The organism is Pseudoduganella sp. GW821-FHT11H04 (assembly GCF_058807935.1).
In genome coordinates this window covers 1-112342 of the sequence record NZ_JBXARE010000013.1, presented here as the reverse complement: position 1 = coordinate 112342, position 112342 = coordinate 1, and the positions used below count along the sequence as shown (strand labels likewise).

At 61.1% G+C, this 112342-nt stretch carries 107 protein-coding genes and 2 tRNA genes (1 of these 109 cut by a window edge); 58 read left to right on the top strand and 51 right to left on the bottom strand.

Going from position 1 to position 112342, the window contains the following annotated elements; translation table 11 throughout:
• Nucleotides 1-585: the 5' portion of a CAP domain-containing protein gene (locus tag AC1RTP_RS23150; protein WP_498610906.1), read on the bottom strand. The gene continues 264 nt to the left of window position 1, outside the view; 585 of the gene's 849 nt are visible here — the first part of the coding sequence; its start codon is at nt 583-585; its stop codon lies off the left edge, out of view.
• A gap of 49 nt (nt 586-634) precedes the next feature.
• Between AC1RTP_RS23150 and AC1RTP_RS23145 the strand changes: the two genes are divergently transcribed.
• On the top strand, nt 635-1174 hold the full coding sequence (locus tag AC1RTP_RS23145) for a DUF2058 domain-containing protein (RefSeq protein WP_498610904.1): 540 nt from the start codon (nt 635-637) through the stop codon (nt 1172-1174).
• Here the strand turns inward: AC1RTP_RS23145 and AC1RTP_RS23140 are convergent.
• Nucleotides 1164-2144: a cyanophycinase gene (locus AC1RTP_RS23140; RefSeq protein ID WP_498610902.1), complete on the bottom strand. Its 981-nt coding sequence runs from the start codon at nt 2142-2144 to the stop codon at nt 1164-1166. The two genes, AC1RTP_RS23145 and AC1RTP_RS23140, sit on opposite strands and share 11 nt — an antisense overlap.
• Nucleotides 2145-2207: 63 nt before the next feature.
• Nucleotides 2208-2912 carry a glutathione S-transferase N-terminal domain-containing protein gene (locus AC1RTP_RS23135; protein ID WP_498610900.1) on the bottom strand — a complete coding sequence of 235 codons (705 nt, stop codon included), beginning with the start codon at nt 2910-2912 and terminating at the stop codon, nt 2208-2210.
• A gap of 235 nt (nt 2913-3147) precedes the next feature.
• Here AC1RTP_RS23135 and AC1RTP_RS23130 point away from each other — a divergent pair, with 235 nt between their 5' ends.
• The 24 genes from AC1RTP_RS23130 (at nt 3148) to AC1RTP_RS23015 (ending at nt 28842) form a co-directional block, all read left to right on the top strand.
• On the top strand, nt 3148-3738 hold the full coding sequence (locus tag AC1RTP_RS23130; protein ID WP_498610898.1) for an RNA polymerase sigma factor: 591 nt from the start codon (nt 3148-3150) through the stop codon (nt 3736-3738).
• Between the two features lie 24 nt (nt 3739-3762).
• Nucleotides 3763-4338: a ferritin-like domain-containing protein gene (locus tag AC1RTP_RS23125; protein WP_498610897.1), complete on the top strand. Its 576-nt coding sequence runs from the start codon at nt 3763-3765 to the stop codon at nt 4336-4338.
• Nucleotides 4335-4715 carry a c-type cytochrome gene (locus AC1RTP_RS23120; RefSeq protein WP_498610895.1) on the top strand — a complete coding sequence of 127 codons (381 nt, stop codon included), beginning with the start codon at nt 4335-4337 and terminating at the stop codon, nt 4713-4715. Before AC1RTP_RS23125 ends, AC1RTP_RS23120 begins: the two co-directional genes overlap by 4 nt.
• Before the next feature lie 30 nt (nt 4716-4745).
• Complete coding sequence (locus tag AC1RTP_RS23115) at nt 4746-5945, top strand: diguanylate cyclase domain-containing protein (protein ID WP_498610893.1); 1200 nt, start codon at nt 4746-4748, stop codon at nt 5943-5945.
• 284 nt (nt 5946-6229) lie between these two features.
• Nucleotides 6230-7183: a glycosyltransferase family 2 protein gene (locus tag AC1RTP_RS23110; RefSeq protein ID WP_498610892.1), complete on the top strand. Its 954-nt coding sequence runs from the start codon at nt 6230-6232 to the stop codon at nt 7181-7183.
• A 9-nt stretch (nt 7184-7192) separates the two neighbouring features.
• Nucleotides 7193-8200: a UDP-glucose 4-epimerase GalE gene (galE, locus tag AC1RTP_RS23105; RefSeq protein ID WP_498610890.1), complete on the top strand. Its 1008-nt coding sequence runs from the start codon at nt 7193-7195 to the stop codon at nt 8198-8200.
• A 152-nt stretch (nt 8201-8352) separates the two neighbouring features.
• A complete protein-coding gene (locus AC1RTP_RS23100; RefSeq protein WP_498610888.1) occupies nt 8353-9291 on the top strand; it encodes a glycosyltransferase family 2 protein in 939 nt (312 codons plus the stop codon).
• Between the two features lie 4 nt (nt 9292-9295).
• Nucleotides 9296-10354: a dTDP-glucose 4,6-dehydratase gene (gene rfbB / locus AC1RTP_RS23095; RefSeq protein ID WP_498610887.1), complete on the top strand. Its 1059-nt coding sequence runs from the start codon at nt 9296-9298 to the stop codon at nt 10352-10354.
• The gene (rfbD, locus tag AC1RTP_RS23090) at nt 10351-11229 is read left to right on the top strand and encodes a dTDP-4-dehydrorhamnose reductase (RefSeq protein WP_498610885.1); all 879 of its coding nucleotides are present in this window, start codon (nt 10351-10353) and stop codon (nt 11227-11229) included. The genes rfbB and rfbD overlap by 4 nt, the downstream gene beginning before the upstream one ends.
• A gap of 12 nt (nt 11230-11241) precedes the next feature.
• A complete protein-coding gene (gene rfbA, locus AC1RTP_RS23085) occupies nt 11242-12123 on the top strand; it encodes a glucose-1-phosphate thymidylyltransferase RfbA (RefSeq protein ID WP_498610883.1) in 882 nt (293 codons plus the stop codon).
• Complete coding sequence (gene rfbC, locus AC1RTP_RS23080; RefSeq protein ID WP_498610881.1) at nt 12123-12668, top strand: dTDP-4-dehydrorhamnose 3,5-epimerase; 546 nt, start codon at nt 12123-12125, stop codon at nt 12666-12668. Before rfbA ends, rfbC begins: the two co-directional genes overlap by 1 nt.
• A complete protein-coding gene (locus AC1RTP_RS23075) occupies nt 12668-13486 on the top strand; it encodes an ABC transporter permease (RefSeq protein ID WP_498610879.1) in 819 nt (272 codons plus the stop codon). The genes rfbC and AC1RTP_RS23075 overlap by 1 nt, the downstream gene beginning before the upstream one ends.
• Nucleotides 13476-14837: an ABC transporter ATP-binding protein gene (locus AC1RTP_RS23070; protein ID WP_498610877.1), complete on the top strand. Its 1362-nt coding sequence runs from the start codon at nt 13476-13478 to the stop codon at nt 14835-14837. The genes AC1RTP_RS23075 and AC1RTP_RS23070 overlap by 11 nt, the downstream gene beginning before the upstream one ends.
• Nucleotides 14830-15891 (top strand): class I SAM-dependent methyltransferase, encoded by a 1062-nt coding sequence (locus AC1RTP_RS23065; RefSeq protein WP_498610875.1) that lies wholly within the window; start codon nt 14830-14832, stop codon nt 15889-15891. The genes AC1RTP_RS23070 and AC1RTP_RS23065 overlap by 8 nt, the downstream gene beginning before the upstream one ends.
• Before the next feature lie 158 nt (nt 15892-16049).
• Nucleotides 16050-18608 carry a glycoside hydrolase family 99-like domain-containing protein gene (locus AC1RTP_RS23060; RefSeq protein ID WP_498610873.1) on the top strand — a complete coding sequence of 853 codons (2559 nt, stop codon included), beginning with the start codon at nt 16050-16052 and terminating at the stop codon, nt 18606-18608.
• A gap of 8 nt (nt 18609-18616) precedes the next feature.
• A complete protein-coding gene (locus AC1RTP_RS23055; RefSeq protein ID WP_498610871.1) occupies nt 18617-19747 on the top strand; it encodes a glycosyltransferase family 4 protein in 1131 nt (376 codons plus the stop codon).
• 3 nt (nt 19748-19750) lie between these two features.
• Complete coding sequence (locus tag AC1RTP_RS23050; protein ID WP_498610869.1) at nt 19751-21919, top strand: glycosyltransferase family 39 protein; 2169 nt, start codon at nt 19751-19753, stop codon at nt 21917-21919.
• A 22-nt stretch (nt 21920-21941) separates the two neighbouring features.
• The gene (locus AC1RTP_RS23045; protein WP_498610867.1) at nt 21942-22943 is read left to right on the top strand and encodes a glycosyltransferase family 2 protein; all 1002 of its coding nucleotides are present in this window, start codon (nt 21942-21944) and stop codon (nt 22941-22943) included.
• Nucleotides 22940-23320, top strand: a complete 381-nt coding sequence (locus AC1RTP_RS23040; RefSeq protein ID WP_498610865.1) for a GtrA family protein — start codon at nt 22940-22942, stop codon at nt 23318-23320. The genes AC1RTP_RS23045 and AC1RTP_RS23040 overlap by 4 nt, the downstream gene beginning before the upstream one ends.
• Nucleotides 23317-24171: a GNAT family N-acetyltransferase gene (locus tag AC1RTP_RS23035; RefSeq protein WP_498610863.1), complete on the top strand. Its 855-nt coding sequence runs from the start codon at nt 23317-23319 to the stop codon at nt 24169-24171. The genes AC1RTP_RS23040 and AC1RTP_RS23035 overlap by 4 nt, the downstream gene beginning before the upstream one ends.
• Entirely contained in the window at nt 24161-24937 is a 777-nt protein-coding gene (locus tag AC1RTP_RS23030; RefSeq protein WP_498610862.1) for a PIG-L deacetylase family protein, read from the top strand. Before AC1RTP_RS23035 ends, AC1RTP_RS23030 begins: the two co-directional genes overlap by 11 nt.
• A gap of 22 nt (nt 24938-24959) precedes the next feature.
• Nucleotides 24960-26006, top strand: a complete 1047-nt coding sequence (gene gmd / locus AC1RTP_RS23025; RefSeq protein ID WP_498610860.1) for a GDP-mannose 4,6-dehydratase — start codon at nt 24960-24962, stop codon at nt 26004-26006.
• Between the two features lie 10 nt (nt 26007-26016).
• Complete coding sequence (locus tag AC1RTP_RS23020) at nt 26017-26907, top strand: GDP-mannose 4,6-dehydratase (protein WP_498610858.1); 891 nt, start codon at nt 26017-26019, stop codon at nt 26905-26907.
• A 9-nt stretch (nt 26908-26916) separates the two neighbouring features.
• Nucleotides 26917-28842: an acyltransferase family protein gene (locus AC1RTP_RS23015; RefSeq protein ID WP_498610857.1), complete on the top strand. Its 1926-nt coding sequence runs from the start codon at nt 26917-26919 to the stop codon at nt 28840-28842.
• A gap of 16 nt (nt 28843-28858) precedes the next feature.
• Here AC1RTP_RS23015 and AC1RTP_RS23010 read toward each other — a convergent pair whose 3' ends face one another.
• Both AC1RTP_RS23010 and AC1RTP_RS23005 read right to left on the bottom strand, forming a co-directional pair.
• Nucleotides 28859-30274, bottom strand: coding sequence for a mannose-1-phosphate guanylyltransferase/mannose-6-phosphate isomerase (locus AC1RTP_RS23010; protein ID WP_498610855.1), 1416 nt, complete (start codon nt 30272-30274; stop codon nt 28859-28861).
• A gap of 146 nt (nt 30275-30420) precedes the next feature.
• Nucleotides 30421-30496 (bottom strand) — tRNA-Phe (locus tag AC1RTP_RS23005).
• Nucleotides 30497-30566: 70 nt separating this feature from the next.
• On the opposite strand from AC1RTP_RS23005, the gene AC1RTP_RS23000 reads away from it, so the two are divergent.
• Nucleotides 30567-31055 (top strand): hypothetical protein, encoded by a 489-nt coding sequence (locus AC1RTP_RS23000; RefSeq protein ID WP_498610853.1) that lies wholly within the window; start codon nt 30567-30569, stop codon nt 31053-31055.
• Entirely contained in the window at nt 31052-32386 is a 1335-nt protein-coding gene (locus AC1RTP_RS22995; protein WP_498610851.1) for a GAF domain-containing protein, read from the top strand. The genes AC1RTP_RS23000 and AC1RTP_RS22995 overlap by 4 nt, the downstream gene beginning before the upstream one ends.
• Here AC1RTP_RS22995 and AC1RTP_RS22990 read toward each other — a convergent pair whose 3' ends face one another.
• Complete coding sequence (locus AC1RTP_RS22990; protein ID WP_498610849.1) at nt 32387-33073, bottom strand: hemerythrin domain-containing protein; 687 nt, start codon at nt 33071-33073, stop codon at nt 32387-32389.
• 189 nt (nt 33074-33262) lie between these two features.
• On the opposite strand from AC1RTP_RS22990, the gene AC1RTP_RS22985 reads away from it, so the two are divergent.
• Nucleotides 33263-34681, top strand: a complete 1419-nt coding sequence (locus AC1RTP_RS22985; protein ID WP_498610847.1) for a sulfatase family protein — start codon at nt 33263-33265, stop codon at nt 34679-34681.
• Here AC1RTP_RS22985 and AC1RTP_RS22980 read toward each other — a convergent pair.
• Nucleotides 34678-35649: a hypothetical protein gene (locus AC1RTP_RS22980; RefSeq protein ID WP_498610845.1), complete on the bottom strand. Its 972-nt coding sequence runs from the start codon at nt 35647-35649 to the stop codon at nt 34678-34680. The two genes, AC1RTP_RS22985 and AC1RTP_RS22980, sit on opposite strands and share 4 nt — an antisense overlap.
• 84 nt (nt 35650-35733) lie before the next feature.
• Between AC1RTP_RS22980 and AC1RTP_RS22975 the strand changes: the two genes are divergently transcribed.
• Nucleotides 35734-37623 carry a hybrid sensor histidine kinase/response regulator gene (locus tag AC1RTP_RS22975; RefSeq protein WP_498610843.1) on the top strand — a complete coding sequence of 630 codons (1890 nt, stop codon included), beginning with the start codon at nt 35734-35736 and terminating at the stop codon, nt 37621-37623.
• On the opposite strand, the gene AC1RTP_RS22970 is transcribed toward AC1RTP_RS22975, so the two are convergent.
• The 8 genes from AC1RTP_RS22970 to AC1RTP_RS22935 are packed head-to-tail and all read right to left on the bottom strand — an operon-like array spanning nt 37620 to nt 44550.
• Entirely contained in the window at nt 37620-37895 is a 276-nt protein-coding gene (locus AC1RTP_RS22970) for a DUF971 domain-containing protein (protein WP_498610841.1), read from the bottom strand. The genes AC1RTP_RS22975 and AC1RTP_RS22970 overlap by 4 nt on opposite strands.
• Complete coding sequence (locus AC1RTP_RS22965) at nt 37892-38827, bottom strand: HEAT repeat domain-containing protein (protein ID WP_498610839.1); 936 nt, start codon at nt 38825-38827, stop codon at nt 37892-37894. The genes AC1RTP_RS22970 and AC1RTP_RS22965 overlap by 4 nt, the downstream gene beginning before the upstream one ends.
• Before the next feature lie 9 nt (nt 38828-38836).
• A complete protein-coding gene (locus AC1RTP_RS22960; protein WP_498610837.1) occupies nt 38837-39628 on the bottom strand; it encodes an ABC transporter ATP-binding protein in 792 nt (263 codons plus the stop codon).
• On the bottom strand, nt 39625-40419 hold the full coding sequence (locus AC1RTP_RS22955) for an ABC transporter permease (RefSeq protein WP_498610836.1): 795 nt from the start codon (nt 40417-40419) through the stop codon (nt 39625-39627). The genes AC1RTP_RS22960 and AC1RTP_RS22955 overlap by 4 nt, the downstream gene beginning before the upstream one ends.
• An 8-nt stretch (nt 40420-40427) precedes the next feature.
• Nucleotides 40428-41822, bottom strand: coding sequence for an ABC transporter substrate-binding protein (locus AC1RTP_RS22950; RefSeq protein WP_498610834.1), 1395 nt, complete (start codon nt 41820-41822; stop codon nt 40428-40430).
• Nucleotides 41823-41841: 19 nt separating this feature from the next.
• Nucleotides 41842-42075 carry a 4Fe-4S dicluster domain-containing protein gene (locus tag AC1RTP_RS22945; RefSeq protein WP_498610832.1) on the bottom strand — a complete coding sequence of 78 codons (234 nt, stop codon included), beginning with the start codon at nt 42073-42075 and terminating at the stop codon, nt 41842-41844.
• The gene (locus AC1RTP_RS22940) at nt 42050-43798 is read right to left on the bottom strand and encodes a fumarate reductase/succinate dehydrogenase flavoprotein subunit (RefSeq protein WP_498610829.1); all 1749 of its coding nucleotides are present in this window, start codon (nt 43796-43798) and stop codon (nt 42050-42052) included. The genes AC1RTP_RS22945 and AC1RTP_RS22940 overlap by 26 nt, the downstream gene beginning before the upstream one ends.
• 2 nt (nt 43799-43800) lie before the next feature.
• Nucleotides 43801-44550, bottom strand: a complete 750-nt coding sequence (locus AC1RTP_RS22935; RefSeq protein ID WP_498610827.1) for a GntR family transcriptional regulator — start codon at nt 44548-44550, stop codon at nt 43801-43803.
• A gap of 185 nt (nt 44551-44735) precedes the next feature.
• Between AC1RTP_RS22935 and AC1RTP_RS22930 the strand changes: the two genes are divergently transcribed.
• Complete coding sequence (locus AC1RTP_RS22930; protein ID WP_498610825.1) at nt 44736-46019, top strand: hypothetical protein; 1284 nt, start codon at nt 44736-44738, stop codon at nt 46017-46019.
• Here the strand turns inward: AC1RTP_RS22930 and AC1RTP_RS22925 are convergent.
• A complete protein-coding gene (locus tag AC1RTP_RS22925; RefSeq protein WP_498610823.1) occupies nt 46016-46312 on the bottom strand; it encodes a PsiF family protein in 297 nt (98 codons plus the stop codon). The two genes, AC1RTP_RS22930 and AC1RTP_RS22925, sit on opposite strands and share 4 nt — an antisense overlap.
• Nucleotides 46313-46411: 99 nt before the next feature.
• Entirely contained in the window at nt 46412-47074 is a 663-nt protein-coding gene (locus tag AC1RTP_RS22920) for a PEP-CTERM sorting domain-containing protein (protein WP_498610821.1), read from the bottom strand.
• A gap of 196 nt (nt 47075-47270) precedes the next feature.
• Between AC1RTP_RS22920 and AC1RTP_RS22915 the strand changes: the two genes are divergently transcribed.
• Entirely contained in the window at nt 47271-47519 is a 249-nt protein-coding gene (locus AC1RTP_RS22915) for a DUF1059 domain-containing protein (RefSeq protein WP_498610819.1), read from the top strand.
• Here the strand turns inward: AC1RTP_RS22915 and AC1RTP_RS22910 are convergent.
• Complete coding sequence (locus AC1RTP_RS22910) at nt 47516-48670, bottom strand: TIGR04552 family protein (RefSeq protein ID WP_498610817.1); 1155 nt, start codon at nt 48668-48670, stop codon at nt 47516-47518. The genes AC1RTP_RS22915 and AC1RTP_RS22910 overlap by 4 nt on opposite strands.
• A gap of 136 nt (nt 48671-48806) precedes the next feature.
• Between AC1RTP_RS22910 and AC1RTP_RS22905 the strand changes: the two genes are divergently transcribed.
• Nucleotides 48807-49346, top strand: a complete 540-nt coding sequence (locus AC1RTP_RS22905; RefSeq protein ID WP_498610815.1) for a DUF805 domain-containing protein — start codon at nt 48807-48809, stop codon at nt 49344-49346.
• A 6-nt stretch (nt 49347-49352) separates the two neighbouring features.
• The gene (locus tag AC1RTP_RS22900; RefSeq protein ID WP_498610813.1) at nt 49353-49847 is read left to right on the top strand and encodes a DUF805 domain-containing protein; all 495 of its coding nucleotides are present in this window, start codon (nt 49353-49355) and stop codon (nt 49845-49847) included.
• Here the strand turns inward: AC1RTP_RS22900 and AC1RTP_RS22895 are convergent.
• Genes AC1RTP_RS22895 through AC1RTP_RS22865 form a run of 7 tightly spaced genes read right to left on the bottom strand, consistent with a single transcriptional unit; the run spans nt 49825 to nt 57442 of the window.
• On the bottom strand, nt 49825-51129 hold the full coding sequence (locus tag AC1RTP_RS22895; RefSeq protein WP_498610812.1) for a DUF58 domain-containing protein: 1305 nt from the start codon (nt 51127-51129) through the stop codon (nt 49825-49827). The genes AC1RTP_RS22900 and AC1RTP_RS22895 overlap by 23 nt on opposite strands.
• Nucleotides 51129-52121 (bottom strand): AAA family ATPase, encoded by a 993-nt coding sequence (locus tag AC1RTP_RS22890; RefSeq protein WP_498610810.1) that lies wholly within the window; start codon nt 52119-52121, stop codon nt 51129-51131. The genes AC1RTP_RS22895 and AC1RTP_RS22890 overlap by 1 nt, the downstream gene beginning before the upstream one ends.
• A 1-nt stretch (nt 52122) precedes the next feature.
• The gene (locus AC1RTP_RS22885; protein WP_498610808.1) at nt 52123-53415 is read right to left on the bottom strand and encodes a DUF4350 domain-containing protein; all 1293 of its coding nucleotides are present in this window, start codon (nt 53413-53415) and stop codon (nt 52123-52125) included.
• Complete coding sequence (locus AC1RTP_RS22880; protein ID WP_498610806.1) at nt 53412-54995, bottom strand: DUF4129 domain-containing protein; 1584 nt, start codon at nt 54993-54995, stop codon at nt 53412-53414. The genes AC1RTP_RS22885 and AC1RTP_RS22880 overlap by 4 nt, the downstream gene beginning before the upstream one ends.
• Nucleotides 54982-55941, bottom strand: a complete 960-nt coding sequence (locus AC1RTP_RS22875) for a stage II sporulation protein M (protein ID WP_498610804.1) — start codon at nt 55939-55941, stop codon at nt 54982-54984. Before AC1RTP_RS22875 ends, AC1RTP_RS22880 begins: the two co-directional genes overlap by 14 nt.
• Entirely contained in the window at nt 55938-56630 is a 693-nt protein-coding gene (locus AC1RTP_RS22870; RefSeq protein ID WP_498610802.1) for an RDD family protein, read from the bottom strand. The genes AC1RTP_RS22875 and AC1RTP_RS22870 overlap by 4 nt, the downstream gene beginning before the upstream one ends.
• 26 nt (nt 56631-56656) lie before the next feature.
• Complete coding sequence (locus AC1RTP_RS22865; protein WP_498610800.1) at nt 56657-57442, bottom strand: substrate-binding periplasmic protein; 786 nt, start codon at nt 57440-57442, stop codon at nt 56657-56659.
• 87 nt (nt 57443-57529) lie between these two features.
• Here AC1RTP_RS22865 and AC1RTP_RS22860 point away from each other — a divergent pair, with 87 nt between their 5' ends.
• The 5 genes from AC1RTP_RS22860 to AC1RTP_RS22840 all read left to right on the top strand — a co-directional run bounded on the left by AC1RTP_RS22860 (nt 57530) and on the right by AC1RTP_RS22840 (nt 60663).
• The gene (locus tag AC1RTP_RS22860; RefSeq protein ID WP_498610799.1) at nt 57530-58453 is read left to right on the top strand and encodes a class I SAM-dependent methyltransferase; all 924 of its coding nucleotides are present in this window, start codon (nt 57530-57532) and stop codon (nt 58451-58453) included.
• The gene (locus AC1RTP_RS22855) at nt 58454-59290 is read left to right on the top strand and encodes a GNAT family N-acetyltransferase (protein WP_498610797.1); all 837 of its coding nucleotides are present in this window, start codon (nt 58454-58456) and stop codon (nt 59288-59290) included.
• Between the two features lie 98 nt (nt 59291-59388).
• Nucleotides 59389-59811 (top strand): hypothetical protein, encoded by a 423-nt coding sequence (locus tag AC1RTP_RS22850; RefSeq protein ID WP_498610796.1) that lies wholly within the window; start codon nt 59389-59391, stop codon nt 59809-59811.
• Complete coding sequence (locus tag AC1RTP_RS22845) at nt 59808-59990, top strand: hypothetical protein (RefSeq protein WP_498610795.1); 183 nt, start codon at nt 59808-59810, stop codon at nt 59988-59990. Before AC1RTP_RS22850 ends, AC1RTP_RS22845 begins: the two co-directional genes overlap by 4 nt.
• Before the next feature lie 61 nt (nt 59991-60051).
• Nucleotides 60052-60663, top strand: a complete 612-nt coding sequence (locus AC1RTP_RS22840) for a DUF1579 domain-containing protein (protein WP_498610794.1) — start codon at nt 60052-60054, stop codon at nt 60661-60663.
• A gap of 32 nt (nt 60664-60695) precedes the next feature.
• Here the strand turns inward: AC1RTP_RS22840 and AC1RTP_RS22835 are convergent, their stop codons facing one another.
• The 3 genes from AC1RTP_RS22835 to AC1RTP_RS22825 form a co-directional block, all read right to left on the bottom strand.
• Complete coding sequence (locus AC1RTP_RS22835; protein WP_498610791.1) at nt 60696-61064, bottom strand: VOC family protein; 369 nt, start codon at nt 61062-61064, stop codon at nt 60696-60698.
• Between the two features lie 202 nt (nt 61065-61266).
• A complete protein-coding gene (locus tag AC1RTP_RS22830; protein WP_498610789.1) occupies nt 61267-62874 on the bottom strand; it encodes a methyl-accepting chemotaxis protein in 1608 nt (535 codons plus the stop codon).
• Nucleotides 62875-62977: 103 nt separating this feature from the next.
• Entirely contained in the window at nt 62978-64630 is a 1653-nt protein-coding gene (locus tag AC1RTP_RS22825; protein ID WP_498610786.1) for a M28 family metallopeptidase, read from the bottom strand.
• A 178-nt stretch (nt 64631-64808) separates the two neighbouring features.
• On the opposite strand from AC1RTP_RS22825, the gene AC1RTP_RS22820 reads away from it, so the two are divergent.
• Complete coding sequence (locus AC1RTP_RS22820; protein ID WP_498610784.1) at nt 64809-66833, top strand: M13 family metallopeptidase; 2025 nt, start codon at nt 64809-64811, stop codon at nt 66831-66833.
• A 108-nt stretch (nt 66834-66941) separates the two neighbouring features.
• On the opposite strand, the gene trhP is transcribed toward AC1RTP_RS22820, so the two are convergent.
• The 5 genes from trhP to AC1RTP_RS22795 form a co-directional block, all read right to left on the bottom strand.
• Nucleotides 66942-68237, bottom strand: coding sequence for a prephenate-dependent tRNA uridine(34) hydroxylase TrhP (trhP, locus tag AC1RTP_RS22815; RefSeq protein WP_498610967.1), 1296 nt, complete (start codon nt 68235-68237; stop codon nt 66942-66944).
• 61 nt (nt 68238-68298) lie between these two features.
• Nucleotides 68299-69063 carry a ParA family protein gene (locus tag AC1RTP_RS22810; RefSeq protein WP_498610782.1) on the bottom strand — a complete coding sequence of 255 codons (765 nt, stop codon included), beginning with the start codon at nt 69061-69063 and terminating at the stop codon, nt 68299-68301.
• A gap of 67 nt (nt 69064-69130) precedes the next feature.
• A complete protein-coding gene (locus AC1RTP_RS22805; protein ID WP_498610779.1) occupies nt 69131-69610 on the bottom strand; it encodes a hypothetical protein in 480 nt (159 codons plus the stop codon).
• Nucleotides 69611-69644: 34 nt separating this feature from the next.
• Nucleotides 69645-70346 carry a LytR/AlgR family response regulator transcription factor gene (locus AC1RTP_RS22800; RefSeq protein ID WP_498610775.1) on the bottom strand — a complete coding sequence of 234 codons (702 nt, stop codon included), beginning with the start codon at nt 70344-70346 and terminating at the stop codon, nt 69645-69647.
• Nucleotides 70346-71380: a sensor histidine kinase gene (locus tag AC1RTP_RS22795; protein WP_498610772.1), complete on the bottom strand. Its 1035-nt coding sequence runs from the start codon at nt 71378-71380 to the stop codon at nt 70346-70348. Before AC1RTP_RS22795 ends, AC1RTP_RS22800 begins: the two co-directional genes overlap by 1 nt.
• Before the next feature lie 139 nt (nt 71381-71519).
• Between AC1RTP_RS22795 and AC1RTP_RS22790 the strand changes: the two genes are divergently transcribed.
• Nucleotides 71520-72413, top strand: a complete 894-nt coding sequence (locus AC1RTP_RS22790; RefSeq protein ID WP_498610770.1) for a DJ-1/PfpI family protein — start codon at nt 71520-71522, stop codon at nt 72411-72413.
• Here AC1RTP_RS22790 and AC1RTP_RS22785 read toward each other — a convergent pair whose 3' ends face one another.
• The gene (locus tag AC1RTP_RS22785; protein ID WP_498610768.1) at nt 72414-73430 is read right to left on the bottom strand and encodes an alpha/beta fold hydrolase; all 1017 of its coding nucleotides are present in this window, start codon (nt 73428-73430) and stop codon (nt 72414-72416) included.
• A gap of 106 nt (nt 73431-73536) precedes the next feature.
• On the opposite strand from AC1RTP_RS22785, the gene AC1RTP_RS22780 reads away from it, so the two are divergent.
• Both AC1RTP_RS22780 and AC1RTP_RS22775 read left to right on the top strand, forming a co-directional pair.
• Nucleotides 73537-74496 (top strand): MYG1 family protein, encoded by a 960-nt coding sequence (locus tag AC1RTP_RS22780; RefSeq protein WP_498610766.1) that lies wholly within the window; start codon nt 73537-73539, stop codon nt 74494-74496.
• A gap of 71 nt (nt 74497-74567) precedes the next feature.
• A complete protein-coding gene (locus tag AC1RTP_RS22775) occupies nt 74568-77405 on the top strand; it encodes an EAL domain-containing protein (RefSeq protein ID WP_498610764.1) in 2838 nt (945 codons plus the stop codon).
• A gap of 64 nt (nt 77406-77469) precedes the next feature.
• On the opposite strand, the gene AC1RTP_RS22770 is transcribed toward AC1RTP_RS22775, so the two are convergent.
• Nucleotides 77470-79050 (bottom strand): isocitrate lyase, encoded by a 1581-nt coding sequence (locus tag AC1RTP_RS22770; protein WP_498610762.1) that lies wholly within the window; start codon nt 79048-79050, stop codon nt 77470-77472.
• Between the two features lie 242 nt (nt 79051-79292).
• On the bottom strand, nt 79293-80237 hold the full coding sequence (locus tag AC1RTP_RS22765; protein WP_498610759.1) for a DUF4424 family protein: 945 nt from the start codon (nt 80235-80237) through the stop codon (nt 79293-79295).
• A gap of 165 nt (nt 80238-80402) precedes the next feature.
• Here AC1RTP_RS22765 and AC1RTP_RS22760 point away from each other — a divergent pair, with 165 nt between their 5' ends.
• The 3 genes from AC1RTP_RS22760 to AC1RTP_RS22750 are packed head-to-tail and all read left to right on the top strand — an operon-like array spanning nt 80403 to nt 84043.
• A complete protein-coding gene (locus AC1RTP_RS22760; protein WP_498610756.1) occupies nt 80403-81866 on the top strand; it encodes an alkaline phosphatase in 1464 nt (487 codons plus the stop codon).
• Nucleotides 81867-81892: 26 nt separating this feature from the next.
• Entirely contained in the window at nt 81893-83290 is a 1398-nt protein-coding gene (locus AC1RTP_RS22755; protein WP_498610754.1) for an alkaline phosphatase, read from the top strand.
• Between the two features lie 57 nt (nt 83291-83347).
• Complete coding sequence (locus AC1RTP_RS22750) at nt 83348-84043, top strand: hypothetical protein (protein WP_498610752.1); 696 nt, start codon at nt 83348-83350, stop codon at nt 84041-84043.
• Between the two features lie 63 nt (nt 84044-84106).
• Here the strand turns inward: AC1RTP_RS22750 and AC1RTP_RS22745 are convergent, their stop codons facing one another.
• A complete protein-coding gene (locus AC1RTP_RS22745) occupies nt 84107-84676 on the bottom strand; it encodes an outer membrane beta-barrel protein (protein ID WP_498610750.1) in 570 nt (189 codons plus the stop codon).
• A 197-nt stretch (nt 84677-84873) separates the two neighbouring features.
• On the opposite strand from AC1RTP_RS22745, the gene AC1RTP_RS22740 reads away from it, so the two are divergent.
• Nucleotides 84874-85248, top strand: coding sequence for a GFA family protein (locus AC1RTP_RS22740; RefSeq protein WP_498610747.1), 375 nt, complete (start codon nt 84874-84876; stop codon nt 85246-85248).
• Here the strand turns inward: AC1RTP_RS22740 and AC1RTP_RS22735 are convergent, their stop codons facing one another.
• The 4 genes from AC1RTP_RS22735 to AC1RTP_RS22720 form a co-directional block, all read right to left on the bottom strand.
• On the bottom strand, nt 85249-85842 hold the full coding sequence (locus AC1RTP_RS22735) for a PEP-CTERM sorting domain-containing protein (RefSeq protein WP_498610745.1): 594 nt from the start codon (nt 85840-85842) through the stop codon (nt 85249-85251).
• A gap of 177 nt (nt 85843-86019) precedes the next feature.
• A complete protein-coding gene (locus AC1RTP_RS22730) occupies nt 86020-88335 on the bottom strand; it encodes an archaeosortase/exosortase family protein (protein WP_498610743.1) in 2316 nt (771 codons plus the stop codon).
• A 31-nt stretch (nt 88336-88366) separates the two neighbouring features.
• A complete protein-coding gene (locus tag AC1RTP_RS22725) occupies nt 88367-88549 on the bottom strand; it encodes a hypothetical protein (RefSeq protein ID WP_498610740.1) in 183 nt (60 codons plus the stop codon).
• Nucleotides 88550-88808: 259 nt separating this feature from the next.
• Nucleotides 88809-88884, bottom strand: a tRNA-Phe gene (locus AC1RTP_RS22720).
• A 75-nt stretch (nt 88885-88959) separates the two neighbouring features.
• On the opposite strand from AC1RTP_RS22720, the gene AC1RTP_RS22715 reads away from it, so the two are divergent.
• Genes AC1RTP_RS22715 through AC1RTP_RS22685 form a run of 7 tightly spaced genes read left to right on the top strand, consistent with a single transcriptional unit; the run spans nt 88960 to nt 97167 of the window.
• The gene (locus AC1RTP_RS22715) at nt 88960-90165 is read left to right on the top strand and encodes an FAD-dependent monooxygenase (protein ID WP_498610736.1); all 1206 of its coding nucleotides are present in this window, start codon (nt 88960-88962) and stop codon (nt 90163-90165) included.
• A gap of 12 nt (nt 90166-90177) precedes the next feature.
• On the top strand, nt 90178-90897 hold the full coding sequence (locus AC1RTP_RS22710) for a DsbC family protein (protein WP_498610732.1): 720 nt from the start codon (nt 90178-90180) through the stop codon (nt 90895-90897).
• Between the two features lie 9 nt (nt 90898-90906).
• On the top strand, nt 90907-91365 hold the full coding sequence (locus AC1RTP_RS22705) for a (2Fe-2S)-binding protein (RefSeq protein WP_498610730.1): 459 nt from the start codon (nt 90907-90909) through the stop codon (nt 91363-91365).
• Nucleotides 91366-91376: 11 nt separating this feature from the next.
• Nucleotides 91377-93584 (top strand): xanthine dehydrogenase family protein molybdopterin-binding subunit, encoded by a 2208-nt coding sequence (locus AC1RTP_RS22700; RefSeq protein ID WP_498610728.1) that lies wholly within the window; start codon nt 91377-91379, stop codon nt 93582-93584.
• Between the two features lie 15 nt (nt 93585-93599).
• Nucleotides 93600-94202 carry a nucleotidyltransferase family protein gene (locus AC1RTP_RS22695; protein ID WP_498610726.1) on the top strand — a complete coding sequence of 201 codons (603 nt, stop codon included), beginning with the start codon at nt 93600-93602 and terminating at the stop codon, nt 94200-94202.
• A complete protein-coding gene (locus AC1RTP_RS22690) occupies nt 94199-95986 on the top strand; it encodes a M61 family metallopeptidase (RefSeq protein WP_498610724.1) in 1788 nt (595 codons plus the stop codon). The genes AC1RTP_RS22695 and AC1RTP_RS22690 overlap by 4 nt, the downstream gene beginning before the upstream one ends.
• An 8-nt stretch (nt 95987-95994) precedes the next feature.
• Nucleotides 95995-97167: a GGDEF domain-containing protein gene (locus AC1RTP_RS22685; RefSeq protein WP_498610722.1), complete on the top strand. Its 1173-nt coding sequence runs from the start codon at nt 95995-95997 to the stop codon at nt 97165-97167.
• Here the strand turns inward: AC1RTP_RS22685 and AC1RTP_RS22680 are convergent, their stop codons facing one another.
• Nucleotides 97168-98211 carry a S41 family peptidase gene (locus AC1RTP_RS22680; RefSeq protein WP_498610720.1) on the bottom strand — a complete coding sequence of 348 codons (1044 nt, stop codon included), beginning with the start codon at nt 98209-98211 and terminating at the stop codon, nt 97168-97170.
• An 81-nt stretch (nt 98212-98292) separates the two neighbouring features.
• Between AC1RTP_RS22680 and AC1RTP_RS22675 the strand changes: the two genes are divergently transcribed.
• Nucleotides 98293-99882 carry a hypothetical protein gene (locus AC1RTP_RS22675; protein WP_498610716.1) on the top strand — a complete coding sequence of 530 codons (1590 nt, stop codon included), beginning with the start codon at nt 98293-98295 and terminating at the stop codon, nt 99880-99882.
• Nucleotides 99883-99993: 111 nt separating this feature from the next.
• Nucleotides 99994-101118, top strand: a complete 1125-nt coding sequence (locus AC1RTP_RS22670) for a hypothetical protein (protein ID WP_498610713.1) — start codon at nt 99994-99996, stop codon at nt 101116-101118.
• Here AC1RTP_RS22670 and trpC read toward each other — a convergent pair.
• The 7 genes from trpC to rpe form a co-directional block, all read right to left on the bottom strand.
• Nucleotides 101115-101915 (bottom strand): indole-3-glycerol phosphate synthase TrpC, encoded by an 801-nt coding sequence (trpC, locus tag AC1RTP_RS22665; RefSeq protein WP_498610710.1) that lies wholly within the window; start codon nt 101913-101915, stop codon nt 101115-101117. The genes AC1RTP_RS22670 and trpC overlap by 4 nt on opposite strands.
• 8 nt (nt 101916-101923) lie before the next feature.
• The gene (locus AC1RTP_RS22660; RefSeq protein WP_498610707.1) at nt 101924-102580 is read right to left on the bottom strand and encodes a LysE family translocator; all 657 of its coding nucleotides are present in this window, start codon (nt 102578-102580) and stop codon (nt 101924-101926) included.
• Nucleotides 102581-102583: 3 nt separating this feature from the next.
• Nucleotides 102584-103621: an anthranilate phosphoribosyltransferase gene (gene trpD, locus AC1RTP_RS22655; protein ID WP_498610704.1), complete on the bottom strand. Its 1038-nt coding sequence runs from the start codon at nt 103619-103621 to the stop codon at nt 102584-102586.
• A 14-nt stretch (nt 103622-103635) separates the two neighbouring features.
• A complete protein-coding gene (locus AC1RTP_RS22650) occupies nt 103636-104202 on the bottom strand; it encodes an anthranilate synthase component II (protein WP_498610701.1) in 567 nt (188 codons plus the stop codon).
• A gap of 1 nt (nt 104203) precedes the next feature.
• Nucleotides 104204-105700 carry an anthranilate synthase component I gene (gene trpE / locus AC1RTP_RS22645; protein WP_498610699.1) on the bottom strand — a complete coding sequence of 499 codons (1497 nt, stop codon included), beginning with the start codon at nt 105698-105700 and terminating at the stop codon, nt 104204-104206.
• 177 nt (nt 105701-105877) lie between these two features.
• Nucleotides 105878-106564 carry a phosphoglycolate phosphatase gene (locus AC1RTP_RS22640; protein WP_498610696.1) on the bottom strand — a complete coding sequence of 229 codons (687 nt, stop codon included), beginning with the start codon at nt 106562-106564 and terminating at the stop codon, nt 105878-105880.
• Between the two features lie 5 nt (nt 106565-106569).
• Nucleotides 106570-107235 carry a ribulose-phosphate 3-epimerase gene (gene rpe, locus AC1RTP_RS22635; protein WP_498610695.1) on the bottom strand — a complete coding sequence of 222 codons (666 nt, stop codon included), beginning with the start codon at nt 107233-107235 and terminating at the stop codon, nt 106570-106572.
• A gap of 101 nt (nt 107236-107336) precedes the next feature.
• Between rpe and apaG the strand changes: the two genes are divergently transcribed.
• Complete coding sequence (apaG, locus tag AC1RTP_RS22630) at nt 107337-107711, top strand: Co2+/Mg2+ efflux protein ApaG (RefSeq protein WP_498610693.1); 375 nt, start codon at nt 107337-107339, stop codon at nt 107709-107711.
• Between the two features lie 117 nt (nt 107712-107828).
• Nucleotides 107829-109052, top strand: coding sequence for a murein transglycosylase A (gene mltA / locus AC1RTP_RS22625; RefSeq protein ID WP_498610691.1), 1224 nt, complete (start codon nt 107829-107831; stop codon nt 109050-109052).
• Here the strand turns inward: mltA and AC1RTP_RS22620 are convergent.
• The gene (locus AC1RTP_RS22620) at nt 109049-110683 is read right to left on the bottom strand and encodes a hypothetical protein (RefSeq protein ID WP_498610689.1); all 1635 of its coding nucleotides are present in this window, start codon (nt 110681-110683) and stop codon (nt 109049-109051) included. The two genes, mltA and AC1RTP_RS22620, sit on opposite strands and share 4 nt — an antisense overlap.
• A gap of 59 nt (nt 110684-110742) precedes the next feature.
• Nucleotides 110743-111180 carry a universal stress protein gene (locus AC1RTP_RS22615; RefSeq protein WP_498610687.1) on the bottom strand — a complete coding sequence of 146 codons (438 nt, stop codon included), beginning with the start codon at nt 111178-111180 and terminating at the stop codon, nt 110743-110745.
• A gap of 116 nt (nt 111181-111296) precedes the next feature.
• Here AC1RTP_RS22615 and AC1RTP_RS22610 point away from each other — a divergent pair, with 116 nt between their 5' ends.
• Complete coding sequence (locus tag AC1RTP_RS22610) at nt 111297-112073, top strand: enoyl-CoA hydratase (RefSeq protein WP_498610685.1); 777 nt, start codon at nt 111297-111299, stop codon at nt 112071-112073.
• Nucleotides 112074-112342 lie beyond the last annotated feature (269 nt).

Genomic DNA, 112342 nt, shown 5'->3' with positions numbered 1-112342 from the left:
TTGCTGGGCCATGTCCTTGCTGTGCGCCAGTGCCGCTGCCGCCAGTTGATCGTTCCAGGTAAGCGGCGGGGCGGCATCCATCCAGGTGTCGCCGCATCGCCGGCCTTTGGCGCGGGCGGCATTGGTGGCGTCCAGTACCTCCTGCGCGGCGGTGGCGGGATCGGGCAGCAGTTCCACGGGATTGGGCGCCGGCGTTGCTAGCACGATGGTCCATTCGTTGCCGGCCTTGTGGGCGCCGATGTCGCGGTAGCGCGTGCTGCCCAGCGTGGAGCAGTAGGTTTCGCGCAGGGCGTCGAAAGCGGCGCGCGCATCGCTGGGGCCTTCCACATTCACCGCGTCGGCAACTTCGGGGTCGTAGCCCGCCTGGTCGAGTACTGCCAGCAGGATGGTGCCGGGGCGCAGGGCGACCTGCGACAGTAGCCGGTGCGGTGTCAGCACCGGTACGGCGGCGCGCTGCCGCCCCTGGCATTGGGCAGGCGCAGCGCGCCAGGCGTTGACCATGGCCACCAATTGTTCTGCATCGCCGGCATGTGCGGGCATGCTGTACGCCGCCAGTGCGATTGCGAGAATGATAAGGCGTTTCATGGGGGCACTATACGCGCTCTGGTAAACTGCGCGCAATAAAGGAGTGAATATGGTTTCGTTGCAAGAACAATTGATGAAGGCTGGCCTGGTCGACAAGAAAAAGGTCAACAAGGCGCTGCAGGACAAGTCCAAGCAGCACAAGGAAGAACTGCGCACCGGCGCCAAGGCGGTGGACCAGTCGCGCGAAGCGGCGCAGGAGCAGCAGCGCAAGAACGCCGAACGTGCGCGCGAGCTGAATGCCCAGCGCGATGCGGCCGCCGGTCAGAAGGCCATCATGGCCCAGATGGTGCAGATGGTGCAGCAGCACCGCCAGCCCAAGGGTAATGGCGACGTCGCCTACAACTTCACCCTGGGCAGCAAGATCGACCGCATCTATGTCTCGGATAAGGTGCAGCAGCTCCTGGTCAATGGCCGCCTGGTGATCGTTGTGCTGGACGGCGTAGTGGAACTGGTGCCGAAGATCGTAGGCGACAAGATCTGCGAACGCGTGCCGGAAGTGGTTGTCGCGGTCAAGAAGAGCGCCAGCGAGCAGCCGGCGGAAGACGATCCTTACGCCGACTACAAGATCCCCGACGACTTTACTTGGTAACCAGCACGCCCTTGTCGGCCGATACGGTGTAGTTCACCGTCGCGCCGTTGTAGCTGGCCCAGTTGGTGAGGTCGAAGGTGCCTGCGCCGGACATGCGCTGCGCCTGCAGGCTCAGGTATGTCAATGGCTGCTTGGGTTGGCATACCTGCGGGATACCGACCGATTGCAGGAAGGTTATCGAACCCGCGCCCACGCGCGTGCCCTTGCCGGCTTCCACCAGCAGCGCTGTTTCCACATCCACGCCGATGGCGCGCGCCATCGGCGTCCAGCCATCTTTCACGAGTCGAGCCACGAAGGCGACCATGCGCCCGATGCGGTCGCGCGCGTCCACGTGGGCATCGGTGATGACATTCCCGAGGTCCGGCAAGTTGAGGAAGTCGCGCTCGAAGGTCATGCGCTTGTCGTAAGGATTAGCCAGCGCGTCGGCCGAAGTGATGCTGCCATTCAGCGCCGAGAAGCCGAAGCGGCCCATCACAGCCAGCCCCGCGCTGGTGCCGCCGATCGGGATATTGCGGTTGGCCAGGTCCTGGATCGCGGTCTGCACCGGCGTGCCTTGCCAGAAGTTGATGTAGTCGGCCTGGTCGCCGCCGGCGATGAAGAGCGCTTCGGCATTGCGGATATGTTCGATCACAAAAGGATCGTTGGCCGCCTCGCGGCTGGGGATTACCAGCGTTTCCACCGACTGCACGCCGCCCATGGCGTAGATATAGGGGTTGTAGGCATCGGTTCCGCGGCTGCGGATTACCACGAAGTTGCCGCCGCCGCCTTTCTGGATCATCCAGGCGAAAGCGGCATCCACGTCGGGTCCGCCGCCCATCAGCACCATCGTAGGTTTTTTCGGCTGCGGCAGAACAGCATTACTGCCATCGCCCACGACATAATATTGGTAAGGCTTGCCCGCGTAGGCAGGAGATGCCAGCGCAGCGGACAGCAGCAGGAAGGCGGCGAAGAAACGTGTCAGGCGTTGCATGGCAATGCTCCTCAATGGCTGGGCAAATCGCTCAGCCATTGTACGCCCAACAACTATTAGGAATTAAGCGCGCGCAGGAATTTTCAGGCCACGCGCCACAGCTGGGCGGTCCACAAAGGCGCCCAGCACCCGGCGCACGTTGGTGAATTTCTCATAGCCAACTAAATCGCCGGCGCCGTAGTACTCGATCAGATTGCGCACCCAAGGGAAGATCGCGATATCGGCGATCGTGAACTGGTCGCCCATTACCCATTTGCGGCCTGCCAGGCGCTGCTCCAGCACCGCCAGCAGGCGGGCCGATTCGGCGATGTAGCGGTCGCGCGGGCGCTTGTCCTCGTATTCCCGGCCGGCGAATTTGTGGAAGAAGCCCACCTGGCCGAACATCGGGCCGATGCCGCCCATCTGGAACATCACCCACTGGATGGTTTCATAGCGCGCCGCCGCATCCTGCGGCAACAGCTTGCCGGTCTTCTCGGCCAGGTAGAGCAGGATCGCGCCCGATTCGAACAGCGGCAGCGGCTTCCCGCCCGGGCCGTCCGGATCGATGATGGCCGGGATCTTGTTGTTCGGGTTCAGGGACAGGAATTCAGGCGACATCTGGTCGCCGGTCTCGAAATCGACCAGGTGCGGCTCGTAAGCGAGGCCGGTTTCTTCCAGCATGATCGATACCTTCACGCCGTTCGGCGTAGGCAAGGAATACAGCTGCAGTCGTTCAGGATGTTGGGCGGGCCATTTGGCGTTGATAGGGAAATCGGTGATACCAGTCATGCGCAAACTCTCTCGGTTGGACAATGAAACGCGATTATGCGGCAATCCCGTTTTTCGCGCTCAAGCCCAGCCATCCAAATGTCCACCTTGGGGTCAGGAACGAAAGTGGACATTTCCCTGGGAAATGTCCACTTTCGTTCCTGACCCCAAGGTGGACATTTTTTTACTTTTTAGGGAACGTGGAGCAATCTCGGTGCATCCAATGTCATGAAAACAGCTTGAAACGGGGAAACCAATGAACGACCTAGCCGCATTCGAACAGTTGATGCGTCGCCATAACCGCACTTTGTATCGCACGGCGCGCAGCATCGTGAAGGACGATGCAGAAGCGGAAGACGTGCTGCAGGAGGCCTACATCCTGGCCTTTCGCGGCATGGCGAACTTCCGCGGCGATTCGAGCATGTCGACTTGGTTGACCCGCATAGTCATCAACAAAGCAATCGCCCGTTCGCGCAAGAAGGCCCGTATGGCCGACATCATCCAGCTTGACGGGGAGGCGGCAATGGACGAACACAATGAACAACCGGAACAGGCGCTGTTGCGTGGCGAAGCGCGGCGCCTGATCGAGCAGAAGATCGACGGCCTGCCTGATTCCTTCCGCACGGTGTTCGTCCTGCGCGCGCTGGAAGAGATGTCGGTGGAGGAGACTGCCGCCTGCCTCGACATCCCGGAAGCGACCGTGCGCACGCGCTATTTCCGCGCCCGGGGCCTGCTGCGTGAGGCCTTGTCGCGCGAGCTCGATATTGCGCTGGAAGATGCCTTTGCGTTTGATGGCGCGCGTTGCGACCGCATTGTCGCCAACGTGCTGAAACGGCTGCAAGACTGACCACCCACCAACAAGGAGAAAACCATGTCCTTCCTGATTTCCCTCGACGACGTTGCACAGGGCAACCGCCGTTCCTTCCTCTCCAAATCGGGCCTGCTGCTGTCCGGCGCCGCCGTGGCGCTGCTGGCGGGCGAGGATGCCTTGGCCGCCAAAGGCGCCAAAGAAGGTGAAGAGGATATCCGCATCCTCAACACGGCGCTGGGCGCCGAGCTGGAAGCCATCGCCGCCTACCAGGTCGGGGCGGAAAGCGGCCTGCTGAAAAAGCCGGTGCTCGACCTGGCCGTGACTTTCCAGGGCCACCACAAGGAACATGCCGACATCCTGGCCAAGACCATCGCCAAGCTGGGCGGCAAGGCTGTCAGCGCGAAGGAGAAATACACCTTCCCGACCGAAAAGCTGAAATCGCAGGAAGATGTGCTGCGCTTTGCCGCTGGGCTGGAGAAGGGCGCAGTCAGCGCCTACCTGGGCGCCGTGCCGCTGTTCGGCAACCGCGACCTGGCCAAGGCCGCGGCCAGCATCCTGGGCGATGAGGCGATGCACTGGGCCGTCCTGCGCAATGCGCTCGGCGAAGCGCCGGTGCCGGCAGCCTTCATGTCATGAAACGCGCGCCAGTCTTGATGGCGCTGGCGCTGGCCAGCGCCTCAGCACTCGCCGCGCCACCCGGCAGGGTGGGCAATGTGCAGGCCGGGCAGGCCGTGTATGACCGCTGCCTGGCCTGCCATGCGCTGGAATATGACCGCACCGGCCCGCGCCATTGCGGCCTGTTCGGGCGCCGCGCCGGCAGCGTGCCCGGCTTCGTCTACTCCGACGCGATGAAGCGCTCGCGTATCGTATGGGATGAAAAAACGCTCAACCTTTTCCTGGCCGATCCCATGAAAACAGTGCCAGGCACCAGCATGGGTTATGCCGGCGTCAAGGATCGACAGGAACGGGCCGACCTGATCGCATATTTGAAACAAGCTTGCGCAAAGGTTTGACGACTTTTGGTTTTGCGGTATGCTGGCCCAATGACCGATGCATTAGAGCGCCTGCCCGAGTTGTTGCTGGATGCCGTCTTCATGGTGGAAGAGGGCGGGCGTATCGCTTTCGTCAATCCTGCCTGCCAGGCAATCTTTGGCTACGCGCCGGACGAAATGATTGGCCGCGTCATCCTCGACTTCATTCACCCGGACGACAAGGACCGCACTCTCGCGGAGATGGGCCATGTGCTGAATGGCCGTCCCGGACTGGGTTTCGAAAACCGCTACCTGCGCAAGGACGGCAGTGTGGCCCACATCATGTGGACCGCGCGCTGGTCGGCGCAAGACCGGCTGCGCATTGGTGTGGCGCGCGACGTCAGTGAGCGCAAACTGGCCGAGCAGCGCCAGGCAGGCATGCTGGCCCTGGCGACTGCCGCGCACAGCGCAGAATCACTGCCCGAATTGTTCCGCGCTTTCGACGGTACCCTGCGCGCTCTGTTGCCTTTGCGCGGCATGGTGGCGGTATTGCAGCCCGGCGAGCGCGTGGCCTACGCCAGCGCGCCGGACGGCTCCCTGTCCCCCGATGCTGCGGGCTGGCATCACGTCACCCTGTCCGCATCCGGCATCGCGTTCGGTGAATTGCGCCTGGACCTGCAACGCCCGGGCACCTTGTCGTCCCAGGAAATCGACCTGCTTGAATTTACCGCCGGCCAGGCTGGCGCCGTGATCGAAAGGCTGGCGCTGCACGCCGACCTGGCGCACGCAGCGCGCTACGACGAGCTGACCGGCTTGCCCAACCGCCGACTGTTCCAGGACCGCATCCTGTCGGCCATTGCGCGCTGCCGGCGCGGCCAGTCGCGCGGCGCCCTGCTTTTTATCGACCTGGACGACTTCAAGCAAGTCAACGATGAACATGGCCACCTTGTGGGCGACCAGCTGCTGCAAGCCATTGCACGCCGCATCACCTCCTGCGTGCGCGAGGCCGACACCGTGGCCCGCATCGGCGGCGACGAATTCGTGGCCTTGCTGGAAAACGTGGCTGACCTGACACAGGCCGAAGCGGTGGCCGGCAAGATCAGGCAAGTCATCTCCACCGCCCTCGTGCTGTCCGGCCGCACCCTGCAGCCCCACGCCAGCATCGGCATCGCCCTCTATCCCGAACACGGTGAGGTCATCGACCAGCTGATGCGCCATGCCGACCAGGCCATGTACGCCGCCAAAGCCGTGCGTAAAGCCACCGCTGCCTGATTCCATCATCCCTGAAATATGGTTAAAATGGCACTTTTTTCCAGGGGATAAATCCGCGAATCGGCGCCCTCGGACTGCCGGACGACCTGACGCAGCGCCTGCTGCGCGCCCTCGCGACCTGAGGCTGGGTTATTATTGCTACTTTATGTCGCAGCGCAGCAAGTTTATCTTGCAGCAATATGTCATTAAAGTTCATTTAAATATATTGCAACGCAAATATTTTGCAGTAGATGGCTGATTTGGCGGCTTGATATACTGGGCCGGTTTAACTATTGGGAGAGTTGGTGAACCAACTGAAGGCAAAAGACGTTGGTGTGCCAGCAAAGGTAGCGATCCTGCTCTGTACCTACAACGGGCAGCAGTACCTTACGGAACAACTGGACTCATTCGCGGCGCAGACGCACGCCAACTGGACGGTATGGGCCTCGGACGATGGCTCAACCGACGCTACCCTTGCGCTTCTGGAAGACTACCGTAGCAAGTGGCCCGGCGGTCGCCTGTCAATTCAATCAGGGCCGAAGGCCGGCGTGGTCGCCAACTTTTTGATGCTGACTTGCAACGCAAGTATTCAGGCCGACTATTATGCCTACTCCGACCAGGATGATATCTGGGAAGCAGAAAAACTTGAACGCGCCATTCGCTGGCTGGAAGGCGTGCCATCCAATATCCCGGCCTTATATTGTGCGCGCACCAGGCTGGTCGATGCAGGCAATAAGGAAATTGGTTTTTCTCCTTTATTCAATAAGCAGCCTTGCTTTGCCAACGCATTAATTCAGAGTATTGCCGGCGGTAACACTATGGTGTTCAATAATGCCGCGCGCGCTTTGCTGCAAGCGACAGGGGAACAGCGTTCCATCATTGTCCATGACTGGTGGGCATACATGGTGGTGACCGGGTGTGGCGGCAGAGTGTTTTATGACAAGGTGCCGACCCTGCGCTATCGCCAGCATGGCGGCAATGTCATCGGCATGAACGACGGGTGGCTGGCGCGGTTCAGGCGCATGAGGCTGCAATGGCAAGGGCGCTTCCAGCATTGGAATAAGGTGCATATTGAAGCATTGCGTCCGATGGAAAACAGGCTGACGGCGGAGAATCGTGAGATTTTCAAGCGCTTTAGCGCAGCTCGGGAGATGAGCATGTTGCCGCGTTTGTTTAACCTGAATCGGAGCGGCGTCCATCGTCAAACCCGGCTCGGCAACATCAGCCTGTTGGCAGCAGCTATTTTTAACAAGATCTGACTCAATCACATGAAAATCCTTGTCACTGGCGGCGCCGGCTATATTGGTTCACACACATGCGTTCAACTGATCGAGGCCGGGCACGACATCGTGGTGTTCGATAATTTCAGCAACAGCCATCCGGAGGCACTGGCGCGGGTCGAACGCATCACTGGCCGCAATCCGGTGCTGGTGGAGGGCGATATCCGCGACCAGGCAGCAGTTGAAGAGACGTTGCGCCGGCACCAATGCGAAGCGGTGATTCATTTCGCTGGCTTGAAGGCGGTAGGCGAGTCGGTTGAGCAGCCACTTGCTTACTATGACTGCAATGTGATCGGCACGCACCGCTTGCTGGCGGCGATGCAGGTTTGCGGCGTGCGGACCATTGTCTTCAGTTCGTCGGCGACCGTGTACGGCGAGCCGCAGCGCCTCCCTTTGACCGAGGATCATCCGCTTTCGGCTACCAATCCTTATGGACGCAGCAAGCTGTTCATCGAAGACATGCTGCGCGACCTGTACCGCTCCGACCCCAGCTGGCGCATTGTCATCCTGCGTTACTTCAACCCGGTAGGCGCTCATGCGAGCGGCCTGATCGGGGAAAATCCCCAGGGCGTGCCTAATAACCTGATGCCGTTCGTGGCACAGGTGGCGGTCGGGCGCCGCGAGTTCCTGAATGTCTGGGGCGATGACTATGCAACTCATGACGGGACCGGAGTTCGTGACTATATCCATGTCGTGGATTTGGCGCGTGGTCATCTGAAGGCGCTGGAGCGGCTCGATGCACCGCAATGCACCGCGGTCAATCTTGGAACTGGGATCGGCTATAGCGTCCTGGAAGTGGTGCGGGCGTTTGAACACGCAAGCGGGCAGAAGGTCGATTACCGCGTATCGCCGCGCCGTGCCGGTGACGTGGCGGCCTGTTACGCCGATCCCGCCGAGGCCCTTCGCATCCTGGGCTGGGCAGCCGAACATGACCTGGCCGCCATGTGCCGCGACCATTGGAACTGGCAAAAACAGAATCCGCAAGGATATGCCTGAATGGCATTCCAGCGGGGGAGGCGTATCAAAATGTTAGAATATTCGCCAAATTTGAGTTGCGATAGCAGAATATCCGCGCTGGTTTATTTCGGTAGTGGCAAAAGTAATATGTTTGGTGATTGAAATGCATCACCGAACGAAAAGGCGTTTTTATGCAAGATAACAATACTTTGCCCAAAGTAGCGATTCTGCTCTGTACGTATCACGGCCAGCATTTTCTGGCCGAACAGCTTGATTCGATTGAGCAGCAGGATTACAGCAATTGGGAAGTGTGGGCCTCCGACGACGGCTCGCAGGACGACACACATGCAATTTTGGGGCGCTACCAGGCAAAGTGGGGCGAGAGCCGCCTTTCGGTCCATTACGGACCGGCGGAAGGCTTCGTCTCCAATTTCCTGTCGCTGACCTGCAAGGCCGAGATCACGGCGGATTTTTATGCCTATTCGGACCAGGACGATATTTGGGAACATGACAAGCTCCAACGGGCGGTGGACTGGCTGCGCAGCGTCCCGAGCGATGTGCCTGCGCTGTATTGCACGCGTACCCGCCTGGTTGATGCCGAAAACCGCGATATTGGCCTGTCGCCACTGTTTTCCAAGCCGCCCAGCTTTGCCAATGCCCTGATCCAGAACATTGGCGGCGCGAACACCATGGTGTTCAACGAAGCGGCACGGCGCCTTATTCGCGAAGCGGGTGAAAATATCGAAGTGGTTTCGCACGACAGTTGGGCATATATGGTGGTGACCGGATGCGGCGGCAAGGTCAAGTACGACGCTTACCCGTCCCTGCGCTATCGCCAGCATGGCAGCAATATCGTGGGCATGAACTCGACCTGGGCGGCGCGGCGTGTGCGTGTGCGCATGCTGATGCAGGGCCACCTGCGCACCTGGAACGACCGCCATTTGATAGCATTGCAGCGTTTGCAGCCTCGCCTGACGCCCGAAAGCCGGCACACACTCGACCTGCTGGCGGGAGCCAGGCACCGTTCGCTGTTGCCGCGCCTGATTGGATTGAAGAAATCCGGCATTTACCGCCAAACCTTGCTGGGCAATCTTGGCCTGCTGGCTGCGGCAATCTTTAAGAAAATTTAAAAACATGACTATTCTCGTAACCGGCGGCGCCGGATTTATTGGTGGTAATTTTGTCCTCGACTGGCTGGCACAATCGGACGAGAAAATCATTAATCTCGACAAGCTGACTTATGCGGGCAACCTGGATAGCCTGGGCAGCCTCGACGGCGATGTGCGCCATGTCTTCGTGCATGCCGATATCGGCGACCGCGCTGTCGTTGATGCCTTGCTGGCCGAACACAAGCCGCGTGCGATCCTGAACTTCGCCGCCGAGAGCCACGTCGACCGTTCGATCCACGGTCCGGGCGAATTCATCCAGACCAATATCGTCGGCACCTTCAACCTGCTGGAGTCGACGCGCGCTTACTGGGGCGCCCTGGAAGGCGAAGCGAAAGCAAGCTTCCGCTTCCTGCACGTCTCGACCGATGAAGTGTACGGTTCGCTGGAGCCGCAGGCGCCCGCCTTCACCGAGCAGCATCGCTACGAGCCGAACAGCCCTTACTCGGCGAGCAAGGCTGCCAGCGACCACCTGGTGCGCGCTTATCACCACACCTACGGCCTGCCGGTGCTGACCACCAACTGCTCCAACAACTACGGTCCTTACCACTTCCCGGAAAAGCTGATCCCGCTGGTGATCCACAATGCCCTGGCCGGCAAGGCGCTGCCGATCTATGGCGACGGCCAGCAGATCCGTGACTGGCTGTACGTGAAGGACCACTGCAGCGCGATCCGCCGTGTACTGGCCGATGGCAAGCTGGGCGAAACCTATAACGTCGGTGGCTGGAACGAGAAAGCCAACCTCGACGTGGTGAATACCCTGTGCTCCATCCTGGACGAGCTGCAGCCGCGCGCCGATGCGCAGTCGTACAAGACCCAGATTACTTTCGTCAAAGACCGCCCAGGCCACGACAAGCGCTACGCCATCGACGCCAGCAAGCTGGAACGCGAGCTGGGCTGGAAGCCGGCCGAGACCTTCGAGACCGGCATCCGCAAGACCGTGCAGTGGTACCTGGATAACCAGGGCTGGGTGCAGAACGTCACCAGTGGCAACTACCGCAACTGGGTGGAGAAGCAATACGCATGAAGATCCTGCTGATCGGTAAGAATGGCCAGGTCGGGCAGGAACTGCTGCGCACGCTGCTGCCACTGGGCGAGCTCGCCGCGCTGGGGCGCGACGGACTTGACCTGGGCGACCTGGACGCGGTCAGACGCGTGCTGGCAAGCCAGGCGCCCGACGTCATCGTCAATGCCTCCGCCTACACCGCGGTCGACCGCGCCGAGACCGACGAGGCCGCCGCCACCGCCGTGAATGCGAGCGCCGTCGGCGCCATGGCGGAGTACGCGCGCGAACACGGCGCACTGCTGGTGCACTATTCGACCGATTACGTCTTCGACGGCGCCAAGGATGCGCCTTACCTGGAAGACGATGCCACCGCGCCGCAAAGCGCCTACGGCCGCAGCAAGCGTGCCGGTGAAGAGGCTATCCTGGCCAGCGGCTGCAAAGCCCTGGTATTCCGCACCAGCTGGGTGTTCTCGGCCCGTGGAGGCAACTTCATCAAGACCATGCTGCGGCTGGCGGGCGAGCGCGACAGCCTGAATGTGGTGGCCGACCAGTTCGGCGCTCCGACTTCGGCCGAGCTGATCGCCGACGTCACGGCGCTGGCCGTGGCGGCTTACCGCCGTGGCGCCATCGCCGATGGCATCTACCACCTGACCGCCTCCGGCTCCACCAGCTGGCACGGCCTGGCCAGCTACGCGATTGCGCGTTCGCGCGAGCGCGGCGCCAGCTTCAAGGTCGATCCGGCGCAGATCAAGCCGATCCCGACCGAGGCCTATCCGCTGCCGGCCAAGCGGCCAAGGAATTCGCGGCTCGATACGAGCAAACTGTGTGGCGCCCTCGACCTGCATATGCCGGACTGGAAGGTCCATGTCGACCGCCTTATCGATCAACTCTCCTGAACTGGAAACCGCATGAAACGCAAAGGCATTATCCTCGCCGGCGGCTCCGGCACTCGACTGCACCCGGCAACCCTGGCGATCAGCAAGCAATTGCTGCCAGTGTTCGACAAGCCAATGATTTATTATCCGCTCAGCACCCTGATGCTGGCCGGCATCCGCGACATCCTGATCATTTCGACCCCGCAGGATACGCCGCGCTTCCAGCAATTGCTGGGCGATGGTGAGCAGTGGGGCCTGAACCTGCAATACGCGGTGCAGGAGTCGCCCGATGGCCTGGCGCAAGCCTTTATCATCGGCGAAGACTTCATCGGCGACGCACCGTCGGCCCTGGTGTTGGGCGATAACATCTTCTACGGTCACGAATTCCAGGACTTGCTCAGCAATGCCATGGCGCGCACCGAAGGCGCCAGTGTGTTTGCCTACCACGTGCATGATCCCGAACGTTACGGCGTGGCCGAATTCGACGACCAGCGCCGCGTCCTGTCGCTGGAAGAAAAACCGGCCAAGCCCAAGTCAAATTACGCCGTGACCGGCTTGTATTTCTATGACAACCAGGTCGCGGAACTGGCCAAGAGCCTGAAGCCATCGGCACGCGGCGAGCTGGAAATCACCGACCTGAACCGCCTTTACCTCGAGCAAGGCACGCTGAATGTCGAGATCATGGGCCGTGGCTATGCATGGCTCGACACCGGCACCCACGAGTCGTTGCTCGAGGCCGGTCAATTCATCGCCACGCTGGAAAACCGCCAGGGCCTGAAGGTCGCCTGTCCTGAGGAGATCGCCTTCCGCCAGCAGTGGATTGGCGCCGGGCAGCTGGAAAAGCTGGCCCGTCCGCTGGCCAAGAACGGCTATGGCCAATACCTGCTGCGCATCCTGGACGAGAAAGTGTACTGATGAACGCTACCCGATTGAGCATCCCCGACGTTGTCCTGTTCGAACCCAAGGTGTTCGGCGACGACCGCGGTTTTTTCTACGAAAGCTTTAACCAGGCCCGCTTTGAAGAAGCGATCGGCCGCAGCGTCAATTTCGTGCAGGATAACCACTCGCGCTCGTCCAAGGGCGTGCTGCGCGGCCTGCACTACCAGATCCAGCAGACGCAAGGCAAGCTGGTACGCGTGTCCGCTGGCGCCGTATTCGACGTCGCCGTCGACCTGCGTAAGAGCTCGCCTACCTTCGGTCAATGGGTCGGCGAAATCCTGAGCGCCGAGAACAAACGCCAGTTGTGGGTCCCGGAAGGCTTCGGCCACGGCTTTGTCGTGCTCAGCGACAGTGCTGAATTCCTGTACAAGACCACGGACTACTATGCGCCGCAATATGAACGCAGCATTGCCTGGAACGACCCGGACCTGGCGATCGACTGGCAGTTTGAGGGCACCCCATCGTTGTCGGCCAAGGATGCCAATGGCACACTGCTGAGCCGCGCGGAGGTGTTTGCCTGATGCAGCAGTTTTCCATTGCGCCTAGGCAGATGCTGGCCAGCTCCTGGCACAACCGCGGCCTGATCAAGGCCCTCGTCGAGCGCGAAGTGATCGGCCGCTACCGTGGTTCGGTATTCGGCATCCTGTGGTCGTTCTTCCATCCGCTATTCATGCTGACGGTGTACACCTTCGTCTTCAGCGTGGTCTTCAAATCGCGCTGGAGTGGCGGCAGCGATTCCAAAACGGAATTTGCGCTGGTGCTGTTTGCCGGGTTGATCATCTTCAACTTGTTTGCCGAGTGCGTCAATCGCGCGCCGACCCTGATCTTGACGAATGTGAATTACGTCAAGAAGGTCGTGTTCCCGCTGGAAATCCTGCCTTGGGTCGCCTTAGGTTCGGCCATCTTCCACGCATGCATCAGCTTGCTGGTCTGGCTGCTCGCCTATGTAGTGCTGTTTGGCGTGCCGCATGCCACCGTGCTGCTGCTGCCGCTGGTGATCCTGCCTTTGCCTTTCTTTGTCCTGGGCCTGAGCTGGGTGCTGGCCGCGCTTGGCGTTTACCTGCGCGATGCCACTCAATTCATCGGAATCCTGACCACCACGCTGATGTTCCTGTCGCCGATCTTCTATTCCGCCGACACGCTGCCGCCTGAATACCGGCACCTGATCGCGTTCAATCCATTGGCCCCGGTCATCGAGCAGGCACGTGAAGTCCTGTTCTGGGGCCGCATGCCGGACCTGACCTTGTTCGCCGCCTCCCTGTGCGGCTCGATGCTCATTGCCTGGCTCGGTTTCGCCTGGTTCCAGAAAACTCGGAAAGGGTTTGCCGATGTCCTCTGAAATCGCGATCAAGGTCAGCCACTTAAGCAAGTGCTACCAGATTTACAACCAGCCGCATGACCGCCTGAAGCAATCGATCTTCCCGCGCATGCAGAAGATGGTGGGCGCCCGTAGCAAGCAGTATTTCCGCGAGTTCCAGGCGGTGCATGACGTGTCCTTCGAAATCAAGAAGGGCGAGACGGTCGGCATCATCGGCCGCAACGGCAGTGGCAAGTCAACCCTGCTGCAAATGATTTGCGGCACCCTGAATCCGACCAGCGGGACCATCGAGACGCACGGACGTATCGCGGCGCTGCTGGAGCTCGGCTCCGGCTTTAATCCAGAATTCACCGGGCGCGAAAACGTGTATATGTACGCGGCCGTGCTTGGCCTGCCGCGCGCGGATACCGAAGCCCGCTTTGCCGACATCGAAGCCTTCGCCGATATCGGCGAGTTCATCGAACAGCCGGTCAAAACGTATTCCAGCGGCATGCTGGTGCGCTTGGCATTCGCCGTCATTGCGCACGTCGATGCCGATATCCTGGTGGTCGACGAAGCGCTTGCCGTAGGCGATGCCTTCTTCACCCAGAAATGCATGCGCTTCCTGCGTCAGTTCATGAAGACCGGGACCGTGCTGTTCGTCAGCCACGACACGGCTTCCGTACGCAGCTTGTGCAGCGACGCCATCTGGATTGAAAAGGGGCATATGCTGGAGCGCGGCACGCCGAAGGAAGTGTGCGAGCATTACCTGGAAGCGTTTTACGAGGCCCAGCAAGGCAAGAGCACATCGACCCGCATCAAGGCATCCAGCGCGCAGCGGGTGGCCGCATCCCATGACCAACGGCGCGAATTCATTAATGCGAGCAATTTGCGCAATGACCTCGAACTGTTCGATTTCAATCCGGATGCGCCGTCTTTCGGCAAGGGCGAAGCCCAAATTACGGCCGTGCGCTTCCTGGACGCTGAAAAGCAGCCGCTGGCTTGGATTGTCGGCGGTGAAAATGTGACCTTGCGTGTAGAGGCGCAAGCCCACGGTCCGTTGGATTCGCCGATTATCGGATTCTACATCAAGGACAAGCTGGGACAGAACCTGTTTGGCGATAACACCTGGCTCGATTATATGGAGTCCCCGGTCGCCTGCGCGAGCGGCCAAGCCCTGGTGGCTGATTTCGACTTCCAAATGCCGCGCCTGGCGGCCGGACAGTATTCGATCACCGTTGCCATTGCCAACGGGTCGCAATATAACCACGTCCAACACCATTGGGTGCACGATGCGGTCAGCTTCAAATCCGAGTCCACCAGCGTAGCGGGTGGCCTGATCGGCATTCCGATGCAAAGTATTAATCTTAAAACCATAGCTCACCATGAATGACTTCAATGACGGCTTGCTGCAGGCCGCTAATTTCACGCCAATTTCCCTGCAAGCTCCTAACGCATGGTGCGGCCACTTGCCGTTCGCCGCTTGGTTGATGAAGCAGATGCGCCCATCCCTGCTGGTGGAATTGGGGACCCATTCGGGCAATTCCTACTTTTCCTTCTGTCAGGCGGCGCAGGAAGATGGCGTCGAGGTCAAGTGCTACGCCGTGGATACCTGGCAGGGCGACGAGCACGCCGGTATTTACGGGCAGGATGTATTCGACAAAGTGAACGCGCATAATCAGGACCATTACGCTGGGTTCTCGCGGCTGCTGCGCATGACCTTTGATGACGCGGTCAATTACTTCGCCGACGGCTCGGTCGACCTGCTGCACATCGACGGCCTGCATACTTACGAAGCGGTGAAGCATGATTTTGATACATGGCTGCCAAAGCTGGCGCCAGGCGCCATTGTCCTGTTCCACGATATCAATGTGCGCGAACGCGGTTTCGGCGTCTGGCAGCTGTGGGACGAGCTGAAGGAACGTTATGCCGAGCATCATGAGTTCATGCATTCGCACGGACTGGGCGTATTGCGCATCGGCGCGGCCAGCGACGCTGATACGCCATGGCTGCGTGCCGGCAGCCCTGAGCAGCAACTGCTGCGCAATTACTTTGCAGCCCTTGGCACGCGCCAGGTAGAGCGCATGGACCTGGCCCAGGTGCGTAATGAATTGACTGCCATGAAGACCTGGTGCCACCAGCATACCCAGTCGATGACAGCCCAGATCCATAGCCTGGAAGAGGAATTGGCGCAGCGTCGCGAACGCGATGAACGCATCAAGAACCTGGAAGATGCGTTGGGCCAGCTCACCCAGCGCGATGCGCACATCAAGCACCTGGAACAGGAGTTGACACACAGCCGCGAACAGGAAGCTCACGCTGCCGCCAAGATTGACGAGTTGGCGCTTGAAGTCGGACAGCATGCAAAACAAATGCAGCAATTGCAGGAAACCCGCAGCTGGCGCTACACACGGCCATTCCGCACGGTGCTGGAACGCCTGAAGTAAGCAGGGAACGAAGAAAATGAAACTGCGGATTGAACTGTGCAGGCAGCGAAGCGATGCGGATGCTGTCATGCGCGGCCTTCACGCAGGTGGCCAAAGTGTTCAGCCTTTGCGGCCTGGACGTTTCGTACGTTATTGGATTGGAACAGGAAGCTGAGGCGATGGAAAAAAGTCAGGACCGTCCGGTAGAGGCGCTGCAAAAAGATGAATCCCAAAGCGTCGCTGCCCAGGTGGAGCGTGCGGTGGTTGGCTTGAAATACGAGATTTTCTGCCATAAAAACCACGTCGAACAACTCGAGAAGGCTGTATTCGCAGCCAATCAACGCGCCGAATCGCTGGCGCTTGAGCACAGTGCATTGAGTGCAGAGCACCATGCCATCAAAGGAAATTACCAGGTGTTGAAGAAGCAAATTGATGAAGTCTACGCCTCGAACAGCTGGCGGGTAACGGCGCCGATGCGCAAGATTGGCACCGTGCGGCGCAAAGGCCGCCAAGTCGTAGCCGCTGCCGCACTGGCTTCGTATCGCGCCTTGCCGCTGTCCCACGCCAGCAAGCAAAAACTGAAAAACGGAATCTTTAAGTATTTTGGGTTCGCGTTGAAAGGCAGCGGCGCATATCAGCGCTGGCGCGAGTTCCAGCTGATCAAGCTCGCCCCCGTGGCTGGCCAGGCGCCTGTCGTGACGAGCTCAGGCCTCATGCTGCAGCAGTCGCTGCCAGTAGCCGACGGCATCTGGGAATGGCAGGAACACGCCACCGTCAAGGCTGGGATTGCGCAAGTCAAAGCCAATCGCTTTGAAAACATCGCCGTCAAGCCGTACAGCATGGTCAAGATCGATAGCAGCGACCTGCGCCGCGTCGCAGCGTCACTGGCGTTCCCGCCCTTGGTGGCAACGCCTGATGTGTCGATCATCCTGCCAGTGTTCAACAATATCGTCCTGACGCTCGAATGCCTGGCATCGATCGCTAAGCACGTCGAAGCCGGCCATACATTTGAAATCATCGTAGCCGACGACAGCTCGACCGATGAGACCGAACAAGTCCTGGCCCTCGTGAAAAATATCCGCTACAGCCGTGGCGACACCAACCTGGGCTTCCTGCGCAACTGCAACCGCGTGCTGGATCAGGTCACGGGCCGTCATGTGCTCTATCTGAATAATGACGTGCAGGTGACGGCAGGCTGGCTCGGCGCGCTGCTCAAAACCTTCTCGCTGAAGCCGAATGTCGGCGCGGTCGGCCCGCGCTTTGTCTACCCTAACGGCTTCCTGCAGGAAGCGGGTGTCGCATTCACGCCGGACGGCGCCGCTACTATGGTGGGCCTGAACGAAGATCCTCTGCTGCCACGCTATTCCTATCTGCGCAGGGTCGACTATGTTTCGGGCGCCTGTTTGCTGTTGTCGACCGAGATGGTGAAGGAGATCGGCGGTTTCTCGGAAGAGTTCCTGCCATGCTATTGCGAAGATGCCGACCTGTGCCTGAGCGTGCGCAATGCCGGCTACGATATTTACTACAACCCGGACGCCACGATCATTCACCACCTGTCCAAAACGACAGCGCAGGGTGACAACTCGTTCAAGATGCGTGCCATCCACAACAACCTGACCACGCTGCAAAAGAAATGGACAGCGTCGCTCGAAAGCCGGATGGACCCGCGCCTGATCTGCTTCTTCTTGCCGCAATTCCACCCGATCCGGGAAAACGACCAGTGGTGGGGCCGCGGCTTTACCGAATGGACCAATGTCAGCAAGGCCCAGCCTAATTTCGTCGGCCATTACCAGCCGCGCTTGCCTGCTGACCTGGGCTACTACGACTTGCGCCTGATGGAAGTCATGCAGCAACAGGCGGAACTCGCCCAGCGTTACGGCGTACACGGTTTCTGCTATTACTATTATTGGTTCGACGGCCATCGCCTGCTCGAGCGCCCGTTGGAGCAATTGCTGCTGTCCGATGAGCCTAAGCAGCCGTTCTGCCTGTGTTGGGCGAACGAGAACTGGAGCCGCCGCTGGGATGGCCAGGAGCACGAAGTGCTGATGGCCCAGTCGCATTCGATTGAGGACGACGTCGCAGTCATCAACGACCTGATCCGTTACTTCAAGGACGAGCGCTATATCCGTATCGATGGCAAGCCGCTGCTGGTGGTCTACCGCGTCACGCTATTCCCGAACTTTGCGGAAACCGCTGCGCGCTGGCGTGCTGTCTGCCGCGAGCAGGGCATCGGCGAGATCTACATCTCCATGGTCGAATCCTTCGAGCTGGTGCATGCGGGCACGCATCCATCGGTCTATGGCTGCGATGCCAGCATTGAATTCCCGCCGCAGGGCATGGCTGCAACCAAGCCGCCGAGCGGCGAAATCCTGCGTTCCGACTTTGCCGGCGGCGTCGCCGATTACCGCGAGATCGCTGTGCACTACGCCACGCGCGAAGCGCCTGGATACACGCGCTTCAAAGGGGTGATGCCAGGATGGGACAATACCGCTCGCCGCGGAGGAAATAGCTTCTGCTTCGAGCATGCCTCGCCTGGCGCCTTCCAGGCCTGGCTGGAAGAAGCAATCGACGAAACCCGCAAGCAGAATTACGGCGATGAGCGCCTGATCTTCGTGAATGCGTGGAATGAGTGGGCGGAAGGCGCCTATCTCGAGCCTGACCGTCGCTTCGGCCATACCTATCTCGAAGCATTGCGCAACGCCCAGGATGCCGGCCGTTTGCTGACGAAAAATAACTAAGAATGAGCATGACAACATCCCAACAAAACGAAGTCTGCCTGGTCGGGCATCCTTACACGCCAATTGGCATGGGCGAACATTTGCGCGCCAGTTTCCGTTCATTCCGCGCCGCGGGGGAAGCGCCGCGCCTGCTCGACATCTATAAGTTGGAGCAGCCATCGGATGCAGACAAGGCGGAGTTTGGGCCATCGCTGCAGAATGCCCCTGCGAGTATCAACGTCTTCCACATCAACGGCGACGAGATCAAGCAAGCGTGGAAGCATTTGGGCCATCCCGAACAGATGCCCGGCTATAACGTCATTTATCCGCTGTGGGAGTTGCCGCGCTATCCGGAGGAATGGGCGACCCAGCTTGATCGCTTTGATGAAGTCTGGGCCCCATCGCGCTTCATCATGGAGAGCCTGGAAAAAGTCTGCTCCAAGCCGATCTATCACATGCCTTTGTCGTGCCAGATTTCCTTGAGCGGCTTTGTGGGGCGGCGCTATTTCGGCATTCCCGAAGCCGACTACACTTTCCTGTTCTTTTACGATTTGCGCTCCTTTTCGACGCGCAAGAATCCGGCGGGCGTGTTGCGCGCCTTCCGCAGCCTGCTGGCCAAACGCCCGTATTCCAAGGCGCACCTGGTGATCAAGGTGAATGGCGTCGAAACCAATCCAGCCGCGTTTGTCGAGTTGCAGAAGGAGGTCGCCAATCTCCACAACAATGTGACCCTGATCCAGCGCCTGATGACCGGCAATGAAGTGAAGAACCTGGTGCGTTGCTGCGATTGCTTCCTGTCGCTGCACCGCTCGGAAGGCTATGGCTTCGGTTGTGCCGAGGCGATGGCCCTGGGCCGCCCGGTGATCGCCACCGCCTATTCCGGCAATATGGATTTCATGGCGCCGGAAGCGTCGTTCGGTGTGGACTACAAGCTGATCCCAGTGCTGGAAGGCGAATATCCGCACCACGAAAACCAGGTATGGGCCGATCCTGATTACGACCAGGCTGTCGGCTTCATGGTGGAACTGGTCGACGCGCCGGAGAAGGGCCGTGGGATTGGGGCCGTGGCGCGCCAGCATATGCAAAACAGCTTCGCCTACCGTCCGACCGGACTGAATTACGTTAGCCGTCTGGACGCTATTCGCCGTAGCTTGGGTTGAGCGATGACCAGCATTCACCGATTCAACTTATCGATACCATCCGTCATATTCGTTGCATTCGCCTGCTTCGTGATATTCGCCGCCGGTGTGGGTGGGCCGATCTTTGCATCGGATGAATACGCGTTTTTCATCAGCGGAAAATTCAATCACCAGCTCGAGACCCTGTACCAGCTGGATCCGAGCCTGCAGCGGGTGTCGAATTTCCTGTATTTCTCGCTCGTCCATGCCGGCACCGCGCTGTTCGGCGAGCATTTCCTGACGTCGTACCGCGTCGTCCACGCCATTGAGTTCGTGGCTGCGGTGGGGCTGATCGGCGGTGCGGTGCGTCCGCTGCTGGACCAGCGGCGCATGATGCTGAGCGTCCTGTGCTGCCTGCTGTTCCCGGCGCACATCTATCTCTACGCGGTCATGCCGGAGGTGGATTTGATGCTGCTGGCCGCAGTCCTTGGATTTGTCTTGGTTCGCGTCTATCCGGACCAGCCGCTGCGCGCGAGCCTGCTCGCCGGCGCGGCGCTCGGTGCGGCGATCCTGGTCAAGCCGCATGCCGTGGCGATGCTGATGGCGGCTGTGGCCGCGCAAGGCCTGATGTGGCTGGCCGGCGTTGGACCGCGCCAGTTGTCGTCCGTACTGCGCAATTGCTTGGTCATGCTGGCTTCGACTTATGCCGCCTTAATCCTGCTTGCTTTCGCGTGCACTGGACGCTGGTCGCTTGATCCGACGGTCGCACTGGGCCTGAAATTTTATGGCCAGTATCTGCAAAACCAGGCGGTCCAGGTATCGCTGTTGACCAAAGTTGTCAGCGCCCTGCATTACCTGTTGGCGAACCTGGTCGTAGTTGCCCTGATTTTTGCGCCTGCGCTGGCTTGGTCCATCGGCCATGTGTGGTCCTGCCTGCGCGAGCGGCGCAGTGAGACCCCGCTGCAGACGGCATTGGCGATTTTCGTTCTCGTCATGCTGGGCTCCCACCTCGCCATGACGGCCTGGTTTACTGCCGGCGCTGCAGCGATCAGCGATAGCGAGACCATGCGCTTGCATGGCCGTTACCTCAGCGCTGCCTTGATCTGGCTGCCGCCAGTGTATTTCTTCGCGCTCACTCGGTTGTCGCCACGAATGAGGAGACTGTGCAGCGCCCTGCTGGCAGGCGCAGTCGCGCTGTTCTTGCTGGCGGTGGCGCCCAAGTTCAAGATCTATCCGTGGGACCATCCGCTGTTGATGGCGTTCTTCAATCCGCACAACTGGTACCAATGGTCTCATGGCGGGGCAGTTCCTTACCTTGCCAAATTGCTGGTCGCCGCGGTGATCGCCGGCTTGGCCCTGTCGGTATTCAAGCCAGTGTGGCAGCCGCGCATCCTGGCCGCGCAGTTGCTCCTGATTCTCGGCGCGGCATGCCTGCAGAATTACGCTTGGCTGGGTTCCCACCTGCACGGGACGATGGAAGCCAGCCATAGCGGTCATTCCTTGGGCATGCTGCTGGGTGATAAACAGATTGGCCGCGGCGTGGTGGTGACGGAAGATCGCTATGGCCGTGCTTCTTATTTCTTGTTTGGCTTGGGTAATGCGCCCAAAGTCATTGCGCGACCTGCCGGATCGATCGTGACGCCGGAAGATGTTGCCGGAGCCGACTGGGTCGTCCTCGATGGCGACTACAAACTTCGGTTTGACTACGCGGCGGCAATGTCGTTGGATAAATTGCGCCTCATTACGCTGCGCGCTGCTCCTGTGCAGATCACCCCGCACTTGCTCGCAGCGGCGCGCCAAGCCGTGCCGAAGACTGTGATGGCTGAAGGCGAAGCATTGAGCGTTCCATTGGCGCAGACGCCTGCCAATGGCGCCTTGCTGACCGGCTTTAACCAGGTCGAGGAGTGGGGCGCATGGACGAGCGAGCCAAAGGCGGAGATTGTCCTGCCGCGCTTGCTCGAAGGTAGATTGCGCATTTCCCTTTTCGGCTGGAGCCTGGCGGAAAACCTGAGTGCGCCGATGCAGTTGCAGGCTGGCGGCAAGACTTACCCTTTGCTCCTGACCGGCACTGGTAAAGATATCGTTGTGGAGGTCAACCTGGCCAAGCCAAGCGATCGATTGGTTTTTGAGTCCGGCGTGTACAAGCCGGCGGATTCTGCCCGCACCCTCGGCATGGCCATCGCCAAGGTCAATATCGAACGGTTGCAGAAGTGACTTTTTGTCGAAGAAGAAAAATATGAAACGAATGTTTAGCGAGTCCAAACAAATCGCCGTCGTGATCCCCTGCTACAAGGTCACCAATCATGTACTGGGTGTGATCGCCGCGATCGGCCCCGAGGTCTGGCGTATTTACGCAGTGGACGACAAATGCCCGGATGGCTCGGGCGACTTCATCGAGAAGAACAATGTCGATCCGCGCGTCGTAGTGTTGCGTAATGAAGTCAACCAAGGTGTTGGCGGTGCTGTGATGCACGGCTACCGCCAGGCGGTTGCCGATGGTGCCGGCGTGATCGTCAAGATCGATGGCGATGGCCAGATGGATCCGTCCCTGGTGCCCGATTTCGTTGGCCCGATCTTGCGCGGCGAAGCGGACTACACCAAGGGCAACCGTTTCTATGATCTCGAGGAAATTCGCTCGATGCCGGCGATACGCCTGTTCGGCAATGCCGTGCTGTCGTTCATGACCAAGATTTCATCGGGCTACTGGGACTTGTTCGATCCAACCAACGGCTATACCGCCATCCACGTGGACGTGGCCAGCCACCTTCCGTTCGACAAGATCAGCAAGCGCTACTTCTTCGAGACGGACATCCTGTTCCGCTTGAATACCCTGCGCGCCGTGGTGCAGGACGTGCCGATGGATGCCAGCTACGGCGACGAGGTCAGCAACCTGAAGATCTCCAAGATCGTTGGTGAATTTCTGGCCAAGCACATTCGTAATTTCAGCAAGCGCATTTTCTATAACTACTATCTGCGCGACCTGTCGATTGCTTCCATCGAGCTTCCACTCGGCCTTCTGCTGCTCGGCTTTGGCACGATATATGGTGTGAGCCACTGGGTGTCCGCTGCGCGCGACGGCACAGTAACACCGGCTGGCACCGTCATGCTGTCCGCCTTGCCCGTGCTCATGGGCGTGCAGCTGATCCTGGCTTTCCTGGCCTTTGACATCAGCTCCGTGCCGAAGACGCCGTGGCACCGCCGTGGCCGCGGCGCGGCCTTGAAGCGAGAGAAGGCATGAATATGAACGTGGCCCGCCTGCGCCATTTTTCTGTCTTCGTGGGCGGAGGCTTGCTGTCGGCGGTGGTCGACATTGGCACGCTCAAGGCCTTGCTGGTGGCCGGCTGCACCGCGCCGCTGGCCGTCGCGGGCGGTTTCATGACGGGTCTGCTGGTGAACTATCTCTTCCACCAGAACCTGACATTCAAATCCCAGCCATCGCTCTGGAAGGTTTGCCGCTTCCTGATGGTGGTTGGCATCAATTACCTGATCACCATGGCTTGCATCTATGTTTCCAACAATCTGCTGGGGGTAGGAGTGATTTGGGGTAAGATTTTTTCCTTGCCGCTGGTTGCGGTCAACGGCTTCATCCTGAGCAAGTATTGGGTCTTCAAATGATCACGTATGCACCAGTCAAGCACGATTCAGCAGCGATCGCGAAATATGTGGGCCTGTTCCAGGCCTGCTTCCCGGGCGCAGACAAGTACAACCATGCCTACCTGACCTGGCTGTACCAGGATAATCCGGACGGGCCTGTGATCGGCTTTGACGCCTGGGATGGCGATGTGCTGGCCGCCCACTATGTGACGATTCCGGCCATGGCCAATATCGGCGGTGAAGTGGTGCGCGTGGCTTTGTCGCTCAATACGGCAACCCATCCGAATTACCAGGGCAAAGGCTTGTTCACCAAGTTGGCGGAAATGACCTACGATGCGGCGCGCGACATGGGCATCGACGCCGTGTATGGCGTGGCCAACGCAAACAGTACCCCAGGCTTTGTTCGCAAGCTCGGTTTCCAGCTGGTCGAACCACTGAAGGCGCAAATTGGCGTCGGCGGCGTGTTGCGCTCGCCTTCCGATCAAGCGCTCGGACAATTTGAACGCGTGCACTCCGCTGCCAGCCTGAAATGGCGTTGCGCGAATCCGGAAAACCCGATCTACGCCCGCCGCAACGAGAGAACGCTGGAATTTTTCGCCCCTTCTGTCAAGCCATGGCTGCCAGCATACGCCGAAATTCCGCAAGTCCAGGGCAACGGGCTGGAATTGAATCCGCCGCCGATGATGCAGCCTTTGCGCCTGTTTATGGGACTGGTGCCGAACAACGTTCCTCGGCGCGGCGCATATATCGAAATTCCAAACCGCCTCAAGCCTTCGCCACTGAACTTCATCTACCGCTCCCTGAGCGGGCGGGTGCCCAAGCTGGAGGCCGGCAGCGTCGCTTTCTCCTTCCTGGATTTCGATGCCTACTAATCCAGGAACCCCGCCAGTCGCGCTATTCCTGTTTGCCCATCAGGACGATGAATTCGGTGTCTTCCAGCAGATATTGAATGAGCGGCAGAATGGGCGCATGGTGCTGTGCGCTTACCTGACTGACGGCGCCAGCCCCGGCGTGACCCCGGCGATGCGCAATGCCGAGTCCTTGCGCGTCCTGGCCGCATTGGATGTGAAGGAAGAGAACGTCATGTTTGCCGGCGAACAGCTAGGGATACGCGACGCCGCCTTGCCTGAACATATGCCCGCCGTGGAGGAATACTTGCGCGGCGTCCTGGGCCAATATGCGATTGAGCGCATCTATGTCACGGCATGGGAGGGAGGACATCACGATCATGATGCCCTGCACGCCGTGACGGTCCGCCTGAGCTATACCTTGGGCAGGCAAGCCGAAGTCTTACAATATTCGCTTTACAACGGGAAAAACTGCCCGGGTCCATTCTTTTCTGTTTTAAAGCCAATAGCTGAGAATGGTCTCGCCGAAAGGCAGGCGATATCGTTCAAGAACCGCCTGCGCTTCCTGCGTTATTGCTTGAGCTATCCGTCCCAGCGCAAGACCTGGATCGGCCTGTTCCCATTTGTGGCAATGCGTTACCTGTTGTCGCCTTACCAGCAGTTGCAAGCAGTCAGCCTGGAGCGCCTGAGATCCCGGCCCCACCAAGGGGCTCTCTATTATGAGAAGCGAGAGTTCTTCAGTTGGCAGCGCATGAATGAACTCGTGAACGGCAGTATGGCGAAAGAATGAAATTTTTGTTGAAGGATTAGAGATGAAACCCGTAGAAAAGAAAGCCTTGATCACTGGTATTACTGGCCAGGATGGCGCTTACCTGGCGCAACTGCTGCTGGAAAAAGGCTATGAAGTCACCGGTACCTATCGTCGTACCAGCTCGGTGAACTTCTGGCGTATCGCCGAACTTGGCATCGAAACGCATCCAAAACTGAAACTGGTCGAATACGATTTGACCGATCTGGGGTCCAGTATCCGTCTGCTGCAAGCCGGCAATTTTGACGAGATCTATAACCTGGCAGCGCAGAGCTTTGTCGGCGTGTCGTTCGACCAGCCGGTCACGACTGCCGCCATTACCGGCATCGGCCCAGTCCATCTGCTGGAAGCGATCCGCATCGTGAATCCGAAGATCCGCTTCTACCAGGCGTCGACCTCGGAAATGTTCGGCAAGGTACAGGCGATCCCGCAAGTTGAAGACACGCCGTTCTATCCGCGCAGCCCATATGGCGTGGCCAAGCTGTACGCGCACTGGATGACGGTGAACTATCGTGAGTCTTACGGCATCTTCGGTTCCAGCGGTATCCTGTTCAACCACGAGTCTCCGCTGCGCGGCCGCGAATTCGTCACCCGCAAGATCACCGATTCGGTGGCCAAGATCAAGCTGGGCCAGCAGGATGTCCTGGAGCTGGGCAATATGGATGCCAAGCGCGACTGGGGCTTCGCTAAAGAGTATGTGGAAGGCATGTGGCGCATGCTGCAGGCTGGCCAGCCTGACACTTTCGTCCTGGCGACCAACCGCACCGAAACCGTGCGCGATTTCGTTTCGCTGGCATTCAAGGCGATCGATGTACAGATTGAATGGAAGGGCGAAGCCGAGAACGAGATTGGCCGTTGCGTCAGCACCGGCAAAGAACTGGTGCGCGTCAACCCACGCTTCTACCGTCCTGCCGAAGTTGAGCTGCTGATCGGTGATCCTGCCAAGGCTACCCGCGAGCTGGGCTGGAAGCCGCAGACCACGCTGGAAGAGCTGTGCCAGATGATGGTGGAGGCAGACCTGCGCCGTAACGCTGCCGGCTTCTCGTTCTGAGTTGGTCGACATGAAACGCGCGCTGATTACAGGCATCCATGGCTTTACCGGCCACTATCTCGCGCAATCGTTGCGCGCCGCGGGCTATCGCGTGTTTGGTACAGCCTTGTCGCCGTCTGCGGATGAGCAGGATGTGATTGCGGTTGACCTCGGCGACCGCGATGCGGTACTGCGCATGGTGGAGCAGGTGCAGCCCGATGTGGTGGTGCACCTGGCGGCCATCGCCTTTGTGGCGCATTCGGATATTGCGGCCATGTACCGCACCAATGTGGTCGGCACGCGTAACCTGCTGGAAGCGTTGGCAGGGCTCTCGAGCAAGCCTTCCGCAGTGTTGCTGGCATCGAGCGCCAATATTTACGGCAATACCGATATCGAGCCGATCAGTGAAACCGTGGCGCCGGCGCCGGCCAACGATTACGCAGTCAGCAAGCTCTCGATGGAATACATGGCGCGCCTGTGGATGGACCGTTTGCCGATTACGATGGTGCGGCCGTTTAACTACACAGGTGTGGGCCAGCATGAGAACTTCCTGCTGCCGAAAATCGTCTCGCACTTCCGCCGCGGCGCACGCGACATTGAACTGGGCAACCTGCATGTCTGGCGCGACTTCTCGGATGTGCGCATGGTGGTCGATAGCTACACCAGATTGCTGGAGGCGGGCAGCCAGATTGCAGGCCAGACCTTCAACGTCTGTTCGGGTATCGGGCATTCTCTCGGCGAAGCGCTCGATATGATGGCCGAAATTGCCGGCTACACGATTAATGTGTCCGTCAATCCGGCCTTTGTGCGCAGCAATGAAGTGGCGCGCCTGGTAGGCAGCAATGCCAAATTGCAGGCAGCGATCGGGCCATTGAACCAGCGGCCGCTGGCGGAGACGCTGCGCTGGATGTACGAAAGCTGAGCGCGCTGAATGAGCGAAAAGAACTTTCACCCGAAGTATCGGGCTGATATTGATGGACTTCGTGCGCTTGCAATTCTTCCCGTCGTCGCCTATCACGCCTTTCCACGCTTCGCTCCCGGTGGTTTCGTCGGGGTTGATATTTTCTTTGTCATCTCGGGATATCTCATCTCGCTGATTGTTTTCAAAAGCTTGGCGCACAATGAATTCTCTCTGGCAGAGTTCTACGCGCACCGGGTCAAGCGGATTTTTCCAGCGCTATTGCTGGTGGTAGGCGCCAGCTACGTAGCTGGCTGGGTCATCCTGCTGCCCGAAGAGTTCAAACAGCTGGGCATGCATATTGCTGCGGGAATGGGCTTCGTCGAGAATCTCGTACTCTGGAAAGAGGCGGGGTATTTCGACGTTGCGTCCGAACTCAAGCCACTGATGCATTTGTGGTCACTCGCAGTGGAGGAACAGTTTTACCTGGTTTATCCACTGTTTGTCTGGATCTTGTGGAAGACAAGGTGGAGTATCTCGGTCCTGCTTGGTATTGTTGCTCTTGGCATCGTCTCGTTCGTACTGAATGTCAAAGGAATTCACACTGATGCGGTAAAGACTTTCTTCGCCCCGCAAATGCGTTTCTGGGAGCTGATGGTCGGTTCTGTACTGGCTTACCTTAGTGGTTCCGGCTTGCTTCGCAAGGCAGCAGCGGATCCGGAACGTCCAGCCTTGTTCGCCAATATCTGCTCGATTGCCGGCATATTGCTGATCGTCTATGCGATCGCGGCCTACAATGCCAAGGTGCTGTATCCCGGCGTGCGCGCCGTCGCTCCTGTGTTGGGTGCCGGGCTGTTGATCTTTGCTGGTCCACAAGCGTGGGTGAATCGTCTGCTGTTGTCGCGCAAGGTATTTGTTTGGGTCGGCTTGATCAGCTACCCGCTCTACCTCTGGCATTGGCCCTTGCTGTCATTTGCCCGCATCGTTGATTCAGCTGCACCGTCGCCAGCCCTGCGTGCGGTGGCTGTTGCGATGAGCTTCATCCTTGCAGCACTGACGTATGTCCTCGTAGAGAAACGCATCCGCTACGGCCGAAGCACATGGAAAACAGTCGCTGTGCTTTGCTCGCTTGCGATCATGGCGGGCGTTGCTGGGTATTACACCTATTTGCGCAATGGCCTGGATTTCAGGTTCCCGCCGGTGGTGAACGAGTTGATGTCCTATAAGTATGATTTCAACGCTGCGTACCGGCACGAGACTTGCTTTTTGAATCCGGACCAGGACTACAAGATTTTCGAGAAATGCCGCCCTGAAACGACGCATAGCAAAACCATTTTCCTATGGGGCGATTCGCACGCTGCCCACCTGTATCCGGGCTATAAGCAGCGCTACTCGAATGAATACAGCATCATTCAAAGGAACGCCTCGGGCTGCCCGCCCATCGTGGACCTGGAAATCGTGAGCCGGATTCATTGCAAGAAGATCAACGATTACGTACTTCAGCTGATCAAAGATACCCATCCGGATCGGGTTGTTCTCTCTGCGGTCTGGCCAAATTACGACCTGGCGAACCTGGATAGGACGATTGACATGCTGAAGGGGTATGGCATCCGGGAGATTGAGATCGTCGGCCCGGTCCCGCAATGGAAAGATGGCTTGCCGAAGCAACTGTATTCCTATTACAGGAGCCATGTCCCCCATAAGATTCCGGAACGGATGTCCTCAGGATTGAACGAGAACTTCTCGATCTCGGATAGGGAGTTGAGTTCGAAATTCAGGAACAGCGACGTGCACTACATCTCTGCAAAAGATGCCTTATGCAATAGCGATGGCTGTCTCACGAGGCTTGGCGATGCGGGGAGCTCTTTGATCGCATGGGACTATGCCCATTTGACTGCTCCGGGATCTGTCTACCTGGTATCCAGATTCCCGGAGTTTAAGGCGCCTTTGTCTCCTTAAAGCGCCTGTCCACCGTTCAACCGCGGTGATAGACATCCTCGAAACGGACGATATCATCCTCGCCGAGGTAGCTGCCCGACTGGACTTCGATGAGGTGCAGCGGCAGCTTGCCCGGGTTTTCCAGGCGATGGGTCATGCCGATCGGGATGTAGGTCGATTCGTTCTCGGTCAGCAGGATTTCCTTTTCGCCGCAGGTTACGCGCGCGGTGCCCGATACCACCACCCAGTGCTCGGCGCGATGGTGGTGCATCTGCAGCGACAGCTTGCCGCCAGGGTTGACGGTAATGCGCTTGACCTGGAAGCGCTCACCGATATCGATGCCCTCGTAGCTGCCCCAAGGGCGATAGACCCTGGTGTGATGCAGGTGCTCGGTACGGCTGCTGGACTTCAGGTGATCGACGACCTGCTTCACGCGCTGCACCTGGTCCTTGTGCGCGACCAGCACGGCATCGGCGGTCTCCACGATCACCAGGTCCTGCACGCCGATCGCCGCCACGATACGCCCTTCAGCACGTACCAGGCAATTCCTTGTGTCATCTGTGTACACGTCGCCGCGCGTCACATTGCCTTGACTATCGGCTTGCTGCACATTGGCCAGGGCAGTCCAGGATCCCACGTCATTCCAGCCGATCGAAGCCGGTACCACGACAGCTCGCGCGGTCCGTTCCATGACAGCATAGTCGATCGAATCGGACGGGCAGGCCGTGAAGGCGGCTTCATCCAGGCGGCAGAAGTCCAGGTCGCGGTAGCCCTTGCCGACTGCATCCTCGCTGGACTTGGCCATTGCGGGCTGGAATTGCGCCAGTTCTTTCAGGTAGGCGTCGGCGCGGAACAGGAACATGCCGCTGTTCCAGAAGAAATTGCCGGAATTGATAAAGCTCTGCGCGGTCTCGCGGTTCGGCTTTTCAACGAATTTTGCGACCTTGAAGCAGCCTGCATCAGCCAGGGCTTCGCCGCTCTGGATATAGCCATAGCCCGTTTCCGGCGCTGTCGGCACGATGCCGAAGGTCGCCAGGGCTCCCTGTTGCGCTTGCGTCGCTGCGCGCCGGACAGCGGCATAGAAGGATTCGACATCCTCGATCACATGATCGGCCGGCAGCACCAGCATTACCGCATCAGGATCGATTGCAGCCACGTAATGGGCTGCAGCGGCGACGGCAGGGGCAGTGTTACGTGCCACCGGCTCCAGCAAGATCCCCAGGGGCGCCACGCCGATTTCACGCAATTGCTCAGCAACCAGGAAGCGGTGCTCATTGCCGCAGACCACCAGCGGCGCCATCATGCCCTCGCGGCCCGCCAAGCGCAGCACCGTGTCCTGCAGCATCGTCTTGTCAGTGACCAGGGGCAGCAACTGCTTTGGCAAAGCTGCGCGCGACAGGGGCCATAAGCGGGTACCGGCGCCGCCGGACAAAATGATCGGGTAAATTTTCATGCCTGAGGGTTCACGGTTGAATGCTGAGCCGCGAAGTCTACAACATTTTCTCAATTATCTGAGCGGCGCAAGGTGCGGCACAGGCATGGGATGTAGACAAAAAGAAAACGCCGACCACAAGGATCGGCGTTTTCTTTTTTTATTCTTGGTGGCCCGGGGCGGAATCGAACCACCGACACAAGGATTTTCAATCCTCTGCTCTACCAACTGAGCTACCAGGCCAAGGCGCGCAATTATAGCAGACCGTTTTTGCATTTGCCAAGTGCCTGGCGCAGTACGATAGAATGTTGTCATGAGTGCACCATCCCTCGATTCCGGTCAGATCGCCTTCATGCGCAGCGGCGTATCGATCAGTGTCGCCAGTTGCGACCGCTATGGCATGCCGCAGCTGGTGCGCGCCATCGGCTGCCGTGTCAGCGACGATGGCACGCGCGTCACAATCTTCGTGCCGGAAGCGAAGTCGCAGGCGGTGCAGCGCGATATCTTTGCCAGCGGCGCCATTGCCGTGGCCTTCACCCAGCCCTCCACCCACCGTACCATGCAGTTGAAGAGCCGGGACGCCCGCGTATCGGCCCTCCAGCCGGACGATCCGCAATTGGTCGAAGCCTACCGGGATGCTTTTGTGGCGGAGGTCAGGGCGATGGGCCACCACGAAACCATGGTGCGCACGCTGCTCTCTTGTCCGCCGGACGAACTGGTGGCACTGACTTTCTGCCCGAGCGAAGCATATAGCCAGACGCCTGGACCCAATGCCGGCAAGAAGCTGGAGGCCGGAGAATGAGCGCCGTCACCCTGGACACCATCCGCGAATGTTTCGAGGGCATGGTGCCGGCGGTACTGGGCACGGCCGACCTGAGTGGGATGCCGAATGCGTCCTATCTATCGCAGGTGCAGTATATGGACCGCGAGCATGTGGCGCTGTCCTACCAGTTCTTCAACAAGACCCGCGCCAACATCCTGGCCAATCCGAACGCACGGCTGACGGTGATCAATCCGCACACTGGCGCCCAGTATTCGCTGGCGCTTCAATACCTGCGCACCGAAACCTCCGGCCAGCTCTTCGAAAGCATGAAAGCCAAACTGGCGGGCCTGGCGTCGCACGCGGGTATGGCCAATGTATTCCGCCTGCTAGGTTCGGACGTGTTCCGTGTGACGGAAATCGTGTGCGTCGACCGCGACGTATCTCCGCCGCCGCCGCCGCCGCGCAATACGCTGGCCGCGCTGCGCGTTTGCTCCGAACGTTTGCTGGCTTGCCGCGATCTCGCCCAATTGTTCGACGAAACCATGGTTTGCCTGGACGAGAAGATGGGCATCAGCCATGCCATGCTGTTGCTGCACGACGCGCAGGCGGGCTGCCTGTACACGGTGGCCAGCCATGGGTACGAGCAGTCGGGCGTTGGTTCGGAAATCCCGTTAGGGCAGGGCGTGATCGGCGTGGCGGCGCGTGAAGGCGCGGCGATCCGGATCAGCCATATGACGTCCGAGTACAGCTATAGCCGCGCAATCCGGCAACAGGCGGAGGAGAGCGGGATGGCGCAGGCCTTGCAGACCGAGATCCCGTTCCCCGGCCTTGCCGAGTCGCGCAGCCAGCTGGCGGTGCCGATCCAGGGCTGCGAACGCCTGCTCGGCGTGCTGTACGTGGAAAGCCCGCAAGACCTGCGCTTCACTTACGACGATGAAGACGCGCTGGTCACGCTGTGCGGCCAGCTGGCGATGGCCATGCATATCCTGCAAAACGTGCCGGCGCCCGAGCCGGAACCGGAGCCGGCATCGGCGCCCGATGTGCAAGGCGCACCGCTCGCGGTCCGCCACTTTGCCGACAATGATTCCATCTTCTTCGGCAACGACTACATGATCAAGGGCGTGGCGGGAGCCGTGCTATGGGCGCTGCTGCAGGACTTTGTCGCGCAGGGCAAGACGGCGTTCAGCAACCGCGAACTGCGGCTGGACCAGCGCGTGCGCCTGCCTGATGTCAGCGACAACCTGGAAGCGCGGCTGGTGCTGTTGGCGCGGCGCCTGTACGAACGCGAGGCGCCGGTGCGGATCGAGAAAACGGGGCGCGGACATTTCCGTCTTTGCGTCCAGCGCCCCTTGCTTCTGGCCGAAGCCTGATCATGCCGCCATGGCTGGCGGTGCCGCCAGCGCGGCATCCAGCTTGGCCGCATCGCGCTCGCTGAGCAGGCTGCGGGCCAGGGCCAGCACGCCTTCAAACACAGGCGGCGGCATGCCGGCGCGCATGCCAAGCATCATGCCGGCGCGTTCGGCAGGGTTCAGCGCAGGGATCATCCAGCGCATGGTGGACTGCATTTCCTCCGGCGGGATCACGGCCAGGATGCGCTCGTGGATCAACTCGAGCTCCTGATCCGTATAGCAGGCCCACAGCACGGCATTGTGTTCGGTCTCCTCCAGGTTCATATGCACCAGGTTTTCGCCGACGAAGACCGACATTTGCAGGTGCAGGTGTTCCAGGTGAGGGAAGCGCGCGCCGCCGATGGCAGTGCCGCAGTGGTCGCACAGGGCCAGCAGCTTGTCGATGGCCCAATCGTGGTGGTCGTGGTCGCCCTCCGCCACTTGCGCGGAGCCGGGACGGCGCGCATGCATCGCAGGGTGTACATAGTCGCGCTCATGTTCCAGGTGCTTGCGCATCAGGGCCAGCAGCTCGCGCACCTGCGCCAGGGCGCCGTGCAGGTCTTCGTTGTCGGCGGCATCGGTTCGGGACAGGCGCGCTAGCGTGTCGCTCATGAAGTTGCGCAGCGCCTTATGGATGCCGGCATACATATTGATTCGTGGTTTGCTCATTTCTCTTCATCCTCGGGTTGGTACGAAGAGAATGGTAGGCATTTAAACATCATCGCGTTCTTAAAAACTCCCTCAGCAAACCTTAAAAACTTCTTAAGTTATTCGGGCGAACTTCATAACGGTATGAGAAACGCTTCGTTCCTTGGCGCAAGGGTTGCTGCATATGATGCGGCGCATGGAGGTAACAATATGAGCATCAACCACAAACGTCGCGCAGTCGTCGGCGGCCTGTCCACGCTGGCGCTGGCGCCCGCCGCAGTGCTGGGCGCCGCCGCAGTGAAAGCCGCCGTAAAGCCGAACATCCTTTTCATCCTGGCAGACGATATGGGATGGGGCGACCTTAGCGTGTATGGCCAGACTGAGTACCGTACGCCGCACCTGGATAAACTGGCGAAGCAGGGCATTCGTTTGACCCAAGCCTATTCCAATTCCGCTGTTTGCTCTGCAACGCGCTTTGGCCTGATCACGGGCCGCTACCAGTACCGCTTGCGCGGCGGGCTGGAAGAACCGATTGCCGGCGCGGGCAAGCACGGCCTGCCGCCCGAGCATCCGACCCTGCCTTCGCTGTTGAAACAGGCCGGCTACAGCACCGCCTTATTTGGCAAATGGCACCTCGGTTACCTGCCCGCTTTCGGTCCGCTGAAAAGCGGCTACGACAGCTTCTTCGGAAATTACGGCGGCGCCATCGACTATTTCACGCACAAGCCGGGTGTCGGTCCGAACGTCAAGGAAGACCTGTACGAAGGCGAGGTGCCTGTGAGCCAGGTTGGCTATTACACGGACTTGCTGGGCGACCGCGCCGCTGCTTACATCGGCAAGCAAGAGCCCAGCAAACCTTTCTTCCTTTCGCTGCATTACACCGCGCCACACTGGCCGTGGGAGGGGCCGAAGGACGAAGAAGTCTCGCGCTCAATCAGCGCCATTTCCCATTACGATGGCGGCAACCTGGAAACCTACGGGCGCATGGTGGAAGCGCTGGACGCATCGATAGGCCGCGTGTTGGCGGCGCTGGAGCGGCGCGGCCTGGCCGAAAATACCATCGTCATCTTCACCAGCGATAACGGCGGCGAGCGATTCTCACGCACTTGGCCTTTCAGCGGGCAAAAGACCGAGCTGCTGGAGGGGGGTATCCGCGTGCCTGGCCTTGTGCGCTGGCCAGCCCGCATCAAGCCTGGGCAGGTCAGCCAGCAAGTGGCGATCAGCATGGACTGGCTGCCCACGCTTCTGGCGGCAGCCGGCACGGCACCCGATCCGGCCTATCCACCCGATGGCATCAACCTGCTGCCGGTGCTGCAGGGTGAACAGGTGGCACAGCCGCGCAGCCTGTATTGGCGCTACAAGGCCAATGCCCAGCGTGCCCTGCGCGACGGCGACTGGAAATACCTGAAAATTCATAACCAGGAATTCCTGTTCAACCTGGCCGTGGACCAGCGCGAGCGCGCCAACCTGGCCGCGCGAGAGCCGGAGCGCCTGGCTGCGCTGCGCACGCAGTGGGAAGTTTGGGAAGCCGGGATGCTGCCGATCAGCGCCGATGTGCGTACCTATGGTGCCAACGGTCGAGTACAGGCGGACAAGTACAGCCCCGACGCCAACGCCAATGCGAACTAGGGAGAGCGCTGGCGCGTCTTCAGCGTCGCGCCGTCGGGGTCAAACAGCAGCACGTGCTCGCCCATGCGCGGGCGGCCGTCGGGGCCGGGTTCTGGGCGGCCCGGTGGCGTCGACTGGTAAAGCCAGACTTCACGGCCGCTGTCGAAGCGCCTGCTGAGCTGCGGCGGGCCGAAGGCGGCCAATGCTGCCGTGCGGTCGCGCGGAGCGGCTGGGCTGGCGGACGGCGGGTCGTCCATGTATTCAAAACTCAGCAGTGCGTCATCCGGCCAGTTGCGGTCCCATATCGGGGCGAAGTAGCTGCGATCGAGCAGCACCTGGCAATCGCAGTAGGGCATTTCGCTGGCGGGTGGATTGCCCGCATACAGGTCATGGAAGGGCAGGGTGGTGCGCCGCTCGCCCGCCTGTAGCGTGATGGAGAACAGCGGGCGCTCGGCGAAGAACATATAGTTGCCTTGCGGGTCGCCGCACACCTTGTCCGGGCTGCGCAGGTACTCATCCAGCCAGGCGAACAGGTGGGCGTTGTTGGATACCAGCCCCGCTTCCATGCCGACCAGGCATTCGAGCCGCAAATCGCCCAGGCGGCGCATGCCTTCGGGCACCCCGGGGCTGCGCACCTCCGCACGCCATGTCATGGACAAAGTCTTGCGGTTGGCCAGCACCGCAGCATCTTCACGCCATAGCTGCGCGTCGAAATCGAGGGTGAAGCCGTTGTCGGCCGTTATCGCAACCGGCTTGGCGGTGGTGTCGCCCACTACCTTCAGCTTGATGCCGCGCATATCGGTGCCCGGTTGGCGCTGCAGGAGGCGGAAGCGCAACGTGGCCTTGGGCGCCAGCGCGTGCTCGCGCCCGAATCGTTCCACGCCTTTCAGCATCTTGCGGTAGGACTTGTCCACCGGCGAGCGCGTATTGGAGACTTCCACCGTAGGGACTTCCACCGTGGATACCGACAAGACTGTGACAAGCAGCATAGTCGTTTTCCACATAATTCCAGATTGTGGCATTCTCTTTAAATCCATGCATCCTGAATGCGCCAGCAGTGCGCACCACTACTGATGATCAACGATCCTCCTGTGCTTGAGAGTCTGTCCACCCGTTATGAACTTCTGGTGGCCAGCATCAGCGACTATGCGATCTACATGCTCGATACCGTGGGCCGCATCAGCAGCTGGAACGCGGGCGCCCAGCGTTTCAACGGCTGCAGCGAAAGGGAAGCGCTGGGCACGCACTTTTCGCGCTTCCATACGCAGGAAGACCGCGAGGCGGGACTGCCGCAGAAAGCGCTGGCCACTGCCTTGCGCGAAGGGCGTTACGAGGCCGAAGTCTGGCGCGTGCGCAAGGATGGCACGCGTTTCTGGGCCAATGTGGTGATCGACCCGATCTACACGCGCGAAGGCGCGCATGTCGGCTTTGCGAACATTACGCGCGACATCACGGAACGCAAGCGCACCATGGAAGCGCTGCGCGAAAGCGAGCAGAGTTTCCGCTTGCTGGTGCAGGGGGTGATCGACTACGCGATCTATAAGCTGTCGCCGGAAGGCTTGATCACCAACTGGAACCTGGGCGCGGAGCGCATCAAGGGCTATGCGCCGGAAGAAGTGCTTGGCACGCACTATCGCCGCTTCTTCACTGAGCAAGACAAGGCCGATGGCGTGCCGGAACGGGCGCTGGAAATTGCGGTGCGCGAGGGCCGCTACGAAAGCGAAGGCTGGCGCGTGCGCAAGGATGGTACGCAATTCTGGGCGCATGCGGTGATCGATGCACTGTACGATGATGACGGTGAATTGGCCGGTTTTGCCAAGGTTACGCGCGATATCACGGAGCAGCGCCAGGCGCAGGAATCGCTGGAGCAGGCGCGCGCCGCCTTGTTCCAGGCGCAGAAAATGGAATCGATCGGCCAGCTCACGGGCGGCGTGGCGCATGACTTCAACAACCTGCTGGCGGTGGTGTCGAACGGTATCGACATCCTGCGCACCGCGCCGGCGGAAGCGGCCAGCGCGCGCGTGCTGGACAGCATGCGGCGTGCTGTCGAGCGTGGCGCTTCGCTAACGCAACAGCTGCTGGCCTTCGCACGCCAGCAGCCGCTGGCGCCCAGCGTGCAGCAAGTGAACTGGCTGGTGAGTGGATTCGAAGGTGTGTTGCGGCGCGCTGTCGGGCCGTCCATGGGTTTTGAATTGAATCTTGATCCAAGGTTGCGCCAGGCATCCGTCGATGAGGCGCGCTTTGAGGCTGCGTTATTGAACCTCGTGGTGAATGCACGCGATGCGATGCCAGAAGGCGGTACGCTGGAAGTTCGCACGAGCAATGTCACTCTGGCGCCCAACGAAGCCGACTCTCTGCCGGCGGGCGACTATGTACGCGTCAGCGTAGCCGATACCGGCACCGGCATGAGCGAGGAGGTGCGCCTGCGCGCTTTTGAGCCTTTCTACACCACCAAGGAGGTGGGCAAGGGCACGGGCCTGGGCTTGAGCCAGGTATATGGCTTCATGGCCCAATCGGGCGGCGCCGTGACCATCGATACCGAGGTTGGCAAGGGCACCTCGATCAACCTCTACCTGCCGGCGCTGGAAGAATCGCTGCCGGAGGCGCCTGCTCCAGCGCCGCGCGGCGTGCGTGAAGAGAGGGTGCTGATCGTCGAGGATGATCCGCTGGTGATGGAGTCTGCGCGCGAGCTGTTCCAGACCATGGGCTTCGGCACCGTGCACGCCGGCGACGCAGGCGATGCGCTGCGCACCTTGCAGCGCGATCGCAACTTCGACGTGCTGTTCAGCGACGTGATGATGCCGAACGGGATGTCGGGACTGGACCTGGCGCGCGAAGTGCGAAAGCGCTACCCGGACATCAAGATCATCCTGGCATCCGGCTTTCCCCAGGCGGACGAGGAATTCTCCGTGATCGGCAAGCCCTACCGCCTGGCTGACCTGGCGCGCCAGTTGCGCAGCTAGAGTGCGCTGAGGTAGGCCCAGGGATAGATGCCGCGTTCGTGGCCATCGCTGAACACCAGTTGTACGGCATAGGAACCAACCGGCACGATGCGTAACAGGCGCAGGTCGTTGGCGATTGCTAGCGCCTGTCCCGCGCGCTGGGTTGACAGGCAGTCCGCGCAGCGGCAGCTTCGGCGCAGCAGTGCGTTATCGAGCTTTTGCACTCGCGCGTCGGGCCAGTAGATGGCGGTCTGGCCGGCATCGGCGTCATGTTCGATGGACAGTGGTTTCATGCCTGCTCCAACTGCTGTAAGGCCAGGCGCACCGCCTTGCGTACTTCCGGATCGGGATCCTGGACCGCATGCTGCAAGGCCGGCAAGGCGGAGCGCGCGCCGATTTCGCCCAGGGCCAAGGCCGTTTCGCGTCGCAAGTTGGCAATGACGTGGGTAAGCAAGGGCAGCAGGGCGGGCAAGGCAGCCCGGTGGCGCAGCCGTCCCAGGCTGCGCACCGCCCGCAGCCGCACTTGCCAGAAGTCGTCCTGCAGCGCCGCCGCCAACGCAGCACCGGCCTCGGGTTGCCGCAGCTTGCCGAGTGTGGTGGCGGCCTCCTCGCGCACCTGCCAGGCTGGATCGGCCAGCGCGCCGAACAATGCCGGCAGTACCGTTGCATCGCTGGCCAGGCCCAGCGCGCCCGTTGCAGCGCGCCGTACTTCGGTATCGCTGTCGCTGGTTGCCAATCGAGCCAGGGTGGGCAGGGCGGGCGTGTGTTTCAGGTAGCCCAGCACGGCTACGGCCTCACGGCGCACCGCGGCGTCGGCATCATGCAGCGCTGCCAGCGCCGGCCCGATACTGTCCGATGCACGTAACTCTCGCAGCGCACGCAGGATGGCGGCGCGGACAAAGGCTTGTGCATGGCCTGCATATGGCAGCAGGGCCGGCGCCGATTGCGGCAACTTCAATTCGGCCAGGCTTTGCGCCGCGGCGGCGCGCACCTGGGCGTCGGCGTCGTCGAGACGCGCCGCCAGCGCCGCTGCGGTGGCCGGGCTTTCAAAGTCCGATAGCGCCTGCGCGGCGGCAGAGCGCACGCCGGGGCAGGCATCGTCCAGCGCGGCCAGCAGCAGCGGCGTATCGTTGTCGTCGGCTTCGTCGGCCAGGTCCAGCACCGCGATGCGGCGTACGGTGCTGTCGGCGTGCCGCAAGCGTTCTTCTAATGCGATGGTAGTCAAGCTTCCTCCTCAGGTGGCGTAGCGCAGCATTGGTTCGGCAGGCTGCGGATGCAGCAGCTCCAGGCAGCGCCGCTTCAGGCGTACAAAATCCAGTGTTGTGACCAGGTCGGCGCGCCGCGGACGCGGGAAATCGAGCCGGATTTCTTCGACGATGCGGCCGGGCCGCTCACTCATGACCAGGATGCGGTCGGCCAGGAACAGCGCCTCGTCGATATCGTGGGTGATGAAGACCACGGTGGTGCGGATGCGTGCCCACACGTCGAGCAGCAATTGCTGCATCTTCAGGCGGGTCTGCGCATCGAGGGCGGCGAACGGTTCGTCCATCAGCAGCACGCGCGGGTCATTGATCAGGACACGCGCGATTTCCACGCGTTGCTGCATGCCGCCCGAGAGCTGGGCCGGATAGCTGGCCGCATGCTCCCGCAGGCCGACCAGCTGCAGCAGTTCCAGCGCGCGCTCGCGCCGTTCGGCGCGCGGCACGCCGCGAACCTTGAGGCCGAAGGCGATGTTGTCGAGCACGGACTTCCACGGGAAGAGCGTGTGCTGCTGGAACACCAGGCCGCGCTCGGGATGCGGGCCGCGCACCGGCTGGCCGTCGACCAGCACAGTGCCGGCGCTGGGCTGCAAGTGTCCGGCCAGCGCGCCCAGCAGGGTGGACTTGCCGCAGCCGGATGGGCCAAGTACGCACAGGAATTCTCCCGGACTGGCCGCCAGCGACAGGCCTTGCACCGCATCCAGCGCGGCTTTGCCTTCGCCGAGGCGGATGTGCAGGCCGCTGATATCGATCGCTCCATGACTCATGCTGTTTTCCTCCCAATGAAATACCAGGGCATCAGCGCGTTGCCGGCAAGGCGCACCAGCAGGCTGCTGCCCATGCCGAACACGCCGATGGCCAGCATGCCGACGATGATGTCCGGGTAGTCCTGCACGATGTAGGATGACCAGGTGTAATAGCCGATGCCGAACTGGCCGGAAATCATTTCCGCGGTGACGAGGCAAAACCAGGCCGTTCCCATGCCGATCGACAGGCCGGTGACAATGCTGGGCGCTGCGCCCGGCAGGATCACGTTGGCGAATACCGCCGCGCCGCGTCCGCCCAGGCTGCGCGCCGACGCCACCAGGCGTGCATCGATGCCTTCCACGCCGTGGATGGTATTGAGCAGGATGGGGAATAGCGCGCCGATGAAGGTGATGAACACCATCGACAGTTCGGACGATGGGAACATCAGGATCGCCAGCGGTATCCATGCCACGGCGGGAATGGGGCGCAGTACTTCCAGCGGCGGCAGCAGGGCCGCGGCAAGCAGGCGGGAACGCCCGATCAGCAGCCCCAGCGCGATTCCCAGTGCAGCGGCGACAGCGTAGCCGGCAAACACGCGGCCGATGCTGGCCGACAGGTGCGTGCCCAGCTTGGGCGATTGCAGCAGCCTTGCGGCGGCTTGCAGCGTTTCCTGCGGCGATGGCACGTTGCGGAAACTGGCCACGCCGAAGTCGATATGGTGCGTTGATGCCCAGTTCCAGGCCAGCACGCAGGCAGCCAGTGAAGCGCCGCGCACCAGGCCGCGCAGCAGGCGGGGACTCAGGGTAGCCATGGTCTTCCTCACCCAGCCACGGCGGCCTTGGCGCCTTCGAAGTCCAGCACCTTGCCTTTGACCTTGCGCGCCCAGGCTTCGGCCGACTCTTTCAGCAGGAAGGCGTTGATTTCCTTCTTGCCGCTGCTGACGAACCAGGCGTCGCCGGCAAATAGCTTGATGCCGCTGTTGCGATCCTGGGCGTAGACGGCGCGCACCTTGCGGCCAGCCTTCTCCAGCTTGGCCAGGTCGGCCAGGGCCAGTTCAGGCGAAGCATAGTGGCGCACCAGGTGTTCGCCGCTGACCCAGATCTGCGCCAGGCGCAGGGAGTCCGTGATCGGCTTGCCGGTGGCAGCATCCTTGCCTACCAGCGGCTGTTTGGCGTAGTTCTTCAGCTGGGCATCGTAATCGAGGCCGGCTTGCTGGAAGGCGCTGCGCACGTAGCGGTCGTCGATAAAGCTGTCGGCGTCGAGGTCCTGGTCGGTGCGTTTGAGCAGGCGCAAGGTTTCGATCGAGGTGCGCACGGCCTGGCGGTACTCCGGCTTCCAGCTCAAGTCGCGGGTCTGCAGCCCGAGCGGACCGTGGAACAGGTAGTTCACTTCAGCCTCGATGCCGGTCACCTTGGCCACCAGTTCGCTATATTTCTCAGGCTCGGCGGCGAACAGGCGGTCGGCCTCGATGGCGGCGCGCACGAAGGCAACCACGATCTCCGGATACTTGCGGGCGTAGGCCGCATCAACCAGGCTGCCGTGCAGGGTCGGCGCGTTGGCTTGCGAGCCGTCATAGATCTTGCGGGCGTAGCCGCGGTGCGGGAACAGTTCGGCGAAGGGTACGAAGTCGGCATGGGCGTCGACCTTGTTGCTTTGCAGGGCGGAGCCGGCGATTTCCGGCGCCTGCGTGGTGATGTTGACGTCCTTGTCCGGGTCCCAGCCCTGGGCCTTGACCGCGCGCAGCAGCATGCCGTGCGCGGTGGAGGCGAATGGCACGGAAATGGTCTTGCCTTTCAGTTCGGCCAGCGACTGCACCGCCGATGCCTTTGGCACCACGATGCCGTTGCCGCTGCCGGTGGTGCTGCCGGACAGCACGTTGATGAACAGGCTTTGGCGGCCAGCCTTGGCGAAGGCGGCGCCATTGAAGGAGCCGGGGAAGTCGGCCATCGAGCCCAGGTCCAGCTTGCCGGCCACCATTTCATTGGTCAGCGGCGCGCCTGATGTGAAGTTCTTCCATTGGATATCGTACTGCGCGTCCTTGTACTTGCCGTCGTGCGGCAGGTACTTCTCCAGCAGTTTCAGTTCGCGGATCAGGATGCCGCCGGTGGCGCAATTGATGGTTGTGTCCTGGGTGCCGATAGCGACGCGGATGGTTTCGGCGCTCGCGGCGCCGGCCAGCAGCGCGAGGGTCAATCCGATGACAGGCAGTTTCATATTTGGCTTTCCTAAAGAGTTATCGCAGCAGGTAGGGGATGTCGACGTGAATGGCGCCGGTAGGGCAGTCTTTTTCGCAAGGCATGCAGTACCAGCATTCATCGAACTGCATGTAAGCCTTGCCTTTGATGAAATCGATCGCCAGCACGTCGAGCGGGCAGACATCGACGCAGACCGTGCAGCCTTTGTGCGCAATGCACTTGTCTTCGTCGACGCTGACCGGAACGCTAGTGATGTGCGAGGTGATTGGCATGTTGTGGTTCCTCCTTATTGATGCGCAGGCGCTGGTAGGCTTTCTTTTCTTCCTCGTCCAGCGCGACGATGTATGGTTCGATCGGGCGTTTGAAACAGGCCATCACGCCGTCCTTCTTTTGCAGCTGCACGTGCACGAACCAGTCGGCATCGTTGCTGTGCGGGTGGTCTACCCGGTAGTGGTACAGGCCCCAGCGGCTTTCAGTGCGGTACAGCGAGGCGCGCGCCGCCATTTCTGCGCAATCGCGGATCGCGTGGACTTCCATCGCCCGCATCAGTTCATGCGGGTTGCGCGCCGACATGCGGTCCAGGTCTTCCCGGATGGCCTCGAAGCGCTGCAGGCCGATTTCCATCTTGCGTGTCACCTTGGGCGGCTGCAGGTAGTCGTTCACCATGCGGCGCAGCTTGTATTCGACCTGGCCGGGCGGCAGGCCGTCGCTGCGGCCAAGCGGAGCCCACACGCGCTGGCGTTCCTGTTCGACTTGCGACTCATCCAGCGCAGGCAGCTCGCGGCTGGCGCAGTAGCGTGCCGAGCTCTCGCCGGCCAGCTTGCCGTAGACGAACGCTCCCAGCATGTAGTTGTGCGGAACGCAGGCCAGGTCGCCCGCCGCATGCAGGCCGGGCACCGTGGTTTGACCATGTTCGTCAACCCACACGCCGGATGCGGAGTGGCCGCTGCACAGGCCGATCTCGGAGATGTGCATTTCCACCATCTGCTCACGGTAATCGGTGCCGCGGCCCTCGTGGAAACGGCCGCGGCTCGGCCGCTCGTTGGTGTGCAGGATGGTTTCGATGGTGCTGATGGTTTCTTCCGCCAAGTGGTCCAGCTTCAGGAACACGGGGCCGTCGCCGCCTTGCAGTTCGCGGTAGAACTCCATCATCATCTGGCCGCTCCAGTAATCGCATTCGATGAAGCGTTCGCCCTTGTTGTTCGTCGTGTAGCCGCCGAACGGGCCGGTGACGTAGGCGCAGGCAGGGCCGTTGTAATCCTTGATCAGAGGATTGATCTGGAAGCACTCGATGCCCGACAGCTCGGCGCCCGCATGGTAGGCCATGCTGTAGCCGTCGCCGGCATTGGTGGGGTTTTCATAGGTCCCGAACAGGTAGCCGGAGGCCGGAAGGCCAAGCCGCCCCGCCGCGCCGGTCGCCAGCACCACAGCCTTGGCGCGGATCACGTGGAAGTCGCCGGTACGGCAATCGAAGGCCATGGCCCCGGCGATGCTGCCGTCCGCTGCCGTGAGCAGGCGCGTGGCGACCAGGCGATTGGTGATCTCGATGCGGGTGCGCTTCAGGCGGCGATACAGCACCTTCTTGATATCGTGGCCTTCAGGCATCGGCAGGACGTAGGTGCCCATGTGGTGGACCTTGCGCATGGCGTAGTCGCCGGTTTCGTCCTTTTCAAAACGCACACCCCAGTCGTTCAGCTCTTCGATCATGGCGTAGCTGTTCCGGGCATAAGCCATGACGGTCTTCTGGTTGACGATGCCGTCGTTGGCGGTGGTAATTTCCTTCACATACTGCTCGGGCGTGGCGAAACCCGGGACGACGGCGTTGTTCAAGCCGTCCATGCCCATCGAAATTGCTCCGCTGCGCTTCACGTTGGCTTTCTCCAGCAGGAGAACGCGCAATGCGGGATTGGCTTCCTTGGCTTTTACCGCTGCCATCGGGCCGGCGGTGCCGCCGCCGATGACCAGTACGTCGACAGTCTGGATATGCGTTTCCATGCTTACTCCTGGGTTGGTGTGCGGCGCGCCAGCTGCAGCCGGTACTGGAAGGCGTCGCCGCGAAAGTAGAGGTATTCGAAGTCGAGCGGCCGCCGGGCCGCGGTATGGGTCAGCCGTTCTATGCGCAGCACGGGCATGCCGACGGAAATCTGCAGTGCGGCCGCCACTTCCATGTCGGCCGGCGCTGCATCGATGCTCAGGCTGGCCTGGCCGAGCGCGATGCCGTAATCGTTTTCCAGGATGAGGAAGATGTCGCGCCTTGCCAGGTCTTCGCGGCGCAGGCGGTCGCCCAGCGCTTCGCTGACGTAGGTCAGTTCCAGCGATACCGGTTCGCGGTTCAGCAAACGGATGCGGCGGATCTCCGCGAGCGGCGTACCTTCTCCGACTTGCAGGTGCTGCGCAAGCTTGCTCGTTGCCGGCACAGTGCGGATGCCGGTCACGCGGTTGTAGATCTCATGTCCCTGGCGCGACATTGCTTCCGCGAAGCCTTCGAGCTGGGTCAGTTCCTGGAATGCTTTCGGCTTGCTGACGAAGGTGCCCTTGCCGGGTACCTTGAAGATCAGGCCTTCGATTTGCAGGTCGTGCAAGGCTTGTCGCACGGTGATGCGGCTGACGTCGAAGATGCTGCCGATCTCGCTCTCCGGCGGAAGCTGCGAATGCGGAGGGTAGGTGCCGTCGAGGATGCCTTCACGCAGGCTTTCCTTGACCTGGGTGTAGAGCGGAACCGGCGACAGTGCGAGAGTACGTGTCATAACAAGTCATGATTGATTTGATGGACAAATCTTATCGACGACGTAATTGCGCGGGAACGAATGGATTCGCGCTTGCTTATGCGCACAGCAAATGGCGGGAAAGCAGCATAAGCAAATGCGTAAAGCGAATTCCTGTACTTCAATGGGCTACACTTATGCGCTTCAGGCAATCGGAGACAATAGACATGAAAAAATTGGTATTGGGTGGCTTGGCGGTGCTGATGGCCGGCAGCGCCATGGCGGCATCGGTGCAAGACGTGGCGGAGCGTTACCGCAAGCTGGTGCTGGCGATCGGCCAGCATGACAGCAGCTATGTCGACGCCTATTACGGCCCGCCGGAGCTGGAGAAGCAGGCAGTGAAGAACAAGCAAAGCCTGGCTTCGATTAAAGCTGACGTGGCGGTGGCTCAGCGCGACATCGCGATGCAAAAGGCACACAACGCCGACGAGGCCCTGCGCATTGAATTCCTGTCCAAGCAGTTGAAATCGATGCATGCCCGTGTCGAGATGCTGGAAGGACGCAAGTTCAGTTTCGACGAAGAGACCGCGTTGCTGTACGACGCAGTGACGCCGCACCATGACCGCGCTTATTACCTGGCCTTGGTGGCGCAAGTCGACAAGCTGCTGCCCGGTACGGAGCCGCTGCCTGAGCGCTTGAAGGCGTTCCGCGCGAAGTTCGTGATCCCGAAAGACAAACTGCAAGCGGTGTTCGACGCGTCCATCGCGGCATGCCGCGAGCGCACCGCAGCCTTCATGGATCTGCCGAAGAACGAAAGCTTCGTGATGGAGTTCGTGACCAATAAACCGTGGTCCGGCTATAACTGGTACAAGGGCAACGCGCATAGCCTGATCCAGATTAATACCGAATTCCCGATCTATATCGACCGTGCGGTGGACCTGGGCTGCCATGAAGGCTACCCTGGCCACCACGTCTACAACGCGCTGCTGGAGCAGTCGCTGGTCAAGCAGCGCAAGTGGGTGGAGTTCAGCGTGTACCCGCTGTTCTCGCCGATGTCGCTGATTGCCGAAGGCAGCGCGAACTATGGCATCGAGATGGCCTTCCCGGACGATGAGCGCCTGGCCTTCGAACAGAAGGTGCTGTACCCGCTGGCGGGCCTGGATCCGGCCTTGGCGCCGCAGTACGCTCAGTTATTGAAGCTGCTGGGCAAGCTGAGCTACTCCGACAACGATGCGGCGCAGGCCTATCTGGAAGGGAAATGGACGCGCGAGCAGACCATTGAGTGGCTGGTGAATGTGTCGCTGTACCCGCCGGAGAAATCGGCGCAGCGACTGTCCTTTTATGATGCGAACCGCGGCTATGTGATCAATTACAACCTGGGCAAGGATATGGTCAAAGCCTGGACTGAAAAGCATGTGACGGCCACCGATCCGGCGGCCGCCCGCAAGCAGCGCTGGGAAGCATTCAAGAGCCTGCTATCTTCGCCACGCCTGCCATCCGGCCTGCGTTAAGCGGCTTTCTTCGTGCTCAGGCATTCCTTCATGAATGCCTTGCGCTCATCGCCCTTCTTGCCTGTAGCGTCGGCGTTGCAGGTCTTCATCTTGTCCTGCTGCGTCACTGGCGCGGCAGGTTTCGCGCTCAGGCATTCCTTCATGAATGCTTTGCGCTCATCGCCTTTCTTGCCTTCGGCTTCTTTATTGCAGGTGGTCATTTTGGACTGCTGGGAGTTCTTTGCCGGGGCTGGCGCCGCAGCAAAGGCAGCGGAACAAGACAGAGCCAGGGCAGCAACGATCAGTTTTTTCATGAGGGTTCCTCGTAACAGTTGAGTTGGTCTTGCGACAGTAACTATACATAGAAAAACGCCACCCGAGGGTGGCGTTTTTCTTTTTCAGTCTGCCCGCAATCAGGCTTGCTTGCGGCGGCGTGCGGCCATGGCCGCCAGGCCAAGGCCCAGCAGCGCCATCGAGCCTGGTTCTGGAATGCCGCTTGGATCCGCGGCTCCGAGCGTGATGTTGTCAAAGCCAATCTGGTTGACGGTGCCGCCAAAATCGACCGAATGGGCAATGCCCGCAAACGCGACGCCGATCGGTGTCCAAAGGCAGGCGCCGCCGGTCGGATCGCCCGAGCAGTTGTTAGGAAGGGCGGCGAGATTGATCGTGGCCAGCACATTGCCGGTGCCATTCAAGCCGTCGTAGACGTTGACGAAGCCGCTGGAGAAGGCGGCGTAGTAGAAGGAGAAGCCAGTGTCGAAACCAGCGGCCACGTTCATGGTGGCAGCAGCGCCGCTAGTAAAGAACAGGATGGTGCTGGCCGAAGGTTCATTGGCGAAATTGCCGCTGCCGCCAGCGTCGGAGTCGATCAGGCCCAGGCTGGACGTCGAAAAATTAATGCCGAAATTCGTGCCGCTGTTGCCGGCGCTATCGGTGCCCCCGTTATAAAAATCATTGACGCTGGCCTGGTCGCCGACGCCTTCGAAAGTGAGGCTGATTGGACTGGCGCTGGCCTGGATGGCAGCACCCATAAAGGCCAGTGCTGCAGCCATTTTGACGAGTTTTGCGACACGCATTGTGAGCTCCTTCTGGTTAAGTTTCATGCATATAAGCAGGAGTCATGCCACAAGGAAAAGATGTAAATAATCAATAACTTAGCCGATGGAAATGTTACTCTTGTTTGACAAGTTGTAAATGTTTCCGACGGTCAAAGCATGGCATTGCCGGCCAAACGGCCTATAGTGTAAGTAGCTCTTCGGAAGGGAGGTTGCCATGACCCGTAAATTCATCGATTGCCGCGAATTCCCAAGCGACACCCACTGCAGTGTCGCCATTGCGGCAGACAGCGAAGACGAGTTGCTGGAAACTGCGGTCCAGCACGCAGTCTCGGTGCATAAGCATGCTGATACGCCTGAACTGCGCGCCGCTATCCGTGGCATGATCCACGACGGTACGCCGCCGGAACATGCGATGCCACCGGGCGTTGCCACTGGCGCACCGGAAGGCGCGCGGACGCACTAAGCTGCTTGCTCGTCAGGCTGGGCTTCGAGGTAACGAATCAGGTCGCGGCCGAGCACGCGCAGGCGTGCCGTTTCGACCTGCCGCTTTTTATAGGCGTCGTGGCTGGCTGGGCCTTCCAGCGTGCGGCCATGGCTGACTTTGTCCATCAGCTGGATTTCGTATTCGAAGAAGAAGCCGACATCGTAGTCGGGGCCGCTTGCCGCCGGATCGTCGGACGGTACATGAATCATCTTGCGCACCGTGACCTGGATGCTGTTGAAGCCGGTGCCGCTGTGCGGGTTGTCGGCGCGCGTCTGCGGTGAGGAAATGTCCATCAGCTCAGCATCCATCTTTTCCAGCAGTTCGGCCGGATAGCCATCGGCCGCTTCCAGAAGGCAGCGGTATTGGGTGAAGATTTCTTTGGCCGCTTCCATGTCGAGCAGGGTGTTGCGGGTGCGCTGTGAATCCACATTGGTCACCGAGATCAGGTGGGCGCGTTGCAGGGTGCGCAGGGCCAGCAGACATTCGAAGCGGGTGCCGAACACCATGCGCACGCCGAGATGGTCGAAGATGTCGGCTGCCAGGTAGGCTGCTTTTTGCAGCAGCTTCAGCAGGATGCTGGCGCGGCTCTTGTTGTTCTTGCGGTCAAAATGCAATAAGGGCAGGCAAATCTCGCCATCGCTCAAATAATGCTGGCCGTCCTCTTCGCGGATCACCTCATCCAGGCTGGCGAACACTTGCTGGCGGATGGTATTGAAATAGCGCAGCTTGAGATTGTTATCGATGTAGAACACGCCATGCATCACTTTCAGCACGGCGCAGGACCACATGCGGCGCAATTCGACTTGCTCATTGCCGTGCAGGGAGGCGAACACCAGCAGGTCCAGTGGATCTTCCGGCATGCGTACTTCGGGCGGGATCAGGGCGGCCTGTCCGGGCGTCAGGAAGGCGGTACAGACAAAGTCAAGCGCCTCGCCATGGGCCTTGGCGATCACTTCGCGGGCGTGGGGATTGTCGATGTCGAAACCATATTCGCGCACGAATTCGTGCGCGTCATGCTTATTGCGCAGGGCTAGCCCACCGAGGTCGATTGCCGACACGCCGGAGGCGATCGCATTCAGGTAAGTCCAGTTCAGGGAAAACTTGCCCTGGCACTTGAGAGATGGATGCATGGTAAGGAAAGTATCGCAGCGTTGAGTGCATGCCGCAAGGTGAGGTGTTGTTTGCAGATCTTACTTGTGTGTTACCAAAAGAGTAATGTAGTATTTTCTTCGAGGTAACTTTTATATCAACTTAAAAGGATCAGCCGTGACCAATCCGTATTCCATGCCACAAGCAGAGCTGACAGAACCGGTCAGCAACGAAACCTATATGCCGAAGTTCTTCGCCATCAATGGTCGCATAGGCCGCCTGCGTTATTGGGCGTACAGCATCGGTTGGGGCCTGCTAGTAATGCCGGCCATGTTCCTCGCCGCCGGCGTTGGCGCGCTGACCGGCTCCTTTGGAAATGCCGCCGAGGGTGGCAGCGCAATTGGCATCGGCATCACTTATTTGGCGTCCATCGTGATAACGATCATGCTGGCGCGTCGCCGCCTGGCTGACCTCGGCCACACAGGCTGGCTGGCCTTGCTGATCGTGGTTCCGTTCTTTGCGCTGTACCTGCTGTTCGCACCGGGCAATGCAGATGCCAATGAATACGGCCCTCCGCCCGGTCCCAATTCGATCGGCGTGAAATTGCTCGCCTGGATCCCGGCGCTTTTCTTCATCATCGGCATCGTCGCCGCCATCGCCATTCCGGCATATTCGGGCTACTCCGCGAAAGCGCGCGCCGAGCAGATGGGGCAGTAATTCCGGATGCATAACCCGTACACCGCGCCGCAGGCAGACCTCAAGCTGCAGTCAGAGCTTGCCGATGCGACGCGGCTGTTTGCATGGAATAGCCGGATCGGGCGTGCGCGGTTTGTGGCGTATGGCTTTTCCGGCCTGGCTTTCGCGGTTGTCTATCTCGTGGTGCTGACCACCGTGGAAAGGTCGTTCGGGGTGGTGTACACACGGGGTTCGCTGGTGGGGTGGGGGCATGCGGCCATCGCATTGCTGGCTTCAGCACTGGCGCTGGTGAACGCGATACGTCGGCGGCTGCACGATTTTGATGTCAGCGCGTGGTGGGCCTTTTTACTGCTGTTCCCGATCCTTCAGTTTGTGTTCCTGATCTATCTGCTGGTGGCGCCCGGCACGCCGAACGCCAATCGCTTTGGCCCCGTGCCGCCGCCAACCGAGCGCAGTGTCATGGCTGCGGCGGCGATTGGCGGCCTGGTCCTGCTATGGTTTATAGTGCTCCGCTCTCCTTGATGTCGAGGTAGCGGTTGAGGAGGGCGGAAGCCAGGTGTTCAGGAGCGACGTCGACCAGGTGGCCGGCGCGCAGGCCAAGGCGGCGGATCGCTTCCTGGCGCTGCTGCAGGTAATGTTCGCTGGCGGCAAGGCGCAGGGCATCGTCGAAACCGTTGACAGGCGCGTTGCTTGCGGCGTCCAGCGCTCGCTCGCGCAGGCTGGCGCACATCACCAGGTGGCGCGAAGACAGCAGGTCGACGGCCTGGCGCAAGGCCACGTCATCCTCATCGCGCACATTCGTCACCAGCACCACGAAGGCGCGGCGGCCCAGGCGGTTCAACAAGTCGTTGGCAGCGCGCAGGTAATCGGGCGCTGCTTCGCCCGGCTGCAAGTCGTACACGCCGGCCAGCGTGCGGTCCAGGCCAATGCGGCCTTTGGCCGGCGGCAGCCAGCGGTTGTCCACGCCAAAGCTCATCAAACCCACCGCGTCACCTTGCTTACCCGCGACGAAGGCCAGCGTCAGCACGGCGTATAGCGCGTGGTCGAAATGGCTGGTGTCGCCGTCGCGCGCCAGCATGCGGCGGCCGGTGTCGAGCAGGAACACGACCTGCTGGTCGCGCTCCACCTGGTATTCGCGGCTGATCGGCTTGCGGTGGCGCGCGGTGGCCTTCCAGTCGATCGAACGCAGGCTGTCGCCGCGCCGGTATTCGCGCAGCTGGCGGAAGTCCGTACCTTCGCCGCGCTGGCGCTTAACCAGAGAACCGGCGGTGGGCGCCTGGCGGTCTGTGGCGCGCAGGGCTTGCCCCAGCAGGCGCGCCACGTCGGGGAAGACTTTGGCCGTCTGCTGCGGCCCGATGCGGTGGATCGCTTGCCATAATCCGAGCGGGCCGGCTACGCGCAGCCACGGCGTGCCGAACTCGCCGTCGCCGCGTTCCAGCGGCCGCACGCGGTAGGCGATGGTGGTGAAGGCGCCAGGCGCCAGATGCGTGGCATGGGGCATGCCTTCCAGCTCCCAGGCCGGAGGGTAATCGTCGAAGACGTCGAGCTGCAATGTCGTTGCGCCTTCATTGTGCACCGTCAGCTTCACATCGTGCCAGGCGCCGACCGGCAGCACGCCAGCCAGTTGGCGCTCGACGCGCAGGGCGGGACGGCGTCGCGCCAGCAGCGCATCGCTGGCCGCGGCCAGCAGCAGGGCGCCGCCCAGCACCTGCCACGGCGCCTGCAGCTGCGGCCACACGCTGGCGGGAACGCCAAGCGCTGTCAGGCCCAGCAGGGCGTGGAACATGCGGCGGGTTGGCTTCATCAGTTGCGCGGGGCAGCGACGGATTCGATCAGCGCTGCCAGCACGTCGTCTGCGCCCAGGCCGTCGAGTTCACTTTCCGGCGACAGGGCGATACGGTGGCGCAGCACTGGCAGGCTGGCCTGCTTGATATCGTCCGGCGTGGCGTAATCGCGACCGCCCATCAGGGCCATGGCGCGTGCCAGGCGGATCAGGGCGATGCTGCCGCGCGGGCCGGCTCCAACCGACACGCCCGGCCACTGGCGCGTTGCGCGCACCATGCGCACGGCGTAGTTGGCGACCGTCTCGTCGACACGGATGCGCGCTACCAGCTGTTGCAGAGCCACCAGGGTCTCGGGCTTGATCAGGGTGCGCACCTGGGCCACTTCGAGCCCATCGCCAACGCGGTCCTGGGTCACGGCCAGCAGCATTTCGGTTTCTTCCTTCTCGCTTGGATAGGCGATCTGCGCCTTGATCAGGAAGCGGTCCAGCTGCGCTTCCGGCAGCGGGTAGGTGCCTTCGCTTTCCAGCGGGTTCTGGGTGGCCAGCACCATGAAGGGCGCAGCCAGCACGTGGCCTTCACCCTCGATGGTGACCTGGCGTTCCTGCATTGCTTCCAGCAGCGCCGACTGGGTCTTGGCAGGAGCGCGGTTGATTTCGTCGGCCAGCAGCAGGTGCGTGAACACAGGACCTTTGCGGATGCTGAAGGTTTGCTGGCGCTGGTCGAATACGGCGTGGCCCATCACGTCGGCCGGCATCAGGTCGGGTGTGAACTGGATGCGCGAGAAGTCGCCGGCAAAGGTCTTGGCCAGCGCCTTGACCAGCAGGGTCTTGCCCAAGCCAGGCACGCCTTCCAGCAGCACATGGCCGCCCGCCAGGCAGCAGGCCAGGACTTGCTCAACCACCGCTTCCTGGCCGACGATGGCGCGGCCGATTTCCTCGCGCAGCCGCTGCACGATGTCGACGGCCTGCGTCAGGCGGTCGGCCGGAATAGCGTTATTAGGCGGGAGGGACATGCTATCGCTCATGGTGGGCTCGCAATTGTTGGAGTATGGATATCTGTCTTGTGAAATCGGCGGCGCGTGCGGCAGGGGCGCCCAGCAGGGCTTCGCTCACTTGCGCTTCCGGCAGTTTGGCCAAGCGCGCAAGGCGGCGCGCGCGCTCGTTGCCGTCCAGGGCGTGGAGCTCGGGCAGGCGGCGCAGCAGCAGCAGCATGGTGCGTTTGCGCACCGCTTCCAGCAGCAGGCTGCGGCCTTGCGGCAGCTTCCACAGCCAGCGGCCGCTCGCTTCGATATGTTCAATCAGGGCGCGGCGCGCGCCGGCCGTTGCCGGCAGCAGCGGGCCGAAACGGCGCGTGGCGTTCCAGGTCCAGAGCAGCAGCAGTGCGGCCAGGCCAAGCAGCACCGGACGGTAATGCTGCCACAGCCAAGCGGCCCAGCCTACGGTCTCGTTGTGCTGCACCAGCAGGACCGGCGCGTTGGCGCCGCCCTGACTGGCCAGCAGCAGGAGCAATTCGCCGTGGTCGAACTGGCGCAGGCTGTCGTTGTCGAAATAGTTTTCCATCGCGTCGGATGCCACCATGGCTACCTTGCCGCGTCCTTCCGCGTAGACCAGCACGGACAGTTCATGGGTGTCGCCCCAGAGCGGCGCCGGGCCTTTGCCTTCGAAGCGCTGCAGGCTGTCGGACTGGCGCCGCAGTTCGATGGTGTTGGCGGCGCCGGGCGCGTTCAGGCAGACCAGGTGGGCGGGAGGTTCCGGCTCTTGCTCCTCGTCCTCTTCATCTTCGTCCTTGGCCTTCTTTTTCGCGGCGGCCTGTTTTTCCCGGCGCTTGGCTTCCAGCGGATCGAGCCGGCAAGCTTCGTCGATGCGGGTGCGGCCGGACATCGATACGCCAAAGTGCTTGCCCAGCGGGTCGGGCAGTTCATCGCTGATCGCTTCCGGCTTATCGGACTTGTCGTCGGTATTCTGCACCCAGCCCGGCGTCATGATCAGGGTGTTGCCGCGTTTTACCCAATCGAGCAGCAAGGCGGCCTGGTGCTCGTCCGGCTGGCGCGCATAAGGCGACAGCAGCAGCACGCCGTCCGGCAGCTTGTTCAGGAGCTGGTAATTGAGCATCGGTTCGATGCGTACCTTGTGGCCGCGCGCTTCCAGCAGGCGGGTAGCAGCCAGCATCGGGTTCTTGATCTGCGCTTCGGAGTAGTAGAACTGGCCGCGCCAGACTTTGTGCAGGTAGATATGCCACAACTCGTAGCCGGCGCCGGTCAGCAGCACAGCGAACAGCGCGATCAGGGCCATGTAGCGTGGCTTCATGCTGCCTCGCGATCGAAGTGAGCCTGCCAGCTGCTGCACAGCGTAGCAACGGTGTCGGCGGCCGGCCAGCGCGCGCCGTAAGCCGCGTTCAGCCACAGCGTGGTGGCCTGGTCGGCCAGGGCGAGGCTGGTGTGATCGAGCGAGCCGGCAGCGTTGGCGTTGCGAGCGTGGGCCAGGCATTCGCCCTCCGTATCACCCTCGTGCAGCTTGAGCGACTGGCGGTTGACCAGGCGCGATAGCGTGGCGCGGTAAAGCAGGGCCAGTGCGGCACGCTGCTGTCCTTGCTGCCACAGCGCACGCACGGCGCCGGCCACGTTGTCCGGCAAGCTCTCTTCGCGGATATCGAGACCGCCGACTTCGGTGGCCAGTCTTGGTCCAGGCGCGGCCTCGAAATTGAAGCGCAGCGGCGCTGCGTAGCGCCAAAGCAGCCAGGCTACCAGGGCGATTGCACCGCCGATGGCAAGGGCCTTGAACACGCCGGCCAGAATGGCGGCCAGCCAGCGTGGCAGCAGGGGCTTCAGGCTTTCCTTCTGCTTTTCCTTTTCTGCCGGCGGATCGCGCAACTCCCATTCCTCGGCACAACGGAAGCCGCGCAAATCTTCGTGGGCATAGAGCTGGTCCACCTGGCGGCGAACTTGGGCTTGTTCCGGAGACAGGTTGGCGCCGCGGCCATCGGCTTCGATTACGAGGTCCTTGGGAGGGGCGCAATCTGTCTTGGCGGTGTTGGCAACAACTTCAGCGGCCTGCACGGGCGGCGGCATGCCAAGCAAGGCGATGGCCAACAGCGGCGCCGCCATCAGGAACGCAGCGGCCTGGCGCGCGGTCGGACGGGCAGCTGGCGCGCGCAGCTGGCGCAGCACGATTTCCAGGTCCCAGGCTTCCAGCGTGGCGCGGCGATTCAAGTACAGGGTGAATGTGCAAGCGGTATAGATCGGGCCCATGACGGCGCCGCCCACGCACAAGGCGGCGGTAAGCAGGGCCGATTGCAGCGCCTGGTCTTCCACCCGGAACAGGGCAAACGGATCGGGTGTTTCATTTGGCATGAAGAGGCTGACCATTACCAGCGCCCCGACCGACAAGACCAGCATTTCGAGTGCAAAGCAGCTGACGCCGAAAATGAAGGCGGCGCTGCCTGTATTGCCACGCGCGATGGTGGTGCGTCGCGCTGTGGCTGTTTTTCCGCGCGCCTGCTCCAGCACCCACACCGGCTGGTGCAGGCCGCGCCCGGCCATGAAAGGACGCCACCAGGTCAGCATGCGGAACCAGCCGCCGCCCAGTTCGCGCGGCCATGCGCGCAAGGCTTCGGTCCATGTGGCCTGCTGGCCGAAAACCTGGCGCGAAAGCACGTGCAGCGGCGCCCGTTCCAGCAAAGGCCGCAGCCACCAGGGCAAGAGGAAGAACAGGAACGGGACCTGCCAGTGCCAGCTGGCCAGCACCGCGAGCGCCGACAGCGGCAGCCAGAGCGCAAGCCATGCCAGCCAGGCATCCGCGCCGCCGGCATGCAGCAGGGCGAAGCCGAGGTCCAGGCCCTGGGCATTGCTGCGCGGCCGCAGGTCAAGGCGCAGCTTATCGAGTTGCATGCTTGCCTTTCTCGCGGCCGGCGAAACCAAAGAACAGGAACACCAGGGTCCAGCACACCGCGCCGACGCTGAACTTGATTGCCGGAGCAAAGCTGCTGGCCGACCAGAAGCCCTCGAAGAAGGCGGCGAGCACGGTAAGCAGCGCGGCGCCTGCCACCACGGGGTACATCTGGATGCTGGCTTGCTGTAGCGCTTCGCGGCGGCGCAAACGGCCCGGCTTGACCAGGGCCAGGCCGAGGCGGATGCCGGACATGCCGAACAAGACCAGGCCTGTCAGTTCAAAGCTGGAGTGGGTCACGACGAAAGACCAGAAATTGATGCGGGTAGCGGGATCGAGGCTGAGCCAGGCCGCCACCACGCCCATTTGCATGCCGTTGAACAGCACAATCAGCAAGGCCGGGATGCCGCCAAAGATGCCGCTGGCAAAAGTGCGGAAGCCGATGGAGACGTTGTGCCAGATGTAGTGGCCGAACATCTGCACATCGCCTTCGGCTCCGCCGCGCCCGACGGTGAGGGCCGATGGCGCATACATCTGGTGCATGCGGGCCAGGTTCTCCGGCGAAGAAAACAGGTAGGCATTGTGGGCGTCATGCGCGACCAGCAGGCCGATGGCGATGGCCGGTCCGAGAAGGCACAGTAGCACCAGCAGCAGCAGTCTCCATTCAGCGCGCACGCGGCGCGGCAAGTCGAGACGCAGCCATTGCAGCATCACTGTGGGGCGCTCCACCGCGACCCCGTACAGCGCGTGGTGGCAGCGCGCCACCAGCCCGTGCAAGTAAGACACCAGTTGCGGCGAGTAGCCACGCTGGCTAGCCAGCGCCAGGCACTGGCACAAGCGGCGGTATTGTTCGGGTAAGGTCTCGCGGCCCTCTGCACCCTTGGATAGCAGGGTGTCGATTTCGCTCCACAGGGGCCCGTAAGTGGTTTCGAACTGCGCCTGCTTCATCGTACCAATCCTGCGGCCATGCCGCGCAAACGTTCCAGTGATTCTTCGCCTTCGCGGCCGGTCAGTGGCGCGGCAATGTCGGCCAGCTCCAGCATGCGGCCGTGCGGCAGCCGGTTTTCACGCGCGAACAGGTCGGCCAGCGCGCGCTGCTGCTCCGGTGTCAAAGGGAAGGGCAGCGGAAGCGGCGACGCAGCCGGCGGTTCGACGCGTTTGGGCGGCTTGTGCCGGTACACCACCTGGGTGCCGGCCACGATATCGCCCATGCGGCGGAAATGGCGGTCGCACAGCATGCACACCAGACCGGAGGCATAGAACATCGGCAGGAAGTCTGCCGCCAGCAGCAAGTTGCGCAGCACCGATTCGCGCCAGCGCACTGGCAGGCCGTCGGCGCGCAGCACCTGCAGGCCGACCGCGTATTTGCCGAAAGTGCGGCCACCGGCATACACCTCGCATACAACAGGGTAAGCCCAGTAAGCGAGGAATAGGACCAGCGAATAAATGCCGCTAGAGAGCTTGCCGGAAGGGATGGTCGCGCCCAGGATGGCAGCGATGACGAAAGTGGCAAAAGACCAGGCCAGGAAATCGATGGCCCAGGCGTAGGCGCGCACCACGGGACCAGCGGGAGTCAGTTGCAGGCGCACACCTTCGGGAGTCGTCAGGGACAGGCGGCCATCGAGGAGATGATTCATGTCTTTTATTTAACCATAAAATTTCCTCAATGAAAATGTTTTACGCCTGCGGCCTCCTCTAATTGTCGGTAATCGCGCGACTGGCGCACGGTGCCGATCGCTTGCCAGATCGCTTCGATGCGCTGCGGATCGCGCTGGTAGGCGCCGCGAGCCACCATCAGGTGCAGATTGACCGTGGAGAAGGGCTGGTCCGCTTGCAGCACGCGGCCCTTGAAGCGGGCATCTTCCTGTGCCAGTTTGCTGGCCTCCAGCCCCTGCAGGATGGCGACGTCAAAGCCGCCCGCTGTCAGCATGCGCAATGCGTCGGCAGCGGACTTCACGTTTTCATGCGGGTCGTAGCCTTTGTCGCGCAATTGCTGGGCCACCAGGTAGCCCGATTGCACCACGACTGCTTTGCCGGCGGGCAGCAATTCGCGACCGTCCCAGCTGGCGTTGCCGCCGACGCGCAAGAAGACCAGGGCGGCGTCTTCAAACATGGCGCGGGATGGATCTTCGCTTCCGTCGGGAAGCTGGGGAATGCGCGACCAGGGACGCCGGTTGACGGCATCGGCGGCGCCGATCACGGCATCCACCTGGCCGAGCTTCAATTCGCTCAGGCAGCGCTTCCAGGGTTTGGGGGCATAAGTGAATTGCTCGTTGAGCAGGGATTCGACTCTTTTCAGCAGTTCGAAATTCAAACCAGTACCGCCAGGGGTGCTCCATGGCCGCTGGTCGACATCTTCAAAGCACAGGCGCAACGGCGGGCCTTTCGCGGCATGGGCAGCCATGCCGGTCACCAAAGCCAGCAGCACGCAAAGGCTTTTGTAGCTCATGCGACCAAGATTATCACGCTGGTGTCCCCTCGGGTTGGAATTGTTGGCATAATGACAGCAAACAAACATAACTCCTGGGGCCACAAAATGCGTGCGATGAGGCAGGCAATTTCAAGCGGGGCGCAGCATCTGCGTCCGGTGCATGACGACGCGCTGTCTACGCGCTACGTCGAAATCGGCCTTGCGGTGCGCGAAGCGTTCCGCACTCCTTCTTTGCGGGAGACATTCATCGCCCGCTTGAAGCCGCACCGGCGCCTGATCGCTGGCGCCGTGCCGGCTGGCATCCAGCAGCATGGCTTGTTGCCGGCGCGCGCGGCAACTTGCCGCCTGTCCGATATTTCCGATGCCGACCTGGCGCAATGGCTGGTCGATGACGGCCGCCTGATCTACGGTGAATTCACGCAGCAGGAGCTCGATAATTATTTCAACGAGATGGCGCCTTTCCTGCCGCCGAAAGGTCATTTCATCGACCTTGGCAGCGGGCTTGGCAAGGTGGTCATGAGCGCTGCGCTGGCCTTTCCCGGCTTGCGTTGCACCGGCGTTGAGCTGCTCACTTATCGCCACGAAATGGCGCAGGTGCGGCTGGCGGAAATGCTGGCTGCGGGTGTAGCCGAAAACCGGAATGTGGCCGCCAGCGTGGCGCGCCGCATCCGCCTTGTACAGCAGGACATGTTCAACGCCGACGTCAGCGATGTTTCCCTGGTGTACGTCTACAGCACCTGCTTCGCGCCGCTGATGGACCGGCTGGCCGACAAGCTGGCCCGCGAACTGCAACCGGGCGCGCTGGTGACGACCGTCACCTTCCCCATGCAGCATCCGGCCTTTGAATTGGTGAAGCAATTTTCGCCGCCCAGCGTGGCGTGGACTACGGTGTACCTGTACCGCCGTCGCGCTGCGTTCGACCCGCTGCCAGCGCCGCCGCCGCAAGTGCTTTATGAGCAGGATAGCGCGGCATGGGAGTACGCGGTGCGGGCTGCTTTCTCGGCCTACGATACGACTGCGGGAGCCTGAATGGATATCCGCGCGATGACCTTGCCCGAGCTGGAAGTGGTGCTCGAATGGGCGGCCGAGGAAGGGTGGAATCCCGGCCTGTCCGATGCGATCAGTTTTCATGCAGCCGATCCTGGCGGCTTCCTGCTTGGCCTGATTGACGGCGAACCTGTCGCCAGCATTTTCGCGGTGCGCTATGGCAGCGGTTTCGGATTTATCGGCGGCTATATCGTACGGCCGGCGTTTCGCGGCCAGGGCCATGGCATGGAAATCTGGAGTGCCGGCATGGCCTTGCTTGAAGGCCGCAATGTAGCGCTGGATGGCGTACCGGCGCAGCAAGCCAATTACGCGCGGTCCGGCTTCAAGCTGGCGCATCGCAATGTGCGTTATGAAGGTCGCGGCAGCGCCCTGCCGACGCCTAGCCGCGTCCTGCCGCTTGGCCCGCAGGATATCGACGAGGTGGTGGCCTACGACCGCGCCTTCTTCCCCGATCATCGCGAAGCATTCATGCAGCGCTGGCTGCGGCAAACCGGCAGCGTCATGCTCGGCGTGCGTGGCGATGGTGATGCCTTGCTTGGTTATGGCGTGCTGCGTCCGTGCCGCTCCGGCTTTAAGATCGGCCCGTTGTGCGCCGAAGCGCCCGACGTGGCGGAAGAATTGCTGCAAGCCCTGCGCGGCCGCGTACCCGAAGACGAGCCAATCTTCCTCGACGTGCCAGAGCCGAATGCAGCGGCAGTCGCCCTGGCCAAACGCCACGGCATGCACGCCTGCTTCGAAACGGCACGCATGTACACCGGCGCCGACCCCAACCTGCCCCTCGCACGCCAATACGGCATCACAAGCTTCGAATTGGGCTAATCCCTGCGCCGTTAGTTGCGCTGGAATTGCTTCAACGCAAAACTCGTCTTTCCAATTGCAGCTAATCTCTTTCTGTGCCAATCAGTCAGGGAGAGATCATGTCCAATTTTTACCAGTATTTTCGGCAGAACATGGAATCGCTTGGCTTGCCGGCCCCTGCTTCCATGTTCGGCAGCTTGCAAATGGCCCTCGCGAACGCCGCAGCTTTCATTGCACACGTCGATAAGTTTGGTCAGCGGGTAACTGTGGGTGAATTGGTTGGCGCAGGCCTAAGGGCAGAGAAGCTTGGTATGGTCGCGACCTTGTCCGCCTCGTTTTACGTTGGGGCCGTCATTGGAAGTATCGCTGTGGCGACGGGTAAGACGCTCAGCGGTGGAGTCTCCCTCGCAGACGTGTTGTGGGATATACGATCAACTGGGTTGTACCGTCCTTGGCTAGCGGCCACACTGCGCCGCAATCCAGCAATCTATGAAACGAACACGATAGGGCGTAGTATTTATCGCACGAGGATGATTCGATGATGAAAGACCAGCTATGGCTTTTCTTCTCCGCTGTTGTGAGTGCTTTGTTCGCCTGGGCATTCTGGCACTATCTTGATGCGGATGCGGTGGTTGCGTTGATGACGCTTGCCCTGGTGTCTGCTGTGGCGGATAACCTGCGCTTGCGGCGCAAGTTGCGCGAAACGCAGCGGCGTGGTTGACAGGGCCGCGCGGACGCGCGGAGAATGGCTGCTCCACAACCCTGCTGGATAGGAGGAAGTCATGAAGCTCCGTCGTATCGCGCAGTACCTGGTTGTTGTTGCTGGATTCACCCTGGCTGGCGCTGCCGTCAGCGGTTCACCGGATAAGAAGAAGGCTGCCGCGCCGCCTGATGAAAAGACTGCCATGGAACTCATGGCCAAGGCCGCCACTCCGGGCGAAGCGCACAAGAAACTCGATGCGCTGGCCGGCAAGTTCACCGTCAAATCAAAAATGTGGATGGACCCCTCCAAACCGCCTGAGGAAAGCGACGGTTCCACTGAGCGCAAGTGGATCATGGGGAACCGCTACCTGCAGGAGAGCTACCAGGGCAAGTTCATGGGCCAGCCTTTCGACGGCATGGGTATCCAGGGTTACGACAACGTGACGAAGAAATACTTCGGCAGCTGGATCGATTCCGGCGGCACCGGCATGACCCTTGCACACGGCTCGATGAACGGCCATACCATCAAGTACAAGGGCATGATGTCCGATCCGATGAGCGGCAAGGAAATCCCGTACACGATGAGCGTCGCCATTACCGATAACGACAACCACAAGCTGGAGATGTGGGGGCCGGGGCCGGGCGGGAAAGAAATGAAGTGGATGGAAATGAGCTACACACGCGTCAAGTAATAAAGGCCCCGCGAGGGGCCGGCACGCCGGCGTCAGGATATCCGCACCGGCGTGCGGTTCGCGACTTCCAGCAAGATCCCCCAATCGGTGCGGCAGTAAAAGCCTGGACCGCCGCGCATGTCCTGCACCGGCGACAATCCGTCCACGCCGGCAGCTTCGAGCTCTGCATGCTTGGCTGCGACTTCATCCGCGTCGCCGACAAGGAAGCCGATGTGGAATGTCTTTGGATAGCTTGGCGCCTCGCAGCGGGTAAGCACGAGTACCACTCCGCCTTCGCCGGAAAGAACGGCCATGCCGTGATTGCCCTTGTTTTGCAGCAGGGTGAAGCCGAAATGGCGGGTCAGGAAGCTTGAAGCCGCAGCCACATCGGGCACGGACAGGTCGAGATGATTCAGTTGCATATTCACTCCATAGTCGGTGGGCCCAACGGGAGTGCCTGGATATCGACCGGCCACACCCCGACGAGCCCGAGACGCAAATGCGCCGGGATCGTCGTGGGTTCTCATGCGCACGCGCATGGAGCAGAGCCCTCCGGGAGGAGAGGGACCGGGCTTACCTGAAACCGGTCCTGCCTTTTTCGACAGCGCGGATCATAGCATGACTTCAGCTGCGGCCAAGGCGCGGAAGGCGGCGCGATGGCGAGCCCGCGTTGTCAGCATCGACGCGGAACACGCCGACGGCTTGCAGCAAGGCTGCCGATTGCTGTTGCATGCTCGCTGCCGCGGCGGCAGCTTCTTCAACCAGGGCGGCGTTCTGCTGCGTCACCGCATCCATTTGCGAAATCGCTTCGTTCACTTGCGCGATGCCGGCGCTTTGTTCGTGGCTGGCGGTACTGATCTCGTTGATGATCTGGCGCACGCGATGTACGCTTTCCACTACTTCCTGCATGGTGCTGCCGGCCTGCGCGACCAATGTATTGCCGACGCCGACCGTTTCCACCGATGCCCCGATCAGGTCCTTGATTTCTTTGGCCGCCGCAGCGCTGCGCTGCGCCAGGTTGCGCACTTCAGATGCCACCACCGCAAAACCGCGTCCCTGCTCGCCAGCGCGTGCCGCTTCCACCGCGGCATTCAGGGCCAGGATATTGGTCTGGAACGCAATGCCGTCAATCACGCTGATGATGTCGACGATCTTGCGCGAGGAGCTGTCGATGGAGGCCATGGTCTCCACCACCTTCGAGACAACGGCGCCGCCTTTCTGCGCCACTTCCGAAGCGTTTGCCGCCAATTCATTAGCCGTGCGCGCGCTGTCGGCGTTCTGGCGCACGGTTGCGGTGAGTTCCTCCATCGAGGCTGCCGTTTCTTCCAGCGAGCTGGCCTGGCTTTCAGTGCGCGCCGACAGGTCGCTATTGCCGGCCGCGATTTCGCTCGACGCGGTGGCGATGGTATCCGTCGCCGTGCGCACCGAACTGACGATACGCGCCAGATCGTCGCGCATGCCTTTCAGCGCATTGACCATGCTGCCGTCGTCGTCGCGCTTGACGTCGATCGGCACGGTAAGGTCGCCGCCCGCAATGCTGCGCGCAATCGAAGAAGCGTAATCAGGTTCGCCGCCCAACTGGCGCAGCATGCCGCGCGCGATGAACACGCCTATGCCCAGCAGTACGGCCGCAAGCAGCACGGCGCCAGCAGCGAAGGTAATTGCGCGGCCACGCACCGTGGCATCGACCGTGTCCACGTAGACGCCCGAGCCGAGGATCCAACCCCATGGCTCAAAGCCTTTGACGTAGGAGACTTTCTGCACCGGCTTGTCGCTGCCCGGTTTCGGCCACATGTAATCGACCGGGCCGGCGCCGGCCTTCTTCACCATATTGACGAATTCCACGAACAGGAATTTGCCGGTCGGGTCCTTGTTGCTGCTGAGGTCTTTGTTGTCGAGCTCCGGCTTGATCGGATGCATGATCATCTTCGGCTGCATATCGTTGAGCCAAAAATATTCGTTGTTGCCATATCGCAACACCTTGATCGCCTCCATGGCCTTCTTCTGGGCGTCGGCGCGGGGCAGGGCGCCGCTCGCTTCCTGTTTTTGGTAGTAGTCGAGCACGCCATAAGCCGTTTCGACGGCCTGGCGCACATTGCTTGTGCGTTCCTCAAGGATGAGCGTGCGTTCGGAAATGAGGAAGATTGCGGTGAGGACGATGATGCCGAGAATGGCACCGGCGTTGAGCACTGCCAGTTTCTTCGCAATGCTCATGGACTGCGTGAAATTCATGGTTTGCCTCCAACTGTTTCAATCTTTTTGTGAACCCAGCATGGCATGGACGGCAGAAAAAGAAAAGGCCCTCGGTCGAGGGCCTTGAACTACGTTTGTGTTTTTATTTAGAGCGCTTGGCTGCGCTCTGGTCACGAATCGCGCGGAACTCGGAGTCACCGGACCAGTTTGGCCAATCTTTCGATTCAGCCAGGTCGCGGCCCAGGCTATACAGCACGCCCAGGTCGCGCGCCATGCCGGTGAACGGCCACTCGGCATGCCACTCGTCCGAAGGCTGGTGGTAGTTATGCTCGGTGTAGGCTTCCTGCGCTGCCTTGCCTGCTGCCATGCCGCCTTCGATCCAGTCTTCGCCGGAATCGAGCGACAGCGCAGGCACGCCGCGCTTGGCCATCGAGAAGTGGTCGGAGCGGAAGAAGTAGCCGGCTTCGGTGTGCGGGTCAGGCGTGTAGCTGACGTTGATGGCCTTGAATTTGGCGATCAGCATATCCAGCAAATCCAGCTTGGCGCTGCCGGAGATGGTGAAGTTGCGTGCCGGGCCATTCGGGCTCAGTGCATCCATATTGATCATGCCGACGGTAGTCGCCAACGGATAGACCGGGTTGGCGGCGTAGTACTCGGAACCGAGCAAGCCTTTTTCTTCCGCTGTCACGGCCAGGAACGCCACGCTGCGGCGCGGTGCAGGGGCGTTGCCGTACACGCGCGCCAGTTCCAGCAGCGCTGCGATGCCGGTGCCGTTGTCGATGGCGCCGTTGTAGATCTTGTCGCCTTTGGCATCCGGCTCGCCCACGCCCAGGTGGTCCCAGTGACCGCTGTAGATCACAGTTTCATTCGGGGCGGATGCGCCTTCGCGCACGCCCAGCACGTTCTTCGACTTGATCACTTGCGTGTCCACCGCATAGTGGGCCGACAGGCTCACGCCTTTCAGTTCCATTGGCTTGAAGTCGCGCGTTTGCGCCTGCTTCTTGGCCGCTTCGAAATCGAGGCCGGCGCGCTTGAACAGGTCAGCCGCCACGTCGCGCTGGATCCAGGCTTCCATCGGCGCGTGGGACTTGGCTGCATCCTTGCGCACGATGTCGTACATGGTGTTGGTATTGGAGTTCTTCACCGTCGCCCAGCCGTAGGAGGCTGGCGCGGTTTCGTGCACGATCAGGGTGCCGATTGCGCCCTGGCGAGCCATCTCTTCGTATTTGTAGGTCCAGCGGCCGTAGTACGTCATGGCTTTGCCGCCGAAATCGCCCTGGCCGGTTTCAAAGTCCGGATCGTTGATCAGCACCACGGCAAGCTTGCCCTTCAGGTTCACGCCCTTGAAGTCGCTCCACTTGCGTTCAGGCGCGTTCACGCCGTAGCCAACAAAGACCAGCGGCGCTTTGTCGAAATCCACGCGCTTGGCGCCATTCATTGCCGCGCGTACGGCAATCTGATCGCCCTGCGCGAACGGCATGCTGTCCTTGCCAACATGGGCTTTCAGCGTCATCGGACCCTTGATTTCAAAGCGGCCCAGCGGCACTTCCTGGTACCAGCTACGCTTGCCCTTGACCATATCGCCGCCCGGCTTCAGGCCGGCCGCTTCAAATTGCTTGGCGATGTACTCAGTGGCCTTTACTTCGCCAGCGGTATTCGGGCCGCGGCCTTCGAATTCGTCGGATGCCAAAACTTTAACGTCTTGCGACAGGTGCTGAGGATCGATCTTGGGCACGTCTTGCGCATGCGCTGCGGTAACAGCGAGTAGCACGGTGGCCAGCGCGGTATGGTTCACTGGTAACCTCCTGGTAGGGGTGAATGGATCTAAAACCCGGCAAGTATCGGCCTTGCGCGTCCGCAGGTCAAATCCCCGTGGCTGTGTAACACAGTGTTGCTATTGGGGCCGCCGCCACCCGGGCGGGCTTTGGCTGCGGCATACTTCGGGTGTAATTTTTTCACCGGAGCTTTAACAAATGAAACGCACAATCCTCGGCAGCCTGATTTTCGGCCTGGCCTGCACCCACGCTTTTGCGGCGGACCTGCAATCGGGCATCGACAAGGCCGGCATCGACCAGCAAGTCCGTGCGCAGGACGATTTTTTCCGTTACTCGCAAGGCAAGTGGCTGAGCGATGTGGAAATCCCATCCGACCGTTCGAGCTGGGGTGCGTTCAATGTGGCGCAGGAAAACGTGGAAGGCCAAGTGCGTTCCATCGTTGAAAAAGCTGAACAAGACAAAGCGCGCAAAACCGGTTCGGATGCGCAGAAGATCGGCGACTACTACGCCAGTTTCATGGACGAAGCGCGCCGCAACGCGCTGGGCCTGAAGCCGCTGCAAGCGGAGCAGGCGCGCATTGCTGCGCTGTCCGACAAGAAGGGCCTGGGCGCACTGGTCGCGCACCTGAATATCATCGACGCCGCAGCACCGCTGGATATGGGTGTGCGCCAGGATGCGCGTGATTCGACCCGTTACGTGGTGGGCATCCACCAGTCCGGCCTGGGCTTGCCGAGCCGCGATTACTTCATCTCCGATAAGGATGCGCGACTGAGCGAGATCCGCGCCAAGTACCAGCAGCACGTTGAGAAGATGCTGGCGCTGGCAGGCCACATGCAAGCGGCGGAGGAAGCGGCGCAGATCGTGGCACTGGAAACCCAGATCGCCCGAGCCCAATGGTCCGGCGTCGAGAACCGCGATCCGGTCAAGACCTACAACAAGATGTCGCTGGCCGAACTGAAAGCGCTGATGCCAGGCTTCGACTGGGACGCTTACCTGCAAGGCGTTGGCGTAGCGGGCAAGATCGACTCCGTGATCGTCAGCCAGCCAAGCTTCCTGGCCGCGATGAACAAGCTGATTGAAGCGACCCCGCTGCCGGTGTGGAAGGCTTACTTCGAATTCCACATGATCAGCTCCTTCGCTCCTTACCTGTCGCAGGCTTTCGTGGACGAGAATTTTGCCTTCCGTGGCGCCGTGCTGGCCGGCACCAAGGAAAACCGCTCGCTGCAAAAGCGCGGCATCGCGGAAGTGAACCGCGCGCTGGGTGAAATGGTAGGCAAGGCCTATGTGGCGGAATACTTCCCGGCCGAACGCAAGCAACAGGTTGCGGAGATGGTGCAGAACTTCATCATCGCCTTCCGCGAAGGCATCGACACCCTCGAGTGGATGAGCCCAGAGACCAAGTTGCAAGCGAAAGCCAAGCTGGCCAAGATCAATGTGAAGGTGGGCTACCCTGATAAATGGCGCGACTACTCGAAGCTGAAGGTGGAGCGCAATGACCTGGTGGGCAATGTGCTGCGCTCGCGCGACTTCGCCCACAACTTCAGCATCGAAAAGCTGGGCAAGCCGGTGGACCGTTCCGCATGGAGCATGACGCCGCAAACCGTCAACGCCTACTACAGCCCTTCGCTGAACGAAGTAGTGTTCCCGGCCGCACGCCTGCAATTCCCGCTGTTTGACCCGAAAGCGGAACCGGCCATCAACTACGGCGCGGTAGGTATCTCCATCGGCCACGAAATCAGCCACGCCTTCGACGACAAGGGCTCGCAGTACGACGGCGACGGCAACCTGCGCAACTGGTGGACCAAGGAAGACGGCGAGAAGTTCGCGGCACGCGGCAAGATGCTGGTGGCGCAGTACAACGGCTACAGCCCGGTTGCCGGCTACAACGTCAACGGCGAACTGACCCTGGGCGAGAACATCGCCGACAATGCAGGCCTGATCATGGCAACCCGCGCCTACAAGATCTACCTGAAAGGCAAGCCGGCACCGGTGGTCGACGGCTACACTGCCGAACAGCGAATTTTCATGGGCATGGCGCAAGCCCGCCGCGGCAAGGCGCGCGACGCCGCGCTGATCCAGCAAGTGAAGTCCGACCCGCACTCGCCATCCGAATTCCGCGTGAACGGCAGCCTGAAGAACCACCCAGGCTTCTACGACGCCTTTGGCGTAAAAGAAGGCGACAAGATGTACCTGCCGCCGGATCAACGTGTGATTTTCTGGTAATCCCTTCCATTTAAAAAGTCGGGGTCAGGTCGAGCAAACGGACACGGGCTCAAGCGCGTAGCGCTTGGGCCCGTGTCCGTTTGCTCGACCTGACCCCGACTTTTATCTTTAAAGGTAGCGCGACAGCATTGCGCCATCCAGCCCTTCGTCGAGCTGGATGCGCACGATGTGGCCGCTGCCAGGGGCGATCGTGATGTCGCTGCCGTCGTCCGCCAGCAGGCGGGATAAGGTGATGTCGCGGTTGCCGCTTGGGTGCATCACTTCAATGCGGTCGCCCACCGCGAAATGGTTCTTCACGTCGACGCGCGCCCAGCCGTCTTCAATCCCGATCACGTCCCCAACATACTGGCTGCGGTCAGTCTCCGACCTGCCGCGCATGTAGTTTTGGTGCTCTTGGGTGTGGTGGCGCTGGTAGAAACCGTCCGTGTAGCCGCGGTTGGCGAGGCCTTGCAGTTGGCCGAGCAGGCTTTCGTCGAAAGCGCGGCCAGCCGCGGCGTCGTCGATGGCCTTGCGGTACACCTGTGCGGTACGGGCGGCGTAGTAGGCGGACTTGGTGCGGCCCTCCACTTTCAGCGAGGTGACGCCGATCTTTACCAGACGCTCGACGTGCTCCACCGCTCGCAGGTCTTTCGAGTTCATGATGTAGGTGCCGTGTTCGTCTTCGAAGATCGGCATCAGCTGGCCGGGACGGCCGGCTTCTTCCAGCAGGTAGGTCTGGCTGGCCAGCGGGTGGCGCGGCTGCTGGTGCAGTACGGAGATGTCGCCCGTCGCGTCCTGGCAGCCTTCGCCGACCTTGTAGTCCCAGCGGCAGGCGTTGGTGCAAGTGCCCTGGTTGGCGTCGCGGTGGTTGAAGTAGCCCGATAGCAGGCAGCGGCCGGAGTAGGCCATGCACAGCGCGCCGTGCACGAAGACTTCCAGCTCCATTTCTGGGCAGCGCTGGCGGATTTCCTCGATCTCGTCGAGCGACAGTTCGCGCGACAGGATCACGCGCGTCAGTCCCATGCGCTGCCAGAATTTGACGTCGGCCCAATTGACGGCATTGGCCTGCACGGACAGGTGGATCGGCATGTCCGGCCATTCTTCGCGCACCATCATGATCAGGCCGGGATCGGCCATGATCAAGGCATCGGGCTTCATGGCGATGACCGGCGCCATGTCGCGCAAGTAGGTTTTGAGCTTGGAGTTGTGGGCGAAGATGTTACTGGCGACGAAGAACTGCTTGCCGCGCGCGTGGGCGCCTTCGATGCCTTCCTGCAGCGCCTGCAGTGTGGAGAAATCGTTATTCCTCACGCGCAGGCTGTAGCGCGGCTGGCCGGCGTAGACCGCGTCTGCGCCGAAGTCAAAGGCGGCGTTCATTTTGGCCAGGGAGCCGGCGGGCAGGAGGAGTTCGGGGGCGGTCAGCATGGCAGGCAAAAGGCGCAAGCTTAGCCATGCCCCCGCGGCCTCGCCATGACCTGGATCAAATTCAGCGCAGCTCGCCGTATAGCGCGAGGAATTCCTGGCTTAGCTTGTGGCTGCGGTCCAGGTGAATCATGGGCAGGTTGCGCTCGTGCGATTCGCGGATGCGGATTGAGCTCGAGAGCTTGTTCTCGAACACCGGCAAGCCTTCTTCCTTGAGCTGGTCCACCATGCGCTGCGGCAGCAGGGCGCGTGGCTGGAACTGGTTGACCACGATGCCTTCGATCTGCAGGTTCGGATTGTGGTCGGCCTTGATCTCTTTTACGTTGTTGACCAGGGTGTACAGGGCCTGGCGCGAGAAGTCATCGCAGTCGAAGGGGATCAGGCAGCTATCGGCGGCGATGAGTGCCGATTGCGTGAAGAAGTTATAGGCGGGCGGTGTGTCGACGTAAATTTCGTCGTAGTCCTTTTGCAGCTCGTTCAGCGTGTCGCGCAGCTTGTAGATCTTGTGGCGCGATTCGAGCTTGGACTGCAGGTCGCCCAGCTCCGGATGCGCCAGCATGATGGAGAGGTTGTCGAAGGGCGTGGCGTGCACATACTCGCCGGCGGGCTTGGCGAACATGCTGAAGCTAAGCATTTGCTCGAAGTAGGCGCCCAGCGTGGGCGCCATGTCCTGCGTCGCTGCGCCGAGCACATAGCGGCTGCTATTGCACTGCGGGTCGATGTCGATCAATAGCGTGCGCTTGCCATGGTGCGCCGCAATGGCCGCCAGGTTTACCGCAATGGTCGATTTACCGACTCCGCCCTTCTGGTTGAAGATTACGCGTTTCATTTGCTGGCCTCCGCATGGCTAAGATTGCAACGATTCTAGCATGATGCGGTGCAGCAAAAGCAAGCATTCAAACCTGGTGGCAGGAAGTTGTCTGCATGATGCCTTTCAGGTAGCCGCGCCGCACCTTGCCGGCCAATACCGCAGCTTGCGCTTGGCGCGACTGGCGTTCGGCGCCACTCAGCTTGCGCAGCCAGCCACGGAAGGGGATGGCGCCTTCGACGGTGTTTTGCAGCGCGCCGGTGGCGGCATTGCCGATGGCTTCACGGCCTTGCTCCATGTGGCCAAGCTTGACTTCGGGGACGTCCAGGTCCGGGCCCAGCTCCTCGTCCAGGTCCGCTACCTGCGCCTGCAGGGCCGGGCAGCTCCTGTCGGCTGGGGTTTTATACGGATTGCCCATCGCGTCGCGCAGCACGCCGGGGATTTCAACCTTGGAGATATTCAGGTCGCGCAGCGGCGTCTTTGAAATTTCCTCGATGCGGTCTTGCTCTTTCTGGGTGGCGCACGCGCTCAGGGTGAGCACGGCAATGGCCAAGATTAATCGTTGCATGGTTCCCGAATGGTTGAGAAAAATGCAAGTATAACTAAAGCGGGGCCAGTTTATCCAGCACAGTCTTGCGGTAGCGGCGGCTCATGCGCAGGCGCTGGGTGGATTCCAGCACCACCTCGTACTCGCCGTCCTCGCGCAGCTCCAGTGCCCGCACGCGTTCGAGGTTGACGATGGCCGAACGGTGGATGCGGCGGAAGCCGTGCGGCGCCAGTTCGCCTTCCAGGTCGGACAGGCTGCGGCGCAGCATGTGCGTCTTGCCGCCGGCGTGCAGGGTCGTGTAGTAGTCGCTGGCTTCGACCCAGTCGATGTCGGCGAACTTCACCACGTCCAGCGTGCCGCCGTTTTTGATGATGAAGCGCCGCGTTTCGCCAGGTACGCGCAAGCGTTCCTTTACGCGTTCCAGCACGCGGTCGAAGCGCTGGTCGTCGAATGGCTTAAGCAGGTAGTCGAGAGCGCCGACTTCGAAGGCGCGCAGCGCGAACTGGTGGTGGGCGGTGACGAAGACGATGGCGAAGGGCGGCGATGTGCCGAGCCGTTCCAGCAGTTCGAAACCGTCGCATTCCGGCATTTCAACGTCGAGGAAGACCAGGTCGGGCTTGGCCGCCGGCAGGGCACTCAGTGCGTCCTGCGCCGAATCGCATTGGGCCACAATAGTAATCGCCGGGTCGCGCGCGAGGAGGTGAGCCACGTTGCTGCGCGCCAGAGGCTCGTCGTCGATGATCATTGCACGCAGCATCAATTCTCCTGGTAGGGCAGCGTGACAGTTGCCAGTACGCCGTGCTCCACGTCGCGCAGTAGCAGCGATTGCGCTGCGCCATACAGGGCTTGCAGGCGCTGGCGCGTGTTGGACAAGCCCACGCCGTGCATGCCGCCCGGCGCCAGTGCAGGGCCTTCGTTGTACACGCTAAGGGTGAGTTCTTCGCCATCCCGCCTGGCGCTCACGCTCAGTGCGCCTCCCTTGGCGCGCTTGGCGATACCGTGCTTGATCGCGTTTTCAACCAGCGGCTGCAGAATGAAGTCCGGCACTTGGGCGCGCGCCAGGCTGGCGGGGATGTCGAACTTGCAGCGCAAGCGTTCGGCGAAGCGCAATTGCTGGATCTCCAGGTATTTGCACAGGAAATCCACTTCGTCTTCCAGCGCCACGAACTGGCGCTCGGAGCGGTCGGTTACGCGCCGCAGCAGGTCGCCCAGCGCAGCGACGGTGGCGATTGCCTCATTGTCCTTCTTTTCGCGGATCAGGCCCGTGACGGCGTTCAGCGCATTGAAAATAAAATGCGGTTCGAGCTGCAGGCGGAGCGCCGCCAACTGCGCTTTCGCCAGCAGTTCGCGCTGCTGCGACAGGCGCTTGCGGGTTTCAAAGGTCACACTCAGCGTTGCAATGGCGCCGTACAGGATCACGTCCCCTACCAGGCTGCCGGTGAACTTGGCCTTCCACAGCGGGAGGAAGGGATCGGGGCCTTTGGGATAGGCGAAGGGGTTGGTCAGGTTTTCGAGCATGGCGGCCCAGCCTGTCCAGATGGCGCCAATGGCCAGGCATGCGAGGGCGTGCACCAGCCAGTTGCGCGGCGCGCGCGAAGGCAGGGGAAAGCGCTGCAGCAGTTTCAGTGCGAAGGGCGTAGCTCCGGCCCAGATGCCCCAGGCGGACATGGTCACGAAAAACAGCGTCCACCAGTAATGCTGCATGCCCATGGCTTTCATCGACACCACGGTCTGGGTTGCGTCGAATAGGGCCAGTGCCAGCCAGGCGAAGAAGGGGGCGATTGCGGTCATGGCCGCAATGATAGGGGAAATCCATGGCGGCGGGCCACGGGTTTGCAGCGAAACCACAGCCGCTTGCAGCGAACTGTATCGCGCTTGCCAAGGGGCGATGGGAGACTACAGGCCTCACCAAATCCTGGAGGCCATAATCATGAAAAGAAGAGAGCTGTTCCGCATTTCCACCGCAATGGGCCTGGGTGCTGCCTTGCCCGCACTGGGCCTTGCCAAGGCCCCGGCTGCCACCGCAGGCGTGCCCGCCGCACCGTTGAAACCACCGGCCGAGGGCAGCATTCCGGTGGCCTTCCTCCTGTCCGATAATGCGGTCGTTATCGACTTTGGCGGACCGTGGGAGGTGTTTTCCAATGTCAGCTTGCCGGGGCGCCCGGGACCCGTATTTCAGATGTACACGGTTGGCGCCACGGAAGCGCCCATCACCACCTATGGCGGCATGAAAATCGTGCCGAACTACACCATCAAGAATGCCCCTGCGCCCAAGGTGATCGTGGTCCCGGCACAGACGATCAACGATCTTGCGGTGCTGGACTGGCTGCGCGAGGCGTCGCGCACGGCGGACTTGACGATGTCGGTCTGCACCGGGGCATTCATCCTGGCCCACGCCGGCCTGCTGGACGGGAAATCAGCGACGACCTACCACGGGGCCTTCAAGGACTTCGCCATGAACTACCCCAAGGTCAATCTCAAGCGCGGCGCCCGTTTTGTTGAAGAGGGCAATATCGCCACCGCCGGCGGGCTCTCTTCCGGCATTGACCTCGCCTTGCGCGTGGTGGAGCGCTATTTCGGCCGCAATGTGGCAAGCAATACGGCCTACACGCTGGAGTACCAGGGCCAGGGCTGGCTCGATCCATCGTCCAACAGCATTTATGCCAAGAAGCGCGTTTCGACCGCCGAACACCCGCTTTGCCCGATTTGCGATATGGACGTGGCCAAAGGCGATCCGTCCTCCGTCTATCGCAAGCGCACGTATTACTTCTGCTGCCAGGAGCACAAGCGCCTGTTCGAGGCGCACCCGGAAAACTACAGCTAGTTACAGCAGGGCGACATCGAGGATGGCCTGCGCGAACTCGCGCGGCGCCTCCTGAGGCAGGTTATGCCCGATGCCGCCAGCCAGCGCGCGGTGCTGGTACTTGCCGGTGAATTTCTTCGCATAGGCAGAGGGCGGCGCATGCGGTGCGCCGTTGGCGTCGCCTTCCATCGTAATCGATGGTACCGTGATTGGCGGGCCTTCGGCCAAACGTGCCTCCAGCGCATCGTATTTGCGTTCGCCATCAGCCAGGCCGAGGCGCCAGCGGTAGTTGTGGACCACGATTTCCACGTGGTCCGGATTGTCGAAGGCCGCTGCGCTGCGCGCAAAGGTTGCGTCGTCAAAGGCCCACTTCGGCGAGGCCGTCTTCCAGATCAGGCGATTGAATTCATGGCGGCTGGCCTCATACCCGAGGCGGCCGCGCTCCGTGGTGAAGTAATACTGGTACCACCATTCATATTCGGCCTGCGGCGGCAGTGGCTTCCTGTTGCCCGCCGGGGTGCTGATCAAATATCCGCTGACTGAAACCAGGCCCTTGCAGCGTTCCGGGAACAGCGCCGCGATGATGCAGGCCGTGCGGGCGCCCCAGTCGAAGGCGCCGAAAATCGCTTGCTGGATCTTCAGCGCATCCATCATGGCGATGATGTCGAGCGCCACGGCGGTCTGCTGGGCGTTGCGGAAGGCTTCTTTGGACAGGAAGCGCGTGCTGCCATAGCCGCGCAGGTAAGGCATGATCACCCGGTAGCCGGCGCCCGCCAGCAAGGGCGCAACTTCTTCGAAGCTGTGGATATCGTAAGGCCAGCCGTGCAGCAGGATCACAGGCTGGCCGCTGGCCGGCCCCAGTTCCGCATAGCCGACTTCCAGTTCGGCTGTACGCACCGTGCGCATCTCGCCCAGCGAACGCCCGGCTTTGGCGGGCAAGGCTGCGGCCCTGGTGACGGGCGCGAGGGCAGTCAGGCCGGCCAGTGCGAACGCGCCGCCGAGCAGGGAACGGCGCTGCTGGTTGATTTTGTTTTCCAAAGCTCTCTCCGCAAAGTGTTGGTGGTTGAGCCAAGTATAGGAAGGAAACGTATCTGGATTGTGTCACGGTATATCATGACTGTAGTTTCAACGATATGGATGACGCATGCTTATAGTGACCCACAGCGGCAAGTTCCACGCAGACGATGCGTGGGCTGTCGCTGTTCTGAACGTTTTATTCCCTGACGCCGAGATTGTCCGCACGCGCGACCAGGCCATCATCGATACGGCCGATTTCGCGGTCGATGTCGGCGGCGTCTACGACCCTGCAACGGGCCGCTTCGACCACCATCAAAAAGGCTTTGAGGTGGCGCGGCAGTCTGGCGTGCCTTACGCCAGCGCGGGCCTGGTCTGGCGCGAATACGGCGGGCGTTGCGTCAGCGCCTTGGCCCTGGCGCATACCGGGCAGGCCCTGTCCGACGACAAGGCACGGGAAATCGCCTATGGCATCGATGCCGACGTGGTGCAATACCTCGACATGTCGGACGTCGGCATGGCCAAGAGCGCGCCGGGCGGCTATGGCCTGTCGGCGGTGGTCTCCGGTTTCAACACCAACTGGATGGACGAGGACAGGCTGGGGTACGGCGCGGCAGCCGAGGAATACCGCCTGGCCCAGTTCCGCCGTGCGATGGCGCTGCTGGCCGATGTCATGGTCAATGCGGTGCGCTACCGCGTCGGCGCCTTGCTGGCGCTGGAGCAGGTGCGCCAGGGCGAGGTACTGGAAGGCGGCAAAGTGCTGTTCCTGAAGAACGGGGCACTGCCGTGGAGCCAGGTGGTGCGCAAGGAAATGCCGAAAGTGCTGTTCGTGATCAGCTACAGCATCGGCGAACAGCGCCACATCTTGCATACGGTGCCGGTCAGCGCCGAGAGCTTCGATGCGCGGGCGGATTTGCCGGGAGCGTGGGCTGGCCTGCGCGATGCCGACCTGGCGGCGGTTACCGGCGTGCCGGACGCGGGCTTCTGTCACAACGGCCGCTTCATCGCATCGGCCAAGTCATACGCGGGAATTCGCGCCATGGCGGCGCTGGCATTGGAGGATGTTGCTACCAATATGCAAGTAAGATAGGTCGCTTTCTAAGTGCTTCCTGTACGGGGAAATAGGCTAATCTATAGCCTCAGCTCCTTGGAAAGGAAGCCATGCGCATTTCGACCAAGCTTACAACTGTCATTGCAGCGGTTTTTACCGTTATAGGCATAGCCGGTGTCTTCACTATCGGCGAAATGCGCGAACTTGCGCGGCGTTCTATCGACACCGAGGCGCGCTACGTGGCGGAGGCCATGTCCACCCTGGTGGCCTTCGAAACGGAATACGACACGCCCGCCTCGCGCAAGAAGAGCTACCAAGAGCTGATCGACTTTATTGCAGAACGCGAAAAGCGCGACCTGGAAGTGGTCGCGATGGATCTCACCATCCTGGCCGACGTCACCAAGGAGCATATCGGCACCAAGATCGAAGAGGGCGTGCGGCGCGGCATCATCGCCCAGACCCTGCGTGATGGCCAGCCGCGGACAATGACGGAGGCCGCCACCGAGACTGAACCGGAATTGCAGCAGATCGTGGTGCCGGTGCGTGACTCGGCCAACCGTATCGTCGCGGGCCTGGTGTTCGAATACACGCCGCTGTACAAGGACTTGTCCGGCTTTGCGGCGCAGGCCATGCGCTTGCTCAGCGTCCTTGCAGTGGCCGGGCTGCTGCTGGCACTGGGCAGCGCGCTCTACCTGGCGCGCGCAGTCTCGGCGCCGCTGCGCCAGTTGACCGACGCGGCCCTTGAGCTGGGGCGCGGCCGGCGCGCGATCGCCCAGGTCAAAGACAAGAACGATGAAATCGGCGAGCTGGCCACGGTCTTCAATTCCATGAGCTCCGCGCTGCATTTGCGCGAGCGGGCGATGGAATCAACGTTCAACGGCATCATGATCGTGGACCTGGGCAAGCCGGGCTTCCCGCTCGAATACGTCAACCGGGCATTCGAGCGCATTACCGGCTACAGCGCGGCTGAGGTGCTGGGCAAACCAGCCGATTTCCTGGTGCGCGGCGATGTTGACCAGCCAGGCTTGCATGAAGTCGGATTGGCCATGCGCGAAGGACGCGGCGCCCATGCTGTGCTGCGCGGCTACCGGCGCGATGGCGAAGCCTTCTGGAATGAGGTCAGTATTGCGCCGGTTCACAGCGATGGCGGGCCGCCCAGCCACTACGTAGCCATCATCAGCGACATCACCGACGCGCGCAACGACGCTGACCAACTGGCGCACCAGGCGCAATTCGACACCTTGACCGGCTTGCCTAACCGCAGCCTGATGCTGGACCGCCTGAACCAGGCAATCGGCAGCGCGCAGCGGCATGGCGAACGCCTTGTCGTGGCCTTCATCGACCTGGACGACTTCAAGCTAATCAACGACAACCTTGGCCACGAGGCCGGCGACCAGCTGCTGCGCGAAGTGGCGCTGCGCCTTGAGTCCAGCATACGTCCGCGCGACACGGCGGCGCGCTTTGGCGGCGACGAATTCGTGCTCTTGCTGCGCGATGGAGAGCAGGGTGCGCTGGGCGACGCGCAATTGATTGAGCGCGTGCGCACCGTGCTGGAAAACGTGGCCGCGCCGCTCGCGCTGGCCGGGCGTGATATCCAGATTCATTGCAGTATCGGCCTGGCCGCATTCCCGCAGGATGGCGCCGATGCGGAAATCCTGATCAAGCATGCCGACACCGCCATGTACCGCGCCAAGGAGCTGGGGCGCAACGGCTTCCAGTTTTTCACCGAGGACTTGCAACTACGCGCGCAAAAGCAGCTGGAGCTGGGCGCCAGCTTGCGCCTTGCGCTGGAACGTGATGAATTCGAATTGCATTACCAGCCGCAGGTGAGCCTGCGCAGCGGCCGCGTAGTGGGACTGGAAGCGCTGCTGCGCTGGCGCCATCCGGAGAAAGGCTTGCTGGGGCCGGGGCATTTCATCACCTTTGCCGAAGAATCGGGCCTGATCATCCCTATCGGCGAATGGGTGCTGCGCCGCGCTTGCAAGCAGAATAAGGCCTGGCAGGATGCAGGCCTGCCGCCGCTGCCTGTGGCCGTGAATATCTCGGCGCGGCAGTGCGCGCAAAAGGAACTGGAAGACGTGGTGCGCTCAGCCCTCGCCGATAGCGGCCTGGATGCGCACTGCCTGGAGCTGGAACTGACCGAAAGCATCTCGATGGCCGACCCGGAGCACAGCGTGCCGATGATGGAGCGCATGAAGGCGATTGGGGTCGAACTGTCCATCGATGATTTCGGGACGGGCTACTCGAATATGAGCTACCTGAAGCGCTTCCCGATCGACCGCCTGAAGCTCGATATCTCCTTTGTACGGGAAATCACCACCGACCCGGGCAGCCTGGCCATTTCGGACGCCATCATCACCATGTCGCACAGCTTGCACCTGGAAGTCGTGGCGGAGGGCGTGGAGACGGAAGGGCAGCTGGCGCTGCTGGCCCAGCGCAATTGCGATATCGTGCAAGGCTTCTATTTCAGCAAGCCATTAGCGGCCGAGGCGCTGGAAGAACTGCTGCGCGCCGACTACCGCCTGCCGGGCCACTTGACCGGGCGCGCGCCCGACGCACCGGCATTGCTGGTGCTGGACGACGATACCCATATGCTGGAATTGCTCGACCTTGTATTGAGCAATGAAGGCTACCGGGTGCACGCCACGAGCGATCCCGAACAAGCCTTTGAATACCTGGCCTGCAACGAAGTGGCCGTGATGCTGTGCGATCAGCGCATGCCGACCCTCAGCGGGGTCGAAGTCCTGAGCCGGGTGCGGCGTATGTACCCCGATGCTTTGCGCATCATGTTGAGCGCCTGCGACGACGCCGAGTCGACGCGCCAGGCAATCAATATGGGCGCCGTCTATAAATTCATCGAAAAGCCGGTGCAGCCGGAGACGCTGGTAGCACTGGTGGCCGAGGCCTACCAGCTGTACCACGCCGGCCGCGGCCAGCAGACCGCCTGACGACGCCGGGCCCCAATAAAAAACGCCACCCGAAGGTGGCGTTGCTTGCTTTGGAGGTGCAGGCTTAGAACTGGTTCATGGTGTTGTCTTTACCGGCCGCCTTCAGGGCAGCTTCGCCGCTGAAGTATTCCTTGTGGTCGTCGCCGATGTCGGAACCGGACATGTTCTGGTGCTTGACGCAGGCAATGCCTTGGCGGATTTCCTTGCGCTGCACGCCGGCCACGTAGCCCAGCATGCCTTGGTCGCCGAAGTATTCCTTGGCCAGGTTGTCGGTCGAGAGTGCCGCGGTGTGGTAGGTCGGCAGGGTGATCAGGTGGTGGAAGATGCCGGCTTCGCGTGCTGCGTCGGCCTGGAAGGTGCGGATCTTCTCGTCTGCCTCGATGGCCAGCGCGGTGCTGTCGTATTCGACATTCATCAGCGCAGCGCGGTCGTAGGCCGAAACGTCTTCGCCGGCGTTCTTCATGCGGTCGTACACTTGCTGGCGGAAGTTCAGGGTCCAGTTGAACGATGGGCTGTTGTTGTACACCAGCTTGGCGTTCGGGATGACCTTGCGGATTTCCTTGACCATGCCGCCGATCTGGCCGATGTGCGGTTTCTCGGTTTCGATCCACAGCAGGTCGGCGCCGTTCTGCAGCGAGGTGATGCAGTCCAGTACGCAGCGTGCTTCGCCAGTGCCGGAACGGAACTGGAACAGGTTGGAAGGCAGGCGCTTAGGACGCAGCAGCTTGCCGTCGCGCTTGATGATCACGTCGCCGTTGCCCAGTGCGTCAGCGGAAACTTCGTCGCAATCCAGGAAGGCGTTGTATTGGTCGCCCAGGTCGCCTGGCTTGGCCGTGACGGCGATCTGCTTGGTCAGGCCGGCGCCCAGCGAGTCGGTACGGGCCACGATGATGCCGTCGTCAACGCCCAGTTCCAGGAAGGCGTAGCGCACTGCGCGGATCTTGGCCAGGAAGTCTTCGTGTGGAACGGTGACTTTACCGTCCTGGTGGCCGCACTGCTTCTCGTCCGATACCTGGTTCTCGATCTGGATGCAGCATGCACCGGCTTCGATGAACTGCTTGGCCAGCAGGTAGGTCGCTTCGGCGTTACCGAAACCAGCGTCGATGTCGGCGATGATAGGCACGACGTGGGTCACGTGGTTGTCGATCTTGTCCTGGATGGCTTTCTTGGCTTCGCCGGTAGCGGCGTCCAGCTGGCGGAACAAGCCGCCCAGTTCGCGTGCGTCAGCCTGGCGCAGGAAGGTGTACAGCTCCTTGATCAGGGCCGATACGGCGGTCTTTTCGTGCATCGACTGGTCAGGCAGCGGGCCGAACTCGGAGCGCAGCGCGGCAACCATCCAGCCCGACAGGTAGAGGTAGCGGCGGTCGGTGCTGTTGAAGTGCTTCTTAATCGAGATCATTTTTTGCTGGCCGATGAAACCGTGCCAGCAGCCCAGGGACTGGGTGTACTGGGATGGATCGGCATCGTAGCGGGCCATGTCGGCGCGCATGATCTTGGCGGTGTAGCGGGCGATGTCCAGGCCGGTCTTGAACTTGTTCTGGGCGCGCATACGGGCGGCCGCTTCCGGGCTGATGGCGTTCCAGGCGCTGCCGTTACGTTCTTTCAGGGCGGCGATGGCGTTGATGTCGTCTTGGTAGTGGGACATGGTCTATTCCTAGCAAAAAAGCGGATTAAGAAAGGCGAAGCACTTGAGATAATGATAGGCCGTTCTTTTGCGTTGCACCATGTCTTATATAAGACATATAAGTTATATTTTATCGTTGAATTTCAATGACTTATTTTTCATTTGCCATGATATGAAATGTCTTTTCGTAGAATGAACTCGGCGGCATGGTGCGCCGCCAAGCGATTTTCTACAATGTGGGATTCACTTTTCGCGATGTGGAATTAGCGCGGTAAAACGGGCATGACGCCGCTGTTGCCATGGCCTTCATAGTCGACATTCGCAAAATGGATATGCAGGTCTTGTGCCGGCTTGAAGTTTTTGAGGTGAACCTGGAGCGTCAGGGCATCAAGCTTCCTGAATGAGCCTGGGAAGCACAAGGTGACTAGTTCGTCCGGCTTGCGCTTGACCAGTTTTAGCGTGAAGTCTTCAATGCCGCGTTTCCAGGTATTGCCGGTGGTGAGAATGTAGGAGACGTCGCTGCCGTCGAAGCCTCGGCCGCTATCGATTGTCCTGGCGCGCGCGGCAAGGAAGCTTTGATCAACGCAAAACTTCTGCCGGAACCGTTCATCGAACATTTCCGATCCACTGCCGGCAGCGGCAAATGGCCGGTAGTCGTGGTGGACGCGTACCAGCTTTTTGGCTGCAAATTTCTGCGTCCAGACATAATCGATTTTGACCATCCAGGCCGCTCCTTCCCAGCCATCGATGAACAGGCCCAGCCTGGTCAACTCGCTGGTCTGCTGTTCGCTTAAATAAGGGCCTCGGCGGTTTTCCTGGACAAACAGGTTTGGATTGGCAATTTGCTCGTCATTCAATCCCAGTTTCTTCAACTGTGCTGTCACATCTTTCCCGTCTTTGGTCAGCGCGGTGAGCCGGCTCTTGAACGTGACCGGCTTGCCGTCCACCAGGATGGAAAAGCCATTCGGCTGGCCGTAGTGGGTGTCGCTGGGCTGTGCCTCGGCGGGATAGGGCGGCAAGGGAAACACGATGGTTTCCTCCAAGTCTTTGGCCGACTCGTTCAGGAATTCGTAATCAACGCTGATCTTGTCGTAGCCGATGGTCAGCACTTCCTTTTTCATAGCGATGGCATCGGTCTTGCCGAACACGATGCCGCCAACACCGACCGCGGCAATACCGTCGTTGGCCAGTACGGCGGTGGGAATCATCAGCGCCGCCAGGGCGAATGGGTATCGAGACATGGCTTGCTCAAAAAAAAGAAAAAATTATTATATATGCAACCACATCTGGTCATCATTTTGCTATGAAGCGGTCATGGCGCCGTCACAAAGCGGCACTATCGTGTCAGTTTTTCAACCATGCTGGAAGAACACATGAAATACAAAGCCTCCCTGAAGGCGGCGATCAGCGTCGCCATCGCTGCAATGATTGCCGGCTGCGGCAGTAGCGACTCGACGAATACGTCCACTGACGGTCAAACCAATACCGCGGCGCCAACCAACGTCATCTTCTTCCTGGGTGACGGCATGGGCATGACCACCATGACCGCAGCGCGCATCTACTCGGTCGGCGAAGACGGCGAGCTGACCATGGACACCCTGCCGGAAACTGCCTTCGTCAAGACGTTCTCCAACGATGCGCAAGTCACCGACAGCGCGCCTTCGATGTCGGCCTACATGACCGGCGTGAAGATGAACAATGAAGTGATCTCGATGTCGTCCGACACCAAGGCCATCGACCCGATCGCTGACGCAAACGGCAACAAGCTGGGTAACAACTGCGGCGCCGCCAACGGCAAGGCGGTACCAACGCTGCTCGAGATGGCCAAGAACCAGGGCCGGGCGACCGGCGTGGTAACCACCACCCGCGTCACCCATGCCACTCCAGCCGCCACCTATTCGCACATCTGCCACCGCGACCTGGAGAACGATATCGCTGCGCAAGCAGTGCCTGGCGGCGCCGGCTACAACGCCGCGCTGGGCACCACCGGCCTGGACGTCCTGATGGGCGGCGGTCGCCAGTTCTTCCAGACCGTCAAGGATGGCGGCAAGCGTGCCGACGGCCGCGACCTGATCGCTGAAATGAAGGCCAAGAACTACGCCTACGCCAGCAACGCTGCAGAATTCAACGCAATCGACGGCACCAAGACCGACCGCCTGCTTGGCCTGTTCACCTCCGGCCATATGAGCTATGACCTGGACCGCGATCCTTCCAAGGAGCCTAGCCTGGCCGACATGACCACCAAGGCGATGGACGTCCTGTCCAAGAACAGCAAGGGCTACTTCCTGATGGTGGAAGGCGGCCGTATCGACCACGCGCTGCACGAAACCACCGCCAAGAAAGCGCTGCAGGACACCCAGGCTTTCGACAACGCGATCAAGGCCGCCCTGGCCAAGGCCCGCACCACCGATCCTGAACTGAAGAACACCCTGATCGTGGTGACCGCAGACCACGACCACACCCTGGTGCTGAACGGCTACGCCAAGCGTACCGGCAAGACCACCGCTTCCAACGCCGGCGTGCTGGGCGTGGTGAAGGATTACGTCACCGGCGCCGTGAGCAAGGACTCCGACGGCGCGCCTTACTCCATCATCGGTTTCGGCAACGGCGAGAACCGTACCCAGAGCGCGCGCACCGCCATGGGCAGCCTGGACGACAGCGTGACCAGCGCCAATACCTACCATCAGGAAGCTGTGGTGCGTGTATCTGCCGGTAACGAAACCCACGGCGGTACCGACGTATTCCTGGGCGCAATCGGCAAGGGCGCTGACACCTTCAACGGCACCATCGACAACACCAAGGTCAACTCCCTGGTGAAGAACGCCGCCGGACTGTGATCACACTTTAATAACTGGAACCGAATATGAAGCACACTCTGATTGCCGCCGCACTGGCGCTGGGTTTCGCGAACGTTGCCAACGCTGCGGGCGAAGCCAAGAACATTATCTTTTTCCTGGGCGACGGCATGGGCCCGTCCACCATCACGGCTTCGCGTATCTATAAGTACGGTGAAGACGGCAGCTTGACGATGGACACGCTGGAGCGCACTGCTCGCGTCAAGACCTATTCGTACGACGCGCAGACCACCGACTCCGCACCTTCGATGGCCGCATACATGACCGGCGTGAAGATGGCCAATGAAGTCATCTCCATGTCGTCCGAAACCGTGGCGACCTCGCCATCGAAGGACGTCAACGGCAACCTGGGCGTGAACAACTGCGCAGCAGGCAACGGCACCGCAGCAGCCACCATCCTGGAACTGGCCAAGGCCAAGGGCAAGGCCGTGGGTTCGATCACCACCACTGAACTGACCCATGCCACGCCGGCAGCGACCTTCTCGCACATCTGCAATCGCAACGCGCAATACGCCATCGCAGCCCAGGCCGTGCCTGGCGGTGCAGGTTACAACACCGCGCTGGGCGACGGTGTGGACGTGTTGATGGGCGGTGGCCGCAACCACTTCACCCCATACAACGCCACCACCAACAAGGCCGGCCGCGCCGACGGCCGCGACCTGCTGGCCGAACTGGCTGCCAAGGGTTACACCGTGGCCGGCACTAAGGCCGAGATGACCGCAGCGCCGAAGGGCAAAAAGTTCATTGGCCTGTACAGCAGCAAGAGCCACCTGGAATATGAACTGGACCGCACCGCAACGCCGCCGGTAGGCGAGGGCGCCACCCAGCCAAGCCTGGCAGAAATGACCGTCAAGGCCATGGACCTGCTGTCGCAGAACTCGAATGGCTACTTCCTGATGGTGGAAGGCGGCCGTATCGACCACGCCCTGCACGGCACCAATGCCAAACGCGCGCTGACCGACACCATCGCCTTCGACGACGCCATCAAAGCCGCGCTGGAAAAAGCCAAGCTGACCGATCCGACCCTGGCCAACACCCTGATCGTCGTCACAGCCGACCACGACCACACCCTGGCCTTCAACGGTTACGGCAAGCGCGGCAACCCGATCCTGGACATTAACCGCGACTACAAGACCGGCCAGCCAAGCAAGGACGCCGACGGCAACACCTACACCACCCTGGTTTTTGGTAACGGCCCGAACCGCCCGAACCTGCGCACCAACATCGACAGCTCGGTCGCGCTGGGTAACGACTACCTGCAGGAAACCGGCGTACGCCTGTCCAGCGAAACCCACGGCGGCGGCGACGTCAAACTGTTCGCCACCGGCGCCGGCGCCAAGACCTTCAAAGGCACTATCGACAACACGAAAGTGTTCACTCTCCTGAAGTCCGCCTTCGGCTTCTAACGTAGCACGGTGTCTGACCCTGCGGGTCAGACACCGAATTACCGGTTTCAAAAAAAAATGATCCTCCGCAAAGCAATGATCGCCCTTGCACTGGCCTCCGCTGGCGCCCAAGCCGCCACGCCAACCTCCGCTCCGCCCCTCGACCTCCGCATCCAGTACTACAGCAAAGCCATCACCCCCGAAGGCGTCACCCGCGAAGTCCGCTACGAAGAAACCATGCTGCGCCGCCCCGGCCACGTCTGGGTCACCCGCATCGTCCCGCCGCAAGCCGCAGCCGCAGGCGCCACCCAGGCTGGCGACCACGATCACAGCGTGCATAAGCACTTCAATCCCGTCCTGCTGCCACGCCACGTGCAGCTAGCCGGCGACAAGACCCAGCTCGAATACGTCGACGCAAAAAACAAGGAGGTTATCGCCGTCCCGCAAGGCGAATACGGCAACGTCGATTTCGACGGCTCCTGGACCAACGCTTACTACTTGTTCGACCCCAAGGTCGTGCAAACCATGCCGCTGTCGCAGCGCCCATCCACCGTCGCAGGCGCGCGCTGGCGCGAGCTGGTACGCAACGGCTCCTTCCGCCGCGTACTGTGGGATGATCAGCGCCAGATCCCGCTGGTCATCGAAAGCGGCGACCAGGCAGCCACAGTCTTCCATCGCATGGAAGTCCAGGCCGAGCCCAAGCTCACCACCACGCTGCCATGGCAACAGCTGAAAGGCTACTCCCAGCGCGACTACGGCGACTTCCTCGACTGACAACGTGCCGAAAACGCAAAAACGCCACCCGAGGGTGGCGTTCTTTATTTGGGAACCGCGGACTTAGAAGTAGTAGTTACCCGAAATGCCAACGTGGTTGGCTTTCACGTCGTAATAGCCTTTGCCTTTGAAAGTTTCTTTCACATAGCGCACTTTCATGCCGAATTGCGGAGTAAAGAAGTATTCGATTTCGGCCAATGGGCTGGTGGTGTTGTCAAATTTGGCATCGATGCCCGACGCTACGCCGCTGCTGCTCAGCTTCGGATCCATCACGTAACGCAGGCCGGCGCCGATGCGCAGGTCGTTGTTCACATGGTAGTAACCCAGCAGCTCAACCGGGAAGCGTTGGAACTTGATGTTGCCGTTATTAGCAGCGGTGGTGTCAACGTGGTAGTTGAAAGTGCCCTGGACCGAGAACTGCTCGCTCATGCGGTAGTCGGCTCCGACGGTGAAATACACACCGCTGCCGGCCTTGATGTCTTGGGAGTTGCCGTTGGTGTACTTGGCGGTTGCCAGGTCGTCACCGCCGAAGCTTACGCCGAGGCCAACCACGCCATGCAGGGGACGGGTTTGGGCTTGGGCTGCGCCCATGGTTGCCAGCAGGGCCGCGACGGCGAATACAAACTTTTTCATGCTTATAAAGACTTATGGATTGAGGAAGCCGTGAGTGTAAAGATGTGGTTTCCACAATGCAATTAGTTTTTAAGCAAGTCAAATATGCAATGATTTATCGTTGTATTTTCGCGCCGCGCACGATTCGGCCTGGGCTTCCCCATAAGTTTTTTGGCGCTACATTGGCGCTTCCAGCATAAATAGGCAGGGAGCCAGCCATGACGATCAAAGGAAGTTGCCACTGTGGCGCCGTCGCGTTCGAGATCGATGGCGAAATTCCCCCGCAGCTAACGCGTTGTACCTGCTCGTTCTGCGCCAAGCGGGGCGCGCTCACAGCAAATTTCACACCCGCCCAATTCCGCCTCGTGCCGCCGCCAAGCGGCGACAGCACGTATCGCTGGAATACCCGGTTGGTGGCGCACCATTTTTGCCCCATGTGCGGCTGCGCTACCTACACCGATTCGCCGGCGTTTGAAATCGATGGAAGCTGGGATGGGCAAACCCGCCGGGTGGTTGTGAACGCGCGCTTGTTCGATGACTTTGATGCCGCCACTGCGGATATCGCCGTCATCGACGGCAAGCACCTCTGGTGATCAGCCCTGTTTTTGCGACTTGCCTTGCTTGCGCCGTGCTGCGCCGATGCCGGCCAGGCCCAGGCCGAACAGGAATACGCTGGCTGGTTCTGGAACCGCGTTCGGGTCAATTGGGGTGCTGGTATTCGTGAAGGAGAAGCTCAGATCGTTAAATTCAAAAGGACCGTTGTACAGGTCTTCGAAGCTGACCAGGGTGGTGTTGGAAGCCCAGTTCCCCTGGACGCGCGCATGGAAAAAGCCGTCCGGATTGCGGCCAGCTAAACCTGTGAAGTAATCGGTATTGGTGTTGTTGACGTGCAGTCGGAAGACGAGTTCAGTACCCAGCGCAAAGGCGCCCAGGTTCACAGTGGAGCCAACGGCGGAGCTGTGATTGTTGAAGATGAAGATGTCGTTGCCCGCGATGCCATCGTTTGTGACGAGGTAAAGGTCGTTGCTGTAAGCAGCGGAATTGCCTTCGTAGCGGGCGATGATGTCATCGGTGCCGCTGACAATCACAGGATTGCCCTCGGTACCGGGGGCGGCAATGGGGAAGGCAAAAGCGGACAGCGGGGCGATCAGCGCAACGGTGGCAAGGAACTGGCGGATAGTTTTCATGTTGAGTCCTAAAAGTAAAAATGACTCAGCAGTCTTAGCACGTATCATGCCATAACGACAATATTTCCGGTTTCGCTTGTAGTAACAAGCAGTTACGGCGACGTTTTATCGATGATGCGCTGCGCACCGATAGCGTTGTGTAAAGCTTTCCGACAAACAATGAGGGGCGAAAAGGACTCAGTCGATTGCGTGCTTGATCGCCTCGAAAGCGATCGCGACGTCGAAGTCCGTTGGCGCGCCATTCTCGAACATAAGTCCGATCATATACGGCGCGTCAGCCTTACCGGTAATCCTGTTCCAGCCACGGAGGGCGCGCAATTGCAGGTCTGATTCGATCAGCTTGTTGCCGATCCCATAGGTATGGAAAGCATGATGCTGCGTGCGGTCCTTCCCTTGCTTGCGTTGCCATGTGGTGTGCAGCAATGCGACGCAACGCGAGTCGGCACAGGCCTGATATTTTTGAATCCCGCTTTCATGCCAGGCGCCCGAATCGTCCGGCGCGAAAGACGATCCGGATAGCTTGCCGGCCGACGTAAGAGCTTGAATAATCCGGACGTGCATCACCTGGCCATTGCGATGGTAGGTAAGCGTTAGCGAATCGCTTTGATTTGCAGGGTCTGCACTCCATTGTGCCGGCCCTTCAGCCTGATCCCATCCCGGAATTCGCTGCCGGGTGATGGCGATTTCCTTGCCATGGCGAAGGCGCGCTTCCCCTTGCATCCGCATGTGCACGAAACCGGTTATCGCCACCACTGAAAGGCCTGCGAGCAAGGGCGCCAGGTAAATCTGCCGCGCGGGGCTGGGTATTGGCAGGGCAGGCTGGGGCGGTTCGCTCGGTGCTTTCGCCAGCCGGCTCAGCATGAAAAATACCAGCCCAAGCGTCAGCAGCAATGCCGCCCACTGGATGGCCCCATGGGAGGATAGCGACATTTGCGTGCCGCGCGTCCAGTCAACCAGCACAATGGAATCAACACGCAGCGCATTCGACAAGACACCGAAAAAGGCGCCCAGTAGTCCCAGCGCAGCTACCTTCCAGAATGACTGGAGCACCAGCAAACCTAAGCTGTAGCAAAGGAAGGCGGCAAGCAGCACGTAGGTTTGACCGGTACATTCTTCCACCACGATATAGCGCAGGCTGCCGATATGGATGACAAAGCCATCAACGCGATGGGGCAGGCCGGCAAGTGCGGCAAACAGCTCGATCGACTTGATGGTGGCGCTGCGCAGGATAGGCTGCAGCAGGTCGCCCGCCGGCACCATGAAAAACAGCAAGGCAAGTATCGGGAAAAGCCGCCAATAGGTGCGCCATCCCAGCAAGGCCATCGCGATTCCCTGCAACACGACCACGAGGGCAACATGGCAGCCGACGTCGAGATTCATGGCCGATGCCATGCCCCACAGTGCCGCACCGGTAAGCGTCACCAGAACGCCGGCAAAACCGGGTTGCGGCGTCATGGACAGGATTTCCTGCTGGCGGTGCCACCCCAGCAGGTACACCACCATCGGGATCACGAGCCAGCCATATTGATACGATTCGCTGCCTGACCATATCCGCGCCAGGTCTTGCAATGTTGGCCAAAGGGCTAGCGCGGCGAGCATGAAGCCGGGGAGCCCCCAGAGCAGGACGGTGGCCCAATGTCGGTCAAGTGTGGCCGCAGTAGAAAGCAGGGACGTATTGGAATGCCTGTTGTAAGTGCGGGCCGGATAATGCATGTGGCGCCGGTACAGGAACGGCTGCAGCAAAACACGGCTCAGCCCTGCGTCCTTTGGTTCGTGAAAATATTCAAGCCCGAATCGCGCGACAAGCGCTTGCTCCGGATCCGAGTAAGTGCCGAACAGCCGGTCCCAGACTGGCAGCACCGTCGAGAAGTTGCTGTTGGTCTGGACCTTCAGGTCCGAGTGATGGACTGCGTGTAACGGCGCGGTGACGATCCAGTGCCGCATGACACGGTCGAGGGCAGGCGGCGGATGCAGGTTCGCATGCGAATACAAAGTTACCACGGTGGCGACCAGCAGGTAGATGCCGATGCCGGTAGCCGGAAAGCCGAAGGCATAGATCAGCAACAGCAGGAATGCCGTGCCAAGAACCAATTCCAAAGGATGGTGGCGCTCCGTGGTCGTGACATCCACCTGGGTATCGCTGTGATGTACCAGATGCAGGCGCCAAAGTAGCGGAACACGATGGTACAGCCGATGTTCCCAGTAGCGCAGCAGGTCAAGCACAACGAAGGTCACGACGATCTGCACAGCCATTGGCCAGCCAAGGCGTGCCATCGGACCCGGCGGCTGCGCGTTGGCGAAGCCGACCAGTCCGACCGGAACGATCAGTCCCGAGATCAGGCTGCCAATGACGAGCAGGCTGATGTTGCTTGTCCAGCGGGTGCCGGTTTCAACGGCTTCGCGGCGCCAAGCGCTGGCTCTTTCAAGCAGCAGCAACACGCCGACCGTCGAGAAGAATGCAATTTGAAACGGCGTATTGAACTCATCGACCATTACGTTGCCGCTGGCGAGAAGCCTATCAACCCTACTTGCGGCGCAACATGCGGATGCCGGCGACGAGAGCAACGGCGGCAATACCCATTACACCGGCACCTGCCAGCGGGAGCGCCGAACCGAGCGGAGTCCCCAGTGGTGTGGGAATGCCAGCGAACGCGGAACTTGCCAATAATGAAGCCGCCGCAGCGGATGCCAACAGAACGATTTTCATATTTGTTCCCCTGTGTGAACTTGACAACGAATAACAAGCTGCAATTCCCATGCCGGATTGTGCAATCCATCACGTTAATCCGCATTCTTCATAGTGAGGCCGGAGTCAACCGCACTAGGTTATAAAGGGCAAGCCAGGGGGGAAATGTAAAAAATACCGACACCAATGCTGGCGTCTGAAGCAGAACGCGTTGGCCGTCGAGGGGATGGTGAAACGAAAAACGCCGACCACGAGGGTCGGCGTTTTCACTTTTTATTCTTGGTGGCCCGGGGCGGAATCGAACCACCGACACAAGGATTTTCAATCCTCTGCTCTACCAACTGAGCTACCAGGCCAAGAGGCAGCATTATAGCAGGGAATCCTTGGTTTGCAATAGCCTTTTTCCATTGCGGGAAAGTTATAATGGCTGGATGAACAAGCCCTCGCATCACCATGTGCAGACCGCTGTCTGCATCGTCGGCAATGGCGCCATTGCCAAAACGGCAGCCCTCGCGTTTGCCCAGTCCGGTTTGAGTGTTACTTTGCTGGGCCCGCCGCCGGCGCCGGAGCGCCCGGACCCGGCCAGTTGGGACGTGCGCGTGTTCGCCCTCAACCACACTGCCCACCGCCTGCTCGATTCCCTGAAAGTCTGGGGGGCGATGGACCAGGTCCGTATCGCCCCGGTCGACGCCATGCTGGTCAATGGTGACGGCGCCAAGGCGGGCACCCTGAATTTCGACGCCTACGGCGCCCACACCGGCACGCTGTGCTGGATCGTGGAAGACCGTAACCTGAACCAGGCCCTGGACGCCGCGCTGCGCTTCGCCCAGAACGTGCATTTCGTGCACGGCAAGGCGGTGGCGCTGAAGCATGACGAAGAAGGCGCCGTGATTACGCTGGAAGATGGCTCGCACCTTGGCGCCGCCCTGGTGATCGGAGCTGACGGCGCCCAGTCCTGGGTGCGCGGCCAATGCGATATCGGCCTCGATTACCGTCCTTATAACCAGAGCGGCGTCGTGTCCAACTTCGCCTGCGAACTGACGCACCACGGCGTGGCGCACCAGTGGTTCACCGGCGAGCAGGGCATCGTGGCGCTGCTGCCGCTGCCGGGCAAGCAGGTCTCGCTGGTCTGGTCCGCGCCGGACATGCTGGCCGATGCCATTTGCCGCGAAGGCGCAGCCGCGCTGGCCGATCGCCTGGCCGCCTTTGCCGGTGAAAAGCTGGGCAAACTGACACCATTGCAGCCGGAAGTGGTCAAAGCCTTCCCGCTGCGCCTGATGCGCCCCCACTCCATGGTGGCGTCGCGCGTGGCCCTCATTGGCGATGCGGCCCACGTGGTCCATCCGCTGGCCGGCCATGGCATGAACCTGGGCTTCGGCGACGTGCAGGAACTGGTCAAGGCCGTGTCCGAGCGCGAAGATCACCGCTCCATTGGCGACGACCGGGTGCTGGCGCGCTACGCCCGCGCGCGCAAGGAGGAGGTGAGCCTGATGTTGGCTGCGACCGATGGCCTGGAGCGCCTGTTTGGCGCCGATCTCGAACCAGTGCGCGCAGTGCGCAATTTCGGGCTAAACTTGCTGGATAAATTGCCGGGCGTAAAGCGCCGGCTGATTTCACATGCCCTCGGAAAGCTGTAAAGCGGAGAAACTATGAAGATGAGTAAACTGGGATTGGCAATGGCTTCGGTCATGCTGATGTCCTGTGCGGACGCGCAGAACGCAAAAGAAGAAGCCCAACTGCGCAAGGTGATGACCGAACGCCTCGGCGTCAAAATCGATTCGATCACCAAGACCCAATACGCTGACCTGTACGAGATCCGCGTCGGCAGCGAAATCCGCTACACCGACAAGGCCGGCAGCATCATGGTCGTGGGCCATATCTTCGACCTGAAAACTTCGCAAGACCTGACCCAGGCCCGTATCGATGACCTGAACAAGATCAACTTCGACGACCTGCCTAAAGAACTCGCGATGAAGACCGTGAAGGGCAATGGCAAGCGCGTGATGGCGATCTTTGAAGACCCGAACTGCGGCTACTGCAAACGCTTCCGCCAGAACACCCTGGCCAACATCGACAACGTGACGGTGTACACTTTCCTGTACAACATCCTGTCGCCGGACTCCACGACCAAGTCGCAGAACATCTGGTGCTCCGCTGACCGCAACAAAGCCTGGGATGACTGGATGTTGCACGGCAAAGCGCCTGCAGCCGCGCCGGCCGGCTGCACCTCGCCTAACGAGAAGGTGCTGGCGCTGGGCCAGAAAATTAATATTAACGGCACGCCGGCGATCTTCTTCGCCGACGGCAGCCGCATTGCAGGAGCAGTTGATCAGCGTACCCTCGAAGCTAAGTTTGCCACCATCAAATAAGGAGCTGGCATGGTCACATTGAATATCAACGGGCGCGACGTTCAAGTCGACGCCGATCCCTCCACGCCTATCCTGTGGGCGTTACGAGATAACCTCAATATGACCGGCACCAAGTTTGGCTGCGGCATGGCCATGTGCGGTGCGTGCACGGTGCACATGGAAGGACAGGCGATCCGCTCCTGCATTACGCCGATTTCGGCGGCGGTGGGACAGAAGATCACCACCATCGAGGCCATGTCCGGCGACAAGGTGGGCAAGGCGGTGCAGGATGCCTGGGTCAAGCACGACGTGCCGCAATGCGGCTACTGCCAGAGCGGCCAGGTGATGAGCGCCACGGCCCTGCTGCGCACGAATAAGGCGCCGACCGACGCCGATATCGACAACGCCATGTCGGGCAATATCTGCCGCTGCGGCACCTATCAACGGATTCGCGCGGCAATCAAAGACGCCGCGAAATCCATCGCTTAAGGGAGGCCGCCATGCGCAAAGAATGGTTCATGGCAGCTCAAGCGGACGTCGCGGAATCCTCCGGGGTTTCGCGCCGTACTTTCCTCAAAGCCGGCAGCGGCTTGATCCTCGGCTTCTACGTCGCCAGCGGCGGCGGGCGTTTTGCCCGTGCGATTGCGGCCGACGCGCCGGCCAAGCCGCCGGTGGCGCCCAACGCTTTCCTCCACATCGCACCGGACAATTCCATCACGATCCAGGTCAACCGCCTTGAGTTTGGCCAGGGCGTGCAGACGGCATTGCCGATGCTGATCGCCGAGGAACTGGATGCGGACTGGTCGCAGGTGCATTCGGCGTTGGCGCCGGCAGGTGATCCTTACAAAGACCCTAATTTCGGCATCCAGATGACAGGCGGTTCGACCGCAGTCAAACACTCCTGGCAGCAGTATCGTGAAATTGGCGCCCGTGCACGCGCCATGCTGGTCGCTGCGGCGGCCGAGCAATGGAAGGTGCCAGCGGCGCAGGTGCACGCGTCGAAGGGTATGCTGACTGGTCCTTCCGGCCAGAGCGCGACCTACGGCTCGATGGCCGATGCGGCGATGAAGCAGCCGGTCCCGCAAGTGGTCAAGCTGAAAGACGTCAAAGACTTCACCATCATCGGCAAGCCGACTCCGCGTCTCGACGCGCGCGCCAAGTCTACCGGCACGCAGCAATTCGGCATGGACTTCAAACCGGATGGCGCGAAGGTCGTTGTGCTGGCACATCCGCCGGTCTTTGGCGGCAAGGTGAAGAAGTTCGACGCCTCCAAGGCCAAGGCGATTCCAGGCGTGCTCGATGTGATCAAGGTCGACACCGATCGTGGGGGCAGCGGCCTGGCGGTGGTGGCCAATGGCTATTGGCCGGCCAAACAGGGCCGCGATGCGCTGGTGGTCGAGTGGGATACCGCGGGCCTGGAAAAAGTCAGCAGCAAACAGCAGCTGGCCGAGTACAGGAAACTGGCTAAAACTGCCGGCATTCCGGTGAAGAAGGCCGACGTTGCGGCCATCGCCAAAGCGCCGAAGAAAATCAGCGCAACCTATGAATTCCCTTACCTGGCGCACGCGCCGATGGAGCCGCTGAACTGCGTTGTGGACTTGCGTGCCGACTCCTGCACCATCTGGGCGGGCAGCCAGTTCCAGACCCTGGACGCGGTGGCTGCTGCCAAAGCGGCCGGCATGACGCCTGACAAGGTTACGCTGAACACCATGATGGCGGGTGGCGGCTTCGGCCGCCGCGCGGTGCCGACTTCGGACTACATCGTGGAAGCAGTCAACGTTGCCAAGGCCTGGGGCAAGGGACCGGTCAAGATCATCTGGAGCCGCGAGGACGATATCAAGGGCGGCTATTACCGTCCTTCCCACGTGCACCAGGCCGATATCGGCTTCGACGCCAAGGGCAACATCGTCGGCTGGAACCATGTGATCGTGGGCCAGTCCATCCTCGCGGGCACGCCGTTCGAGCCGATGATGGTGAAGGATGGCGTCGATGCAACCATGGTGGAAGGCATGGGCGACCCGTACTCGGTGCCGATGAACCTGACCGTCCACAACGTGAAAACCAACGTGCCGGTGCTGTGGTGGCGTTCCGTGGGGTCCACCCACACCGCCTTCGTGATGGAGACGCTGATCGACGAGGCGGCGCACGTGGCCAAGATGGATCCTGTCGAATACCGCCGCAAGATGATCGATCCCGCCAAGCATCCGCGCCAGTTGGCGGCGCTGAACCTGGCGGTCGAGAAGTCGGGCTACGGCAAGACCAAGCTGCCGAAAGGGCAGGCCTGGGGCGTGGCGCTGCACGAATCGTTCGAGACCTCCGTGGCATACGTGGTAGTCGCTTCGGTCAAGAACGGCCAGCCCAAGTTGCACAAGGTGACGGCCGGCGTGCACTGCAACCTGCCGGTGAACCCGATGACAATCGAGGCCCAGGTGCAGGGTGCGGCGCTGATGGGGCTTGGCGCGACCTTGCCTGGTGCTGCGATCACGCTGAAGGACGGGGTGGTCGAACAGTCCAACTTCAGCGACTACACGGTGGCGCGCATGACGGATATGCCGGTGGTGGAGGTCTTCACCGTCGCGTCGACCGACAACCCGACCGGCATGGGCGAGCCGGGCTTGCCTCCGCTGGCGCCGGCACTGGCCAACGCTGTGTTCAAGCTGACCGGCAAGCGCATACGCAAGCTGCCGTTCGACTTGTCCAAAGCGTAGGGCAGGGCGTAGCGCGTGTCCGTACCTGAAGCTTCCGTGAGGCCCGGCATCGTCGGCATCCTGCTGGCCGCCGGGAGGGGCAGCCGCTTCGACCCGGCAGGCGCGCGCAACAAGCTGCTGCAGGCCTTGCCCGGCGGCGAGCCCGTCGCCGCCGCCAGTGCACGCGCTTTGCTGGCCGCCGTGCCGCGCGTCGTCGCGGTGGTGCGGCCGGAAGACTTTGCAACGGCAAGCCTGCTACGCGAAATGGGTTGCGATGTCGTGGCCTGCGACGACGCCGGAAGCGGCATGGCCGCATCGCTGGCATGCGGGGTGCAACGGGCGCACGCAGCTTCGGGCTGGCTGATTGCACTGGCCGACATGCCTTTCGTGCGCACGGCCACCATGATGGCCCTGGCGCAGCAAGTAGAGCGGGGCGGGGAGGCGTCGATCGCCGCGCCGATGCACAAAGGCCAGCGCGGCAATCCCGTCGCATTCGGCCGCGCCCATTTGCCAGCCCTGCTGGCGCTGCAAGGCGACCAGGGCGCCCGCAGCATATTGAAGAACAATCCGGTTAACGAACTGGCGGTGGATGATCCCGGCATCCTGCAGGACATCGACACACCGTCCGACATCAAATGAAAAACAAAAAAATCAGCTACGCCATCACCGCCAAAGACCTGGCGGCCCATATGTTCCAGGTCACGATGACCATCGACGCGCCGGAGCCGGAAGGCCAGGTCCTGGTGTTGCCTGCCTGGATACCCGGCAGCTATATGATCCGCGAATTCTCGCGCAACATTGTGCAGATCCGCGCCGAGGCAGGCGGCCAGCCGGTGGAACTGGCCAAGCTGGATAAGCATTCCTGGCAAGCCGCACCCGTCAAAGGCAAGCTCACCGTGCACTATGAGGTGTATGCCTGGGACTTGTCGGTGCGCGCCGCCCACCTGGACCAGACCCACGGTTTTTTCAACGGCACCAGCGTCTTCCTTCGCGCCGTCGGCCAGGAAGACGAACCGCACGTGGTCGACATCCAGCGCCCTGCGCATGAAGCTGCAGCCAAATGGCGCGTCGCCACTGCGATGAAGGAATTGAAGGCCAAGCGCTACGGCTTTGGCACCTACATCGCTGAAAACTACGATGAACTGATCGACAGCCCGGTCGAAATGGGTAACTTTGCAATGGCCAGCTTCAAGGCTCTGGGCGTGCAGCACGACGTGGTCTTCACCGGCCGAGTGCCCAACCTCGACATCGCCCGCGTCTGCGCCGACCTGAAACAGATTTGCGAAACGCAAATCGGCTTCTTCGAACCGCGCACGAAAAAAGCTCCGATGGAGCGCTACGTCTTCATGACGATGGTGACGGGCGACGGCTACGGCGGCCTGGAACACCGCGCCTCCACGGCCCTGTTCTGCGCCCGCTCCGACTTGCCGACCACCGCACAGAAAGGCAAGGAGCCGAGCGAAGGCTATATGAAGTTCCTCGGCCTGTGCAGCCACGAGTACTTCCACACCTGGAACGTCAAGCGCATCAAGCCGGCGGTGTTCGCACCGTACGACTATCAGGTGGAGAACTACACCCCGCTGCTCTGGCTGTTCGAAGGCTTCACCAGCTACTACGACGACCTGCTGCTGGTACGCGCGGGCCTGCTGTCGGAAGACGGCTATTACAAAATGATGGGCAAGACTGTCGGCGCGGTACTGCGCGGCAGCGGCCGCAACAAGCAAAGTGTCGCCGATTCCAGCTTCGACGCCTGGGGCAAGTACTACCGCCAGGACGAGAATTCGCCGAACGCTATCGTCAGCTACTACGCCAAAGGCTCGCTGGTCGGTCTGGGCCTGGACCTGACCATCCGCGCCAAGACCAATGGCAAGCGCTCGCTGGACGACATCATGCGCGCACTGTGGCAGAAGTTCGGCCGCGACTTCTACAACGGCAAGCCGCGCGGCGTGACGCCGGAAGAAGTGGAGGCCCTGTTCGACAGCGTGGCCGGCTTCAAGCTGAAGACCTTCTTTGACAAATACATCAAGGGCACCGAAGACGTACCGCTGGCCAAGCTGCTGCCGCAGTTCGGCGTCGGCTACAAGGACGAACGCAAGGCGTCCAAGCCAAGCCTGGACGTCAACCTGGGCCGCGATGGCGCCGACTGCAAGCTGAGCGCCGTGCATGACGGCGGCGCCGCACAGAAGGCCGGCCTGTCCGCCCTCGACCTGCTGGTGGCAATCGATGGCCTGCGCGTGACCGGTAACCCGTCCAATGTTGACGGCTTGCTGGCGCGCTACAAGGTAGGCGATACCGTGCAGGTGCATGCTTTCCGCCGCGATGAATTGATGGTATTCGACGTCACCCTGCAGGGCGACCGCGCGCCGGGCATCACTATCGCCGTGGAGCAGCAGAAGAGCAGCCTGCGCCGCCCAACTGCCTGAAAGAAGCAGTGAAGTTCGCGCTGGACCCGTTCACCATCCTGTTCACCACCACGCTCACCTGCGCGGTGCTGGCGGTAGCCATGTATTCGGTGCACCTGAGCTTCCGGCGCGAGGTGGCGGGCGTCGGCCATTGGGCATGCGGCCTGGTGGCCATGGTCTGCGCCGGCACCTTGTTCATGCTGCGCGGCGCCTTGCCGGACGTGATCGCGCTGCCGGCCGCCAATGCATGCCTGATGTGCGGCATCGGCTTGTCCATGGTGGGCACGCGCCGCTTCTACGGCGAGCCGCCCGGCTGGAAGATCTTCCATGCCGCCTGGATGCTGGAGCTGGCAGCCATCCTGTGGTGGTTGCTGGTGGAACCGAACTTCCCGCACCGCGCGGCGGCGTTCAGCTTCTTCGTTTCCATTTTCTATATCGACCAATTAAGGCTGGTGTGGCGCCACCGTACGTCGCATTTCACTTGCTGGTTCTTCGGCGTACTGCTGGCGATGCAATCGGTGAACACCTTGTCGCGCGGTGTGGCAGCCCTGTTCATGGTCGACCAGGATGCGGCTAGCTTGATGCGCAATAGCGCGTTGGCCAACGTCTACCTGGCGCTGGCCAACTTCATGGCTTTGCTGATGACGGTAGCCTTCCTCATGCTGGCCACGCGCAAGCTGCAAAAAATCCTGGAGCAGCGTTCCACGCACGACCCTTTGACCAACGTGCTGAACCGGCGCGGCTTCCTGCAATGCTTCAGCCGTGTGCGGGCGCGCCAGCAGCGCATCGACTCGCCGCTGTCGCTGATGGCGATCGACCTCGATCTTTTCAAGTCCATTAACGATCAGCACGGCCACGCGCAGGGCGATAAGGTGCTGGTGCACGTGGCGACGGTGATCATGCGCACTGCGCGCCAGGCCGACTATGTGGCGCGTTTTGGCGGCGAGGAATTCGTGGTGCTGCTGCCGGACACCGCGCTGCCGCACGCGCAGCAGCTGGCGCAGCGCATCCAGTCGCTGCTGCGCGATAGCCAGCAGCCTGGCCTGCCGCCTTGCACGGTCAGTATCGGTATCGCGGGCCAGCAGGCTCCCGGCGAAACGCTGGATAGCTTGCTGTCGCGCGCCGACGCGGCGCTCTACCGCGCCAAGGCCAATGGCCGTAACCGGGCCGAAGTCGCCCCGCCTGCTTCAATCGCCGCCTGATCAGCGCATGGCCCCCAGGCGGTCCTGTGAGCGCAGCAGCGCCTCATTTGCTGCCATTGGCAGGTCCGGTTTGACGCCGGTCTTATCCCAGTTGCCGTTACTGATCACGTTATGCGACCACCCGGTCGGCACCCAGACGCGGAAATGGTCGGACAGCCGGAATAATTCGACCGGATGTGCGCCGCCGCGCGTGGATTCGCCAACCACCAGGGCGCGCTTTTGCTGCTGTAGCGCGTAGGCAAAATCCTCCGCTGCGGAAAACGTGCCGCGGCTGGTCAGGACGTACACCGGCTTTTGCTGGCCATAGCGCGGCCCGTCCAGTTTTTCGGCGGTCCAGCCTTCCACCGCCACTCCTTCGCGCGGGTATACCGTATCGTTCAGGCGTGTGCGCTGGTCGAAAAAGTAGCTGGCAAGGGTCTCTGCCGCCTGGCCGTAGCCGCCGCCGTTATTGCGCAAGTCGACGATCATGGCGCGCGTATCGTGCAGCTTGCGCATCGCGGACGCATATTTCGGCGCGGCCAGGTAGGCGGGCGGGAAGCCGCTCACCCTGAGGTAGCCGACATTACCATCCAATACCGAAACTTCTGTCACGCCGTAATTGCGGAATACCCCGGCGACTGCACGCATGCCGGCTGCCAGCAGGCCGGGATCGGGGCCAAAATCCGGCCTTGAACCTTGCGGCGGTTCTTCGGGAGCCAGCGGGATGGATTTGTATTCGACGCTCAGGTGATGGTCCCTCTGCACACTGTGCAAGTCGCTGGTCAGCGCATTCGCCAGCTGCGCGCCAGCAGTCAGGTGCTCGTATTTGCCGGAGGCTTCGGCCGCTTCGACCACGCGCCGCATTTCCGCGGCTTTTTCCGGCATCAGGTAATAGCCGTCCAGGCGCGCCAGAAGAATCTGGATCATCGCCTTGCGTTCCGCCACCGCCATCGGTTGGCCGGCGCTCTCGCGAGCCTGGGAAACTCCGAACAGCATGGGGGCGATCGCGTAGAAATAAAAAGCCACCAATCCGGCCAGGACAGCGAGTTTGCTTGTGGTTTTCATGTATCGCTAAACTTTATTTTTACCTAATAGTAATTTAACATGCGTTAATTATTTTTTAAGCAGAATTGTATGAGTTACCAGATGCAACTTGCATCCGTGACCACTCCCGAAGTGGACATGGAAGTTTTTCCATTCCTGAACAAACTTCGCGCGGACGCGGGGGAGCAGCCGCCTTCCGCCTTGTTGAAGCGCTTTAATGACACGTTGGCAGCTCTTTTTCCCGATACGCCGTGGTCGGACGGCCATTACGCGGGCGAAGTTGGCCGCCTGACCGTGGTAAGGCGCCGCAAAGTGGTGGTGCCGCATGTGCTGTATATCGCAGGTGAGCTTGGCCTGACCGTGGTGGATAACCAGTCGGGCGAGGTGCATCGTCCACCGACCTACCAGGTGGTGCTGGAAGGTCCGGCCGAAGGCGTGGCCCTGGGCGAAGCCGCCCAAAAGCTGGCGGCCCTGATGCGCAAGCCTGTGACGGAAATGCTGGCGCTGCTGTCCGGCGGCCGCCGCACGGTGGTTAAAAAAGGCGTATCGCGCTTCGTGGCGGAACAGTACTCGCATGCCTTGCGTGATCGCGCCGGTTGCCGTACTACGCTGGCGCACGAATCCGGCCCCGCACCGCGCGAAAAGCCTCCTGCGCCTGCCATCGTGCTTGCGCCGAGAGTTGAAGAGCCGCCGAAGAACGTGATGCCGCCGATGTCGCGCGCCGCCAAGGCCGAAGCGGAGGCTGAAGCTGCCGCCGCTGCGGCGGCTGAAGCCGCGCTAACCGCCAACGGCACCGACGAAGAACTGTATGAAGTGGCGGAGGGCATACGCCTGGTCTGCTGCGCGATTATGCTGTCCTGGGTGCTGCGCGGCATACTCCAGTTGATGCAGCCGGTGCCGTCGGCTTTCAGCGCCTTCCTGTTGATGATGTTGCAGGTGTACGGCATCATGCGTCTTACATCTGGCCTGCGCTATAGCGGGCCAGTGCGCGCTGTGCTGATGCTGGCCGCGTTGTCGCCGATCATTGTCGGGGTCGCCAGCCCGTTCCTGCACCTGACCATGCGCTCAGTGGACATCGCGGTGGTGGTGAGCTTCCTGGTCATGCTCGTACTCGGCCATCTGGGCGCCCGACGCCTAAAGAAAGCGGGCTACAAGACCGGCTTGTTCGGTGCATCCAAGGCGGATGTGCGCTACCTCGGGGCAATGGACGAAGGCGAGCGCCTTCAGTCGACCAAGCTGGCATGGGGTATCTTTTTCCTGGTCTTCGTCATCTACATGAGCAACGGGATGATGGGGAAAAACAAGGGGACGGAAGCGGCGGGCAGCGGCAAGGCGGAGCCCGCGTCGCTGAGGCAGTTGAGCGAATTGCCCTCGTCGGTAGCGCCCTGCGAATACGTGGGGACCTGGGTGGTGGAGAAAGACAGCGGCAAGTATGGATACGAAATCGGCGACGATGGCAAATACCTGGCCTACCCGCTCTCCGGCCAGGGCGGCGGGGAGTTCAGCGGCCGCTGGACCTTTGCCCGTGGTGCGATTTATTGGAGCGATGAGACGCGCACCCCGGTCCAGGTGACCAAGAATCTCGTGGCATCCACCGACCCGGACGCGTTCACTGCGCTGGATTACAAGGCGGGTTCCATGTGGGCGTTCAAGCTCAAGGAACGCGGCAAGTCAGTACGCTGCAACTATTAGTCGATAGATAACGGCAGCCCAAAAGGCTGTCGTATTCTTGCCTAAGAGACTTTTAATTTGCCATAGAGTAAATTAACATCAACCAATTGAGAATTGGCCAAGTTAAAACCTATGTCATATACGCTGCACGTCATCGCCCGCGAAGTTCCAGCCGACGATGCGGATGTTTTCCCTTTCCTGGAACAGGTGGCTGGCCATACCGTCAGCATGGCCCCATCGCAGCAGCTGAAAAGTTTCCGCGATGCTGCATTGAAGATGTTCCCTTGCCTGACCAGCTACGGGCCAGCAGATTCCGGCATCGACGATTGCCCTTGGGCCGATGGCCCCTTGGGTGACAACTTCAAAGGCGGCTATGGCACCGTTGGAATTGCGCGCCGCCACAGCGAAGTGATCCCTCACTTGATTCGTATTGCCAGCGACCTGGGCGTGACTGTGGCGGACGAGCAGAATGGCTCGGTTCACCGTCCGCAGGCATTCCAAGTCGTGCTGGAAGGCCCGCTGGAAGGCGTGGAGGCCGATGTCGCTGCCAGGAAGCTGGCGGAGCTGATGAACCAGCCCCTGCCGCAAATGGTGCAGCTGTTGCATTCGGGCCGACGTACCCTGGTCAAGAAAGGGTTGACTCGCTCACAGGGCGAGATTTACGTCCACGCCTTGCGCGAACGCGCCAGCTGCCGCGCTACGGTCCTTCCAGAATCGCGTAAAGGCGCCAAACCTGCCGCAAGCCAGGCTCGCGCCAAGGTGCCTGCCGCAGCTGCAGCCGCGGATCATATCGGTGGCATCGAAGCGGATGACGCAATGTTCAAGGCCGCCGAGGCACAGCGCCTGGCAGCTATCGCGGTGATCGGCCAGATCGCGCTGGCCGTTCTCGTGTGGGTGTTGCGGATCAAGTCGCCGGTCCTGATGCCGGTGCTGCTGGCAATGGGCGTGCTGGGCGTGTTCGCGGTGGTCCAGCTTGGGCAGGCGCTGGAGTCCAACTGGTTCCGCATGTTGCGCTTTGCGCCGATAGCGCTGGTCCCTGGGCTCGGCACCCTGGTGGTTGCTTGGACCTATTTCCGCGCTGGCGGTGTGTTGAAAGAGGCCGGCCTCACCACGCGGAATGCCTTGCTGTCTACCGGCGAGGTGCGTGAGCTAGGCGGCCTTGATGAGAAGGCGATGCTGCCTTCCATCAAAATCACGCTTGGCTTGCTGGCCGTGGCTGCAATTGCAGGCTTGGTCAGCTCGCCTTACGGGCATTAAGCAAACAGCTTGCGCAGCTCGGCTCCCGGGTCGGGCGCGCGCATGAAGGCTTCACCCACCAGGAAGGCGTGCACGTCGTTCTCGCGCATGCGCTGCACGTCTGCCGGGGACATGATGCCGGATTCGGTGATCACCATGCGCTCTTGCGGAATGCGGGAGAGCAGGCCCAGCGTGGTGTCCAGCGTGACGTCAAAGGTACGCAGGTTGCGGTTGTTGATGCCAATCAGGCGGCTCTTCAGGTTGAGGGCCGCAGTCAGTTCTTCGCCGTCGTGCGATTCAATCAGTACATCCATGCCCAGTTCGTGGGCGCAGGCTTCCATTTCCGCCATCAAGCCGTGGTCCAGTGCGGACACGATCAGCAGGATGCAGTCGGCGCCCATCGCGCGCGCTTCATAGATCTGGTACATGTCGACCATGAAGTCCTTGCGCAGGACCGGGATGTCGCAGGCGGCGCGGGCTTGCTTCAGGTATTCGTTGGAACCCTGGAAGAATTGAGCGTCGGTCAGCACGGACAGGCAGGCCGCGCCGGCCTTGGCGTAGCTCTCGGCGATGTCGGCCGGGCGGAAGTCGGCGCGCAGCACACCTTTCGATGGCGAGGCTTTCTTCACTTCCGCGATCACGCCGGCCTGGCCGGCTTCGATCTTCTTGCGCAGGCTGGCTTCAAAGCCGCGCAGGTTGGCGCGCAGTTCCTTGTCGCCTTCCACTTCGTCGCGCAGGGATTGCAGGCTGCGGTGCTTTTTGGCGGCCGCCACTTCGTCGGCCTTCACGGCCAGGATTTTGTTCAGGATATCGGACATGATGAATCTCAGTTTTGTTCGGACAGTGCCAGGCGCGCGCCGAGGGCGATGAACAGGCTGCCGGTTACGCGGTTAAGCCACAGGGCTACCAGCGGTTTGACCTTCAGCCTCGCGCTTGCGAAGGCGGTAAAGATGGCAAGGCCGTTACACCACAGCATGCCGTTGAAGTTGAAAATGCAGCCAAGGATCAGGAAGGCCAATGGCTTATTAGTCGCACCTGCGTCGATGAACTGCGGTACGAAGGCCAGGAAGAACAGCGCGACTTTCGGATTCAGCGCATTGGTCAGGAAGCCCTGGGCGAAGATTTTGCGGTAGGGCAGTGCAGCCGGCGCTTGCGCTGCTGCCGCCGCGCCATCCGCTGCCGCGTCGCCGCGCTTCAGCCGCGCACGCAGCATGCCGATGCCGCACCAGACGATGTATGCGGCGCCGACCCATTTGACGACAGTGAACGCTGTCGCCGATGTGGCCAGGACTGCCGACAGCCCCAGAGCAGCTGCGCTGATATGGACCATCGTCCCCGAACCAATGCCCAGCGCCGCCGCGCACCCTGCGCGCCAGCCTTGCGTGGCGCTGCGCGCCATGATCAGCAGCGAATCCGGCCCCGGCATGATATTCAGCAGCAGACCGGAAATCACAAACAGCGTCAGGTCATGAATGCCGAACATCGCTTAGCCCTCCTTGCCGAGTTCCTGAGTAACGCGTACGAATTGTTCGAGTTTGGCGACCGCCGCGCCGGACTTCACAGCCTCGCGCGCACGCTTCAGGCCATCCTCGATCGACGAAGCCACGCCTGCCGCGTACAGCGCGGTACCGGCATTCAGCGCCACAATGTCGGAGGCAGGACCCGGTTCGCCGCGCAGCGCTTCCATCACGCGCGCCTTCGATTCCGTTGCATCGGCCACCTTCAGGTTGCGCGAAGCGATCATCGACAGGCCGAAATCTTCCGGATGAATCTCGTACTCACGGATTTCGCCGTTGACCAGTTCACCCACCATGGTGCCCGCGCCCAGCGACACTTCGTCCATATTGTCGCGGCCATACACCACCACCGCATGCTGCGCACCCAGGCGTTGCAGCACGCGCACCTGGATGCCCACCAGGTCCGGGTGGAACACGCCCATCAGGATATTCGGCGCGCCGGCCGGATTGGTCAGCGGGCCAAGAATGTTGAAGATCGAACGCACGCCCAGCTCGCGGCGCACAGGCGCCACATGTTTCATCGCAGCGTGATGGTTCGGCGCGAACATGAAGCCGATGCCGGTTTGCGCGATCGACTGAGCGATCTGCTCAGGTTTCAGATTGATGTGCGCGCCGAGCGATTCGATCAGGTCCGCGCTGCCGGAAGACGACGACACGGAACGCCCGCCATGCTTGGCCACGCGCGCACCAGCGGCTGCGGCGACAAACATCGAAGCGGAGGAAATATTGAACGTGTGGGCGCCATCGCCGCCGGTGCCGACGATATCCACCAGGTTGGAGGTGTCGGCCATTGGCACCTTGGTCGAGAACTCGCGCATGACTTGCGCCGCAGCGGTGATCTCGCCGATGGTTTCCTTTTTGACGCGCAGGCCCATGGTCAGCGCCGCCACCATCACCGGCGACATTTCGCCGGACATGATCTGGCGGAACAGGTGCAGCATCTCGTCGTGGAAAATCTCACGGTGTTCGATGCAGCGAACCAGTGCTTCTTGATGCGTGATAGACATGATGCTTCCTTCTCTTATTTGCGATCGAGGAAATTCTTCAGCAAGGCGTGGCCGTGCTCGGACAGGATGGACTCAGGGTGGAACTGCACACCCTCGATGTCGTACTCCTTGTGCCGCACGCCCATGATTTCGCCGTCGTCGGTCCAGGCTGTGACTTCCAGGCAGGAAGGCAGCGAGGATCGCTCGATTGCCAAAGAGTGGTAGCGGATTACCGTGAACGGGCTGGGTAAGCCCTGGAACACGCCCACACCCGTATGCGCGATAAGAGAAGTTTTGCCATGCATGACTTGCTTGGCTCGGATAACTTTGCCGCCAAAGGCTTCGCCGATGGCCTGGTGTCCCAGGCAGACGCCCAGGATAGGTTTCTTGCCGGCGAAGTGTTTCAGCACTTCCAGCGAGATGCCCGCCTGCGACGGATCTTTTGGACCCGGCGAGATGCAGATGCGGTCAGGATTCAATGCTTCGATTTCGGCGATGGTGATTTCGTCGTTGCGGTGTACGCGCACGTCTTCGCCCAACTCACCGAAATACTGCACGATGTTGTAGGTGAAGGAGTCGTAGTTGTCGATCATCAGCAGCATTTCAGAACTCCCCATCCAGGCCATCTTGCACTTGCTCGGCCGCGCGCAGCACGGCGCGCGCCTTGTTTTCAGTTTCCTGCCATTCCATTTCCGGAATCGAGTCGGCAACGATGCCGGCGGCGGCTTGCACGTACAGCATGCCGTCCTTGATCACGCCGGTGCGGATCGCAATCGCCACATCCATCTCGCCGCCGAAGGACAGGTAGCCGCACGCGCCGCCGTAGATGCCGCGCTTGCTGATTTCCAGTTCGTCGATGATTTCCATCGCACGCACTTTCGGCGCGCCGGTCAGTGTGCCGGCAGGGAAGGTCGCGCGCAGCACGTCCAGGTTGGACATGCCTTTCTTCAGCTTGCCCTCTACATTGGAGACGATGTGCTGCACGTGGGAGTACTTCTCGATCACCATCTTGTCGGTGAGCTTGACCGTGCCGATGTCGGAGATGCGGCCCAGGTCATTGCGTGCCAGGTCGATCAGCATCACGTGCTCGGCGACTTCCTTCGGATCGTTCAGCAGTTCTTCGGCCAGCGCTGCATCGCGTTCCGGCGTATTGCCGCGCGTGCGGGTGCCGGCGATCGGGCGCAGCGTGACCTTTTTCTCGCCGTCAGGCAGGGTCTCGTTGCGCACCAGGATTTCCGGCGAGGCGCCAACGATCTGCATATCGCCGAAATTGTAGAAGTACATATACGGCGACGGGTTCAGCGAACGCAGGGAGCGGTACAGCGTGAGCGGCGAATCCACATAAGGCTTGCGGATGCGCTGGCCGATCTGCACCTGCATCAGGTCACCGGCCAGGATGTATTCGTGTGCTTTGGCGACCGCTTTGAGGTAATCCTCTTTGGCGAAGTCGCGAATAGTTTCAGTGCGTACCGAAGGCGTGGTTACCGGCGCATCGACACCGCGGCGCAGCAGGGCGCGCAGGTCTTTCAGGCGCTGGCGTGCTTTCGAGTAGGCTTCCGGCTGCTGCGGATCGGCGTACACGATCAGGTACAGCTTGCCGGACAGGTTGTCGATGACAGCCAGTTCCTCGGTCACCATCAGCTGGATTTCCGGCAGGCCCAGGTCGTCCTTTGGCTGGGTCTTGGCCAGTGTCTTTTCAATGTGGCGTACGGTGTCGTAGCCGAAATAGCCGGCCAGGCCGCCGCAGAAGCGTGGCATGCCCGGACGCACGGCGACTTTGAAGCGCGCCTGGTATTGCTCGATAAAGTCGAGGGGATTGCCTTCGTGGGTCTCGATCACCTGGCCGTTCTTGACGATCTCGGTCAGCTTGCCGGTGCTGCGCAGGATGGTGTTGGCAGGCAGGCCGATGAAAGAGTAGCGGCCGAAACGCTCGCCGCCTACCACCGACTCCAGCAAGAAGGTGTTCTTGCCGTAGTTCTGGGTTTGGGCCAGCTTGAGGTACAGGGTGAGCGGGGTTTCCAGGTCGGCGAAAGCTTCCGCGATCAGAGGGATGCGGTTGTAGCCTTCCGCGGCCAGGGATTTGAATTCGAGTTCGGTCATGTTCTCTCCGTTCCGCCATGGTTAAGGTGGTGGCGGTAGGTTACAAAAAACCTGCCGGAACACATGTGCGTGCGCCGACAGCAATCAGGACTAAGTCAGGATTGCCAGCGTCGCCACAGCCAGGCCTCAATCGAGCCCCGGTGGGTTACATTGTGTCTTTTGTTGAGAAACATTTGTCTAGTTTGCGCGTGAAATCAGTTCAGCTGCATGAAGAAGCGTGTCAACTATACCATCGGAATCTGTCTCATGTATACCCACTCCGTGGTTATAACCATATGGCACAGTAAGCACAGGACAGCCTGCCGCGCGGGCCGCTTCTGCATCGTTTGAAGAGTCGCCAATCGCCACTACTTGCGCCGGCGGCAGGTCGAAAAATTCGCAAGCCTTCAGCAGCGGCATGGGGTGGGGCTTCTTCTTTTCGAAGGAATCGCCGCCGAACAGCACCTCGAAATAGCCGTCCAGGCCTTTCAGTGCCAGCAGTGGCTTGGCGAAGGCCACCGGCTTATTGGTCACGCAGGCCAGGCGCAGGCCATTGGCCTTCATCGCCTGCAGGCCTGCCACAACGTCGGCATACACCTCGCTGTGGCGGCCGTTGATAACAAGGTAATGGCGCTGGTAAGCCTCCATCGCCTGCGCGAACATGCGCTCAACGCCTTCCTCGTCATAGTCCAGCGCGAGTACGCGCCGTACCAGGTTCTCGGAACCTTTGCCGACCATCAGCTCGATCTGCGCCACGCCGATGGGCGCAAGGCCCAGCTCTTCGCGCATCAGGTTGATGGCTACCTCGAAGTCGGGCATCGTATCGAGCATCGTGCCGTCGAGGTCAATGATGGCGGCCCTTACGCCGCGCAGGACCGCCGCCATACCGATTACACCGAAGCCAGTTGGGCGCGCATCGCGTCGATCACGGCCTTGTAGTCAGGCTGGCCGAAGATCGCGGAACCTGCCACGAAGGTGTCGGCGCCTGCTTCCGCTGCGGCCTTGATGTTGTCGATCTTGATACCGCCGTCGACTTCCAGCATGATGTCGCGGCCGGATTCGTCGATGCGGCGGCGCGCTTCGGCGATCTTCTTCAGTGCCTGAGGGATGAAGGACTGGCCGCCGAAGCCTGGGTTCACCGACATGATCAGGATCATGTCGATCTTGTCCATCACGTGGTCCAGGTAGCTCAGTGGGGTGGCAGGGTTGAACACCAGGCCCGCCTTGCAGCCGTTGTCGCGGATCAGTTGCAGCGAACGGTCGATGTGGTCGGACGCTTCCGGGTGGAAGGTGATGATGTTGGCGCCAGCCTTGGCGAAATCAGGAATGATGCGGTCGACCGGTTTGACCATCAGGTGCACGTCGATCGGCACTTGCACGTGCGGGCGGATCGCCTGGCACACCAGCGGGCCGATGGTCAGGTTCGGCACGTAATGGTTGTCCATCACGTCGAAGTGGATGATGTCGGCGCCGGCGGTAACAACATTGCGGACCTCTTCACCCAGGCGGGCGAAGTCGGCGGACAGGATGCTCGGAGCGATACGGAAAGTGGTCATGGCTGGTCGGCTGGTAAAAAAGATGCGTTATTTTACGCTGGTGTGCGGACGCTGTCCGATTGCTTGGACTAGAATTGCCCAATTGTCACGAAGGAAAGCCCATGGCCAAGTATGAGTTTGCGGTCGAGGTACGTACCCAGTACCTGCCGGAACAGTCCAACCCGGACCGCACCAATTTTGTGTTTACTTACACAATTACCATCAAAAATACCGGCACCGTGCCGGCGCAACTGATCTCCCGCCACTGGGTGATCACCGATGCCAGTAACCACGTGGAAGAAGTGCGCGGCCTTGGCGTGGTAGGCCACCAGCCCTTGCTGGCGCCGGGCGAGGTGTTTGAGTACACCAGCGGTACCCAGCTGCGCACGCAGCAGGGCTCCATGTATGGCGAATACTTCTGCGTGGCCGAGGATGGCCACCAGTTCGAAACCAAGATTCCAGAGTTCGTGCTGTCCCTGCCGCGCACCCTGCATTGATTATTTGTCGCCGTCCTTCTTCTTTTTATTGGACGGCAGAGTCCACCAGACGATGAATACCAGCAGGAACAGCGCCACAACCGCTTCAAGCATCAGATACCACATAGATAACACCTCATGTTTTTGACACGCCGTAGTTTACCCGTTTGCGCCGCCGCCGTCGCGTTGATGCTGGCTGGCTGCGTTACGCCTCCGCCTCCACCGGTTAAACCGCCACAACCCGCGCCGACCGTGCCCGCCCAGCCGCCAGTGCAGCCGGCGCAGCCGACCGTGCCGGCCACGCCGACGCCACCGGCCAAGGCGGAATTCATCCCCGCTCGTTTTGCCGACCTGCCGGGCTGGGGGCGCGATGACCTGCGCGCCGCCTGGCCGGCCTTCATGCTGTCCTGCTCCAAAATGGCCGGGAGCGCGGACTGGAAGGAGCCTTGCGCCATCGCCAAAACGGTGGACGCTAATAGCGAATCGGCCATCCGCCTGTACTTTGAATCCTTCTTCGACCCGCACCAGGTGATTTCTCCCGATGGCGGCGACAGTGGCCTGATTACCGGCTATTACGAGCCGCTGCTGCGCGGCGCCCGCAAGAAGGGCGGCCCGTACCAGACGCCTTTGTATAAGGTGCCGGAAGATATGGTCATCATCGACCTCGGCTCCGTCTATCCTGAGCTGGCGAACAAGCGCGTGCGCGGCCGCCTGAAGGGCAAGCGCGTGGTGCCATACCCGGCGCGTGACGAAATCAGCAAATCCGGCCTGCCGGGCAATGAGCTGCTGTGGGTGGACGATGCGGTGGAAGCATTCTTCCTGGAAGTGCAGGGCTCCGGCCGCGTGCAGCTGGCCGATGGCGAAACCGTGCGTGTGGCGTATGCCGACCAGAATGGCCGCCCATACCAGTCGATCGGCAAATGGCTGGTGCAGAAGGGCGAGCTGACGACCGAGCAGGCGACGGCCCAGGGCATCAAGGCCTGGATCGATGGCCATCCGACCCGCCAGCAAGAGCTGTTCAATGCGAATCCAAGCTATGTCTTCTTTAAAGAGGAAAAGCTGCCGGACCCGAAAGTTGGTCCTAAAGGGACGCTTAACGTGCCGTTGACGCCGCAGCGTTCCGTGGCAATCGACCGCAACCAGCTGCCGCTTGGCGCGCCGGTCTACCTGAACACCACGCTGCCTGGCGACGATGGAATGCCGCTGCAAAGGTTGATGATGGCGCAGGATACGGGCGGCGCCATCAAGGGCGCCATCCGTCTCGACTTCTTCTTCGGCTTTGGCGCCGAAGCGGCCGACCTGGCCGGCCGCATGAAACAGCGCGGCAATATCTGGGTGCTGCTGCCTAAGTTGGCGCGTTAAAGGCCTTTGCTCGGCTCCGGCACGCCCAGCGCGCGCATGATCTTGCCGATATCGGCAGCATACATGCGCGTGCTGGCGTTATAAGGCGTGCGGCAGGGCATGGCCAGCGTCGCACCATCCTTCAGCCCGAGCACTACTTCATGACGCGCGGCGCAAGCCTGCGACATCGCCGGCAGCGCATCAGCGCTGCCGAACAGCGGCAAGCCCTCCACCTGTACCACCTCCACATCCTTGCGCAGGGTCGCGCAGACAGGGTAGCTATCCATTAATACGCTGGCGCGGGTTGGTGTCGTACTTTGCTTGCCTTGGCAATCTTCCTTCATCAATTTGCTCAGCGCACGGTACATCATTGCGTCGGTCTGTCGCTGGGTTGGCGCGACCGGCCGCGCCAGTTCGGTCTCGTCGAGTACCTTTGCCCACTGCTCGCGCATCGGCCCGCTGCCATCCAGCACCGCAGTCAGGACCTTGGGTTTGCAGGGTTGATGGCCGCATTCCATCGCCTGCGCAAAATCGGGCTTGGCGCCTTTACGCACCTGGCGATAGAAATCGTCGACGCGAGCAAGGGCGTCGCCCTTGCCTTGACGTGCCGCCATCGCGTAGACATAGGCGGCAAGGCCGCATTCATATTCCAGGCGGTTTCCACCGATTTCGGATGCCGGCAAATCATGCCAGCTCCGGTCATCGGCAACGAGCATGCACGAGGCTAGCGCACTATCAAGTTCGGCCGCGGCATCTTGCGGCGTTAGCCAGCCCTGGTGCAGCGACACCATCCAGCGCAGGAATTCGCCGCCGCCCTCATGGATCAAGCGGGAGTCGCGGTAAATGTCCACCGCGTCACGCATCTGGAAGCCGTGGCTCACTTCATGCGCCACCAACTTGTTCGCCAGGCGCGATAGCTCGGGCGATGGCTCGGCGGGCCAGTTGATTAGCGCCATATGCACCAGTTCACCCGCATTGCCGGCGATATTCGGATCGCCGGGTTCTTTTGCCATAGTGGCAGCAATGATGGGCCGCCTGAGCGGCGTACCAGGCATGCGCTGATGCAGCCAGGCCGCAGTGTGCTCGGCGCGATCGCGCATCTGGGCCACAGTGGCTGAAGGCAGCGCGGGGTCGTAGTAATCAAGGCTGGTGCCGGATTTCGCCAGGCGGGCAGGGAACAGCATCGCCGCCGCATCCGCAGTTGCAGGCGCCGTGTCCTCATGCCGCGTCAGGCCGGTCAGGATCGATCCTGGAGCTGCAAAGCGGTAGCTGACCTTGCCGCAGGCTTCTCCCACCGCGTAATTCGACATGTGCGCGTATATTCCCTCACCAGTCGGGTAGGAGCCTGGGTAGCCGGTTATCTTCCTGGTCGTTGCAGGTACGCGGAAGGTGAGCGCCTTGCAGCTCTTCGTGCCGCGCGTGAGTGTATCGCCGTCAGCCAGGCCGCAATCGTCGATTGCCTGCCAACGCGAACGAATCTCGGCCGCGCCGCGGCCATTTTTCACAAATGGCAATTGGGGGCAGTCCGCCGGCAGCTCGTAACTGACCTCCAGCGCCTCGGGCGTTGAGAGGCGCACCGTGACACGAATATTGTCGGCTGCGGCGCCGGACATGACGAGCGCTAGCCCTGCCAACAGGTAAATACGCGGCATGCTTATCCTGGGAAGTTGTAAATTCGGTAAATATTACCAAACTCGCAACCATGGCAGGACTATCGCAGCACCAAGACCGGTAGATGGGTGTGGGCGAGGACTTTCTGGGTTTCGCTACCGAGGAATAGCTTGTTCAATCCCTTGCGGCCGTGGGACGCCATCAAGATGATGTCGCAGTGGTGGTCTCCCGCAGCCTTGACGATTACCTCATAAGGATTGACTGCTTCGCCCAGAATGGTTTCGCACTGAATGCCGGCAGCACTGGCGGCTGCCAGCACTTTATCAACAGCCGTCTGCATACTGTTCCGCACCTCGCGGTCGAATATACCCGCATCCGGCAGCACTGCCGCATCCGCCATGGGAACAAAGGGCAGGGGCTGGATCACCGCCACCGCCGTAATGCGCGCTCTATGGATTTTCGCGAACTCGATCGCAGTCTGGGTGGCCCGTTCCGAAAGTTGCGAGCCATCGGTGGGCAGCAAAATCGACTTGAACATGGCGCTTCTCCCGACAAATACTCCAGCCCAGTGTAGGTCTGCCCCTCATTCAAAGGCGCACGCTTCGTACCGAACAGCTACAATTGCCCGATAGCTAACCGACTAAAGGAGATTTTATGGAATACCAGGACCTGCTCGTAGAAGTGCACGACAAAGTCGCACTGATCCGCCTGAACCGCCCAAAGGCGATGAATGCGCTGAACGACAATATGATGAATGAGCTGGGCGAAGCCTTCGCCAAGTTCGACAAAGATCCTGCTATCCACGTAATCGTGCTGACCGGCAGCGAGAAGGCATTCGCAGCTGGCGCCGACATCGCCGCAATGAAGGACTACACCTACCAGGACACCCATCGCGACAACTATATTGGCCGCAACTGGGAGCACATCCTGAAAGTGCGCAAGCCAGTAATCGGCGCCGTGGCCGGCTTCACCCTGGGCGGCGGCTGCGAACTGGCGATGATGTGCGACTTCCTGATCGCAGCGGATAGCGCCAAGTTCGGCCAGCCGGAAATCAAAGTCGGCGTTACCCCGGGCGCCGGCGGCACCCAGCGCCTGCCGCGCACCATCGGCAAGTCGAAAGCCATGGACATGCTGCTGACCACCCGCATGATCGATGCAGCAGAAGCCGAGCGCATTGGCCTCGTGTCGCGCATCGTCCCAGCCGACAAGCTGATCGAAGAAGTGCTGAAAATCGCCCAAGGCATCGCCCAGATGCCGGTATCGGTAGCGATGCAAATCAAGGATTGCGTGAACCGCGCCTTCGAAACCACCCTGAGCGAAGGCGTGAACTACGAGCGCCGCCTGTTCCACGCAGGCTTTGGCACGCCAGCCCAACGCGAAGGCATGTATGCCTTCCTCGAGAAGCGCACCCCGAATTTCGAAGGTCTGTAAATTGACCCTTGCGGTACAGCGAACCCTTTGCTATAGTTCTGTCCCTCGCAACGCAGTGCTGACAAAACAGCAGAGCGAAACGAGAAAAGTTTTTTAGTGCGGGGCATTAAAAAACGGGGTTGACGAGTTGCACGCTGTACCGCATAATCTCGCTTCTCTGCTGCTGACAAACACAACGATTTGTCGCTAAACGCAGCGATCTTTAAAAATCAACAGTCGATAAGTGTGGGCGTTTGACGATATGCCCAGGCCTTCGGGCCTGATGCTCA

Excerpts from the sequence above, each read along its gene's own strand:
- AC1RTP_RS23120 (WP_498610895.1), top strand. The coding sequence starts at position 4,335 with ATGAAACGCGCGCCAGTCTTGATGGCGCTGGCGCTGGCCAGCGCCTCA.
- AC1RTP_RS23145 (WP_498610904.1), top strand. The coding sequence starts at position 635 with ATGGTTTCGTTGCAAGAACAATTGATGAAGGCTGGCCTGGTCGACAAG.
- AC1RTP_RS22700 (WP_498610728.1), top strand. The coding sequence starts at position 91,377 with ATGCGCAAAGAATGGTTCATGGCAGCTCAAGCGGACGTCGCGGAATCC.
- AC1RTP_RS23100 (WP_498610888.1), top strand. The coding sequence starts at position 8,353 with ATGCAAGATAACAATACTTTGCCCAAAGTAGCGATTCTGCTCTGTACG.
- AC1RTP_RS22690 (WP_498610724.1), top strand. The coding sequence starts at position 94,199 with ATGAAAAACAAAAAAATCAGCTACGCCATCACCGCCAAAGACCTGGCG.
- AC1RTP_RS22950 (WP_498610834.1), bottom strand. The coding sequence starts at position 41,822 with ATGAAACTGCCTGTCATCGGATTGACCCTCGCGCTGCTGGCCGGCGCC.
- AC1RTP_RS22675 (WP_498610716.1), top strand. The coding sequence starts at position 98,293 with ATGCAACTTGCATCCGTGACCACTCCCGAAGTGGACATGGAAGTTTTT.
- AC1RTP_RS23075 (WP_498610879.1), top strand. The coding sequence starts at position 12,668 with ATGCAGCAGTTTTCCATTGCGCCTAGGCAGATGCTGGCCAGCTCCTGG.
- AC1RTP_RS22955 (WP_498610836.1), bottom strand. The coding sequence starts at position 40,419 with ATGGCTACCCTGAGTCCCCGCCTGCTGCGCGGCCTGGTGCGCGGCGCT.
- AC1RTP_RS22830 (WP_498610789.1), bottom strand. The coding sequence starts at position 62,874 with ATGAATTTCACGCAGTCCATGAGCATTGCGAAGAAACTGGCAGTGCTC.
- rpe (WP_498610695.1), bottom strand. The coding sequence starts at position 107,235 with ATGACCACTTTCCGTATCGCTCCGAGCATCCTGTCCGCCGACTTCGCC.
- AC1RTP_RS22750 (WP_498610752.1), top strand. The coding sequence starts at position 83,348 with ATGATCCTCCGCAAAGCAATGATCGCCCTTGCACTGGCCTCCGCTGGC.
- AC1RTP_RS22860 (WP_498610799.1), top strand. The coding sequence starts at position 57,530 with ATGCGTGCGATGAGGCAGGCAATTTCAAGCGGGGCGCAGCATCTGCGT.
- AC1RTP_RS22710 (WP_498610732.1), top strand. The coding sequence starts at position 90,178 with ATGAAGATGAGTAAACTGGGATTGGCAATGGCTTCGGTCATGCTGATG.
- AC1RTP_RS22855 (WP_498610797.1), top strand. The coding sequence starts at position 58,454 with ATGGATATCCGCGCGATGACCTTGCCCGAGCTGGAAGTGGTGCTCGAA.
- AC1RTP_RS23015 (WP_498610857.1), top strand. The coding sequence starts at position 26,917 with ATGAGCGAAAAGAACTTTCACCCGAAGTATCGGGCTGATATTGATGGA.
- AC1RTP_RS22960 (WP_498610837.1), bottom strand. The coding sequence starts at position 39,628 with ATGAGTCATGGAGCGATCGATATCAGCGGCCTGCACATCCGCCTCGGC.
- gmd (WP_498610860.1), top strand. The coding sequence starts at position 24,960 with ATGAAACCCGTAGAAAAGAAAGCCTTGATCACTGGTATTACTGGCCAG.
- AC1RTP_RS23030 (WP_498610862.1), top strand. The coding sequence starts at position 24,161 with ATGCCTACTAATCCAGGAACCCCGCCAGTCGCGCTATTCCTGTTTGCC.
- AC1RTP_RS22975 (WP_498610843.1), top strand. The coding sequence starts at position 35,734 with ATGATCAACGATCCTCCTGTGCTTGAGAGTCTGTCCACCCGTTATGAA.
- rfbD (WP_498610885.1), top strand. The coding sequence starts at position 10,351 with ATGAAGATCCTGCTGATCGGTAAGAATGGCCAGGTCGGGCAGGAACTG.
- AC1RTP_RS22650 (WP_498610701.1), bottom strand. The coding sequence starts at position 104,202 with ATGCTGCTGATGATCGACAACTACGACTCCTTCACCTACAACATCGTG.
- AC1RTP_RS22725 (WP_498610740.1), bottom strand. The coding sequence starts at position 88,549 with ATGAAAATCGTTCTGTTGGCATCCGCTGCGGCGGCTTCATTATTGGCA.
- AC1RTP_RS23065 (WP_498610875.1), top strand. The coding sequence starts at position 14,830 with ATGAATGACTTCAATGACGGCTTGCTGCAGGCCGCTAATTTCACGCCA.
- AC1RTP_RS22770 (WP_498610762.1), bottom strand. The coding sequence starts at position 79,050 with ATGTCCCACTACCAAGACGACATCAACGCCATCGCCGCCCTGAAAGAA.
- AC1RTP_RS22835 (WP_498610791.1), bottom strand. The coding sequence starts at position 61,064 with ATGCAACTGAATCATCTCGACCTGTCCGTGCCCGATGTGGCTGCGGCT.
- AC1RTP_RS22940 (WP_498610829.1), bottom strand. The coding sequence starts at position 43,798 with ATGGAAACGCATATCCAGACTGTCGACGTACTGGTCATCGGCGGCGGC.
- AC1RTP_RS22705 (WP_498610730.1), top strand. The coding sequence starts at position 90,907 with ATGGTCACATTGAATATCAACGGGCGCGACGTTCAAGTCGACGCCGAT.
- AC1RTP_RS23055 (WP_498610871.1), top strand. The coding sequence starts at position 18,617 with ATGACAACATCCCAACAAAACGAAGTCTGCCTGGTCGGGCATCCTTAC.
- AC1RTP_RS23130 (WP_498610898.1), top strand. The coding sequence starts at position 3,148 with ATGAACGACCTAGCCGCATTCGAACAGTTGATGCGTCGCCATAACCGC.
- AC1RTP_RS23070 (WP_498610877.1), top strand. The coding sequence starts at position 13,476 with ATGTCCTCTGAAATCGCGATCAAGGTCAGCCACTTAAGCAAGTGCTAC.
- AC1RTP_RS22790 (WP_498610770.1), top strand. The coding sequence starts at position 71,520 with ATGAAAAGAAGAGAGCTGTTCCGCATTTCCACCGCAATGGGCCTGGGT.
- trpE (WP_498610699.1), bottom strand. The coding sequence starts at position 105,700 with ATGACCGAACTCGAATTCAAATCCCTGGCCGCGGAAGGCTACAACCGC.
- AC1RTP_RS22715 (WP_498610736.1), top strand. The coding sequence starts at position 88,960 with ATGAACAAGCCCTCGCATCACCATGTGCAGACCGCTGTCTGCATCGTC.
- AC1RTP_RS22840 (WP_498610794.1), top strand. The coding sequence starts at position 60,052 with ATGAAGCTCCGTCGTATCGCGCAGTACCTGGTTGTTGTTGCTGGATTC.
- mltA (WP_498610691.1), top strand. The coding sequence starts at position 107,829 with ATGTTTTTGACACGCCGTAGTTTACCCGTTTGCGCCGCCGCCGTCGCG.
- AC1RTP_RS22620 (WP_498610689.1), bottom strand. The coding sequence starts at position 110,683 with ATGCCGCGTATTTACCTGTTGGCAGGGCTAGCGCTCGTCATGTCCGGC.
- AC1RTP_RS23040 (WP_498610865.1), top strand. The coding sequence starts at position 22,940 with ATGAATATGAACGTGGCCCGCCTGCGCCATTTTTCTGTCTTCGTGGGC.
- AC1RTP_RS22780 (WP_498610766.1), top strand. The coding sequence starts at position 73,537 with ATGCTTATAGTGACCCACAGCGGCAAGTTCCACGCAGACGATGCGTGG.
- AC1RTP_RS22895 (WP_498610812.1), bottom strand. The coding sequence starts at position 51,129 with ATGAAGCCAACCCGCCGCATGTTCCACGCCCTGCTGGGCCTGACAGCG.
- AC1RTP_RS23125 (WP_498610897.1), top strand. The coding sequence starts at position 3,763 with ATGTCCTTCCTGATTTCCCTCGACGACGTTGCACAGGGCAACCGCCGT.
- rfbC (WP_498610881.1), top strand. The coding sequence starts at position 12,123 with ATGAACGCTACCCGATTGAGCATCCCCGACGTTGTCCTGTTCGAACCC.
- AC1RTP_RS22680 (WP_498610720.1), bottom strand. The coding sequence starts at position 98,211 with ATGAAAACCACAAGCAAACTCGCTGTCCTGGCCGGATTGGTGGCTTTT.
- AC1RTP_RS22615 (WP_498610687.1), bottom strand. The coding sequence starts at position 111,180 with ATGTTCAAGTCGATTTTGCTGCCCACCGATGGCTCGCAACTTTCGGAA.
- AC1RTP_RS22945 (WP_498610832.1), bottom strand. The coding sequence starts at position 42,075 with ATGCCAATCACCTCGCACATCACTAGCGTTCCGGTCAGCGTCGACGAA.
- AC1RTP_RS22970 (WP_498610841.1), bottom strand. The coding sequence starts at position 37,895 with ATGAAACCACTGTCCATCGAACATGACGCCGATGCCGGCCAGACCGCC.
- AC1RTP_RS22810 (WP_498610782.1), bottom strand. The coding sequence starts at position 69,063 with ATGAAACGCGTAATCTTCAACCAGAAGGGCGGAGTCGGTAAATCGACC.
- AC1RTP_RS22760 (WP_498610756.1), top strand. The coding sequence starts at position 80,403 with ATGAAATACAAAGCCTCCCTGAAGGCGGCGATCAGCGTCGCCATCGCT.
- AC1RTP_RS22865 (WP_498610800.1), bottom strand. The coding sequence starts at position 57,442 with ATGAGCTACAAAAGCCTTTGCGTGCTGCTGGCTTTGGTGACCGGCATG.
- AC1RTP_RS23045 (WP_498610867.1), top strand. The coding sequence starts at position 21,942 with ATGAAACGAATGTTTAGCGAGTCCAAACAAATCGCCGTCGTGATCCCC.
- AC1RTP_RS22910 (WP_498610817.1), bottom strand. The coding sequence starts at position 48,670 with ATGCATCCATCTCTCAAGTGCCAGGGCAAGTTTTCCCTGAACTGGACT.
- AC1RTP_RS22610 (WP_498610685.1), top strand. The coding sequence starts at position 111,297 with ATGGAATACCAGGACCTGCTCGTAGAAGTGCACGACAAAGTCGCACTG.
- AC1RTP_RS23060 (WP_498610873.1), top strand. The coding sequence starts at position 16,050 with ATGGAAAAAAGTCAGGACCGTCCGGTAGAGGCGCTGCAAAAAGATGAA.
- AC1RTP_RS22740 (WP_498610747.1), top strand. The coding sequence starts at position 84,874 with ATGACGATCAAAGGAAGTTGCCACTGTGGCGCCGTCGCGTTCGAGATC.
- rfbA (WP_498610883.1), top strand. The coding sequence starts at position 11,242 with ATGAAACGCAAAGGCATTATCCTCGCCGGCGGCTCCGGCACTCGACTG.
- AC1RTP_RS23115 (WP_498610893.1), top strand. The coding sequence starts at position 4,746 with ATGACCGATGCATTAGAGCGCCTGCCCGAGTTGTTGCTGGATGCCGTC.
- AC1RTP_RS22755 (WP_498610754.1), top strand. The coding sequence starts at position 81,893 with ATGAAGCACACTCTGATTGCCGCCGCACTGGCGCTGGGTTTCGCGAAC.
- AC1RTP_RS22995 (WP_498610851.1), top strand. The coding sequence starts at position 31,052 with ATGAGCGCCGTCACCCTGGACACCATCCGCGAATGTTTCGAGGGCATG.
- AC1RTP_RS23000 (WP_498610853.1), top strand. The coding sequence starts at position 30,567 with ATGAGTGCACCATCCCTCGATTCCGGTCAGATCGCCTTCATGCGCAGC.
- AC1RTP_RS23140 (WP_498610902.1), bottom strand. The coding sequence starts at position 2,144 with ATGCAACGCCTGACACGTTTCTTCGCCGCCTTCCTGCTGCTGTCCGCT.
- AC1RTP_RS22795 (WP_498610772.1), bottom strand. The coding sequence starts at position 71,380 with ATGACCGCAATCGCCCCCTTCTTCGCCTGGCTGGCACTGGCCCTATTC.
- rfbB (WP_498610887.1), top strand. The coding sequence starts at position 9,296 with ATGACTATTCTCGTAACCGGCGGCGCCGGATTTATTGGTGGTAATTTT.
- trpC (WP_498610710.1), bottom strand. The coding sequence starts at position 101,915 with ATGTCCGATATCCTGAACAAAATCCTGGCCGTGAAGGCCGACGAAGTG.
- apaG (WP_498610693.1), top strand. The coding sequence starts at position 107,337 with ATGGCCAAGTATGAGTTTGCGGTCGAGGTACGTACCCAGTACCTGCCG.
- AC1RTP_RS22935 (WP_498610827.1), bottom strand. The coding sequence starts at position 44,550 with ATGACACGTACTCTCGCACTGTCGCCGGTTCCGCTCTACACCCAGGTC.
- AC1RTP_RS22850 (WP_498610796.1), top strand. The coding sequence starts at position 59,389 with ATGTCCAATTTTTACCAGTATTTTCGGCAGAACATGGAATCGCTTGGC.
- AC1RTP_RS22765 (WP_498610759.1), bottom strand. The coding sequence starts at position 80,237 with ATGATTCCCACCGCCGTACTGGCCAACGACGGTATTGCCGCGGTCGGT.
- AC1RTP_RS22870 (WP_498610802.1), bottom strand. The coding sequence starts at position 56,630 with ATGAATCATCTCCTCGATGGCCGCCTGTCCCTGACGACTCCCGAAGGT.
- AC1RTP_RS22660 (WP_498610707.1), bottom strand. The coding sequence starts at position 102,580 with ATGTTCGGCATTCATGACCTGACGCTGTTTGTGATTTCCGGTCTGCTG.
- AC1RTP_RS22880 (WP_498610806.1), bottom strand. The coding sequence starts at position 54,995 with ATGCAACTCGATAAGCTGCGCCTTGACCTGCGGCCGCGCAGCAATGCC.
- AC1RTP_RS23135 (WP_498610900.1), bottom strand. The coding sequence starts at position 2,912 with ATGACTGGTATCACCGATTTCCCTATCAACGCCAAATGGCCCGCCCAA.
- AC1RTP_RS22735 (WP_498610745.1), bottom strand. The coding sequence starts at position 85,842 with ATGAAAACTATCCGCCAGTTCCTTGCCACCGTTGCGCTGATCGCCCCG.
- AC1RTP_RS22640 (WP_498610696.1), bottom strand. The coding sequence starts at position 106,564 with ATGGCGGCGGTCCTGCGCGGCGTAAGGGCCGCCATCATTGACCTCGAC.
- trhP (WP_498610967.1), bottom strand. The coding sequence starts at position 68,237 with ATGCTGACCGCCCCCGAACTCCTCCTGCCCGCCGGCTCCCTGGCCAAA.
- AC1RTP_RS22670 (WP_498610713.1), top strand. The coding sequence starts at position 99,994 with ATGTCATATACGCTGCACGTCATCGCCCGCGAAGTTCCAGCCGACGAT.
- AC1RTP_RS22845 (WP_498610795.1), top strand. The coding sequence starts at position 59,808 with ATGATGAAAGACCAGCTATGGCTTTTCTTCTCCGCTGTTGTGAGTGCT.
- AC1RTP_RS23050 (WP_498610869.1), top strand. The coding sequence starts at position 19,751 with ATGACCAGCATTCACCGATTCAACTTATCGATACCATCCGTCATATTC.
- AC1RTP_RS22820 (WP_498610784.1), top strand. The coding sequence starts at position 64,809 with ATGAAACGCACAATCCTCGGCAGCCTGATTTTCGGCCTGGCCTGCACC.
- AC1RTP_RS22800 (WP_498610775.1), bottom strand. The coding sequence starts at position 70,346 with ATGCTGCGTGCAATGATCATCGACGACGAGCCTCTGGCGCGCAGCAAC.
- AC1RTP_RS23020 (WP_498610858.1), top strand. The coding sequence starts at position 26,017 with ATGAAACGCGCGCTGATTACAGGCATCCATGGCTTTACCGGCCACTAT.
- AC1RTP_RS22730 (WP_498610743.1), bottom strand. The coding sequence starts at position 88,335 with ATGGTCGATGAGTTCAATACGCCGTTTCAAATTGCATTCTTCTCGACG.
- AC1RTP_RS22775 (WP_498610764.1), top strand. The coding sequence starts at position 74,568 with ATGCGCATTTCGACCAAGCTTACAACTGTCATTGCAGCGGTTTTTACC.
- AC1RTP_RS22925 (WP_498610823.1), bottom strand. The coding sequence starts at position 46,312 with ATGAAAAAACTGATCGTTGCTGCCCTGGCTCTGTCTTGTTCCGCTGCC.
- AC1RTP_RS23010 (WP_498610855.1), bottom strand. The coding sequence starts at position 30,274 with ATGAAAATTTACCCGATCATTTTGTCCGGCGGCGCCGGTACCCGCTTA.
- trpD (WP_498610704.1), bottom strand. The coding sequence starts at position 103,621 with ATGTCTATCACGCATCAAGAAGCACTGGTTCGCTGCATCGAACACCGT.
- AC1RTP_RS23035 (WP_498610863.1), top strand. The coding sequence starts at position 23,317 with ATGATCACGTATGCACCAGTCAAGCACGATTCAGCAGCGATCGCGAAA.
- AC1RTP_RS22875 (WP_498610804.1), bottom strand. The coding sequence starts at position 55,941 with ATGAAGCAGGCGCAGTTCGAAACCACTTACGGGCCCCTGTGGAGCGAA.
- AC1RTP_RS22990 (WP_498610849.1), bottom strand. The coding sequence starts at position 33,073 with ATGAGCAAACCACGAATCAATATGTATGCCGGCATCCATAAGGCGCTG.
- AC1RTP_RS22930 (WP_498610825.1), top strand. The coding sequence starts at position 44,736 with ATGAAAAAATTGGTATTGGGTGGCTTGGCGGTGCTGATGGCCGGCAGC.
- AC1RTP_RS22805 (WP_498610779.1), bottom strand. The coding sequence starts at position 69,610 with ATGCAACGATTAATCTTGGCCATTGCCGTGCTCACCCTGAGCGCGTGC.
- AC1RTP_RS22885 (WP_498610808.1), bottom strand. The coding sequence starts at position 53,415 with ATGAAGCCACGCTACATGGCCCTGATCGCGCTGTTCGCTGTGCTGCTG.
- galE (WP_498610890.1), top strand. The coding sequence starts at position 7,193 with ATGAAAATCCTTGTCACTGGCGGCGCCGGCTATATTGGTTCACACACA.
- AC1RTP_RS22920 (WP_498610821.1), bottom strand. The coding sequence starts at position 47,074 with ATGCGTGTCGCAAAACTCGTCAAAATGGCTGCAGCACTGGCCTTTATG.
- AC1RTP_RS22915 (WP_498610819.1), top strand. The coding sequence starts at position 47,271 with ATGACCCGTAAATTCATCGATTGCCGCGAATTCCCAAGCGACACCCAC.
- AC1RTP_RS22980 (WP_498610845.1), bottom strand. The coding sequence starts at position 35,649 with ATGCTGCTTGTCACAGTCTTGTCGGTATCCACGGTGGAAGTCCCTACG.
- AC1RTP_RS22745 (WP_498610750.1), bottom strand. The coding sequence starts at position 84,676 with ATGAAAAAGTTTGTATTCGCCGTCGCGGCCCTGCTGGCAACCATGGGC.
- AC1RTP_RS22890 (WP_498610810.1), bottom strand. The coding sequence starts at position 52,121 with ATGTCCCTCCCGCCTAATAACGCTATTCCGGCCGACCGCCTGACGCAG.
- AC1RTP_RS22900 (WP_498610813.1), top strand. The coding sequence starts at position 49,353 with ATGCATAACCCGTACACCGCGCCGCAGGCAGACCTCAAGCTGCAGTCA.
- AC1RTP_RS22985 (WP_498610847.1), top strand. The coding sequence starts at position 33,263 with ATGAGCATCAACCACAAACGTCGCGCAGTCGTCGGCGGCCTGTCCACG.